This window comes from Archangium violaceum Cb vi76, from assembly GCF_000733295.1.
Classification (GTDB): domain Bacteria; phylum Myxococcota; class Myxococcia; order Myxococcales; family Myxococcaceae; genus Archangium; species Archangium violaceum.
Genome location: NZ_JPMI01000240.1, coordinates 1 through 115,343, shown reverse-complemented (window position 1 = coordinate 115,343; position 115,343 = coordinate 1). Strand labels below are relative to the sequence as shown.

Here is a 115,343-nt window from a genome sequence, read left to right as displayed (position 1 = left end):
TGAACATGCTGCTCCAGCGCGGCGAGCGCGTGGGCCTCGTGGGGCCCAATGGCGTGGGGAAGACGACCTTCCTGCGCGTGCTGCTCGGCGAGCTGCCTCCGGACTCCGGCAAGGTGGTCATCGGCAAGAACACGAAGGTCGCCTACTACGACCAGACCCGGGCCTCGTTGGATCCGGAGCAGACGGTGTACGAGGCGGCCTCGCCGCGCGGGGATGACTGGGTGGAGCTGGGAGATCAGCGGGTGGCGCTGCGCGACTACCTGGATGACCTGCTCTTCCCCGTGCCCATGCAGCGCATGAAGGTGAAGGCGCTGTCGGGTGGCGAGCGCAACCGCCTGCTGCTCGCGAGGCTCTTCCTGGAGGGCGCCAACGTCCTCGTGCTGGACGAGCCGACGAACGACCTGGACATCGTCACGCTGAACATCCTCGAGGGGCTGCTGCTCAACTTCACCGGCAGCGTGTTGCTGGTGACGCACGACCGGTACTTCCTCGACAAGGTGGCCACCTCCATCCTCGCCTTCGAGGGCGACGGCAAGGTGGTGCGCTACGAGGGCAACTTCGCCATGTACCGGCGGCTCAAGGAGCAGGCCCAGGCCCGCGCCGCGGCCGCCCCTGCCTCCGTGGCGAAGAAGGCCGAACCCGCCCCCGTGGCCGAGCCGAAGCAGGCGCGCAAGCCGGGCAAGCTCTCGTACAAGGAGCAGCGCGAGCTGGATGGGATGGAGGCGGCCATCGAGGCCGCGGAGACACGCAAGGCGGAGCTGGAAGCGAAGCTCGTGGATCCCACCATCTACTCCAGCGGCACGAAGGCGGCCGACGTGCAGAAGGAGCTGGACGTGACGACGGCGGAAGTCGAACGCCTCTACACGCGCTGGCAGGAATTGCAGAACCTGGTTACCGGAGCCTGAAGTCCCATGATTCGTCTCGACAACATCGGCAAGCAGCACGGACAGCAGATCCTCTTCGTGGAGGCGTCTGCGCAGCTCAACAAGGGCGAGAAGGTGGGCCTGGTGGGCCCGAACGGAGCGGGCAAATCCACCCTGTTCCGGATGGTGGTCCAGCGGGAGCACCCGGACGAGGGGCAGGTGTCCGTGGATCGCGGCGTCACGGTCGGCTACTTCGACCAGGACGTGGGCGAGATGTCCGGGCAGAGCGCGGTGGCGGCGGTGATGGACGGCGCGGGTCCGGTGTCCGAGGTGGCGGCCGAGCTCAAGCAGCTCGAGGCGGCCATGGCGGACCCCGAGCGCATGGACGAGATGGACAAGCTCGTGGAGCGCTTCGGCGTGGTGCAGGGCCGCTACGAGGAGCTGGGCGGCTACGCGCTGGAGGGCCGGGCGCGGGAGATCCTCGCGGGCCTCGGCTTCTCCGAGGAGATGATGGACGGGGACGTGGGTGCCCTGTCCGGCGGATGGAAGATGCGCGTGGCGCTGGCCCGCATCCTCCTGATGAGCCCGGACGTGATGCTGCTGGACGAGCCCAGCAACCACCTCGACATCGAGTCGCTCATCTGGCTGGAGAACTTCCTCAAGGGGTTCGAGGGCGCGGTGCTGATGACGAGCCACGATCGCGAGTTCATGAACCGCATCGTGACGAAGATCATCGAGATCGACGGCGGCGAGCTGACGACGTACTCGGGCAACTACGAGTTCTACGAGCAGCAGCGGGCGCTCAACGAGAAGCACCAGCAGGCGCAGTACGAGCGCCAGCAGGCGATGCTCGCCAAGGAGCTGAAGTTCATCGAGCGCTTCAAGGCGCGCGCCTCGCACGCGGCCCAGGTGCAGAGCCGGGTGAAGAAGCTGGAGAAGATCGAGAAGGTGGAGCCGCCCAAGCGCCGGCAGACGCTGGTGTTCGAGTTCCAGCAGGCGCCGCGCTCGGGCGACGACGTGGCGAAGCTGGAGCGGGTGGTGAAGGGCTACGGCAAGCGCCGCATCTACAACGGGCTGGACTTCCTCGTGCGGCGCGGCGAGCGCTGGTGCGTGATGGGCGTGAACGGCGCGGGCAAGTCCACCCTGCTCAAGCTGATCGCCGGTGAGTCGAAGCCGGACGACGGCGCGGTGAGCGTCGGCGGCAGCGTGAAGATGGGCTACTTCGCGCAGCACGCCATGGAGCTGCTCAAGCCGGACCAGACGGTGTTCGACTCGCTGGTGGACAGGTTCCCCCGGGCCTCGCAGGGCTCACTGCGCGCGCTGGCCGGGTGCTTCGGCTTCTCGGGCGATGAAATCGAGAAGAAGTGCAAGGTGCTCTCCGGAGGCGAGAAGGCGCGGCTGGTGCTGGCGCAGATGCTCTACGATCCGCCCAACTTCCTGATCCTCGACGAGCCCACCAACCACCTGGACATGGCGACGAAGCAGATGCTGATCGCCGCGCTGGCCAACTACGAGGGCACCATGCTCTTCGTGAGCCACGACCGGCACTTCCTCGGCGCGCTGTCCAACCGGGTGCTGGAGCTGACGCCCGAGGGCATCCACCAGTACGGCGGCGGCTACACGGAGTACGTGGCCCGCACCGGCCACGAGGCCCCCGGCCTGCGCAGCTGACCGACGGGTTCTGGACGGAGCGGACCCTGGCATGGAGGATCCCCCTCCATGCTGACCCTCCACAAGACCACCGCCGCGTTCGGCCTCAGCGACATCAGCCCCTTCTGTGTGAAGCTGGAGACCTACCTCCGGATGGCTGGAATCCCCTACATGGGGAAGCCGGCCGCCTTCGGGAAGGCCCCCAAGGGGAAGATCCCCTTCATCGAGGAGGATGGCGCGTTCCTGGGGGACTCCCAGCTCATCATCGAGCACCTCAAGCGCAAGCACGGCGACACGCTCGACGCGAAGCTCGGCGCGGAGGACATCTCCACGGGCCACCTGGTCCGGCGCGTGCTGGAGGAGAGCTTCTACTGGCACATCGTCCATGAGCGCTGGGTCATTCCGGAAGGCTGGCGGCTCTACAAGCCCATCTTCGAGACCTTCTTCCCACCCGGCGTCGGCAAGCTCGTGGTGCCCATGATTCGCCGGGGAATGACCAAGGCGATGCACACCCAGGGCCTGGGCCGTCACACTCCCGAGGAGATACTCGAGATGGGGAAGGCGGACGTCTCCGCGGTGGCGACGACGCTCGGTGACAAGCCGTTCCTCCTGGGGGACAACCCCACCTCGTTCGACGCGACGCTCTACGCGTTCATCGCGAGCATCCTCCTGTTCCCCGTGGATTCGCCGCTCCGGAAGTACACGCAGGGCCAGCAGAACCTGGTCCGCTACTGCGAGCACGTCCAGAAGCGCTACTTCGCGAACGGACAGAAGTAGCACTCCCGGCCGTCCCCGCTTGTACACCGGGAAACAGCACGCTTCCGGCATCCCCGCCGGACGATGCGCGTGGCAAGCCGCGTGTCCAGCGTCAGTCCGTTCAACGAGCGGTTGAACCGAGGCACGCGGGGGTGGTGGGTATGAGGCGGATGCTCGTTTCGTGCATGGCGGCGGGGGCGGTGTGGCTGACGGGGTGCGCCAACTGCGAGCAGCTCCAGGAGGGTGCCACGGAGCTGGTCTCCCACTACGCCCGATGCCGCCCCGGCGACACCTGCCAGAAGATCGATCTGCTCGCCCTCGCCGGTGGGCAGAACTGCCTGGGCGCGTTCCAATGCTTCGGTGCCGTCAACACGACGGCGAACCTCACCGAGTTCCAGCGGCGGGCGCGAGCCCTGGCCCAGCAGGCCTCCATCGTCTGTCAGCCGGGGGAGTGCGTCACCGCCGCATGCCTGGACCCGAGAGAGCTCAAGCCCGTGTGCGACACGGAGCTCGGCCAGTGCGTGCTGGTGCCTCGGCAGCCGTGATCAGAGCAGCTTGCCGGGATTGAGGATGCCGAGTGGATCCACCGCGCTCTTGATGGCGAGGTGGAGCTGGTGGGTCTCGGGGCCCAGTTGCCGGGCGATGAACGGGCGCTTGAGCGAGCCGACCCCGTGCTCCCCGGTGATGGTTCCCCCCAGCGCGAGCACCGCGTGCAGGATGTCGTCGAACGCCGCCTTCGCCCGAGCCACCGCGTCCGGGTCGTTCGGGTCGAAGACGAGCGTGGGATGCATGTTCCCGTCGCCCGCGTGCCCGAACGTGCCGATGAGCACGCCCCGCTGCTCGGCGATGCGCTCGACCGCAGCGAGCAGCTCCGGGATGCGCGAGAGCGGCACGCCCACGTCATCGAGCAGCGTGGACCCCTGCCGCTCCAGCGCGGGAAAGGCGAAGCGGCGCGCGCCCATCAGCAGTTCCCCCTCGGCCTCGTCGGAGGAGTTCGCGATGAAGGTCGCTCCGGCGGCCTCGCAGAGTGCCGCCATCCGCGCGCACTCCGCCACGCCCTGCTCGCCCCCGGCATCGGAGCGTGCCAGCAGGAGGGCCGCGGCCTGGACGTCCAGCCCCATGGGTCTGGCTGCCTCCACGGCGCGCACGGTCGTGCGGTCCATCAACTCCAGGAGCGAGGGCCGCATACCCGCCATGATCTCCGTGACCGCCGCACCGGCTCCAACGAGCGTCGGGAACGAGGCCACCAGCGTCGTGGCCGGAGGCGGACGGGGCCGGAGCTTCAGCGTGGCCTCGGTGATGACGCCGAGCGTGCCCTCCGAGCCGACGAACAGCCGGGTGAGATCATAGCCGGCGACGTTCTTGACCATGCGGCCGCCGGTCCGGACGACGGAGCCATCCGCGAGCACGGCCTCGAGCCCGAGCACGGCATCCCCGGTCACACCGTACTTCACGCAGCACAGGCCGCCGGCATTGGTCGCGAGGTTGCCGCCGAGGGTCGAGAACTCCCAGCTCGCGGGGTCCGGCGCGTACCAGAGCCCCAACTCCGCCGCGGCCGCCTTCAGTGCGCCGTTGATGACTCCGGGCTGGACGACGGCGTACAGGCCTCGCCGGTCGATCTCCAGGATGCGGTTCATCCGCGTGAGCGAGAGGACGATGCACCCGTCCACCGCGTTGGCGCCACCCGACAGCCCCGAGCCCGCGCCACGGGGGACCACGGGCACACGGAGGGCCGAGGCCACACGGAGCACGGCCCGCACCTCGGCGGTCGACCCAGGACGAACGAGAATCCGAGGGACGCCCGCTGAGGCCCAACCCGCCTGGTCGCGGCGGTGCGACTCAAGCACATCGGGGTCGGTGACGAGTGCCTCGGGCGGCAGGACGGCCGCGAGCTCACGCAACAGGTCCACGCTCATCGCGCTCCATCCGGGAGAGCCAGGTCACGCGGGCTCGAAGAGTTCCCGCACGGACCGCACGGAAAGGGCCTTGAGGAGCCAGCGCTCGAGTTGCTCGAGGTCCGTGCAGGAGGCAATGCGCTGGCGGGCCTGCGCATCCACCTGAAGGCCCCGCGCTTCGAGCACCTTCAGCAGGGCAATCACCTCTCCCTCCTGACGACCTTCCTGCCGGCCCTCCTGACGGCCCTCCTGCCGGCCCTCCTGACGACCTTCCTGCCGGCCTTGGGCGAGATACCTCCGGGCGAATTCGCTCTGGTACTCGTAGGTGCCACTGCGCATCAGTGCCTCCAAGGCCGTGCGTGCCGCGTCGTTCAACGAGGACACCACCAAATCAAAATAGAAGCGTGCCCGCTCGTCATCAACCCCCACCAGCCCGGGCAGCACCGCTCCGGCGATGGCCGCGCCCTTCTCGCCCTGCCCGTGTGCCATGGCGGACAACACCGCCAACTCCACCGCCTCGCGCGCCTGCTCCGGCCGCGTGATGACCGGAATGCGATCCGGCCCCGCCACGCAGGGCCTCAGCACGAAGCCCGGGTGACCCAGCTCCGTCGGCTGCCCGCCCCAACGGGCCACCGGCCCGTCCGGAGCCACCACCAGCAGCACCGTGGGACACCTCCACCTCGCCCTCAGGTGGGTGAGGTACACCGGCCACGTGTACCGCTTCTCCTCGTCCGGAGAGAGCTGCACCTCCACCACGATGGCGAAGCGCGGCGTGTCCTCCCACAACTGCACCACCAGGTCCGCCCGGTACTCGGTGGGCACCACCTGGGTCAGCTCCGCGGACTCCGCACGGGCTTCCGCGTAGGCGGGAACCTCGACACCGAGCGCGTCCCGCAGCAGCTCGGCCGCCAGCGCCGGACGGTTGCGGAACAACTCCAGGAAGGCCTCGTGCCGGAGAGAAGGCATGCGGCAGCGGATGTGACTCCATGAGTCACATCGCTGTCAAGCTCCCGGTTGACTCCAGAAGTAGTACCGCGGTCCTCCTCGGAGCCCTACTTGGGCATGAACCCGAACGCCTTGAGCATCGCGACGGCGATGCCCATGAGGCTCTCACCGGCGATGAAGCCAGAGCTCACCGGGAGCACCGTGGCCTCGGCCAGCTTCGCCTTCTTGCGGCGCAGCACCTCGGCGATGGCCGCGCCGATGAAGAAGCTGATGGAGCTCGCTCCCGGAATCACGATGGCCAGCCCCAGGCCCGACGCCGAGGGAATGAACGGCTTCGCCTTCTTCGGCGCCCAGCGCTCCAACAGCACCAGCGCCACGCCCAGCGCCAGGCCGCACACCGCGCCGATGCGCGCGGACGTGTGCAACGAGCTCACTCCGTTGACGAGCATCTTCGACACGCCCGCCCACACCAGCGAGGACGGCGCGGGGAACTCCTCGGTGCCCAGCACCTCCGCGCTCGGCACCAGCAGGTTGAAGGCGGGCACCACCACGGCCGCTCCGGCCAGCACGCCGAAGAGCTGCCCGAAGAACTGCTTGCGAGGGCTCGCGCCGAGCAGCCAGCCCGTCTTGAGGTTCGTGAGCAGGTCCGCCGAGTGCAGGCCCACACCGCCCGTGGCATTGGCGCTCATCACGTTGGCCGCGAGGTTTCCGGGCAGGATGGCTCCGTAGAGCAGCTGCGTCACCGGCCCGAGCGCCTTCGTCGGCGTGGTGTCCGTCTCTCCCGTGACGCGTGCGGCGATGACCCCCATCACCACCGACAGCGGCAGGGCGAGGACACCCGCCCACCACGGAATCTGGAAGAGCCAGGCCATCAGCCCCACCACGATGGGGCCCAGCACCAGGAAGCCCAGGGGGAACCACGTGGGCGGGCACTCCACGTCCGCGAGCACATCCTTCTCCTCCTCGGAGTTCTTCCCGAAGAGGCCCGAGAGCGCCTTGAACGACTTCGCCACGCTGCGCCACTGGAAGGCGAAGGACAACAGACCCGAGGACACGAGCACCGAGGCGCCCGTCCACAGCGCCCAGCCGTTGATGGCCTTGTACGTCACCTCGGGGATGATGCCGCGGCTGACCATCTCCGGAGCGAGGAAGCCATAGGTGAGGATGGCGCCCACCAGCATGGACCAGCCCGTCTTGAAGCTCACCAGCGCCCCGGCACCAATCAGCAGCAGGCTCAGGTCGAGCGAGAGCGTCCACGCCCCCGCCGGCTTGCCGCCGATGGTGAAGGGCAGGCTCAGCTTCGAGGGCAGGTTCCACACCAGCCACGAGGCCTTGGCGTCCCGCCAGAACGCGACGACGGCCCCCACCAGGCCCGCCAGGCCCAGGTAGCGGGCCTTGCCACGCGAGCCCTCGTCATTCCCATGGAGCGCCTGGAGCGTCTCGGCGGTGGCGGTGCCCGTGGGAAACGGGAGCTGCTCGATGTTGACGAGCTGGCGCTTGATGGGGATGGCCGCGAAGACCCCCATGGCGGAAATCACCGCGAACCAGGCCACCAGCCATCCCGGGGACGGCAGCGTCCCGGTGAGCATCAGCAGGGCGGGCACGGCCGCCATGTTGCCCCCGCCCGTCATGTACCCCGCTCCCGAGGCCACCGAGCCCACCGCGTTGTTCTCCAGCGCGGTGAGTTCCCGCTTCGCCAGCCCCACGGCCCGCAGGGCGCCAAAGGCGGCGAAGGAGAGGACACACGCGGTGATGGTGACGCCCAGGCTCCAGCCCGTCTTGAGGATGACGTACAGGTTGGACAGGCACATCACCGCGCCAATCGCCATGCCCACCACGACGGCACGCACGGTGAGCTGGTTCTCGGCTCCCTTGTAGACGTTCTCGAGCCAGTAGCGCTCGGGGTCCTGGGTACCGGCGGAAGGCGCCTCCGGGGGCGGGGGCTCGGGCGAGATCTTGAGCTGCTGGGGCGAGGGCGAGACGGACTGGCTCATGGGGGGTGCACGATACCGGAACACCCCCTACCCCACGAGTGGGTATTGGCTCCTGACCGGCCCGTCCGCTCTTTCAGTGCGCCCCGCCCGGCCCATGGGCGTGGCCGTGCTCCTTCTCCTCGTCCGTGGCCGCGCGCACTTCACGCACGGTGATGTCGAAGTGGAGCGTCTTGCCCGCCATCGGGTGGTTGAGGTCCACCACCACCTTCTCCCCCTTCAGCTCGCGAATCGTGATGGGGATCATGTCCCCGTCCGCCGTCTGCGCGGTGATGGTCAGGCCCGGCTGGAGCTCCGCATTGGGGGGGAACATCTCACGGGGCACCTCCTGGAGGCCTCGCGGATCATGCTCGCCGTACCCCTGCGAAGGAGGCACCACCACCTTCTTGGACTCACCGGAGGACATGCCCTCCAGCTGCCCTTCCAGACCCGGGACGATCTGCCCACGACCGTGCATGTAGGCGAGCGGCTGCCCGGGCTCACTCTCGTCGACCACCTTTCCGTCCCCGAGGTGCAACCGGTACTCCAACGAGACCACACTGTCCTTGGACACCTTCATGGTGGGCTGCTCCTTCTTGTCCTACGGGTATGGGACGGAGATGTAGCGGGGGCAACCAGCCCGTGCTCCCCTGATTGCTCAGGAAGCGGACGACTCGGGCTCCAACCGCGAGGCCTGGGACTCGGCCTCTAAGTTGGGTTCGCCTCGGGACACGTAGACGGCGGCGGCCAGGTCCCCCGTCACGTTGAGCGTGGTGCGGCACATGTCCAGGAAGCGGTCCACGCCCAGCACCAGCGCGAGCCCCTCCGGCGGAATCTTGAACATGCCCAGAATCATCGCGATGACGGGGATGGAGCCGGCCGGCACGCCCGCGGTGCCGATGCCCGCCAGCACGCAGATGAACATCACGACGGCCTGATCCGGCAGGCTCAGCTGCACACCGAACACCTGCGCCAGGAAGAGCACCGTGACGCCCTCGAAGAGCGCGGTGCCGTTCTGGTTCATCGCCGAGCCGGCGGTGAGCACGAAGCGCGATACGTTGCGCGGCAGCTTGAGGTTCTCCTCGGCCACCTTGAGCGCGGTGGGCAGCGTGGCGCTGGAGGACGCCGTGGAGAAGGCGGTGACGATGGCCAGGCGGCAGTCGCGGAAGAAGGCCACCGGGTTGCGCCCTCCGAGGAAGCGCACCGACAGCGAGTACACGACGAACATGTGCAGCCCGAGCGCCAGCAGCACCACGCCCACGTAGGCCGCCACCTGCATCAGCACGCCCATGCCCAGGCGCGCCATCATGCTGAAGAGCAGCGCCCCCACGCCGATGGGCGCCAGCTTCAACACCCCATCGATGAGCTTCATCATCACGTCGTGCAGGCCCTGGATGGTTTCACGCAGGTGCCTGGCCGCCGGGGAGTCCGTCACCGCCAGCCCCAGTCCGAAGATGAGCGAGAAGAGGATGAGGGCGATCATGTCCCCGTCCGCCGCCGCCTTGATCGGATTGGTGGGCACCATGGCGGCGATCAGCGAGGACACCGAGGTGCTGCTCGGCGCGGGGGCCGCCTGCACCGCGGTGCCCTTCATCGCCAGCGCACGGGCCTCGTCGCTCAGACCCACGCCCGGCTTGAGCGTGTTGACCAGCAGCAGGCCGATGAGCACCGCGATGCTGGAGATGACCACGGTGTATCCCAGGGTCCGCAAGCCCAGCCGGCCCAGTTGCTTCAGGTCCAGCTCGCACACGCCCATCACCAGCGCGGAGAAGAGCAGCGGCACCACCAGCATCAGCAGCAGCCGCAGGAAGAGCTGTCCCGCCAGCCCGGTGATGTTCGTCACCACCCACTCGAGCCAGGGCGTCCCTCCCGCCAGGAGGTTGGCGGCGATGCCCGCCACGGTGCCAACGACGATGCCCAGGAGCATCTTCTGGTGCTGCTTCATCCGGGTGCCTCTTGCTGGGTGCTGGGGAGAAGACTCCCTGGGGACAGGGAGCCGCGCAGCCTACCGGTGATTCCCCGTGGCGGATACACCATCGTCGGTGCCAGATGTCGCCGGCCGTACTCCCGCTCCCCGGGCCAGTTCACCCGCGGTCTCCCGCAGCCGCCGATTCACCCGCTCGGCCCACTCGGGCTCCACCTCCAGGCATGCCGCCCTGCGTCCCAGCCGCAGCGCCGCCGACGGCATGGAGCCACTGCCCGCGAACGGATCCAACACCCAGTCCCCCGGCCGGCTCCACGTGCGCACCAGCGGCTCCAGCACGGAGAAGGGTTTGTGGTGGGGGTGGTTGCCCCAACGCGCCGCCTCGGCGTCATCGTCATAGCCGCCCACCACCGCCCAGACGGTGGGCAGGGCACCAGGCTCCAGCGCGGGCTCCGGCGTGCGCGAGAGCACCAGCGCCACCTCGTAGACGCGCAGCAACTGCTCGTTGGCGTTCTTGTCCGTGGTGCGCTTGCCCCAGACGTACTCGCCCCGCAGGTGCGGGTACCCCAGCGAGCGGGCCACCGCGAGGATGGGCTCCTTGCCCAACAGGTTCGTCCAGATGGCCATCGGAGCGTCCGGCGTCAGGTGCGCCACCGCCCGCGTCATCCACTGCTCCGTGAAGACGCGGTAGTCGCGCACCGTCTCGAAGCGCACGATGGGGTTGCGATCGATCTTCTTGTTCGCCCGGGGATCCCGCAGGTCGCCCCCCTTGCGCCGCCGCGTGAGCAGGCAGTACGGCGGATCCGTGTGCAGGAAGGTCGCCTTCGCCTCTCCCAGCACGGTCCGGTAACCGCCGGGCTCCCGCGCATCGGCCCGCACACAGCGGAAGGTCTCGAGCTCGTCGTGAGGATTCATCCGGCGCGCACCCTACCCCAGCCGCCCCGCTTCACCACCGCGCCTCGGGAGGCACCGCCCGCGTCACGGCCAGGATGTCCCCCACCGGCACCCGCTCGTGCGACTTGAAGATGGCGAAGTCGTCCCCCCGCTCCGTCACCACGTCCACCACCTCGTCGATGAAGGACTCCCCCTCGCGCAGCTGGATTGCCACGGGCCGGTGCCGCAACACGGCCTCCTCCAGCACGTCGATGAAGTCACAGCGGCCCACCTCGTCCTGGCATATCCGCGTCATCGTCTCGCCGCCTCCAAGCGCCAAAGGTAATGACTCCCTCCGAGCCCCGCTCACCGCTTGCGCCGGCCCCGCTTCGGCGCCCCGAGCCGCCGGGCCTCCTCCACCCAGTGGCCCCTCAGGCGCGCCTCCGTGGCGAGCGCCTCGTCCCACGAGGGCCCGTCTGGCAGCACGCGCGGCGCGTGCTCGAGCATGAGCCGCTCCAACGCCCGGTCCTCGCACAGCCGCCGCACCTCGTGCGCATCCAGGCCACAGGAGACGAGGTACGTCTCGCGCTCCTCTGGCGGCAGGTCCAGCAGCTCCCACCACTCCTCCTCGGCCCGCAGCACCTCCTCGTCCGTGGCACGCAGACCGAGCGACCGCGCCTGGCCCGCGAGCAACGCCCGCCGCAAGCCCATCTCCGCCAGCTCCCGGGCCTCGGGCGCGGCGCGCAGCCCCGCGAGCACCTCCTCCGAGGACACGAGGCCTCCCTCCGTCGCACACAGCCCCTCCACGAGGCGGCGGCGGCGCACGTAGGACGAGGGCGGCGGCCGGCCCATCCGGGCTCGTACCGGGAGCTCCTCTCCCGAGGCGATCCACGCCGAGGCGGCCTGGAGGCAGGCACGGGCGTCCTCGCGCTTGAGGTCCTCGAGGCCCCTGGCGGCCCAGGCGTCCCACTTCGTCCGGGTGGCCGGACGCCAGGCCTCGCCCACGGCCGCCAGCACCCGGGGCCAGGTACGGTCCTGGTAGAAGAGCGCCGCCGCCGCGTCCACCAGCGCCCGGGCCTCGCCGGGAGCGAGCACCTTCGCGCCCTCGGCCTGGCGCGCCGCGTGACGCACGTTGACGAGCGGCACCGTGAGGGGACGGAAGCCGTGCTCCGCGTCGGCGTGGAGCAGCGCCACCTCGGCGTCATCCACCAGCTCGCCCCGCTGGTACGCCTCGAAGATGTGGCCCACGCCCACCATGCCGTGCCGCGAGAGCTCCGCCGCGCGCAACGCGCCCATGCTGGCCCCGCCGAACACCGCCACCCCGGCATCCAGCGCGGCCAGCAGCTCGTGGTGCCAGACGGAGGGCTGCGCCTCGAAGACGCCATCCACCAGGGCAATGGCCCTCGGACGCAGCGAGAGGGCCCGCCACACGTCTCCCTGGCGCGCGGGCGGCAACACCCGGCAGGGCACCAGGGCCAGGGCGTCCTCCTCCGGCAACGAGGGGCCGAGGAAGACCAGGAGATCATCGGGATGATGGGCCGGACGTCGTTTCACGGCAGCTCGTTTCACAGCAACTCCGAGACGCGCAGACCCGGCACCACCACGCGCACCACGTGGAGTCCGGGGAGGGGGGCCTCCAGCTCGACGGCGGCGGCCCGGTTGAAGCCCACCTTCCCGAGCCGCACCAGCACTTCGCGCACCGCCTCCTCCGGCGAAGACACCTCTCCGGAGACGTCGGGCATGGACTCCACGGCCCGGCGCGGGCGCACCTCCGCGCAGGCGGCCGCCAGGGCCAGGGTGGCCTCGCGGTCTCCCGCGGCCACGTCCTCGCGAGCACCGTGGATGTCGGTGAGGCGGGACTGGGCCGCCTCCAGCAGGGCGCCGAGCAGGGCCTGGTCCCTCCCCAGCCCGCAGGCGTACCCGGCCGCCAGGGGCACCGGGCCCTCCTCGCGGTCCACGAGCAGCGCGCCCCCCACGGGCAGACCCACGGCACGGGGCGTCCGCCGGTCAGGCGTGAGATCGAAGAGGTAGACGGCGAAGCCCCGCTCGCCCAGGGCCCGCGCGAGCGCCGCCGTCCGGGGAGCGCCCCGCTCGAGCTCTCCCGGGCGCAGCAGGCGCGAGAGGAGGACCGCCTCGGACCACCCCTCCGGGAGGATGCGCGCGAGCTGGTCCCGCTCCGTGGCCTCCAGCAGCGCGTGCAGCAGCGCCCGGGCCCGCTCGGGGTGCGCACCCGAGCCATTGCTCGTCCACCGCACGCTCACCGGGCCGAGCGACGGAGCCCCGGTGGGCGGGCAGTACACCCCCTGGGCCGGGACGAGCACGGGACGCCCGGAGCGCAGCTCGGTGGCCTCGCACCACGCGTACCGCATCTCGCGGCTCCACAGCCGGGAGACGACCACGCCGCCCCGGGTGCCCAATTCCTCGGCGCCCCAGACGGCGCGGCCCCGGGCCTCCAGCCCATCCATGGAGCCCCAGACGAGCCGCTCCAGGGGGACGTTCTCCGCCCCCCACAATTCCGCCGTCTCCAGGAGCGCTCCAGCGGACGCCGCCTGGAAATCCAGGCCCTTGCCATTGCACACCTGGAGCACGTAGCCGCCTGGACGCACCGCGGCAGCCACCTCCACCCCGGCCCGGTCCAACCCCGTGACCCGCGCCACCCGGGTAACGCCAAGTCCATGGGCGAGACGGTCGAGAAAGGAGGCGGTCAACGGAACGGCGGTCGGGAGGGCCACGGGGGAGCTCTGTGTTGGGTGAGCGAGGACGTCTCGGCGGGAAGCATGCTAGGGGAGTCCGGCGTCAGGAGGCCGAAAAGAAGATGCTCGACGTGGGACAAGCCGCCCCGGACTTCACCGGCACCGACTGCTGGGGACACACCTTCTCGCTCTCCGCGCTCCGGGGAAGGCGGGTGGTGCTCTTCTTCTTCCCCAAGGCCTTCACCATCGCCTGCACGGAGGAGACGCGCCACTTCCGGGACAACCACGAGCGGATTCAAGCGCTCGGGGCGGAGCTGGTGGGTGTGTCCGTGGACACGGTGAAGACGCAGTGCGAGTTCGCCGAGCAGGAGAACATCCACTTCTCCCTGCTGGGCGACGAGGCGCGCACCATCAGCCAGGCGTATGACGTGCTGTGGCCCGTGCTGAAGGTGGACCGGCGCGTCACCTACATCATCGGCCCGGACGGCCTCATCGAGTCCGTCATCCGCCACGAGGTGCGCGTCTACAAGCACCTGGACGACGTGCTGCGCTACCTGAGCGAGCACCCGCTGCCGCCCGCGGGCACCTAGAACTCCCAGGAGCAGTGGTACTCGCAGTAGACGCCGCCCCGGGCGCGGCACATCTTCTGCTCGACACGCACCTCGCGGCCACCGCTCATCTCGATGGCGCGCTCGTACCAGCCGACGATGGTGAGACAGTCCGCCTCGGTGACACTCTCGGCGCCCAGGGTGCGCAACACCGCGCTGCGGGGCCCGGCCTTCTCGTAGGTGCGGGAGCCCACCGCGTAGTAGAGCCGGTAGATCTCCGGCGCGTGGCTGAGGAGGAAGTGCGGATCCCCCTTGCGGATGAACACGTGGTGGGGACCGTTGAGGTTCTCCTCGGCGGAGGCGCGGCCCATCTCGACGAAGGCCTTGTTGCGATCCCTGGGCGAGAGCGCATCGGCGATGGCCGCGTCGAGGCGGAGGTTGAGCTCCAGGGGGTACCAGCCGATGGGCATGATGACGCCCTCGAGGAGCTTGCGATCGGCCGGAGACAAGCGCTGGAGCACCTGTTGGACACGCCCGGTCCCGCCCTGCTTCATCAAGAGATTGAGGCGGGTGATGAGCACACTGCCCTTGATGCGCGCGGCCGTGCCGTCCGTTGCCATGGTGCGATGCCCTCGGTGAGCCCCTCCATTGTGTCAGCGGGGGGAGGTGGGCGGCAACCTGCCCGGAGGAGACTTCCCGGGTGAAGCAGGCAGGCGAGCCCGGTGGCACGAACGGCGTCAGTGGGGCTGGAGCTCGCGCAGACGCTTCTCGAGTTCCTCACCGAGCTCCGTCGGCCGGCGCAGCACCGAAGCCATCATGACCACCGTGCTCGCCGTGAGCTCGTCTCGGGCATGCAGCCGGCTGAACCCCTCTTGCATGTCCGCGAGCATCTGCTTGAAGTCCCCGCGCAGACCATCACGCCAGATGCGGAATTCGGCCCACTGACGATCCGACTCGGCCCACCGGCGCTCTGACTCGGCCCGCAGGCTTTCGAACTCGACCCGCTGGCGCCCCAACTCGATTCCCAGGCTCTCCGTCAGCTTCTCCTGTCTCGCCATCCGGGCGTTCAGGTCCGCCACCTGGGTTTCCAGCCGGTCCATCCTCACACCCAGACCCTGAACGGCATTCAGGATCTGCGTGCCAATGTCGCCCCCAATCATCTCCGCCATCTGCGCACTCCTCGCCCGCCCGGGCAGTCCGTGAGCCCGTCAGCCCACGCCGCACAGAATAGCGGAACAGACCGGCGATGCGAACCGTTTTCTAACCTTTCAAGTAGGGTCCCCGTCCCTACTTCCCAGAACCTCACCGGGTACCTGGAATTCCAACGAAAAAACCTCCTTTAACTTGCCGCCGGTTCCGGTGTTCGTAGGAGGCGTGAAGGCCCTGGAGACATCCCTGGCGCTGGCGAAGGCCGCCACCGAACCGAGCGACGAGGCGCTCTGCCGTGCCTTCCTGGCCGGTGACGAGGCGGCCTTCGGCACGCTGGTGGAGCGGCACCGGGCCCTGGTCTTCGCCCTCCTGCGGCGCTACACGGCCCGGCCCGAGGACGCGGCGGATCTCGCCCAACAGGCCTTCCTGCGGGCCCTGGAGGCCTCGCGCCGTGTCTTCGCCCGCTGGAGCCCCTCGGGCCCCGCGCCCTTCCGGGCCTGGCTCATCCGCATCGCGCTCAACCTGGCGAAGAACCACGCCCGCCAGGGCAGGCGCTGGCTCCAGGCCGTGGAGCCCCCGGAGACCGAGTCTCCAGAAGAGTCCGCGCAGGAAGCCCTGGAGCGGAGCGAGCGGGAGCGGCAGGTGCGCGCGGCGGTGCTCACCCTGCCCCGCCGCCAGCGCGAGGTCCTGACATTGCGAGTGGACGGTGGGCTGGGCTTCCGGGACATCGCCGAGACACTCGGCATCACGGAGACGAACGCGAAGGTGAATTTCCATCACGCCGTGAAGCGCCTCCGGGCGCAGGTGGCGGAGCCGTCCGAGGAGGAGCGCTGATGGCGGCATGCCAGAACCAGGAAGAACTGCTGACCCTCTTCGCCGCGGGAGCGCTGGAGCCCGAGGAGGAGGCGCGGGTGCGCGCGCACCTGGACGCCTGTGCCGCCTGCCGCGCGGAGGCGGAGGCGGACCACGAGGTGCTCGGCCTGGCCGCGCTGCCGCCGCCCTCCTTGAAGGAGCAGGCCGTGGTGGCGGCACTCCCCCGGACGACGGTGGGAGCCTGGCACAGGGCCCAGGTCCAGCAGGCGGCGCGGATGCGGACCGCGGGAGCACTCATGGCGGCGGCCGCCGTGGTGTTGCTGGTGCTGGGACCGGTGCTGCGGAGCCGTGTCACCACGCCTCCCGCGCCCACCTCCCCCGTGGAAGCGCCCGCCAGCCCACCCGAGGAGGACGCCTTCACGCTGGAGCAGTGGGCGCTGGCGGATCCCCTGGCCGACGCGCTCGACCTGTCCGACGCGGACCTGGAGGAGCTCGAGTCCGACGAGTTCCTGGACTCCGAGCTGGACGATTTCTTCTCGAACCCGAACCCTGGAGAGTCGCTGTGATGAAGCCCTTTCGACTGGCGGTGCTGACCCTGAGCCTGCTTCCCCTGGCGTCCCTGGCCCAGACGCCCGAGGCGAAGGAAGCCGCGGAGCGCGCGGAGCGGCAGACGCGCCTGATGCGGGTGGTGGGACTGGCCGAGGAACTGGACCTGGAGGAGTCCCAGGCGCTGAAGATGGCGGACACGATGCGCCAGTTCGACGAGCGCCGCCGGCCCCTGGTGGAGCAGGTGCAGGAGTCCGCGCAGGTGCTGAGGAAGGCGGCGCGGGGAGATGCCTCGACCCAGTCGCAGGTGGACCAGGCGGTGCAGCGGGTGTTCGACGCGCGGACCCAGCTCACGGCGCTCGACCGGGAGATGTACCAGGCGCTGGCCAGGGACCTGCCTCCCCAGAAGCGGGCGCAACTGGCCATCTTCATGGCCCGGCACGACGGGAAGATGAAGCTGGAGAAGCTGCTGAGGAAGGCCGAGCGGGAGGGCCGGCGCGAGGAGCGCGAGAAGCGCAGGCAGGAGCGCCTCCAGCGGATGCAACAGCGCCAGCAGGAGGGCGCCCGGTAGCACCCGCCCTACACGCGCACCAGCAGGGCCACCTGGTGCGCGCCGATGCCGATGCCGAAGAGCACGAGGTACTTCGTGCGCAGCTCGCGGTGGTAGCGGGCCAGGGTGACGGGGATGGAGGCAATCACCATGTTGCCGCGGTCCTCGAGGGTGTGCAGATACTCGCGCGGGCGGATCTTCTCGTTCCAGTGGTCCAACAGCTTGCGCGTGGCCTGGTGTGACACGAGGGTGATGTCGTCCCCGGTGAGCCCGTGCTTGCGCAGCAGCCGCTCGACGAGCCGCGGCGGGCCCTCCATGCCGGTGTTCAGGAAGGCCCGCACGCCCCGGGACGGCTCGAGCCCGTACACGGGAGTGGTGAAGCCGGCCTCGGGGCGGGGCCGCATCGTCATGGCGCCATACTCGTCGCTGAAGGTGTCGGCGGCGTAATCCACCAGGACGAGCCGCTCCCCCACGCCGAGCACGGCCGCGCCCGCGCCATCACCGATGCCGAAGGCATGACCCTGTGAGTAGTCCACGTTGCGCGTCCAGCCCGCCCCCACGGCCACGAGCGCCCGCTCCGAGTGCCCCGCCAGCATCGCCTCCCAGGCCAGCACCGTCCCCATGACGAAGTTGCCGAAATCCGCCTGCACCGGCACCACCAGCGCATGCCCGCCCAGGCCCAGCTCCCGGTGCACCTGGTACAGCGCGTTGGGCGAGACGAACTCGGACACGGACACGTAGCCGTACAGCCGATCCACCTGCTCCGGACGCACGCCCGCGTCCTCCAGCGCCGCGCGCCCCGCCTTCGCCGTGAGCGAGGCCAGCGACTCGTCCGGACCCAGGCACCGGTGCTCCCGGTTGCCGTAGAAGAGCGAGGCCTCGGACAGGCCCTGTGCCCGCGCGGCTTCTCGGATGCGATCGAAGATGGGATCTGCGCTGGTACGAACACGCTCCGGCAGCGCGGAGCCCAGGCCCAGGAAGGCAATCGAAGGACGCGTCATCGCACCGGAATAGAGCACACCCCGCCCTCCGGACGAGGCCTCTCCTGTCCGCCAGTGGAGCGGCCAGGCACATGGCGCTGCGAACCGGCCCGCTGGCCGCTATGGAGAGCACCTCATGAGCGCACTCTCCCTGAGATACGTGGCCCTGGGTGACTCCTCCGCCGTCGGAGTGGGCTCGCGCAGTGGTGGCTACGTGGAACACCTCTTCCAGCGGCTGCGCCGTACCCGGCAGGGGGTGGGCCTGCTCAACCTGGGGGTGAGCGGCGCCACCAGCGCCACCGTCCTCTCCGGACAGCTCCCCAAGGCCTCCCGCTCGCGCCCCCAGGTGGTGACACTCGCGGTGGGCATCAACGACCTGTGGCGCGGCGTGGAGCCCCACCAGTTCGAGTCCAACCTCGACCAACTGGCGCGAGGCCTCGCGGCCACGGGCGCCCCGGTGGTGCTGGCCAACCTGCCGGACATGTCGCTCGCCCCCATCGCGCGGCTGGCGACACCCTTCCTGCCCGTCCAGCTCATCTCCGCGCGTATCGCCTCCTTCAACGAGGCGGTGGCTCGCGTGGTGGCGCGCCATGGCCTGCTCGGCGTGGACCTCCACGGACCCAGCCTCCAGGAGCTGCCCGGTAGCACCGACTACTTCTCCGCCGATGGCTTCCACCCCTCGGACACCGGCTACCAGCGCATGGCCGAGCACTTCTGGCCCGTCCTGCTCCAGGCCGTCGAGCCCGGCGCCAGCTCCGCTCGGGCCACCGGCTGACCTCCGCCCGCCGGGCACGGTCTTCCCAAAGTTGTCCAACAGTTGGACAAGTTCTCCGGAACCGCGACCACCCCGGCTTCATGCCGTCGCGTGGAGATAGGTGTCGATGGCCCGGTTCACCGCCTCGGGCGAGCTCAGGTGGGGCAGGTGCCCGCGCGCGGCGATGGTCATCATCCTCGCCAGCGGGATGCGCCTCGCCATGTACTCGCCCACCTGGTTGGGCACGGCGAGATCCTCCCCGGAGTGGATGATGAGCGTGGGCACCTTCAGCCGCGGCAGATCCAACCGGTGGTCGTACTGGAAGATCGTCCGCGCGGCGTCCAGGGCGATGTCCGGCCGCATGGAGGACAGCGTACGGACGAACTCCTGGCCCAGCTCGGGCCGCTCGGGGTTGCCCATGGCCAGGGGCGCGAAGCCGCTCGCCCAGGAGTGATAGCCGGCGGCCATGGCATCGAAGAGCGCATCGAGCTCCGCCCGGGTGAACCCCCCCACGTAGCCCGACTCCGGATCGTCCAGGAGCCGGGGCGTCGACTTGACGAAGACGAGCTGGCGGAAGCGCCGCGGCTCCACCAGGGCCGCCAGCACGCCCACCATTCCACTGAAGGAGTGGCCCACGAAGATGGTGTCCGAGAGCTTCAGCTCCCCGCACAGCTCCAGCAGATCCTCGGCGTAGGCGTGAACGCCGCTGTAGCGCTGAGGACTGTAGGCGTCGAGGTCGGACCCGCCGCACCCCACATGATCGAAGAGGATGATGCGGTAGCGGTCCTGGAACGCCGCCACCTGGTGCCTCCAGGCGCTCTGCTCGGAACCGAAGCCGTGGGCGAAGATGAGGGTGTCCCGGCCCTTTCCGAGCACCTGCACGTTGTTGCGTTTCCAGATGGCCTGGCCCATGGCGCTCACACTCCCCTCGAGTTGGTGAGCATCATCGTGCCAGCAAGCCGCGTTCGCCCACCTGTCGTAAAGACCGGTGGAAACGTGGATTGCAGGCTAGAGCACGCCCCCCAGGGTTTGTCCGTCCATCAACCAACACCCACCCGGGAGGGTCATGGCGCGGTGCCGAGCACGCGCACCAGGAAATCGTCGAACCAGACACCCGCGATGGGCGTGGCGAGTCCCGCGTTTCCCTCTCCCGTGAGCGCGGCCGCGTCGTCGTCCGTCACCCGGAGGCGGACCTGCCCTTCCACCGAGGCCGAGAGCCGAACCGGGCCCGCGCCCCACACCGACAGGGAGAGCGTCGCGGCATCCCAGGGAGCCGCCAGGCCGCTCGCGGCCTCGCCGAGCACCGTGAAACTTCCACCCCGGTAGCGGCGCAACTGGATGCGCCCCTGCGGCAACAGCACGAGCGCATAGCGTGCATCCCCCTCGGCGCGCACCACGAGGCCCGCCTCGTCCGCGCCGAAGGCCTGCAGCCGCACCTGAACCTGGCAGTCGGCACAGCGCGAGGGCAGCGCGAGGGCGAGGTTGTCCCCCTCCGGGTTGTCGAGGTCGCTCACCGCGCGCCGCCCATCCGTCAGCCACAGCCCGCTCAGCCTCCAGTCACTCCCGAGGCCGCTCGACGAAGTGCGCGGGAAGGTGTCGCCGAAGAGGAGCTCACCGGGCTCCGGCTCGGACCCGGGCACCTCCTCGTCCTCGTCCGGGGGTTCCTCCTCCCCGCCTCCTCCCGGCACCGCGAGGGCCACGCGGCTCACGTACCCGCGCGAGTTGGCGTCGGGGGCATCTCCGAAGAAGCAGGGCACCTCGGAGGTCCCCTCCGGCAAGGTCTCCAGGGCGTTGGGGTAGCCCTTGTAGGTCCGCCGCGAGTCGAGCACCACCGGCTCGCTGAAGCGCCCGTCCTTCAGCACCCGGGCGCGCACCTCGTAGCTCACGTTGGGCTCGCGCAGGGTGTTGTAGAAGACGTACAGCGTGTCGCCGATGCGCGTGGTGGCCGCCTGCATCGCCCAGTCGCTCGAGCCCTCCAGCAACGTGCGCGGGCCGAACGTGCTTCCATTGAAGTGGCGGTGGTAGAGGCGCTCGGACTCGTCCTTGTAGACGAGGTGCATGCCACCCCGGCCATCCGCGACGGCGCTCAGCGCGGCCCCGTGGTAGATGCCCTCGGAAAAGGCGTCGCGCACGGAGCTCCAGGAGTCCAGCGGCTCCGCGTCATCGCGGATGCGCAGACGCGTGGGCTCGAAGCCGTCATGCATGGCGTAGATGAACACGAGCTTCGAGCCGAGGCTCAGCAACCGCCCACCGCCCCGGCGCTTCACCCGGCCCAGGTTCGCCTGCCGCTGGAAGCTCGCGCCCCCATCGGCGGAGACGGACAGCACCGCGGTGGAGCCCCCATCCGAGTCCAGGCGGAAGGCCTGCACCCACAGCCTGCCTCGCGAATCGCGCGCGAGCAGCGCCCGGGAGTAGGCCGTGGTGTCATCGGCATCGAAGACGCGCACCGCGGGCTGGGGTGCCCAGTCGTGCGTCTCCGGCCGGTAGCGCCACCACTGGAAGTACACGTCGTGCCGGCGCGAGGCCGTCAGCTTGGGCGCCTCGAACGAGTAGACGAGTGCCACGTCCCGGCCCACCGCGAGCACCTCGGCCCGGTCCGCGTGGCTGGCGTCCGGTTGGATCGCCGCGGCGAAGCGGAACGTGCGCCCCCCATCGTCCGAGCGGAAGAACGACAACCCCCGCCCCTCCGCGCCTCCCTGCTGAACGGTGAGCAACCAGGTGGGCGGACGTCCGCTTCCCGTGTCGATGCGCACCGCATGTCGTTGAGCCGGCAGGGTGAGCGCGTTGCCACCGCTCACCGGAACCACGGGCGCGAGGCTCGCGAGCACCGTCGCGAGCAGCGCCGTCGAAAAACCCACCATCCGTCCCCTCCCCCGTAATCCCCGAGACAAACCTAGGCACTCGGGAATGGGAGGAAAGTGTCAGTCGAAGAGTTGCATTCCGGTCATCGCCTTGCCGATGAAGTCATAGAGCAGATCCGTGGTGGGCGACATCACGGTGACGGCGCTGGCATCGCGGAAGTGCCGATCGATGCCCACCTCCTTGCGGTACGCCGCGCCACCGCACACGCGCATGCCCAGCTCGGTCACCTCGGGGGCCAGCTCGCCCACGGCGGCCTTCACCTCGAGCACCCGCATCTGCGCGTCCTCGCGCTTGGATTCGAGAGCGTCCAGCGTGTCGCGGATCAGCCCGCGCACCAGGTCCGTCTTCATGCGCATGCGGGCGAGGTAGGCCCGGATGGTGGCGAGATCGGCCAGGGACTGCCCGGTGTGGAGCAGCCGCGTCTTCGTCACGTGCGCCGCCGCCTTGCGCGTGGCGGCCTCCATGATGCCCAGGTAGCAACTGGAGCCCAGCACCTGGAAGTGGGGCAGCACGTTGCTCATCATGATGTCGAACCCACCCCCGTCCTTGCCGAGCATCGCCGAGCGGGGCACCCGCACGTCCCGCGCCACGATGGGGCTGGAGGAGTTGCCCCGCAGGCCCATGCCATCGAACGCCACGGGGAACGACAGCCCGCGGGCGTTGCCCGGAACCAGCCAGAGCGAGCTCATGCCCCGGGCCTCCACCGGCTTGCTGGACCAGACGTAGCTGTCGGCCTGGCCCGCGGAGGTGGCCCAGCTCTTGTCCGCGTCCAACCGGACGATGTCCTCCTCGGGCACGGAGAGGGCGGTGCTCACCGGCGCCCAGAAGTGACTGCGCGAGCCCGCCTCCGACAGCGCCAGCGTCGTCACGTGGCGCCCCGCGGCGATGGCCTCGCGGATGTCTCGCGGCCCGTGCTGCTCGATGACCGCCGCGCCACAGAAATGCATGCACAGCACCATGCCGCTGGAGCCACATGCCATGCCCACCTGCTCGACCAGCGCCGCCGCCGCCCGGAGCCCCTCGCCTCTTCCGCCCACCTCCCTGGCGCTGAGCAGCCCCAGCAGACCCGCCTTGCCCAGCGCGTCCATCGCCGCCCGAGGGTAGACGCCGTACCGGTCCACCTCCATGGCCTTGGGCTCGATGACTTCGGAAATGATGCTCTCGATGGAGTGCATGGGTCCGGCTCCTCGGGCGTAAAGAGGCGCCGAGGGTAGCAATCCATGGGACGGAAAGGGCAAGGGACAATCTGGTAAGAGGGCCACCCCATGAATCCCCTCGAGCTGACCACCGACGACTTCCGGCGTCTGGCCCTCCGTGTATCCACCCTCGCCGAGCAGTGGCTCGCGGAGCTGGACACCCGGGCGATCGCTCCCGCCACCACCGGCGGCGCCACCGAGGCGCTCTTCGCCGAGGGATTGCCCGAGGAGGGCCTGAAGGACGGGGCGCTCGACGCACTGGGCGCGGTGATGGCCGGGACCCGTGCGGGCAACGCGCGCTTTCTCGCGTACGTGCTCGGCTCGGGCGAGCCGGTGGGCGCGCTCGGGGACTACCTGGCGGGCGTGCTGAACCAGAACGTCACCGCGTGGCGCTCGTCCCCCACGATGGTGAGCATGGAGCGCGCGGTGGTGCGGGGACTGGCGGCCGCGGTGGGCTGCCACGGCTTCACCGGGAGCCTCACGGGTGGTGGCTCCTCGGCCAACCTCATGGGCCTGACGATGGCGCGCGAGGCGAAGGCCCCGGCGAACGAGGAGGGCTCGCCCTCGGGGGTGGTGTACGCCTCCACGGAAGTACACATGTCCATCCCCAAGGCCCTGGCACTGCTCGGCCTGGGACGCAGGAACCTGCGCCTCATCCCCACGGACGCCGAGTGGCGGATGCGCCCCGACGCTCTCGAGCGCGCCATCGCCGACGACGTGGCCGCCGGCAGACGCCCGCTGGCCGTCGTCGCCACCGCGGGCACCGTCAACACCTGCGCGGTGGATCCGCTGAAGGACGTGGCGGCCATCGCCCGGAAGCATGGGCTGTGGATGCACGTGGACGGAGCCTTCGGCGCGCTGGCGGCCATGGCCGTCCCCGAGCGCTTCGAGGGGCTCGCGCTGGCGGACTCGCTCTCCATGGACGCACACAAGTGGCTCTACCAGCCGGTGGACTGCGGGGTGCTGCTCTACCGGGAGGCCGCCGCCGCGCGCCGCGCCTTCACCTTCTCCGGCGACTACGTGCGCACCATGAGCTCGGACAGCGTGGAGGGCTTCGCCTTCTTCGACGAGTCCCTGGAGCTGTCCCGCCGCGCGCGCGCGCTCAAGCCGTGGCTGTCGGTGCGCTACCACGGGCTGCGCGCCTTCCGGGAGGCCATCCGCAAGGACCTGGAGAACGCCTCACTGCTGGCGGAGCTGGTGCGGGCGGAGCCGAAGCTGGAGCTGCTCGCGCCCGTGCCGTTGAGCGCGGTGTGCTTCCGCTACGTCGCGGACCTGGCCGAGCCCGAGCGCGACGCCTTCAACACCCGGCTGATGGCACGCCTCAACGCGCGGGGCCGCGTCTACCTCTCCAACGCCACGCTGTCGGGACGCTTCGCCCTGCGCGCCTGCTTCGTGAACCACCGCACCACGGCGGAGGACGTGCGGACGGTGGTGGCGGAGGTGCTCGCCACCGCGAAGGAGCTCCAGGGCGCGTGAGGGGCCCGGCTAACCGGCGCGAGGTTGGGACAGCAGCCCCAGGTCGCGCCGGATGCGCCCGGCGGACGCGTGCAGCCCCACGTCCTCCAGCCGCTTGATGGCCCACTCGAGCGCATGCTCCTCCCGAGTCACGATGATGTAGGGATAGGACGGCCTCCGCACATAGAGGAGGACGCTCAGCGCCAGCCGGACCACCGCGGTGGAGGTGATGTAGGCGGCACCCACCACCGTCCGCCGCATGACCTCGTCATGGTCCCGAGACCACTGCTCCAGCCGTCTGCGCTGCTCGGGCGACATGCCCACGGCATCGCTCAGGTCGACGACGAGCACGTGCGTCTGCCCGCGCTCCATGGAGCGGGTGGAGCGGACGAGGTAGTCGTCGAACTCCTGGTTCGACCCCTCTCCCACGATACGGGTGATGAGCAGCGGCCAGTGCGAGTCATCCAACGAAGCGAAACAGCGCGACCCGCTCATGACGGCCCCCGTTTCGTGCATCCCTCGTCTCACGGCACATTCTGCCAGTGACGCCGTGCGGGCGAGCCCCGGCACGTCCTGCCCATCGCGGGTTCTGTCCGAAATGAAGCGGTGCCCCGGAGCGGAGTGCCGGGTCCAAGGCGTTACGGTGTCTTCCGCTCAGCGCGAGCGGGTGCCCGTCGAGCCACCGGGCCGCGTCACCGGAGCCTTCGGCGCGGACTGCGAGGAGCCCCCGGAGAGCGTTCCGATGAGCGCCGAGCCGAACATGGCCGCCAGCCCCGCGAGTGCGAAGAGCACCACCCAGCGCCAGGGCTTGCCACGCCGTGGAGCCTCCTCCGCCTCTGTCTCCTCCTGGGGTGGAGGCGCGGGCTTCTTCGCGAGCTTCGGAGCTTTCTTCTCGATGGGTGCCGCGGGCTTCGGCTCGGCGAGACGGGCGGCGGGCGCGGGCCTGGGTTTCTCCATGACGGGCGCCGGCGCCGGGTTGACCGGTGCGGCCCTCGCGGCGGGCATGGGCACGAACGTGGGCTCGTTCCCCTCGGACTCCTGGAACCGCGGAGCCGCCTCGGGGGCACGCGTCACGGGAACACGCATCGGCGTCGCCACGCGAGGCGGGGCCGCCAGAGCTTCATCCAGAGCAGCGGAGAACTCCGCGCACGAAGCGAAGCGCCGCTCCGGCTCCAGGGCCATCGCCCGAACAATGGCCGCGCGAAGCCCTGGCTCGATGCCCGGATGCACCACGCCCGGGGACATGAACTCCCCCCGGACGATCTTCTCCATGATGGCGGCGTCGCTCTCGCCCTGGAAACACGGCTGCGCGGTGGCCAGCTCGTAGAGGGTGACGCCCAGCGAGAAGATGTCCGAGCGGACGGTGACCTCCTCCGCCGAGCGGATCTGCTCCGGGCTCATGTACTGCGGCGTGCCCATGCGCGAGCCCGGGCGCGCCACCGGCCCACCCTCGGCGTCGGACACCTTGGCGATGCCGAAGTCGAGCACCCGCACCACCCGCCGGCCGTGCACCTGCTCCAGGAAGATGTTGGAGGGCTTGAGATCCCGATGGATGACGCCGTGCTGGTGGGCGAACCCCATGGCCGCCAGCACCTGCCGGAAGATGTCGCGCACCTCGTCCGCGCCCGGAGGCTGCTTCGCGTTGGCCAGGTACTTGTCGAGCGACTCCCCCTCCAGGTAGTCCATGACGAGCCCCGCGACACCGGGCGCCACGACCACGTCCGTGATGACCAGGATGTTCGGGTGCCTCAGGCGCGCCTGGATGCGGCCCTCGTCCAGGAAGCGGGCGCGCAGCTCGGCGTTGCCCACCAGCTCGGGGTCCAGCACCTTGAGCGCATGGACGCTGCCCAGGGCCACGTGGCGCACCTTGTAGACGCGCGCCATGCCGCCGCCACCCAGCTCGCGCTCCACCTCATAGCGCTCGACCACATTCCCCGGGCTCAACATGGCGCGACTCTACTCCAGCTAGTACTCCCAGGGGCCCACGCGCAGCCCTCGCTGGCGCTTGGAGGCGACCCTGTACGCATCCACGATGAACGCGCCGTACCACATGAGCCAGAAACAGGCGCCCAAGGGTCCCGAGGAGAAGATGCTCGTGATGACGAAGAGAGATCCAATGAGGCCGAGCACTCCCTTGGCCGTCTGGCCGTTGTAGATCTGCCCTCCGCCGGACAAGCAGAACAGGTTCAGCAGCACGGCCACTCCGGGCGAGACCTCGGATCGAGTCATCTCCGCCGGAGAGGAGGCCTGTACCACCTGCCTTTGACTCACCCGGACGGTATTGACCGGAGCGCTCTGGACCGGGGCAGGAGCCACTGGCGCGATCGCCTGGGGCGTCGGCGGAGTGGGCGGTGGAGTGGGAGGCGGCGGAGTAGCCGTCGGGAACCGCCCGGTATCCGGAACGCGATCGGCCCTCGGAAAACGGCCGGTATCCGCCACGTAGGTTGGCGCGTACGCGTCCGGGTCCGTCCCGGGCTTCACCCCGGCGGGAGGCGTGGACGGAGTCTTCGCCGGAGGGTTCTCCACCTGGGTCACCGCGTAGGAGCGGGACGGCTTCTGGGGCGCCTGTGCGCCGGCCTCGAAGGCGTTCTCCAGGGCCTCGCGGAAGGCGGCGCAGTCCTGGAAGCGCTCGGCGGGGTCCACGGCCAGCGCCTTGCGGATGCAGCCGGCGACAACGGGGTGCATGCCGCCCACGACGCGCTCGGGGGGCTCATAGGTGCCCTCCACGATGCTCTTCATCGTGTCGAAGTCGCTCGACGCGTGGAAGGCGACCTTCCCGGTGGCGGCCTCGTAGAGGATGGCGCCGAGCGAGAAGATGTCGGTGCGCGCATCCACCTCACCGGCCCCGCGAATCTGCTCCGGGCTCATGTACAACAGCGTGCCCATGCGGGCGCCGGCCTGGGTGCGCGCCTTGCCGCCCGGGCCCTCCTCCACCTTGGCGATACCGAAGTCCGTCACCATGGGCTGGAGCCGGCCCCGGCTATCCTTGCCGATGATGACGTTGTCCGGCTTGAGATCGCGGTGGACGACGCCGCGCTTGTGGGCCTCCTCCATGGCGTCCAGCACCGGCAGGAAGACCTCGAGGAGCACCCGGGGCTCCAGCCCCTGGCCGCGGCAGAACTCACCGAGCGTGGGGCCCTCGATGTAGTCCATGACGAGACCCGCCACCGGGGTGGTGACGATCTCCGTCACCTGGACGATGTGCGGGTGGCGCAGGCGCGCCTGGATGCGGCCCTCGGCGAGAAAGCGCCCCCGGATGTCATCGTTGAGCGACAGGTTCTCGTTGAGCACCTTCAGGGCGTGCGTGCTGTGCAGCCCGAGGTGGCGCACCTCATACACGGCGGCCATGCCGCCCTGACCGAGCAGCCGGACCACCTCGTAACGGCCATCCAGCTGCGTTCCGGGCTGGAGGATGTTCATGTCATCACGCATACGCTCACCCGCCATGGCGATTGCATCCGCCTATCCCAGCAGCCCGAGGACACCCGACTTGTCGGGGCCGGACGCGAGCACGTCCTGGGGCGTGCACTCGAGACAACCATTGGGGCACTTGCAGTTGGCCAGGATGGCCCGGACCCACTTGAACGTGTCGTCGATGAGGGCCAGGTCCAGCGCCTCGGCCACGCCCATGCCCTGGAGATGCCGGTCCACCACCACGATGCCGGCCGGGGCGTCCGGGAACATGCCCGGCCCCACCGGCACCACGTCCATGTCCTCGTCATTGGAGAGCAGGTGCGCCACCAGCACCCCGTCCGCCGAGCGCGCCAGGTGGACGAGCACCTGGGGCGTGGTGGCCGCGGGGAAGAAGACGCCGCGCACGCGGGTGCGGTAGCGGCAGCTCACCGCGGCCACGTCCACCCGGCCCGGCCGTCCCAGCTGGGAGTAGCCGGTGACACTCTCCACCACCGTCGCATCCAGGGTGCACACCTGGTACACGCACCGCCCGGTACGCACCGTCTGGGGAGACTCCACCACGGTGGCGGACTCGAACTGGATGCGCAGCTGCGGCTTCGTGAGGGGCCTGTCGTTGGGCACCGGCTTGACGCGCAGCTCATTGCGCTTGGTGTCCAGCGAATGCAGGGGCACCTCGTAGCGCGAGTCGCCCACGGCGAACACGCGGCCCGGGTAGTAGCGCGTCTCCACCAGCAGCCGATCTACCTCGGTGAGCAGCTGGCCACTGTGCACGTCGAGGATGCGCACCACCTGCTCGCTGACGGTGCGCCGCAGCGGATTGACGGCCTCGGCGATGCCCGCCGGGACGACGGGGCTGCGCACGGCCGGGCGGCCCGCGGCCAGCCGCACCACGTGGCGCTCGGGACGGAACTTCGGCCCCAGCAGTTGCTCCACGCGCGAGCGGCCGAAGACGGCGGCCAGGGACTCCACGTCCTGCGAGCCCTCCTGCATGGCGGCCTTGAGGTGCGACGTGGCCAGCGCGCCGTTGTGGTAGCCCACGAGCGCCCGTGGCGGCATCAACATGCCGTGGCTCGACAGCCCGTCCAGGTTGCCATCCCGCGTGAGGAAGCGCGTCACCGGGTTGTCGGCGAGGCCCCACAGCGCGTCATGTGTCTGCCCCTCCGCCAGCGGCACCCGGTTGGGGAGCGCCCGGTACGCGGCCACCAGCCACGCCTCGTCCAGCGTGCCCACGGAGGCCACACCGAAGAGGGACACATCGCGAACGAAGCGCAGCTCGCCGCCCCAGAAGTCCACCGCCTTGAGGTCGAACGCCCCACCCGGGTCTCCGACGGCGGCGGGCAGCTTCGCCCCCACCACCGGCTCCAGGGCCCGGCGCACCCACGGCGTGCCGGGCTGGACCCGGAAACCCTCGACCACGCGCCAGACGCGCACGGGCGCCGCGGTGCGCGGCGTGAAGGGCACCTCACGAACGGAGATGCCGGGGAACATCTGCTCCACCAACCCCCGCGTGCCTCCGCCTCCCACGCCCGTGGCCAGCACACTCCACCGCGCCCCGGCCGCCGACAGCGCCAGTTCCAGCCGCCGCAGCGTGAACATGCGGTGCGTGGAGGCCAGCGGCGTCCCCCGGTCCACGCGCGACAGCAGCACCAACCCCACCGAACGGGCCCACAGCCGGCCACAGCCTCCCCGCGTCTCGGAGAGCGCGCGGATGCCTCCCGCCGACAACTGCTCCACGTCCAGGAAGACGGCGGCCGGCATCCGGTTGCCCGCGAAGGCCTCGCGCATCGCCGCCTCGCCGGCCAGCAGCGGCCCCGAGGGCCACGAGCCACTGCGGGCAATGGCCTCCAGCACCGCGTCGCGCAGCGCCTCCGGCTCATCGCTGATGACGATGCACGGCAGGCCCTCGCGCTGGAGCGCCAGCATCACGCACGAGATGAGGAAGTAGCGCTCCGTGGGGTCCGGCAGGTCGCCCACGAGCCAGCCCTGGTTGGGCGAGCCCCACGCATTGGCGATCTCCTCCAGCGCGCGAGGTGGAGCCCCGATGGCCCCCGCGTCCCGCCACGCGGCGACGCTCCAGGCCGGAGCGGGCTCCGGGGTGCTCGTGCCTGGCGTCGCGAGCAGCGGACGCGCCTGGGAGTCGAGGGCGCCCAGCTTGCGCCACATGCCCGGGACATCCGCGCGCAGCGGAGCGGGAGTCTGGGGCTGGGGAGCCTCCTCCTTGGCGGGCGGAGGCGCGAGGCGCTCGGAGCGCGTCCACACCGCGAGCGCCACGCTCAGCATGGGCAGCACGGCGGCCAGGTCGAGCAGCGTGCGGGGCTTGTCCTGCCGCCACGGCGCATCCACCGCGATGAGGGCCAGCACCGGCACCACCACCAGGACGAGCGCCAGCGGATCCGCGAGCGGAACGCGGAAGGACGTGAGGCTCTTGTGGCCCGCCTCCTGGAACGCGAACACCAGCGTCGCGACGACGAAGGCGACGGCGTGGGGCAGAGCGAGCAGCAGGACGGCGTCGAGGGGGAACCAGGTGAACTGGACCTGGGGCACGCCCGGAGTCGTGCTCTGGGGCAGCGCCGTGAGCGCATGGAGCCAGCCGAGCGGCCCGCCCTGCATGGAGGCACTGGCGGCCTCGACCAGCCGGGTGATGAGCACCAGCGCGAGGGTGACGAGGACGGCCTTGCCCACGGGAAGAGCGGCCCGGCGCCAGCGCGAATTGGGACCGGAGCCCACCACGAGCGCCGCCAGGGCCCAGGCGAACACGGGCGTGCCGAGCAACAGCACCCAGACCAGCAGGTAGAGGATCGTCGTCAGCTGCTGCGACAGATGCGGGAGTTGCAGCGTCATCGCGCACCTCGCGGAACCGCCACGGGCTGCGGGGTGGCACGGGCCCCCCGCGACATCTCTTCCACGGTGATGCCCTCCCAGGTGCGCAGGAAGATGACGCGCGCGGCCTGGGAGGGAGACCAGAGGATGGGCAGCCGCGTGGGCATGTCCCGGAGCCCCGCGTCGAGCGTGTCGCGCCCGGCCGACGGAGCGATGACGAAGCCCTCGCCGGGACGGACGCCGAGCACCGGATCCCCATGTGCGTTCAACGGCTGGCACGGCGGAGCGAGCACCGCCCCCATCCGCGAGCCGAAGTCGCGCAGCACATCCGCGGCCTGCACGCCCGCCTCTTGATCATCCAGCACGCTGCGCTCGGCCATCGGCTTCACCTGACGCCGGCTCAGCTCGGCGATGCGCTCGGGATCGCCACACGGCACATCCTCGAGCAGTCCGCCCTCGGGCCAGGCGCCTTCGAGGAGACGGTCCGCCCAGACGCGGTCCTCGGAAATCTCCCGCCGGGAAGCAATCCACCGGCTGATGACCTCCGGAGGCACGAGTGAGCCATGGAGCAGCCCTCCCGCGCCGATCAACGGCCCCAGGTCATCCAACCGGGCCTCGGCTGCCGGAGTCACCCCGAGCGCCAGCAACTCCTGCCGCTTGCGATCCCTCGCCTCGAGCAACGCGTGGCGGACGGCGTGCAGCCGGGCCACGGCGTTCTCCAGGGCGAGGATGGCTCCACGGCGAGCCCGCTTGCGGCGCACCACGAGCTGCAACTCCGCCTGCTTCGCGCGCCGCCCTCCCCCACCCCGGCTGACCAGGGACTCCAGCGCGTCCCGCCGGAGCTTCAGTACGCGGCGCACTTCCTTCCGGGTGTGGTTGCCCACGAAGTAGAGCCACCCGGCTCCAGCACCCGCCGAGGCGAGCACGCCGAGAATCCACGGCAGGGCCTCGCGCCAGTCGAAGCCCGTGGCGGCCGGAGGGGCCGTCGTCGAGAGCTGGGGACTCGAGAGCGTGGTGCCGCCCGGGGGCGCGGCCGGAGTCAGCAGGGACAGCGTGCCGAAGGAGACGCCCAGCAGCACGGCCAGCGCGAGCGCCGCCGCGGCCGCCAGCGCCATGCGCTTCGAGGGCAACTCCAGCAGGGCCTTCTCCAGCTCCTCGCGGTGCGGGTCCACCGGCGGGCCCGCCGGCTGGGACGGGTCCAGCTTCCGCAGGGTCGCGTCCTCCTGGGCCTGCTCGTCGTGGAGCTGCGCGATGACACGCTTGAGCCCCTGCTCGACGGAGGGCAACTGGGACAAGCCCGACGAGGGCCCGAGCGAGGCGTCGAACACCGCCTGGATGCCCTGCTCCACCGAGGTGGCCACCTCGGCCTCGGCGCGGTCCAGGGCCCGGAAGGTCTCGTCGGTGCGGGCCTGGTCCACGGTGGTGGGCGAGGTCTCCACCGAAGCCGGCTTGAAGAGCCCGGAGTGGTTGGCGCGGATCTCCTCGGGCGTATCGAGCGGACCCACGCGGATCTCCGCGGGCAGGTCCACCGGGGAGCGGGACAACTCGGCGGCGAGGCGCCGGGAGAGCTGCGCGGCCTGCCCCTCGACGAAGGGGGCCAGCCACCGGTCGTACTGGAGCGCGGACACGGCGCCCATGGCGAGGGTGGCATCGGTCCCGGGCTGCTGCACGCGCTCCACCAGCACACCGAGCCCGTCATACGCGGCCCGGGCGGCGGCATAGGTGCGCAGGCGGGACTCGGGCAGCTCCACGGAGGCCAGCGAGACGAAGCTCACGAGGCCCTCGTCGCGGGCCGGGTGGGCCATGCGGCGGGACACCTCGTCCTCGGTGCGCAACCCCGAGGCCACCATGCCGAGCGCGAAGGAAGCACAGGTGGACACCATCTCCTCGGAGGAGAGGGTGCCCGCGGCGGTCTGCTGGGACACGACCCAGATGCGGGCCAGGAGGGGAAACACGGGACGGGCCCGGGCCCAGCTCTCCAGGGCGGCCAGCCGCGCGAAGACCACGGACGCGCGGGGGCTCGACAGCGCGGGCACCTGCACCACGAGGTGCAACGTGGCGGTGCGCTGCTCCGGCGGCCGGTCCGGAGGGAACATGGTGCCGTAGCCCTCGGCGAGCAGACGCGCGGCCTGCTCGCACGCGGTGAGCAGGTCCTCGTCACCGCCCTGCAGCGCGGCACCGAAGGCGATCACATCCAACCGCTGATCGCGCCGCTCGCCCGAGCCACGGCCCGCGCGCAGCAACTCCTCCAGCAGGGGCTGGAGCCCGGCGGCCACACCCGAGGGCTCGCAGCGCAGCACGCCCAGCAGGGGCGAAGAGGCCTCCAGGGACTGGAGCGTGCGGCCGATGACCTCCTGGCCGAAGCGCCCCAGTCCGAGCAGGACGGTGGGGTACGAGACGGCGGCGTCCAAGCTAGCTCCTCAGCTCGGCGGCGAGCGCCTCCACCACGTTGCGCTCGTCCTGGAGGAAGCGGCGCTCGGCGTCCTTCTGCTCGGAGACGGCACGCGCGTAGGCCTCGGTGAGGCGGCGCTGGTGGGCCTGCACCTCCTCCAGCAGCTTGCCGCGCGAGGGCCGCTCCGCCGTCGCGGCCGTCCACGAGTCGCGGGCGTTCTTCTCCAGGTCTCCGCGGAGCACGGGGTCCAGGGCCTCGAAGGCCTCGAAGGCACGCGCCCGATCCGGCGCCAGCTTGTTCTTCGTGCCAGCGAAGCTCCAGTGGTACCCCTCCTCGTCGCGCGAGATGCCACCGAACAGGGCGCACAGGGTGAAGGCGCGCAGACGGGAGTCGCGGGCCTCGCGGGTGGCCTGGGCGGAACGCTCGGCGGTGCGGCGCTCCTCGGCGCGCTTGAGCTCCACGGGATCCAGGTCCGGCAGGCCCGGCGAGGACTCCCACGTCGCCTCGATGTGCAGCGGGTAGGTGCGGTTCTTGTCGTCGCGCACGCGCTTGTAGCCGGAGTACAGGTCGGACTGGACGTTCTTGAACCAGTACACGGGCACGCCGAGCAGCGCGCGGTAGAGCACCAGCGAGTCGCGCTCCTCCCAGCCCGCCACGCGGTGGGTGCCGGACACCACGCCCTTGAGGACGCTCCAGAGCGAGCCCTCCTCGTCACTGGCGTACTTGTCGTGCAGGCCGGCGTAGAAGACATCCGCGGGCGTCACCGTGGGATCATCGCGGCGCGTGGCGTCGATATGGGCCAGCAGCACGCACTCGTCGGACAGGCGCTTGAGCCGGTCCTCGATGCCACGGCGCACCTCGGTGGCGGACACGGCGCGCAGCTCGTCCTCCAGCTTGCCCTTGCGGCGCAGCTCCTCCAGGTCCTTCCCGGCCTTGTGCAGGGCGATGTAGCGCTGCTCCAGCTCCAGGCCCGTGGCCAGGTCCAGCCCCATCTCCTCCATCACCCGGCCGTAGACCTGCAGGGCCTGGGCCTCCAACTTGCCGCGCACGTGCTGGACGATCTCATTCGCGTCGCGGGCGCGCAGCTGGCCGCTCGGGTCGCGCACCGGGGTAAAGGCCTCGGTGACGGAGTCGAAGATATCGGCCACGCGGAAGTTCGCGTCGCTGTCGAGCTTGTGGCTGTAGAACTCCTTCCACAGCCGCTCACGGCGCCGGTCATCGCGGAGCACCTCGGCGTCCAGGTAGTACTGGGCCACGTCCGAGCCCACGTCCACCGCGGCCGGATCCTTGCGGAAGCGCTCGGCCTGGGACTCGGCGTCGCGGGCGCGCTCGTCGGCCACCTGGGCCACCTTGCGGAAGGACTCCAGCCGGGCCTCGGCGTCCTTGCGCAGCTCGCTCTCGAAGGACTTCCAGAAGAAGCGCTTGATCTCGTCGCGGAACTCGTTGGCCCAGCTCTCCACCTTGGCCACGGCGCGCAGCTTGGCGGCGGCGAAGGCCTTGTTGTCCCGGTCCGTGAGGCTCTGGAAGAAGCCGGGCTGCGCCTGCTTCGTCATCTCCGAGTCCAGCCGGGCGATCTCCTGGCGCAGCTCCGGGCTGTCCAGGTCCGGCGGCGCACCCTCGGCCTTGAGGTAGGCGCCCTCCTCCGGATCCTTGAAGGGGACGACGAAGGACTGCTCCAGCAGGCGCACGAGGAAGAGCCGCTGGGCGATGGGGTTGACCTCGTACTCCTTGAAGAAGGACTCGAAGAAGCGGCCGGTGCGCACGTCACCGCGCTGGGCCTCGAGGTACTCGCCGCACACGCGGGCGCGCGACTCGTCCTTGGCCCGCCGCAGCACCGCGATGGCCCGGCTCAGCGACGGGTTGCCCGGGTTGATGGACTGCTTCTCCACGTCCGGGATGTCGATCTGCTCGTCCAGCCGGCCGAAGATGGCCTCCAGCTTCTCGCGGAAGGCCTCGGCCAGGTTCTTCCCGCCCTTCCCAATCTGCTGCTGGATTCCGTAGAACTGGCCCTTCTCGTCGCGGCGCTCCTCGTCGGAGGCGCGGAAGGCCACGTAGCCCTTGAACTTCTCGTCGATGCGGCGGTTCTTCTCGTTGGGCTCCAGCCGCTGGAAGGCCGGGTCGCCATAGGGCACCTGGAAGTCCGGGTGGTCCGCGCCGAAGCAGAGGAATTGCCGGAAGGCGCTCGCCACGTAGCGCAGGCCCGCGTACTTGAGGATGTCGCGGCGGGGCAACTGGAGCAGCGCGGTGCCGAACGAGCCGTAGTGCACGGAGAAGTGGCCCAGGGCGAGCTTCTTCTGGTGCTTCTCGTAGTTGTCGTACTCACCGGCCTGCGCGCCGAGCAGCGGCGAGAAGATCTGCAGGTAGCAGGCATCGGCCACCGCGTTCTCGTACTTCTCGATGGAGAGCTGGTCGGGCCGGTCGATGAGGTAGGTGAGCGTGAAGGGGCGCTCGCCGACGACCTGGCGGTCGCGGTCCTGGCTGCCCGGGTCGTAGTGGAGCTCGATTTCGCCAGAGCCCCCGGCGTAGTCGAGCTGGCGGTTGAGGAACTCCAGCTCCTTGAGGGCGGCGTAGCCGTTGGCGAGGATGTCCGGGTGGAGCTGGGGCTTCACCTTGTCGAGGAAGGCGGTGGGCAGGGTGAGCACGCCGGTGACGTTGGGGCGGCCCCAGCCCGCGTCGAGCACCATGCGCCGCAGCAGGTAGGCCATGGGCAGGAAACCGCCCGAGCCGGTGCCGCCCGCCACGGAGCCGTAGAGCATGACGCGCACGACGCGGTTCTCGTTGTCGCGCCAGGGGTTCTCGCGGCGGGTGGACTCGTCGAGCAGCTTCTGGAGGGCCTTGCGGATGCCGCGCCGGTCCTCCTCGAGGTTGTAGTAGAGGCGCAGGCGGCTCTCCATGCGGATCTGCCCGGCGCCGGCGCCCTGGGTGGAGCGGAACTGGTAGGTGGAGGGGACCCACTGGGTGACGAGCTTGTCCTCCTGGAGCTCGCGCTGGCCGCGCTTGCGCTCGATATAGGCGCGCGCGTCGAAGGCGGAGATGAGGAAGCGGTTCTCCACCGGGACGTCCTTGAGCTTGTCGAGGTCGTCCTTGTTGGTGTCGATGGCCACGAAATGGGTCATCGACTTGATGCGCTCCCAGTTGGGATGGCGGCGCAACCGGCCGGCGAGCAGCTGGACGATCTTCCCGCCGTTACCACCGAGCCCCACGAACAAGGTGGGGTTGAACTTCTCCGTCGCGAGCAGCCCCAAGACATCCCCCTCCGCGTCATCTCCACTGCATGTAGAGAGTACGTGCCCGATATAGCACGTCGAGTCGAGACCAGGGGTCGAGGGATAACGTGCGGCAGCCGAGACGATTGCACCGGGAGTCGCACTCGGAGCCAGGGGAGAAAACTCGAGACGTGTGGTCCTCCACGGCCTGTCCTGTTAGGTTAGGTCGCGCCATGCGTCATCCACTACTTTTCCGGTTCCCCCTGCTGCTCATCCTCGTGGCATCCGAGGCCATCCCCCAGGTGTGCGCCCCCACGGAGCGGACCCTCATCCTCTCGGAGCATCCGAGGACCGAGGCCCCCAAGGTGTACGTCGGTGGCCAGACGGCGACCGTCCTCCGCTTGGAGAAGGACTGTGACCCCGCGCGGACGAGCATGATGGAACGGAACTTCCATTCATCGTGACCGCACACCAGCAGGCCTACAGCGACCGCCAGGTGGACCAACTGGTGAACGTGTTCGAGAGCCGCGAGGGGTACGATGCGGTGCTCTCCTCCCTGTACCGCGCGCTTGATAGAGAGCGGAAGCTTCGCGATGAGAACGAGCGCTATCGCCAAGAAGAGAACTCGATTGATCACGCCTACGCCACGCTTCTGGCCAATGGCGCGGTGAAGCAGACGCCCTTTCGCAAGAAGCGAACCATCGTCCTCAAGGATGGAGATGTGGACCTGACGGTGAAGCTCTTCTCGGGCAAAGGAAAAGCCGCGGCTGTGGTCCAACTGACCAACAACTCGAACGCCGACGCGCCTTGGAGATTCGGGGAAGCCCGCATGACCTCCGATTTGGAGTCGCGCACGAACAGGCCGTTCGCGCTCCGCATGAACCGGTCCGAGCTCGTTCCTGGTGCGTCGGGAACCCTCGCGGTAGTCGTGGATCAAAGCGCGTTTGAATCGGACCAAGGCCTTGCTGACCTGACCTTGGAGATACTCCGAAGTGACGGATACCAGCAGGTGGTCATTTTGATGGATCATCGGCTCATTCGCGAGTAAGCGCGATGCTCACGCCCATGATAAAGGCAATCTTTTCCTGTTCCACCCTCTTGCTTCTCGCGTCATCTGGATGCATCACCACCGCTGAAAAGTTGGTGTTGCGTCCAGACGGAACACCGGGTCCACAAGAGTGCCCCGAGGAAGCCCAGAAGGCGATGCGGTATGTACGACTGCACGTCGGGGACGCAGCGCTCTTGGAACTCGACGCCAATCAGGTAGGGGCACGGCCTATCACACTCTACGACGGCCCTATCGAGAGCATGTTGACGGAAGACCTCGGTATCTTCGAAGCGCCCACCCGCCTGTATGGGCAGGTCTGGACCGGAGGGCCGCAAGTCGTCATCCGGTACTACGAGGCCCATCCACCAGACGGAGACAAAGTTCCCATCTGCGCCGTAGCCCGGCTCGGGAATGGTCAACTCAGGAAGCGGCCCGAGTCCAAGCCCGGAACCGCCATTCTCGATTACTCCATCGCAGACGCATTCATCGTGGATTCGTTCCGGTGAGGCCGACGTGGGGTGCCCTGACGCCCTCGAGCCCTACCCGCTCGCGTGTACCCATGAGCTACAATTCAAACTTCGACATCGAATCCGTGATGAAGACGCTCGGTACCGTGAGCGACAAATACCCGCAAGGCTCCGCAGAAGACGAGGCTCTCCGAATCGCAGCGGTGGCTCTGCTCTATGTCCAAGACATCGACAAGCTGGAAGACTACCGCAAGTATTTCCTGGATTTCATCACTGGCAAACCACTGATCCCTGATCAGGCATTCGCCACGAGAGAAGAAGCAGATGAGTGGCTCGCCAGCGGAAAGGTCAACGGGGGCGAACTCATCACCATCGCGGGCCAGGGATTCTCCGTGGGAGGCATGGCATCGAAGGGATGGACGTTGCTGAGGACGCGTCTACCCGAAGAAACTGAACCGCCAGGTTCAAAGTAGGCACTGCGCCCCTCGGGATACCTCACCGGCCCGGATCCACGCCGACCCCGGACTTGGGCTGCCCGGCGCCGACGTAACGCGCCGGTACCGGCACCCACTGGCGGAGGATCATCAACACGAAGCTCAGCAGCCCGCTGGTGAGCAGGCACCCGGCGAAGCGGAGCAGGGACACTCCCGCCGGCCATCCGAAACCAACGAGCACCAACGGTAACAAGAGGCAGGTGCCCAGCACGGGAGCCACATCGCTCCAGGGGCCCGCTCCGAAGTCCTCCGCCAATGCGTGCATCAGGCTGAAGATGCCGCACAGCCCCACTCCCGTCAGGATGCCCAGGCCTGCGCCGAACATGAGGCTCTCCGGCTGACGGTTGACCATGATGGGATGCAGGATGACGCCCAGGGATGCGAAGACCGCGGCCATGCCCAGCAGCACGGTGCCGAACCACTGCCCCGGAGCCTCCTTCCGCCGCAGGAAGAACGCCAGCAGGCCAGGAGACACGAGCAGCAGGCCGAGAACAGCTCCCATGGCCTTCTCGCGCTCGCCGCCCCAGGACAGCCGGGCATCGGCGAACTCCAGGCCGATGAGGCTCAGCACGACGAACAGGATCAGGCCCTCCAGCACGCCCCATCCCACCGACAGCAATTGCACCCGGGTGGGCTTGCGCCGGACATCCATCCGCTGCATCCACAGCACCCCGGATGCCGTCCCGCACATGGTCCCCACGGTGATGCCCGCCACGCTCCAGGTGCTCTCCAGGAGGGGCAGCGTGATGAGCACCGCGACACCTCCAGCCAACCCGCCCACCGTCGCGGAACCGGCAGCGGCCCCCACTCCGGTGAGCACACTCAGCCCCAACGCGCCCACGATCGCGAGGCAGTAGCTCATCACGAGCTGCTGCGACAGGACGTCCAACAGCCCCTCGGGGAAGAGCCCGGGGTAGAACAGGAGCGCGCCCGCCAGGGACATGTCGAACAGCAGCACCGTGACGAGCGGCCCCAGCAAGCACCGCAGCAGGAAGAGCACCAGCGGCGTCTCCTGGCACTGGGCCAGCGAGAGCTGGTACGCCCCGAAGCCCGGCGCCAAGCGTGGATCCACGGCGGACAGCTCGCGCTTCCAGGCCTCGGGGTCGCCGACGGCGGCCGAGAACAACTTGATGGCCCCATAGGCGAAGCTGCGCTGCCGCCAGTCCTGCGGCCCGGTCGCGCACCGCTGCCGCCAGAGCGAGAGGATGGTGGAAGCCGTGACGGCGAGCACCGTGCCCTCGGTCCGCGTCCGCTGCGTCACGAGGCCCATGACCTTGCCGCCTTGAAGCACGGGGCAGCCGATCAGCTCGAGAACATCCACGCCAGAGTCCGGGCTGGTGGTCACCTCGAGGGCATCTCCCTTGGGGGTGAGCCGGCCCAGCACCCGTTGCCCTTTGTATTCGGAGGACAAGAGCACGGTGCAGTTTGAGACGTCCGAGGGCGCATCCGCCAGCAGCGGCCACTCCGGCTCCACATCCCCCGAGGCATCCAGCACCTCGACCTTGAGGGCCGCGCTCCCAGCGCCCTCGCCATCCCCTGCCCCTTCCATCTCGGGTGCCAGCAGCGTCAGGTTTGAGTCGTCATCCGACTCCACGACGAGCACCTGCTTCGGTTGACCCGCGCCCTGGAGCACGACGCGGCGCATTTCTCCTGGCTGGGGCCCCAACAGGTGGGACGTGGCGGTCAGGTAGATGCATGAACCGACACGCCAGGCGCGAACCTCGCGCGGCTCCCTTCCCTGGGAGAGGACACGAAGACGAACGATCTCGGGTTGGTTCCCCATCGAGCAGCCCCCCGCTTCAGGACCCCTCCGGGAGCCACTGCGCGCGGTGATGGCTCAGGGTAGCACACGGCCCTCACACTCGAAGAGTGGCCCGGCTCCTACTCGGGGTTTGGCTTGTCTGGAGGGGGGTCAAGCTCCTCCGGCGCGCGCGCCCGAAGGAACTTCCATCCCTTTGACAGATGGTGCGCGGTGAACCCCTGGCCCGCGATGCTGACAAGCTCGCCATCCGTGGCTTTTCCACTGGCGAGCCATTCATCTGCTTCTGCTCTCGTTGCGAACGTTTGAGAAACAATGATGGGTTTGCCCGTAACGAACTCTCGGAAATAGGTGCGGTACTCCTCCAGCTTCTGGATGTCGCGGACATAGAGCAATGCGACTGCGGCGATCCGGAGGGCCTCGTCTTCCGAAGAGTCCTTCTGATACTTGTCGCTGATGGTGCCAAGCGTCTTCATCACCGCTTCAACATCGAAATCCCAATTATAGGCCATTGGCGCACCGGACTAGAGGGCAAGAGGAGCCAGAATCAGCGCACCAGAACCACCTGTTGTAATGACAAAGGCAACACCGGCGACGATGACGACCGTTCCAAGTGCCACTTCGGCCTTGTGATTCCTGATCCAATCAATCGCAGCATCGACGCGCGAGAACTTCAGTTCTCGTGCCTTCTTCTCGTTGGCCTCTTCGCATTCCATATACACCTTGAGGCATTTACTGGTGCAATGCCTACGGAGCCATCCGTCCTGCTTCGTCTGCGGGTATGGTAAAGGCTCGGTATTCCAGCAATCGTCGTAACACTCATTATGCTCTGCATCGCAGTTACGGAAGCCAGAGCCGCCAGTTCCGAGGGAGGCACCCACTCCCTCCGCGTCTTCGGAGATGACGTGGATTCGAGATTCCGGCCGTTGCGAGTGGGCGCATCCCATGCTGGCCGCCACGACGGCAACGGCCAGAGCGGTCCATTTCAGCCCATTCCGCTTCATGCACTACCTCCTTGGAGTGTGTGCCAAGCCGCCTTCCGGACCGACTCTGTCACATTCACCCATCCGCCGCTGTTGGCCCCCCAGGCCGTCAGTCAGGAGCCCAACAGCGGGGTTGGCCATGCCGGCATCACAGGCTGTGCCGACCGAGATACTGCGGCACTCAGCTCCACTTCAGGTACAGGCTGCCCACCCGGTACACCGTGTTGGGCATGTAGCCGATGGCCAGTTCCTCGGCCGGTACGGGCTCCCACTTCCCGGTGCGTTGCACCTTGCGCTCCAGTCCCCCCGCGGTGACGAAACGCGTGGAGCCCCCCGGCCCCGCCTCCAGGACGAGCACCGCCGCACGCGGTGAGCGCACGAAGTCCCCCCCCGCGTTCAGGCACATCCGCGCATTCCGGTAGAAGCCCCGGGTGCCCCCAGGCGTCTCACGCAACGTGAGGGCCGAGGCGCGCTTGAGCCCCATCTCGGAGCCCGCCACGTAGACACTGGCCGCCGGATCGAAGTCATGCGGCCGCACGAAGCCCGCGATGAGCCAGCCCAAGCCAAGCATTCCCGCCGCGAACGCGAGCCAGGGCCACCAGCAGCGCAGAAAGCCCGTCTCGTCCACCTTCACGACCGTCGGGACCGTCACCGCCGAGGCGGCATAATGCGGATGCGTCGCGGAGAAGTGCACCCCGAGCCCCTCCGGAGCCATCTGGCCGCAGCATCCCTCCGCGACAAAGCAGACCTCGTACTGGAGCGGCTGTCCCTTGCGCCCATTGCCCAGGTCCGCCTCCGAGCCCGCCACGGGACCACAGCTCAACACGCCCTCCGTGATGGTTCCCTGCGCGGTGCAGGTGATGGGCACCCGGTCCGCGTTCGTTGAACGGGACAGGTCCACGATGGCGCACCGGCGCGTCTCGCCGCGCTCGCCCCGCCACTGGCCGAGATCGATGGACGCCGGATCCGGCACCAGCGCGAAGTCGAGGAAGCCCTCCACCTGCACCGTCCGGCGCGCGCGCTGCTCCATCCACGCATTGCGGAACGTCACCTGCACGGGCGTGGGCGCGCCATCCCGTGACAACTGCGAAGGCGTCCAGTCCGCCACGAAGCGCCCTCCCCCTTCGTGACGCAGTGGCACCTCCTGGCCCTCGACCGTGGCCACGGCCGCGAAGCCGTCCGCCTGGAAGAAGGACTCGTCATCGAAGGTCTTCCCCCGGAAGAGCATCCGCGCATCCAGCCGCACCGGCTCCCCCACCCGGGCCGTCGCCGGCACCGCCAGCGAGGCCTCCAGGTCGTAACGGAGGATGAGGCCGTAATCGATGTCACCCGAGCCCTTCGGCAGCGACAGCGTCCAGCGGCTCGGCTGGTCCGGGGAGTTGGGCGCGCGGAACACCTGGTAGTGCCGATGCGGCGGCTGGCACAGCTTCGGCGCGCCTCCGTAACGGATGCCAGGCGGACAGCCGTTGTCCCCCGAGGCCTGCACTGGAGCGTTGCCCTGGGGACCCTCCAGCTTCGCCGTGTACGCGGGCCCAGGCGAGGCCGACGCCGTGGCCACCAGCACCTCCACCACGTACTTGCCCACCGCGAACGTCTTCGATTCGCCGGGCGACAGCGAGCCCGTCTCCGGCCTCGAGCCGAGCACCCGGGCATAGCCTCGCGTGAAGGCGTCAATCACCTCGCGAGGCTTCTGGACGAAGACCAGATCCCGCGGATCGCGCACCAACGGCCGGAGGAATTGCTCGCCCGTCTGGCGGATTTCCTCACTGCCGAAGAGCCCGATGACCAGCGTCTCGAAATCCGCTCCCTCGGAGACCCCCAGTGCCCGGGGACCCTCGGAGGGGTCCCTCAGATCCTGCGGGGCTCCGTCCGTGAAGAAGAGGAACAGCCGGTGCGGCAGCGTCGAGCTCCGCAGCCGATTCCCCGCCTCCTCCAGCGGGCGCTTGTAGAAGGTGCCCTGTGAATAGGGCAGCGCACGGATGGCGTCCGCGTCCTGGGCCGGACGAGGCGGGTCCCGCTCGCTGTCACCGAAGGCCAGCACCTCCATGTGGTCGGCCGAGCCTCGCGCCAGGCCCTCGACGATGAGCGTCCCGAGCACCGCGGCGCGCTCGGGATCATTGGGCGGATACCGGCGGCCCTGGTCATCCCGGGACTCCATGCCCATGGAGCAGGAGTTGTCGAGGATGAGGACGATCTCGTTGCCCCCGCCCGCCGCACCGGTGAGGAGCAGGGGCAGGACGAGTTGCGCGAGCATCATCTAGAGCTCCACCTTGAAGTACGTGCCCCCGGCCCGGTACAGCACCGAGGGAGAAGGAACATGCCCCCGCGCCAGGTCCGTCACCGGCTCCCACTGGAGCGTGCGGCGGTCCTGCTGCTCCAGGGGTCCCAGGCCCGTCAGCACCACCCCGGCTCCCCGGGTGGCACGCAGGACGATGACCGCGTTCCGGGTCCGGCCATTCACCTCGCCGTCCCCGTGCAGGCCCAGCCGGGCGTCGCGGTAGAAGCCGGGGCTGCTGCCAGGACAGTCCTGCAGGAGGATGGCGGCCGACTGGCGCATGCCTCGCTCGCTCCCGGCCACGCGGATGGACGCTCCGGGCGGGAAGCGCGCGGGCTGGGTGAAACCAGCAATCACCAGCCCGAAGCCGAGCAGCGCCAGCGTGGGCCACACCCACGCGCCATGGCAGCCCAGGAAGCCCCGGCCCTCCACCTTCCAACGCAGGCGCACCGTCTTCTCCTGCGCCTTGAACTCGGGAGTCCGCGGCACCACGCGCAGCACGGCCGAGTCCGGTGACACCTCCCCGGCGCAGCGCGGCACCTCCAGGCAGATGTCGAGCCACCGGTTCTTGGGATCCAACGCCTCGATGCCCAGCGAGGGCGCCAGTCCATGCGTATCCGCCTGCCCCTGCACGTTGAGCAAGCGGAGCACCGGGCGCGACTGGCAACCCTCGAGCCCCTCGGCGCGCAGCTCCCAGCTGTGTTCCTCCGCCCCCCGCGAGCCGCTGAAGTCGAGCTTCTGGCAGGCCGCCGCCACGGAGGCGCCCGCGGTCACGGTGCCGAAGTCCAGCTCCGCTGGCAGCTTCACCTCGAGCTGGGGACGCACCCGCACCTCGTGCGTGGGCATGGTCACGGGCCCCTTCGGCGTCTGGAACTCGATGGACCAGCTCGCGGCTCCGGGCTCGGCGTAGGTGGCGGAGAATTCGTACCGGTCATCCGCTCTCGGAGGCCCGCGGTAGCGCTCCTCTCCCGTATCCACCACGCGGGCCTCTACCTTGGGGTCCGCGAGCAGCGCATCCACCTGCTGACGGCTCGTCCCCGGCTCCGGGCGGATGAGCCGCACCGTGCCCTTGCAGGCAAGCCCGACGTAGCAGGTACGCGGCAGCTCCGAGGTGTCGAAGCCGAGCCCCAGGTCACTCACCGTGGCGGAGACCTCGCCCGCCGGGCACACCACGCGCTCGCCCGTGCGCCCACCCGCGCTGAACCGCACCTCGCGCGGCTTGGGGGACGCGGGCGGTGTCCATGAAGCCGAGAGCGCACCGTCCGCGCGCAGCACCCGCGGCTTCTCTCCGTCCACCTGGACGGTGAACTCCAGCGAGAGGCCCGCGGGCGGCGAGGTCACCGGCACCTGTCCCGCCGCATCGAAGAGCCGGGCGCTCAGCGCGATGGCCTGTCCCGACACGAGCGCCTCGTGCGCCGTGGGCTGCACCACGCGCGCCCGGAAGCCGCAGACCTCCACCTTCAGGCTCTGGGCCTCGGAGGCCGCCGCGCGGAGCTTCTCGTTCCGTCCGAGGGACGGCAGCTTGGGGATGAACTCGATGCGAACGGAGTCGGAGGCGGGGAGCGAGAATCCGGCCGACACGGTGCCATCCGGCGCCACGGTCCCCTCGTGCTCGGAGGCCTTGCCGCTCGCGTCGGTGACGCGGAAGGTTCCGCCGGCGAGGGGGCGTGGCGCACCGCGCTCGTCGCGGACGGCGCCCACCACCGTCACCTTGTCCCCGGCGGTGTAGGGGCCAGGGGAGATGCGCTCCACCCGGGCCTCGAGCTGCATCGGTGGAGGCGGTGCACCGGGAGTGACGTGCTCGCCGTTGATGACGTGCTCCACCACGTTGCCAGCGCCGTGCTTCTCCCCGTAGAGCCGCGCGCACTCGTACGGATCCGCACGCCGCCAGGTGCCACGGTTGCGCCGGAGGAACTTCGTCTCGCAGGTGGAGTCCTCCTCGTCGTAACAGACGAAGCACTCCTGACCGTTGGTGACCCAGTTGTGGTAGTGCCAGTCCTCGTGCATCCGGCGCACGTCCGGCATGTCGCACGCGGCCAGCACCTTGGGCGGAGTCCCCTCGTACCCTCCGACACAGTAGGTCTCCCCGGCCTGCGCTCCGGCTGGCACGGCCCACAGGAGCGGCACGAGGACGAACAGCGCCGCGAACGCGCGCAGCATCACTTTCCTCCGGATTCCGTGACCTGGGGACTCCCAGGAGGGGCCGCTCCCGGGGTGGTGTGAGGCGTCCCCATTCCCTCGGGAGGTCCGGATTGGGCGACACCCGCGTCCTGCTCCGTTCCACCATCCACCTCCACCATGGGGGAGGTGCCCTGAACGGGCGCTGGCGGCGGCGGTGCCGAGGGTGTCGACGGCGTGTTGCCGGCCCCCAGCCCCAGGGCGATGCCCACGCCCATGGTCAGGATGCCCGTCGCGAGCAGCCACCACAGGGGAACACGGCGCCCGGCGTTCCCCGATGGCACGACTTCGGCCGGAGCCGCGGGCATCACCGGAGCCGCGGGCTCCCGCCTCCGAGGCGCGGACACCGGTGCGGCCGGTTCCACTGGCGCGGCCTGCACCGTGGGCTCGGGGGCCGGCACGGGCGCGAGCATCGGCAAGCCATCCGGGAGCGTCTCGCGCCGGGCCTCCTGGGGAGCCTTCACCCTGAGCGGCACCTCGGGCTGTCCCGCCACGAGCAGGATGACCGTGATGTTGTCGGCCCCCCCGCGCTCGTTGGCCGTCTGGATGAGCCGCGTCACCGCGTCCTGGTAGTCCCGCCCCTCGATGAGCGGGTACAGCTCGTGGTCCTCGATGAAGTCGTACAGCCCGTCGCTGCACAGCAGCACCACGTCGCCCGAGCGCAGCTCCAGCGGCTCCGTCCACACCTCGGGCTTGAAGCTCTTCTGCACGCCCGGGCTGCCCCCCAGCGCCTGCACGAGCACGTGCGAGTCGGGGTGGTTCCGCGCCTCGTCGGCCGTGAGGATGCCGTGGGCGACCATCTGCGCCACACGCGTGTGGTCCCGCGTCCGGTCGATCAGCCCACCGTTGCGGAACTGGTAGAGGCGGCTGTCGCCCACCCAGCCCACGTAGCAACGCGAGCTCATCACCCAGGCGATGACGCCCGTGGTGCCCATGCCCGGCGCGCCCCGGGTGCCAGCGGCCTCGAGCACCGCCTGGTTGGCCGCGACGAACGCCTCGTAGAGGGCGCGAGGCGGATTGTCGGACGCGCTGGCGGAGAGCACCTCGACGAGGCGATCGCTGGCCACCTGGCTGGCCACCTCACCGGCCTCGTGACCGCCCATGCCGTCACAGACGACGAGCAGCCGGGAGCCGTCCGGCTGGACGCCGATGCGGTAGGAGTCCTCGTTCTGCGAGCGCTGGCGCCCGACGTCGGAACTCCCGTGGATGTAGAGCGGGAGGCTCATTCGTCATCTCCCCTCGCGGGTGAGTAGAGGGTCCTCGCCTTCGGCCGAGGGGCCTCGGCGGACGGCGGGGTGGTAGCGGGCACCGAGGGAGGTGCCGCGGCGATGGGCACCTGCGAGGCAGGCTCGGCGGGCTGGAGCCCGGGCTGCACCAGGGTGAGCTCCAGGTGCTGCGACAGGCGGATGATCTGGCCGGGCCGCACCTGGACGCGCTCGCCCGGATTCAGGCGGCGCCCGTCCACGAAGGTGCCATTGGTGGAGTGCTCGTCCTTCACGAAGACGTTGCCCGCCTTGAAGAGCTGCACCGTCACGTGGTGACCGCTGAGCTGGGGCAGGTTGACGGCGAGGTCCATCTCGCCCTGCCGGGCCCCGATGGTGAACGTGGACTTGTGCACCCGGTAGAACGGCTCCAGCCCCGGAGGCCCCTTGCTCACCACCAGCCGCGTCTCCGGCAACGTGGCGAAAGGGTCCTTCCACGCCGCGGGGGCAGCCGGAGAAGGCTCGGGCTGCGCGGGCGGAGGCTCGGCGGCGGGAGGCGGAGCCGCGGGCTGCGCGGCCACGGGAGGCACGGGCTTCTCCGCCGGAGTGGCGGCCTGCTCGGAACGGCGCCGGGCCAGCAACACGATGAGCGCGATCAGCAGCAGCAGGCCCAGGGCGATGAGGAGCGCGATCAGCCACCAGGGCAATCCGCCCGGAGCCGCACCAGCACCCGGAGCCCCCGGCTGACCGCCCGACATCCCAGGAGCACCCGGACCTCCGCCGGGCTGCTGCGTGCCACCGGGAGTTCCCAGGGAACCACCGGGCTGCGTCACCGTCCCCGGGCTGCCGGTCGCCGTGCCCGGCTGCGTCGGGGAACCCGTGCCCGGCGTGGCTCCTGGCGGATTCGCGGACCCGGACGTGCCGGGCTGGGCCGAGGTGCCGGACTGCGCCTGCGAGGGGCCCATGACGACGGTGCCCGGACAGGCGGCGGTGGCGGGGCCCTCGGCCCTCTGGCGGAAGCCCATCGGCTCGCTCCAGGCAGTGGGGGTCTGGCCCACGAGCGCCTCGACGGAGAGCCGGTCCGAGGTCTGCCCGGGCTTCACGCCACAGAAGGCCACGTCCAGCCAGTAGAGGTGCTCCAGCGCCCCCACCAGCCCCGTGACGGCCTGCCGGGCATCGACGTCTCCCACCTGGATGTAACGGCCGCCGGAGCCCTCGGCGAGCTGGGACATCTCGTCGAGCCGCTGCGCGATGCCCTTGCCCGCGCTCCGCGCACTGAAGACGACCACGTGGATGCGCACGCCCCGCTCGCGCGCATCGCGGGCGAGGTCCTTCACCTTGAGCGCGGGCGACTCCTCGCCGGCATCGGTGAAGACGATGACCTCGCGCGAACCGCCTCGGGACAGCGGCTGCTTGCGCGCGGCCTCGCGCACCGCCTCCTGGATGTAGAACTTGAGCCGGGTGACGGGCTGGTCCGTGCCCCGCGCCTCGACCCGCGTCAGACACGCCCGGAGCCCGGCGGCGGTGGTCTCCTCGCAGTGGGTGGACTTGCTCTTCCCGAACGTCATCGCCGCCACGGTGTGGTTGCGCGACCGGGCGCCGAGCTCGTCCGCATACGCCTCCGCGAGGTCGAAGGCCTGGGGCCAGTACGTGGCGAAGGACTTGGACTGATCGAAGGCCAGGACGGTGTAGCTGCGCTCCCGGGGGGAATCGGCCATGCGATCCACGGCCTTCACCTGAGCGCCGGCTTGATCCACCGCGACGCGGAAGCGGTCCGGCGAGGCCCCCGAGGACCGGAGCTCCTTCTGGAGGGCGGGGTCGGTGACCTCGACCTGGAGCCGCATCCGCCCGTTGGACGCGGGAGGAGCAGCGAGCACGGTGAGCCCGTTGTCGGCGGCAACCGCGGGTGCGCCCACGAGGAGCGCGGCGAGCAGGCCCGCGAGCATGATGACGGTGCGATGCATGGACATCCCCCCTCGCCCGCTCACTGGGAGCGGCGGGACAGCAGCTGCTCGGGGACGATGACGAGCACGAGGGTCGTCCCGCCCAGGGTGATCACCGATTGGTTCTGCAGGACGATCTGCTCCCCGTGGACGACGGCGCCATTGACGACGGAGCCGTTGCTGGAGACGTCGATGAACGAGGCATCCTCGGCGCGGATGAAGAGGAAGGCGTGCTGGCCGCTCACGCGCCCGTCGTCGAGCACCACGTCGCAGTCGGCGTTGCGGCCGAGCACGTTGCGCCCCGCGCGCAGCGGGTGGACGCGTCCGGGGTCGGTGGGTCCGCGGTACTCGAAGAGGGCGCCCCGCACGAGCCCCGTGGCGGCCGGGGTCTCACTGCCCCCCATGTCCACGATGGTGCGGGCCTTGGGACGCGGAGCGGCGGCGGCCGGGGCGGGAGCAGGCGAGGGAGGAGGCGGCGGCATGGCGGCGGGAGCCGAAGCCGGGACCGTCGCGGACAGCCGGGTGGGAGGAAGGGACGCGGCGGCGAAGGGATCGCGCGGGTCGAAGGTGGGCCGGGGCGGAGGCGGATTGGCGAAGAAGTCCGCGCCCCGGGGAGCGGGCGGAGGCGGAGGCGCCGACGGATCCGGCTCGAAGACGGTGTGGCGTTTCTGATGCGGGTTGGCCGGCTGGGGCGGCTGCGGCGCGGGAGCGCTCACGGGGCCCGGAGCGGGCCGGGGAGGCGCCAGGTCCATACCGCACATATCGCAGTAGGCGGCACCGGCATCATTCTCGTTCTGGCAGGAAGGACAGCGCATGAGGGGCGGTCACGACTCTAGGGCACGCCCCGGAGGAAACTCCAGCCGGACGAGCCCCCACACCCCCACGAACGAGGTGGAGGGCGATTGCGGACCCCGGAGTCTCATGCGCCCCCCTCGCCTCACCGCCCCCGCGCGGCCTTCCGGGCCGGTTCCTCGGCGGCGAACACCGACTTGAGCACCCGGCCCGTGGCGGTCTTCAGCCGCGCCACTTCCTGCGGCGTCCCCACCGCCACGATCGTCCCTCCGTCCTCGCCACCTTCGGGCCCCAGTTCCACCACGTGGTCCGCCGAGGCGATGACACTCGGGTGGTGCTCGATGACCACCAGCGTGTCCCCCCGGTCCACCAGCCGGCGCAGGAAGGAGATCAGCTTCGACACGTCTCCCAGGTGCAGGCCCGTGGTGGGCTCGTCGAGCACGTACAGCGTCGGCTCGTGGCGCATGGACGCCGTGAGCTCCGCGGCCAGCTTCAGCCGCTGCGCCTCGCCACCGGACAGTGTGTTCGAGCCCTGGCCGAGCTGCAGGTACCCCACGCCCAGGTCCGACAGGCAGGACAGCGGCGCGGACACCTTGGGCAGCGCGTGGAAGACGTCCTTGGCCTCGTCCGCCGACAGGCGCAACACGTCGCCGATGGTCAGCCCGTGGTAGCGCACCTCCAGCGTGGCCGCGTCGAAGCGCGCTCCACCGCAGGCCTCGCATGGGGTGACGACGTCCGGGAGGAAGGACATCTCGTGGGAGATGGCCCCCTGCCCTTCACACGCCGTGCACCGGCCACCGGACGCGCTGTTGAACGAGAACCTCGTGGGCGTGAAGCCCCGCAGCTTGGCCTCGGGGGTGGCGGCGAACGCCCGGCGCAGCTCATCCCACAGCCCCAGGAAGGTGGCTGGCACCGAGCGCGGCGTGCGCCCGATGGGCGACTGGTCCACGGCCAGTACGCGGCGGATGGCCTCCACGCCCGTGAGCGACTTGAAGGGCCCCGGGCGCGTCGTCACCAGCCCGAGCTTCTCGCGCAGGGCCGGGTACAGCACCTGCCGCACGAGGGTGCTCTTCCCCGAGCCCGACACGCCCGACACCACCGTGAGCCGGCCCACGGGGATGCGCAGGTCCACGCCCTTCAGGTTGTTGGCGCGAGCCCCCTTCAGCTCCACCCACTTCTCGGGAGCGCCCCGGACCGTGCCCGCCACCACCGCGGGCTCGCGGAGCGCGCGGGCCGTGGGAGCGCCCTCCGTCTGCAGCACCTTCTCGGGCGGGCCCTCGGCGAGGATGCGCCCGCCGCCCCGGCCACCGGTGGGCCCCAGTTCCACGAGGTGGTCCGCCGCGCGGATGGTGTCCGTGTCGTGCTCCACCACCAGCACGGTGGAGCCGGTGTCCACCAACGCGCGCAGGTTGGACAGCAGCCGGTGCGTGTCACGCGGGTGCAGGCCGATGGTGGGCTCGTCCAGCACATACATGGCACCGGTGAGGCCCGCGCCGAGCTGCGCGGACAGCCGAAGCCGCTGCATCTCTCCACCCGAGAGCGTGGCCGCGTTCCGGTCCAGCGACAGGTAGCCCAACCCCACCCGGTCGAGGAACTCCATGCGCCGCAGCAGCTCCTGGCGGGACGGCTCGCCGAGCAGCGCCCGGTCCCCCTTGAACTTCCACCCGCGCACCTGCTCCAGCGCGGCGGTGACGGACTGCTGCACCACCTCGTGGTAGCGATTCCCCTCCAGCTTCACGGCGCGCGGCACCGGCTCCAGGCGCGAGCCCTCGCAGGTGCCGCACGGCTCCGAGCGGCCCTCGGCCAGCGCCTCCGCGCCTCCCTCCACGCCCGTCCCCTCGCAGGCCTCGCACCGGCCCTGCTTGGTATTGAAGGAGAACCAGCGCGGATCCATCTCCGGCACGGAGAAGCCGCAGACGGGGCAGGTGCGCTCGCTGGACAGGAGCGTCTCCTTGTTCCCGCTGGAGCGGACCTTCAGGGCGCCCTTGCCCCAGGTGAGGGCCTTGTCGAACACCTCTCGCGGCAGCTTCGCCAGCTTGCCCTGGTACATGACGAGATCGATGTCGTGCTCGCGTGACTTCACGAGCTGGGGCGGCTGATCCGTGGAGACCACCTTGCCATCGGCGATGGCCGTCTCGATGCCCGCGCGGGCGGCGGCGGTGAAGACATCCAGGTAGGTGCCCTTGCGCGCGCGCACGGCGGGGGCGAGCACGGTGCCGTCCCCCTTCATGGCGGTGAGCTGTGCATAGAGGGCCTCGGCCGTGGTGGCGGCGATGGGCTCGCCGTCGCGCGGGCAGTGGGGCTGGCCCAGCTTGGCGAAGAGGAGGCGCAGGTAGTGGGCCACCTCGGTGACGGTGGCCACCGTACTCGTGGCGCCCGCGCGCGAGGTGCGCTGCTCCAGTGCCACCGAGGGGGGAATGCCGCTGATGCGCTCCACGTCCGGGCGAGGCATGGTGGGGAGGAACTGGCGCGCGTACGGCGTCAGCGTCTCCAGGAAGCGCCGCTGCCCTTCCGCGAACACCACGTCGAAGACGAGCGAGCTCTTCCCCGAGCCGCTCGGCCCCGTCACCACCGTCATCTTCCCCAGCGGAATCCGGCAGGACACCTCCTGCAGGTTGTGCTCGCGTGCGTGCTCCACCTCGATGGCGGGAGCCGCCTCCGCCGCGCCCTTGCCTCGCTTGCCCGGCACCACCGGCTCGGCCAGCTCCCCACGCAGTGCCGCCGCGGTGAGCCCCTTGCTCCGCGCGAGCTGCTCCGGCGTGCCCTCGGCCACCAGGAGCCCGCCGTTGCGGCCACCACCCGGGCCCAGGTCGATGATCCAATCCGCGCCGCGCATGACCACGAGGTCATGGTCCACCACGACGACGCTCGCGCCGCGGTCCACCAACTCGTGCAGCGCGGCGAGCACCTGGCGTACGTCCGCGTCGTGCAGGCCGGCGCTCGGCTCGTCGATGAGGAAGAGCGAGCCCTTCGCCTCGCTGGCCAGGGCGCGCGCCAGCTTGAGCCGCTGGGCCTCCCCGCCGGACAGGGTGGACAGGGGCTGACCAAGGGGCAGGTACCCCAGGCCCAGCCGGGACACCGGCCCCAGGGCGCGCACCAGGGGCTTGTCGTCGGAGAAGCGCGCGAGCACCTCGTCCACGGTCAGCTCCAGCACGTCCGCCACGGAGAGGCCGTGGTGCCGGATGGCCAGCACCTCCTCCTTGAAGCGGCGGCCCCGGCACACCGGGCACAGCAGGGACACGTCCGCGAGGAACTGCATCTCCACCGTCTCGTAGCCCTCGCCCGAGCAGGCCTCGCAGCGCCCCTTGTCCACGTTGAAGGAGAAGTGCGCCGAGGTCAGCCCACGAACCTCGGCCTCGGGCTCGGAGGCGAAACGCTCGCGCAGCCGGTCCCACGCCTTGGTGTACGTGGCCGCGTTGCCGCGCGAGGTGCGCCCCAACGGCGACTGGTCCACGAAGGTGACGCGCTCCACCGCCTCCAGCCCGTCCACACCGTCCGCCTCGCCCGGCACCTCCACGTCCTTCTCGCCCAGGGCGCGCCCCAGGTGGCGGTACAGCACCTCGTCCATCAGGGTGCTCTTGCCCGAGCCACTCGGCCCGGTGATGGCGCACAGCACGCCCAGCGGCACGCTCACGGACACGCCCTGGAGGTTGTGGGCCCGGGCGTTGCGCACCACCAGCTCACCCGTCCGCTCGCGCGGCTCACGCTTCACCTCACCGGTGCCCGCCAGCAGCCGGCCGGTGGGCAGGTCCGCGCGCTTCGCCAGCGCCTGCGGCGTCCCGTCGAAGCACAGCTTCCCGCCGTGCTTCCCGGCCCCGGGCCCCAGCTCCAGCACACGGTGCGCGGAGCGGACCACGAGTGGATCATGCTCGATGACGAGCGCGATGTTGCCCCGCGTGGCCAGCTCGGCCATGGCGCCGGTGAGCGGCCCCACGTCGGCGGGGTGCAGGCCCACGGTGGGCTCGTCCAGCACGAAGAGCGCTCCCGTCAGCGAGGTCCCCAGCGCCGCGGTGAGGGACACGCGCTGCGCCTCGCCGCCGGACAACGTGCGCGCGGGCCGGTCCAACGTGAGGTAGCCCAGGCCCACCCGCTCCAGGTAGCCGAGGCGCCCGGCCAGCTCGCGGCGCACCAGCTCGCCCTGGCCGGTATGGGTGCGCAGGGCCTCCAGCCGCGCGCGGGCATCGGACAGCTCCAGCCCATGCCACGCGGCCAGATCCAACCCGCCCACGCGCCAGGCCCGCGCGGACTCGTTGAGGCGCGCGCCCTGACAGCTCTCGCACAGCGAATAGGCGCGGTAGCGCGAGAGCAGCACGCGCACGTGCATCTTGTACGTGCGGCTCTCCATCCAGCGGAACCACGCGCGCACGCCCGGATAGGCCCGGCCGCCGTCGTAGTCGCCCTCCCCTTCCAGCACCCGCTCGCGCTGCGCCGGGGTGAGCCGCTCCCACGGCACGTCCAGCGGAATGCCGTGCTCACGCGCGTAGCGGAACAGCATCTTCCGCTCCCACTCGGACGTCTTGCCCGACCAGGGACGGATGGCGCCCTTCTCCAGGCTCAGCGACGGGTTGGGCACCACCTTGGCCCAGTCGATGCCGATGGTGCGGCCGAAGCCCCGGCACGTGGGGCAGGCCCCGGTGGGCGACTGGTAGCTGAAGAGGCCGGGCCGGGCCTGCTCGAACTCGCGCGAGCACTTGGGGCACACCAGACCACGGCGGATGCGCCGGGCTCCCGAGGGCGTGAAGGCCACCGCCTCGCCGTTCCCCATGGACCATGCCGACTCCAGCGCCGCCGTCACCCGGCTCAACTGCCCCTGGGACAACTTCAACCGGTCCACCACCACATGGGCCACACCGGCCGAGTCCGTGGCCTCGGCGGGCCGCAGCGACTCCAACTCGCGCACCTCGCCCTGCACCACCAGCCGGTGGAAGCCGTCCTTCAGCAGCCGGGCGCGCACGTCGAGGAACTCGGCGGTGTCCGCGATCCGCAGGGGGAAGGCCAACACGGCCAGGGCGTCGGGCTCGGCGGCGAGCACCGCGGTGGCGGCCACGCGCGCATCGGTGCGCACCGCCTCCACCCCACAAGTGGGGCACACCGGCATGGCCTCACGGGTGAAGAGGGCGGACAGGTAGGCCTCCACGTCCGCCAGGGTGGCCACGGTGGAGCGCGAGCTCTTCACCGGCGCGCGGCGATCCACGGCCACGCCCGCGGCCACGGGCTCCAGGGTGTCCATCGGGGGCCGCTCCAGCCGCTCGAGGAACTGGCGGGCATACGGGCTGAAGCTCTCGACGAAGCGGCGCTGGCCCTCGGCGTAGAGGGTGTCCAACGCCAGACTGGACTTGCCGGAGCCAGACACGCCCGTGAGGCACACCAGCTCGCCTTCCGCGAGGTCCACCGAGAGGGACTGGAGATTGTGGGTGCGAGCGCCAACGAGGTGCGTCTTATGCATGAGAGGCGCTGATTTAACGGCGGAAGTCGGGCTCGCCAACGGAATCCGTGACGTGGGACAGTCCCTTCCATTCCAACCCCGATGTGCATGGTGCCGATCTAGTTTGCTAATCCCCCACACCCTCGAGGCCTGCCCATGAGCAGCAGAGTGAACCTGCTCGCACCCAAGGTGCGAATGAACCCCTATCCCCTCTATGCCGAGCTGCGCCAGAGCGCCCCGGTGAGCCAGGTGGATCCAGGCGGGCTCTGGGCCGTGTCTCGCTACGCGGACGTCATCACCGTGATGAAGAATCCGCAGCTCTTCTCCTCGGAGGGCATCCGGCGGACCTACCGCCCGCCGTGGATCTCCAACTACCCCATGGCGGACTCCATGCTCGTCATGGATCCGCCGCACCACACCCGGCTGCGCTCGCTCGTCAACCGCGCCTTCGGGGCCTCGGTGATGACCCGGCTCGAGCCCCGCATCCGGGAGCTCGCCCAACAGATCGCCACCGCGCTGCCATCGGGCCAGACGGTGGACTTCGTGGACGCCTTCTCCATCCGCGTGCCCATCGCCGTGCTGGGAGATCTGGTGGGCATTCCGCCCTCGCTCCATGCGCGGCTCAAGCAGTGGGCGGAGGTGATGACCCGGTTCACCAGCGTGGGCCCGGAAGACACCGCGCTGCAGGAGCGAATCCGCGCCGCGGTGACCGAGGCCCGCCAGCACTTCGAGCAGGTGGTGGAGGAGCGCCGCCGCGCGCCCCGCGAGGATCTGGTGAGCGACCTGTTGCGCGCGCGCGTGGACGGCGAGGCCCTGACACCGGTGGACCTGATGGGCTTCATGTTCCTGCTGCTCATCGGCGGCCTGGAGACGACCGTGCACCTGCTGAGCGGCTGCGCCCTGAAGCTCCAGGAGGACCCCGCGCTGATGGCGCGGCTGCGCGCGGAGCCGGAGCTCATCCCCTGCTTCATCGATGAAATGCTGCGCCACAGTGGCCCGGTGCATGGCGTGGTGCGGCTGGTCACCGACGAGGTGGAGCTCGGCGGCGCGCGCATCCCCCAGGGAGAGCGGCTGTTGCTGCTGATGGCCTCGGCCAACCGCGACGAGGCGCAGTTCCCGGATCCGGACCGCTTCGACCTCGAGCGCCCCGGTCCGCAGAACCTGCCCTTCGGGCATGGCGTCCACTTCTGCCTGGGCGCCCAGCTCGCGCGGATGGAGGCGCGGCTGGCGTTGGAGGCGCTGCTCGCCCGCTTCACCCGGCTGTCGCTCGGAGAGGAGCCGGCGCGGTGGAACGTCTCGCTGGTGATGCGGGGGCCCACGCTGCTGCCCCTCGCCGCGCATACGGACTGACGGCTAGCATGAGCGCCTCTCCTTCTCGCTGAAGAGGCAGCCCGATGAGCAGCCGAGTCAACCTGCTGGCCCCCGAGGTCCGCGCCAATCCCTACCCCGTCTACGCCGAGCTGCGCCGCAACGCGCCCGTGAGCCAGGTGGATCCGGGAGGCATGTGGGCCATCTCGCGTCACGATGACGTGCTGTTCGTCCTGAAGAATCCCCAGCTCTTCGCCTCCGAGGGCTTCCGCCAGGCCTACCGTCCGCCGTGGATCTCCAACTACCCGCTGGCGGACTCGGCGCTGGTGATGGATCCACCGCGCCACACCCGGTTGCGGGCCCTCATCAACCGCGCCTTCGGGGCCTCCGTCATCACCCGCCTCGAGCCCTTCGTCCAGCAGCTGGCGACGCGGCTCGTCGCGGCCATTCCCGAGGGCCGCACGGTGGACTTCGTGGAGCACTTCGCCACGCCCATGCCCATGGGCGTCATCGGCGAGCTGCTGGGCCTGTCTCCCGAGGTGCACCCGCGCCTCATGCACTGGGCGGAGCACCTGGCCCGCTTCACCAGCATCGGCCCCAACGACACCGAGAAGCAGGAGGCCATGCGCGCCACGGTGAACGAGGCGCGCGGCCACTTCGAGCAGGTGCTGGAGGAGCGCCGGCGCAACCCGGGCGACAACCTGGTGAGTGATCTGCTGCGGGCGCGCGTGGAGGGCGAGTCGCTCACGGACACGGAGCTGCTGGGCTTCATGTTCCTGCTGCTCATCGGCGGACTGGAGACGACGCTGCACCTGCTCAGCCACGCCGCCCACCGGCTCCACCTCCAGCCGGAGCTGATGACGCTGCTGCGCGAGCAACCCTTCCTCATCCCCCGCTTCATCGAGGAGGTACTGCGCCACGAGCCGCCCGTGCACGGGATGATCCGCCTGGCCTCCGAGGAGGTGGAGCTCGGCGGGACGCGCGTGCCCAGGGGCGCGCGGGTGCTCATCCTCATGGGCTCGGCCAACCGCGACGAGTCCCACTTCCCCAACCCGGACCACTTCAACCTGGACCGTCCCGGTCCGCAGAACCTGCCCTTCGGGCACGGCATCCACTTCTGCCTGGGCTCGCAGCTCGCGCGGCTGGAGGCCCGGCTGGCCGTGGAGGCGCTGCTCGCCCGCTTCTCCCGCCTCACCTCGGGAGACGCACCGGTGCAGTGGAATTCCTCGTTGATCGTCCGGGGCCCCGCGAAGCTTCCGCTCGTGGCCCACCGGGCCTGACGCCGGAGTGCGCCCGGCTGCCCTGCCTTCTTCGGGACACCTCCGGCGTGCCTGCCCGGTCTGGTGGGCGTGTCCATGCTGTACGGAAGGCAGGAGGCTCCCATGTCGACCCTCGATACCGAACTCTCCACCGCTCGAGCGGTCGCCGCCCGGGCGGCCCCCGCGCTCGCCATCATCGAGATGCCCGGCAGGCAGGGTGTCGGTTTCGTGGTCTCGTCCCAGGGCCAGCTCGTCACCAACCTGCATGTGGTGGCGGGCGCCGAGGAGATCCACGTCCTGCTCGCCGACGACCAGGTCCTCCAGGTGGAGCAGGTGCTCGCCCTGGACGAGAAGCGGGATCTCGCCGTGCTGCAGTTGCCCGTGCACGGACTGGAGGCGCTCCGGCTCGACGGCCAGGCCCACCCGGGCGAGGGAGACGCCCTCTTCATCCTGCTTCCCGCCGGTGGCGGCATGCTGGGGCTGATGGAGACACGCGTGCAGGCGGTGCAGGTGCTCGATGAGTCCCTCACCTTCCTCGAGCTCGAGGCGGCCCTACCGGAGGATGCCTCGGGCAGCCCGGTGCTGGACGCCTCGGGCGCGCTGGTGGGCGTGGCCACGTGCGCCTTCGCGGACGGGCGGCCCATCACCATCGTCATCCCGTCCCGCTACGTGGAGCCACTGCTGGAGCAGCAGGCCACGCTGCCGCTCTCCACGCTCGCCCTGGCCCGGCCCGTGGCCTCGCGTGAGCGCCGGGTGCCCACCCACCCGCTCTCGCTGCTGGAGGGCTGCGCCACGGACAGCGTCGAGGAGATCGCCCTCGCCATCATGCAGGCCATCCAGCTCGGGGCGCCCGCCTACAACCAGGGAGACCCCGAGTCCTGCTACCGCCTCTACGAGCGCACGGCCGAACGTCTCATCCTGGAGCGCCCGGATTGCCCCGGTGCCCAGGCCGCCCTGCGCGAGGGGCTCCTCCGGTGCACGCGGCTCGACGGCGCGGACGCGTGCGCCTGGGCCCTGCGCGATACCTTCGACGGGTTGCTCCACGTCATCGACCGCTGGCTCCAGGCCCAGGCCGCCTTCGCGCGCATGTCCGCCCCCCGGTCGTACCTCCAGTGAAGTGCTCCGCGACCCGGGGAGACGACCCCTTGGGGATTCCGTTCAATCCCCGACGCCATGGGTACTCCGCTGTCCCTGGGGGACCTGTGGGTAAATCCCCACCCACCGGGGTGTGGCCGACCCGTAGTAAGACGGGCGGTGGACGCAATCCACCTCGCCGAGGAGCACATGCGAGCCCTGCTCGTCCCATCCGGGAGCATCGATCTCTCGCCCGTGGAGCACCTGCTCCGCCAACTCGGCGTGACTCCGACGCGGGCCAGGGATGACGAGGCGGCCATCACGGCCTTCCACCTGTCCCCCTATCCCCTGGTGCTGGTGGGAATGGATGAAGCGGGAGACCGCATCGTGCTGGTGCGAGCGCTGCGGGCCTGCCCGCGGGGGACGCAGGCCTCGCTCGTGCTGGTGGCGCGCCCCGAGCAGGTGGAGAAGCTGCAGCCACTGTTGGAAGCCGGAGCGGATGACTTCCTGCTGCTGCCGTTGGACGAGGCCTCGGCGACGCTGCGGTTGCGGCTCGCCGAGCGCCGGTCCGCCGAGCGGCCACAACCGTTGCCGGACGACTTCGAGCTGGACGGGCTGTGCGCGGTGTTGCTGCGGGAGAGCCCGGTGCCCACCTGCATCACCACGCGCGAGGGCAGTGCCTTCGTGGAGGTGAACGATGCCTGCACGCGGCTGTTCGGCTACTCGCGCGAGGAGATGCTCTGGCGCACCGCGAAGGACCTGAACCTGTGGGAGACGCCCCTGGAGCCGGATCGCCTGAGCGCGCTCTTCCAGGAGCAGGGCGTGCTGCGCGGGGTGGAGTCGCGAGTGCGGTCCAAGGATGGGGAGATGCACCACGTGCTCATCTACTCGGGCATCGCCGAGTACGCGGGCACACCGCACGTGGTGACGATGTTCCCGGACCTGACCGAGCGCAAGCAGATGCAGGCACGGCTGCTGCTGTCGGACCGGATGGCCTCGGTGGGCACGCTGGCCGCCGGCGTGGCGCATGAAATCAACAACCCGCTGGCCTACGTCACGGCCAACCTGGGCTACGCGCACGAGGAGCTGGTGCGTCTGCTGGAGCGAGGAACCGCGGCGCCGCCGGACAGCGCTCCGGCCACCCATCCGCTGAAGGCGGTGTGCGTGGCGCTCGGGGAGGCGCTGGACGGCGCGGACCGGGTGCAGACCATCGTCGGAGATCTCAAGACGTTCTCGCGCGACACGCAGGAGCCGCTGCGGGCGGTGGACGTGAAGAAGGTGTTGGACCGCACGCTCAACCTGGCGTCCGGGGAGATCCGCCACCGGGCGAAGCTGGTGAAGGAGTACGGGGAGGACGTGCCGCTGGTGCGCGGCAATGACTCGCGCCTGGGGCAGGTGTTCCTCAACCTGCTGGTCAACGCCGCGCAGGCCATCCCGTCCGACGGGGATGCGGACCACCATGAGATTCGGGTCAGGACGCACCTGGTGTCCCCCGGGAAGGTGTCGGTGGAGGTATCGGACACCGGAGCGGGCATCGCGCCGGAGCTGATGGGCCGCATCTTCGATCCCTTCTTCACCACGAAGCCGCCGGGGGTGGGGACGGGGCTGGGCCTGTCCATCTGCCACAACCTCATCCACGCCATGGGTGGGGAGATGCACGTGCGGAGCGACCTGGGGCGGGGCACCACCTTCCAGGTGTTGCTGCCCTCGGCCACCACGGCGATGGAGCAGGCCGGGCCGGAGCCGAGGCCTGGCGTGAGCAGTGCCGGAGGGCCGAGGGGACGGGTGCTGGTGATCGACGACGAGCCGATGCTGTGCACGGCGGTGGAGCGGATTCTGAGGCCGCACCATGACGTGGTGTATACGACGCTGGCGGCCGAGGTGCTGCCGCGGCTGGAAGCAGGCGAGCATTTCGATCTCATCCTGTGCGATCTGATGATGCCGAAGATGAACGGGATGGACTTCCACGCGGCGTTGCAGCGGCTGAGGCCGGAGCTGACGGGGCGGGTCATCTTCCTGACGGGCGGGGCCTTCACGGCGCAGGCGAAGACGTTCCTGGAGCGGGTGCCCAATCGCCGGGTGGAGAAGCCCTTCAACGCGCGGGCCCTGCTGGCGGTGGCGCGCGAGGTGATCGCCACCGTCAGTTGAAGCAAACGGGTGTCACCGACAATGCGCGCTGACTCGTCAAGAGCGAAGGAGACGGGGCTGCTGCTTGTCCTGGCCCTCCTGTCCAACGCCTGTGTATCGATGACGCCACCGCCTGGCCCGGGGCGGAGCCTGCGCTACACGCTGCAAGGCACCACCGGGCCCATCATGGCCGGAGGGACGGGCGAGCAGTCGCCGCTCGCCCTCGACTCCCAGCCGCCCTCCCCTCCTGCGCCCGAGGCACCGGAGCGACTGCGCCGTCGCCGCGACTCCCAGGAGGCGGTGACGAGGGCCGGCCCAGGCGGCGTCGACGCGGCTGTGTGGCAGAGCGCCCTCGCTGCCCACCTGGCTTTTCGCAAGGGCGTGGGCGAGGTGTCCGAGTCCACCCGCCGCATCTCTCGCGAGCTCTCCAGGCTCAAGGCCAGCGACCTGGGCATCGCTGGCGCGGGCAACGGCCTCTTCGTCCGCTACGTCCACCATGGCGAAGCCCGGTTGCGGTGGATTGACGCCGAGCTCGCCGCCGCCACGCAGCTCGCCGCCGAGACGTCGGAGGTAGAGGACCCGGACATGCAGCTCGCCCTGCTGCGCCTCGCGGGCCCACGGCTGGAGGCCGCCATGATGGGCTCCCTGTTGCTGGCCGTGTGGTTTGACTTCCTCAACCTCACCGACGCCGCGCTCTCCCGGCGCCTCCTCGGCGTGGAGACGCTGTACGTGAAGCTGGAGCGCTGGCAGAAGATGATGGAGCCCTCCATGTTGGCGCTCGCTTCATTGGAGCCGGAGCAGGTGGAGTCAGCGGCGGAGGACATGCCCGCCCTGGTAGGCCACCTCACCGAAGAGTTCTCCGCACTCCTCGATGCCATACACAAGGGGGCCAGAGTCCTCGAAACGGCGCTGGTGCTGAAAGAGTCCCTGGAGGCGCTCACCACACTGTCGGCGCTGAAGTTCACGTTGCCGGCGCTGCGCGCGGCGACTCCCGCCGTGCTCGGCGTGGGTCTCATGGTGGGCCCCAACGGGGTGATGATGGGGACGCGGCTGGTGGTGTCCGCCGAGTGGGTGGAGATGATGCGCCAGTTGGTGCGCGCGGGCGTCCTCTCCATGCCCGCTGTCAGTGCCGCGGTACGGATTCAGGCTGGCCACGTGATGATGGCACAGGGCCACGACGACCTCCCGAGAGGCGTGCGCGACGCGCTGGGCGATGCGCCCGAGGTGCGGGCCATGCGCGTGACGGGCAAAACGGGCGCCGGCATGGCCGAGCCCCCACGTCACCACGTCATGCCGAAGGAGTTCCGCGAGTGGTTCGAGACACGCGGCTTCACGGGCAAGATGAGCATCGAGCGGTTCTGTGTCACGCTCCAGCAGGCCCACCATCAGGCGATTCACGGTGGTGGAAACTGGAAGCTGGGACGCAAGTGGCCCGGTGAATGGAACCGGATGCTCATGAAGGTTCTATACGAGACTGAGACCAAGGCTGGCCGGATGTTGACGCGAAACACGGTCCTGGAGATCGTAGCGGAGCAAATGAAGGAGTACGACATCCCGATGAACTTCGTCCGCTGTCGAGGGAAATGAGCGATGACCGACGGACGTGCTTGGGAGGGCAACATCAAGGCGCGCCTGTACGAGCGGGTCCGCGAGCGAGGTTACGACTCGCTCACCGCCTTCGCCGAGGCGCGCCCCACCGCTTCGCTGCTGGCGCTGGCAGACGAGCTTGGCCCGGATGACATCGCGGCAGTGCAGGTGTTCAGCGGGTTGGTGGCCGAGGCGGAGCGAAGCCACAAAGTCACGCGTCTGGTGCGCGGGCAACTCGTGCGCGAACTGTCTCTGCGTCTCCCCAACGGCTGGCCGGCCGTGCTGGACGACGAAAACCGCCTCAAGGTTGCAGTGGCGCTCGCTCGATGGAGTGCCTACACTCCAGAAACTCATGAGGAGCGCGCAAAGAAGATCGGCGATGCGCTCCTCGCCACGCCGCCGCCTCCTGGATGGCTCCCGCGCGGGCCCGATGACGAGCTGCTGCTGACGCTCCTGCCCGACGAAGAGGCCTGATGATGCTTGCCTCAACCCCACACCACTCGTAGTCGACTACGAGCGATGTATGCCCCAATCCCACACCACTCGTAGTCAACTACGAGTGGTGTACCGCTCGCTGACCCTACTCAGACGCGCGAGTCACCCTCGAGCGGCTCCTGCCCGGAGACGAGCAGGGCGGTGCGCTGGAGGCGCTCGGTGCTCAGCCGCGAGAGCGCCTCGCGCACACCGGGCTGCACGAGGATGTGCTTCTCGAAGGACTCCCGGTCCAGCCGCAGCAGCGTGCAAGACGAGTCCGTGCGCACGGTGGCGGTCGCCGGCAGGCCCAGCATCATGGACAGCTCGCCGAACACGTCGCCCTCGCGCAGCATCGGGTACTGGCTGTCCTTCCCACCCGGGTGACGGTGCGTCACCCGGCAGCGCCCCCGGAGGAGCAGATACAGGGCCTCACCCCGCTGGCCCTGGTTGAGCAGCGTCCTGCCCGCCGGCTGCGTCTCCAACTGGAAGGCCTGCGCCGCGGCTTCGCGCTGCTTGGGCGTGAGGGTGGCGAAGAGCTTGTTGCCGCGCAGCACGTTGGCCAACAGCCGCTCCTGGTGGAAGGAGCGCAGCACCCGCCCCACCGAGGCGTCCCCCTGGACGAGCCGCGCCACCATCGCCCGCGTCAGCTCCAGCACCACGGTCCGCTCGGCGGCCACCACGCTCGCCAGCCGCGGGCTCTTGGACAAGAGCGCCATCTCCCCGAAGAAGTCCCCCTCGCCCATGGAGGCCACCTTGCGCCGCTGGCCCCCTTCCAACTGCCGCACCACGTCCACCCGCCCCTCCACGATGGCGAACATGGAAGTGCCCGGCTGCCCCTCCATGACGATGGACGCCCCCGCCTCGAAGGTCTTCAGCTCCAACCCCTCCAGCAGCGCCACGAAGGACTCCTGGCCCAGCTGAGAGAAGATCGGAATGCGCGGCAGCGCCGCCAGCGCTTCGGGTGGGACCGCCTTGGACGGCTCGGGCGTCACCGCCACCGGCGCGGTGTGAATCACCCGCGCCGGCTGCTCCATGCGCCGCGCGTAGAGCTCCGCCAGCATCCGCTGCGTCTGGCCATGCCGCGGGTCGATCTGCAGGATGACCTTGCACAGCGCGATGGCCCGCAGCAGCCAGCCCTGCTTCGCCCAGCCACTGGCCACCGACTCGTAGATCTCGATGGCCTCCCGCCTGCGGCCCAGCCGCTGCAACACCTCCGCCACCTTCTGGCGGCTGGCCAGGTCCTCCGGAGCCTCCCCCGTCACGAGCTGGTACTCGGCGAGCGCCTCCTCCAGCTTCCCCTCCGCGAAGAGTTGAGCGGCCCTGTCCTTGTGCTCCCGAAGATTCTCAGCCATGGCGTGACTCCCTGATGAACTCCCGCGGTGCCTTCCCCGCCCGCGAACATCTCCCTTGTCTCACGGCCCCCCGAGCCCGGAAGTGACGCAGCCAACACCCCGAGAGTGAGGTCCGTCACAACGTCATCGAGGGATCGCGCCACTCCAGCCGGTAGAGCGTCAGGGCCTTCTCCTTGCCCTTCACCTGGACGGGAGGCAGTTGCTGGACGGGCCATTCCTTCGCGCTCCAGCGCTGGAAGGTCGTCTCGTTCATGCAGATCTCCCCGTCCCTGGCGGCGGAGCACACCCGGCTGGCCACGTTGGTGGCGTCTCCAATGGTGGCGTACTGCACGTACTGCTCGGAGCCGATGTTCCCGGCCGCCACCCGGCCCGTGTTGAGGCCCACGTGGATGTTCAGCTCGGGCCGGCCCTGGGCCCGCCAACGTGCGTTGAGCTCGGCCAGCGCCCGCTGCATCTCCACCGCGGCGCGCACCGCCCGGTCCGCGTCGTCCGGGTGGGAGAACGGCGCGCCCCACACCGCCATCAGCGCATCACCGATGTACTTCTCCAACGTCCCCTCGTACCGGAAGACGATGTCCGCCATCACCGGGAAGTAGTCGTTGAGCAGATCCACCACCTGCCGGGGCTCCAGCGTGGAGGAGAGCGCGGTGAAGCCACTGATGTCCGAGAAGAGGACCGTCACCTCCGTCTCGATGGTCTCCAGGGGGCCGCCCCTGGCCATCTGCAGCTTCTTGAGGGTGGCCGGAGGGAAGAAGCGCAGGTAGACGTTGCGCAGCACCGCCTCCTCCTCGAGCCGCTTGGAGAGGAGCGAGTTGTCGAGCGCGATGGCCGCCTGGTTGGCGAAGGCGGTGAGGAACTCCAGGTCCTCCTCGCTGAAGCCGTTGGGCCGCGAGAGGTTGTCCACGTACAGCACGCCGAGCACCTCGTCCCGGGGCTTGAGCGGAGCACACATGGAGGCCTGGATGGACTGGAGCACCACCGAGGCGGCGTCATCCAGGCGGGGATCCAACCGGGCGTCGGAGAAGAGCGCCGCCACGCTGTGCGAGCGCACGTAGTCGACGATGCGCTGGCTGAAGAACGGGCCGGAGGGAGCCTCGCCGGACGCGGTCCGGGCCACCCGGGGGACCAGGCGCCCACTGGCGGCATCCACCAGCAGGATGGCCGCCCGGTCCACCTCCATGATTTGAAAGACGAGGTCCAGGATGCGCTCCAGCAGCGCGTCGATGGAGCCGGGCGAGGAGAGCAACTGGCTCACCTTGAGCAGCACCTGCAGCTTGTCGGTGGCGCGGTTCTCCCGGTTCGCGTGCCGCACCTTCAGGGCCGAGCCCTCGCCGGGCTCCGAGTGCCGCTCCAGCAGCTCGTCCATGGAGCCGGGAGAGAAGCGCGTGTGGAGCGGCTGCACCTGCGTGGGCGACAGGTCCACCGGCAGCGGGACCGAGGAGGACACCAGCTTGAAGCGGACCTCGCCACACCGGAAGGCCTCGCCGCCCCGCAACTCGTGGCGCTCGATGCGGGCCTCGTTGACGAATGTCCCGTTCTTGCTGTTCAGGTCGACCAGGAGGATCCGCTCGCCCTCGCGCTCGAGCCGCGCATGCCGCCGCGACAGGCTCTTGTGGAGCACGCAGATGGTGCTCTCCTCCGTACGGCCGATCGTCACGGCCCCTTCGGGGAGCTCGAACACCTGCTCATCCAGCAGGCCCGGATTCATGATGAGCTGCATAGACACTGGACGTTATCACCCGTGTATTTCGATGGAGGCCGTCCGGTCCGAGCTGGACACCCGCTGATCCCGGCGGGACATGACCTCATGGACCCCCAGCTCCGTGCCGCAGCCGGGGAGATTCCTCGTTCCCAACTCCTGGCACTCGAAGCCCGCCTCCACCCGGGGGAGGAGATGCGCCCCGATGAGGAGCTGATCCTTCCCGGCCAGCAGGGCCAGGCGGGCCGCGGTATTCACCGGCTCCCCGAGCACCGTGTAGTCCAGCCGGCCCAGGCCCCTGGCGCCGATGCTGCCGCAGAGCAGCTCGCCCGAGTCCAGGCCGATGCACAGGCCATGGGCATACGGGGAGGAGTCCCCGGAGCGGAAGGCCATGGTCCGCAGCTGCTGCCGGGCCGCCAGACAGGCCTCCAGGGCCCGGCCCAGGTGTCCCTGGCCCCGGAACACCGCCATCACCGAGTCCCCGACGAACTTGTCCACCACGCCGCCCCGCGAGAGCAGCTCCGGGACGATGACCTCGAAGTTGGCGTTCAACCGGCGCACGGCCGCCTCGGGCTGCTCCCGGTGCACCACCGGCGTGAAGTCCTCGAGGTCCAGGAAGGCCACCGTGGCCTCCACCCGCTCCCCCTCCATCATGTCCGGGCCGCGCATCAGCGGGGTGGCCCGCTCGAGGATGCCGCCGTGCACGAACATCCGCAGCAACTGGTTCTCCTCCGCCGAGCGCACCATCTGGCGGAACTCCTTCACGTACTTCAGCGCCTTGGCGAGGGTGGCCTCCAAATCCTGGAAGTCGATGGGCTTGACGAGGAAGTCGAAGGCCCCGCGGTTCATCGCCACGCGGATGTTGCTCATGTCGCTGTAGGCGGAGACCATGATGACCTTGACGAGCGGATTCACCTCGCCCACCCGGGCCAGGAAGGTGAGCCCGTCCATCCTCGGCATGTTGATGTCGGACAGCACGACATCCGTATCCGGGTGCTGGCGCAGCTTCTCCAGCGCGTCCTCGCCATCGCTGGCGAAGATGAGCTCGTAGACCTTGTCCCGGATGAACTTGCGGAAGCGCTGCCGCATCAGCAGCTCCACGTCCGGCTCGTCATCGATGACGAGGATCTTCGAGGCACGCGAGGGGCGGCTGGCCTCCACCAGCGAGGCGAAGGCCGCGGCCAGCTCCCGCGCGGACTGGAAGCGGCGCGTGGGGTCCGCGTCGAGGGCGCGCGAGAAGAAGGCGTCCACCCCCTGGCCCAGCTCGGGCACCAGCGAGGACGGCGGCTCGGCGAACGTGAGGGCATCCCCGCGGCCCAGCGCCCCGAGCGCATCCGCGGAGAAGGGGAACCGGCCGGTGAGGGACCGGTAGGCCACCACGCCCAGCGACCAGACATCCGTGCGGTGATCCACCCCGGCCTCGCCCCGCATCTGCTCGGGGCTCATGTAGCGCGGGGTGCCCATCACCCGGCCGGGCTGCTCGGAGAGGGCGGCGCCGCCGGCATTCAGCCGCGCCAGTCCGAAGTCGAGCACCTTCATCACCTCGGCGCTGTCGAGGCGGGCCAGGAAGAGGTTGGCCGGCTTGAGATCCCTGTGGATGACGCCGCAGGCATGCGCGGAGGCCAGCGCCCGGGCGATCTGGTTGAGCAGCGAGGACACCACGACGGGCGCCAGCCGGCCCTGCCGCTCCAGACACGTCTCGAGGTCCTCGCCCTCGAGCAACTCCATCACGATGTAGGGCGTGTCCCCATCGACGCCGTAGTCGTGGATCTGCACCACATGCGGGTTGCGCAGCTGGGCGACCGCCTTGGCCTCCTGCTCGAACTGGTGGCGAGCGGAGGCGGAAGCGATGCGCTCGGGCGCCATCAATTTGAGGGCGACCCGCCGCTGCAGCTGGGAGTCGAGCGCTACCCAGATGGCACCCATGCCGCCACCCGCGACCCTGCGCTCCAAGACATACCTGCCGCCGATCCTGCGTCCCGACATATCCTCGATCCACCTCGGGGACTGACCGGGATGGCCCATCCCGGCGGGAGCGACGGAGGACTCCGCCCTCCCCCGCCCTCCAACATTGGAGAACATCATCGCACAATGACCGGGGAGGCGTCGTGCGGCCTGGAGTGCACCCCTGCTGTACCGGAAGAGGGGTCATCGCGGTTTCCCACGGCGCGAATCCTGCTCACGGATGCGCGGGCCCGGACAGGAAGCATGCAGGGCACCGCTCGGCCCTGGCCCGGCCGCATGGCTCCGTGCAAGATGACTTCCTGGTGAACAGGATCCACCAGGAAAGCAGCGAGCCATGTCCTATTCGGAGCTCCTCTCCCAGGTTCCCCTCTTCTCGTCGCTCGGGTCCGACGACCTGGAGCGGCTCTCCACCAGCCTGCAACCGAGGCGCTACACCCGGGGGGAGATCATCTTCCACCAGGGGGACGTGGGGATGGACCTCTACATCATCCGCAAGGGCGAGGTGACCATCCGCCTCAGCTCGGCCGATGGCCGGGAGGTCACCCTGGCGCTGCTCCGGCGGGGAGATGCCTTTGGCGAGCTGGCGCTGCTGGATGAGGCACCCCGCTCGACGGACGCGGTGGCGCGCGAGGAGACGGCGCTGCTGACATTGAATCGCAAGGACTTCCAGAAATTCCTGGAAGAGCGTCCCCAGGTGGTGCCGGCCCTGCTGGCCGAGCTGAGCCGTCTGGTGCGGCGCGTCACGCAGACGGTCCACGACGCCAGCTTCCTGGATGCACGCGCCCGGCTGGCGCGCGTGCTGTTGGACCTGGCGCAGAGACAGGGGGAGTCCGGGAACGAGGGGGTGGCCATCACCCCCCGGCTCACCCAGACGGAGCTGGCCAACCTGGCCGGGCTCACCCGGGAGAGCACCAACCGGTGGCTGCGCTTCTACGCCCGCGAGGGACTGCTGTCCTACGAGGAAGGGCGCATCACCCTGTTGGAGCCCGACAACCTGCGGCTGAACGTGGAGTGAGTCAGCGCACGTAGCACTGGCGCAGCACGGAGATCATCGCGGCCACGTCCGCCGCGGCGGCCAGCTCGCGGATGGAGTGCATGGACATCATGGGGTTGCCCACGTCCACGGTGCGGATGCCCAGCTCGCCGGCGGAGATGGGGCCGATGGTGCTGCCGCACCCCAGGTCCGTGCGGGTGATGAAGTTCTGCGGCGTCACGCCCGCCTCGCGGCAGCAGAGGGAGAACCAGGCCGCGCTCTCTCCGTCGGTGGCGTAGGACTGGTTGGCGTTGGACTTGATGACGGGGCCGCCGCCCAGCACGGGCGCGTGCTTGGGCTCGTGCATGGAGGCGTAGTTGGGGTGCAGCGCGTGCGCCATGTCCGCGGACACCAGGTAGGAGCGCTGGATGGCCCGGTGCAGCGAGTCCCCCCGCCCGTCCGAGTGCGCCAGGGTGATGCGCTCGAGCAGGTCCCTCAGGAAGGGCGAGGCGGCGCCCTGGGCACTGACGCTGCCGCACTCCTCGTGGTCGTACAGGACGACACCGCAGGTGGCCTCGCGGGGCCCGCTCATGGCGAGCAGCGCGGACAGGCCGGCGTGGCTGCTGGCCAGGTTGTCCAGGCGCGGCGCGTGGAGGAACTCACCAAAGGCGCCGGAGCGGGTGGAGGGCTGCAGATCATAGAGGCACAGGTCGAAACCGAGGATGTCGGTCCGCTCCACCTGGGTACCGCCGCGGGCCAGCTCCGCGGTGAGCAGCGCCTCCAGGTCCACCGTGCCCGAGCGCTCCAGGGCGAGCACCGGCACCAGGTGCTCCTGCGCGTTGAGCTTGAGGCCCTCGGTGTTGACGGAGCGGTTGAGGTGGATGGCGAGGTTGGGGATGCGCAGCAGGGGGCGGCGGAAGTCCACCAGGTGGTGCGTGAGGCGCCCGTCCCTCCCCGTCACGACGCGGCCGGCGATCGACAGATCCCGGTCCATCCAGGTGCTGAAGAGGACGCCGCCGTACACCTCCACGCCCAGCTGGTGGAAGCCGGAGCGCAGCACGTGGGCCCTGGGCTTGAGGCGCAGGTTGGGCGAGTCGGTATGGGCGCCCACCAGGCGGAAGCCGGCGCGGTCCACCGGCACGGTGCCGAGGTGGAAGGCGGCGATGCTGGTGTCGCCACGGGTGACGTACACCTTGTCCCCGGCCTCGAGCTCCCAGGGCTCGCGCTCGTCGAGGGCGCGGTACCCCTGGGCGGTCAGGCGGCGGATGCTCTCGCGCACCGCGTGGTAGGGCGTGGGCGAGGCGTCGATGAAGGCCAACAGATCATTGGCGGCGGCGTCGGTATCGGAGGGAGTCATCCCCTCCAGGCTAGCGCCGCCGCCGGGCCCCGCCACAGGAAAGGCGAGGCCCTGCCGGTTAGCGGTTAGTTGGAACCCGCGGAGCCGGGCACGGTGGCCTGCTGGCTGCCCGCGGGTTCCGTGCCCTGGTACACGGCCGGGAGCGAGGCGGACACCGCGCCCACGTAGTAGAAGCCGTGGAAGCCATGGCGGTTCTTGCCGCCGAAGAGCTGCACGAAGTAGCGATCGCCATTGTCCTCGCCCTTGGTGCGCGTCACCCCGCAGTCCAGCTGCTCCTGCCGGGTCATGGCGCAGATCCACGCCGTGCCGCTGTTGTAGGCGATGTCCAGGGAGTAGACGCTGGGGAGCTGGTCCGCCAGGCGCAGGCCCATGGGCCGGTAGCTCGGATCCCCGGGCAGGCCCTTCACCTGGCGCGGGTGGATGTTGGCGCTCAGCACCAGCAACGCCCGCTTCCCGGACTTGCTGGCCACGTCCCGCACCGTCGACGCCATGGCCTCCTCGCGCGCGTCCCCCCGCAGCGCCGGATGATCGAAGGCGAAGACCTTCACGTCCAGCCCCTGGCCGCGCAGCTTGCGCAGGGCCTCGATGAGGTAGACCACGCCCTCGCTGTTGCGGCCATCCGGGTAGGGACTGCGCCAGAAGGGGCTCTCCATCAGCTTCGCCCAGTCATGCTCGGTGCCCGCGCTGGCCACGAAGTTCTCCAGCCGCTCCTGGTTCATGACCGGAATCTCCAGGCCCACCGTCACGGGGATGCCCTGGGTGGCCACCTGGCAGGCGCTCTGCGCGAGGAAGTGCGGCACCTGCTGCGTGCCGTGCAGCTCGCCCATCAGCACCACGTTGCCGGCCCGCGCCAGCTTGCCCAGACCCAGGACGGGCACGCCGCACTCGATGTTGGCCTCCTTCGTCACCACCACGTCGGGGCTCTCGCCGGACTTCTTGGCCTGCTTCTGGAGCGCCGGGGTGATGCTGTTGAACACCTTCCACTCCAGCACCATGTCGCGCGCGGTCTGCTGGGAGTGGCCGAGGACGGCGTTGTCGCCATTGACGGTCTGCATCGCCATCTGCCGCGCCACATCGCTGCCCACGGCCATCGGGTTGTCCTCGGAGCGCGAGTCCACGCCCCACACCAGGTCGGCGCCCGGGGCCTGCAAGGCCTTGTTCGCGCTGCGCGCCTCCCGGGTGATGATCAGCTTGCAGCGGTTGGAACCCTCGGGCTTCGCGACGACCATGTAGCGGTGCCAGTAGGCGGCGACCCGCGAGCTCATGAACTCCTCGCGCCACTCCGTCTCCAGCTGGGCCCCACCCGGAACCTCACGGAAGACGAACCCCCGAGACGCGAAGTAGGTGCGGACCTGCGGCCACACCTCGTCGAGCGGATACTCGTAGATGGCGTCTTCCTCGGGGGCGAAATCCACGAAACGCCCGGAACACCCCGCCAGCGCGGCCAGCAACAGCAGACAACCGAAGGCCATCCGTCTCATTCAGTACTTCCTCCTGGGTTCTCTCTCACTTCGAATCGATGGCCCGCGCACTGCCCGAGCGCACCGCCGGAGGCGAGGCCGAGACCGCGCCCACGTAGAAGACTCCGTGGAAGCCGGCCTCGCTCGGCTGGTCGAAGAATGAAACGAAGTACCGGTCCCCGTTGTCCTGCCCCTTCGTGGACCGCTCCCCACACTCGAGCGTCTCCCCCACGGAGCAGATCCACGCGGTCCCACTGTCGAAGGCCACGTCCAGCGACACCAGCGAGGGCACGCCGCGGGCGAGCATGTAGCCCATGGGACGGTAGCCCAGGTCCCACGGCAGGCCGGGCCGGGTGCGCGGGTGGACGTTGCCGGTGGAGATGAGGAAGAAGCGCTCCGGACCGGCCTCCACCTGGGACAGGACGCTCCGGGCCATGGCGGCCTCACGGACCTCGCCCTGCAGCTGCGGGTGATCGAAGACGAAGACCTCCACGTCCAGGCCCTGGGCGCGCAACCAGCGCAGCTGCTCCAGGAGCTGGGCCACCGCCTCGCTGCTGCGGCCGTCCGGGTAGGGGCTGCGCCAGAAGGGGCTCTCCATCAGCAGCGCCCGGTCATGCTCGGTGCCCGCGCTGGCGATGAATCGCCGCACGCGCTCCTGGTTCTCCACCGGCATCTCCAGGCCCACCGTCACGGGAATACCTCGCGAGGCCACCTGGCAGGCGCTCAGCGCCACGAAGCGGGGCACCTCGCGCGTGCCGTGCAGCTCGCCCAGCAGCATCACCTGGCCCTTCGCCGCCTTCCCGGTCAGGCCGATGATGGGCATGCCGCACTCGAACGAGACGTTGCCCGGCTCCTGCTTCGTCGCCGCCAGCGCGCGCCCCTCCTGGCCCTGCTTGCGCGCGTCCAGCCCCGGGGTGATGCGCTCCTTCATCACCCACTCCATGCCGAAGTCCCGCGCGCCCCGCAGCAACTCGCCCGTCGCCCCCACCGAGTCCGTGGACAGCACGATGCCCGCCACGGACTGCTGGGGCACGAAGCGCAGCCGGGGCTCGTCGCCGGGCGTGCGCACGTCGAACTCCTCCAGGCGGAGCGCTCCCCCCGGCAGGCCCTCATGGGAGGGGTCCGGAAGCCGGCTCACCTCCCACTCCGGCTGCTTCACGTCGTAGACGGGGGCCCCGTCCGGGCTGCGGCTGGAGCGGATGATCCACACCCGGCTGCGCGCCGGCCCCTCCCGCTTGCCAATCAGCGTGTAGCGGTGCCAGTAGCCCGCCACCGTCGAGCCGGGGAACTCCTCGCGCCACTCCGTCTGCAGCACGAAGTTGGCCGCGTCCTCCCGGTAGTGGAACCCGCCGTCCCTCACCCAGGTCCGCACGGCGGGCCAGACCTCCTCCAAGGGGTGCTCGTAGACAGCCTCCTCCTGGTGCTCCAAGCGGAGGATGCCCTGCCGCGAGGCGCACCCCATCAGCCCTCCCACCAGGAGAACCGAGATGAAGATGGCCGCTCGCATCCATTACCTCCCATCGGGCGTGAGGGCCCGCAGACGTCTTAACGATTGCGTCGCGCGGACATACTGCCTGGATTCGAGCGGATTTTCGCGGGGCCTATCCTACCCGCGCCCACCCCAGGACGGACGGAGAGTGTAAGGTGGCATCGCCAACCTTGAGCCAGAGTCGAGGGAGCGCGGCGGCACCAACCTGAGGGGTCTCGGGAACACTCCGCCCGCTCGTTCGTTCCCCGCGCGCCCAAGGAGGGGGGAGAACATGAAAGTCGTCGCGCGGTGGAGTGTGCTCGTCCTGCTGCTCATGGCCGCCACGCGGGCGGACGCGGCGGACGCGGCCTTGTCCCAGGAGGTCGAGGCGAACATCACCCGGCTCATCGAGGAGGAGCTCCGGGAGACCCGGGCCCCGGGCGCTGCGGTCGCCATCGTCCGGGATGGAGCGCTGGTCTACCTGCGCGCGTTCGGTGTGCGCAGCCTCGAGGAGCGCACGCCCGTCACACTGGACACGCTCTTCCGCCTGGGCTCCACCACGAAGATGATGACGGCGCTCACGCTGCTCGATGCCGCCGCGAAGGGACGGGTGAACCTGGATGCACCGGTCCGCACCTATGTGAAGAACCTGCACCCGGCCCTGGGCGGGGTGACCCCGAGGCAACTGCTGACCCATACGGCCGGCATGCGCGAGGCCTCGCCCTCGGTGCAGTCGAAGGACGACTCGGCCCTCGGCGAGATGGTGCGCGGATGGAAGGGGGACTACCTGTTCGCGCCTCCGGGAGACGTCTTCTCGTACACCGGCCCGGGGTATTGGCTCGCGGGGCTCGTCCTGGAGCGCGTGTACGGCAAGCCCTACGCCGAGGTCATGCGCGAGCAGTTCTTCCAGCCGCTGGGCATGGAGCGCGGCACCTTCAGGCCCACCGAGGCCCTCACCTACGACTTCTCCCAGGGCCACGAGGCCGCCGGGGACGCGCTGAAGATCGTCCGGCCCATGGCCGAGAACACCGCCATGTACCCGGCGGGCTCGGCGTTCTCGTCCGCCCGCGAGCTGGCCCGTTTCGCGACCCTCCTGCTGAACGGGGGCCTCGACGGCGAGCGCCGGGTCCTCGCGGAGAAGACGGTGCGCGACTTCTTCACGGGACAGGTGCCCCTGCCGGGCACGGACGTGGCGCGTTACGGCTTCGGCCTGGTGACGATGCGCATGGGGGAAACGGCGCTCTTCGAGCACGGCGGTGTGCGCCGGGGATATGGCTCTCACATCCGCTTCCTTCCGGAGCGCCGGGGCGCGGTCATCACCCTGACCAACGCGAATGGCGTCACCCTCCGCCGCTCCCTGGACCGCATCACCCGGACGGTGTTCGGCCTTCCGGACGAGCCGCCCCGGAACGAGCGGGCCGAGCCCCTCACCGCCGCCGGGGCGGAGCGCTACACCGGCACCTACGTGCACGCGGACCTCGCGAAGTTCACGGTGACGTGGGACGGCAAACGGCTCGTCCTGAAGACGGACAAGGAGTACCCCCTCGAGCGCACGGGCCCGGATACCTTCCGGACGGAGGACCAGCAGGAGCTCGCGTTCGTCGTCAAGCCGGGCCAGCCGCGAGCGAAGTACCTCCACATGGATCTGCTGAGCGCGATCCGCTCCGGCGGATGAGCTCACACGGAGGGCTCGTGGATTCACCGGGCGGGCTGGACGATGATGGCGGCACAGTTCCTCGGAGCCCCCCGTTGTCCGCCCTGCCCGCCCTCTCCTCCGCCCCAACCCCCACCACCTCCGAGCCCACCCAGACGTCCGAGCCATTGAGCGGCGCCCGCCGGGCCCTGGTGCTCTTCGTCGTCCAGGGAATCCCCCTGCTCGGCTTCTGCGCGGGCGTGTGGCTCTTCCTGCGCGAGGGGATCAGCGGCTGGGACCTCGGCCTGCTGGTGGGGATGTACCTGCTCACCATGGTGGGCATCGAAGTGGGCTTCCACCGTTACTTCGCACACCGCACCTTCGAGACGACACGCCCCCTGCGCGCCCTCTTCCTCATCCTCGGCTCGATGGCGGGACAGGGCTCGGCCCTGCTGTGGAGCGCCGTGCACCGCACGCACCACGCCCATACCGACCAGCCGGGAGATCCCCACTCGCCGTTGCTCGGCCGGAAGGGCGCATGGGACGGGCTCCGCGGCTTCTGCTGGGCCCAGTTCCTCTGGTACCTCGAGATGCCCGCCATCGGCCACTTCGGCCGCCTCCTGGACAGCCACCGCGCCTCACCGGCCGACCTCCTGGCCGCGCGAGAGGAGGACCAGGCCCACCGCATCGCGCGCACCCTCCCCGACCTGCTGCGCGACGAGCCCCTCGTGCGCCTCAACCAGCGCTATGGCACCTGGATGCTGCTCGGCTTCGCGCTGCCCACCCTCGCGGGAGGCCTCGTCACCGGGACGTGGGCCGGTGCGCTGCGCGGGCTCGTCTGGGGCGGCCTCGTCCGCTACTACCTCGTCCAGCAGGTGACCTTCGCCATCAACTCGGTGGGCCACACGGTGGGAGTCCACTCGATGAACAGCCGTGACACCAGCCGCAACAACGGGGTGATGGCGCTGCTGACGCTCGGCTCCGGCTGGCACAACAACCACCACGCCTTTCCCGGCTCGGCCCGCGTCGACTTCCGGTGGTGGCAGGTGGACCCGGGCGGCCTGCTCCTCCGCCTGCTCGCACGGCTCGGGCTCGTCTGGGACCTGCGCGAGCCCTCTCCGGACGCCCTCCTGGCCGCCCGGATCGACCGCTGAACGACAGACGCCCTCGACTCCGGGCCCACTGGCCGTCTGACACCCGGCGCCCCACCTTGCTCCTCCGCCACCGACGGAGGAGCAACGGATGGACTGGCGCTCCCTGACCCTCTCCTGTGCCGTCTCCGTCCTCCTGGCATGTGGTGGGCACGGGCCCGAGCCGTCCGCGCTCTCCTGGGAGACGGTGCCCCCCTCGGATCCGCGCATCCAATACACGGGGTGGGTGGACGTCTCCGGGGACTCCGCCGTGTTCTCCTACCCGGGCGTCTCCATCAAGGTCCGCTTCTGGGGAGATGCCCTCGAGTTGTCGCTGAACGAGCAGGGCCCCGCCGACACGGCGAGGCCCAATTACTACCAGGTTACCCTCGACGGCGGAGCGCCGGTGAAGCTCGCGGTCCGCACGAGCCAGACGGTGTATGAGATTGCCCGCGCTCTTCCCCTGGGCGAGCACACCGTCGAGCTCACCAAGCTGACGGAGAGCGATGTCGGCCGGAGCGAGCTGCGGGGCTTCCGGGTCCGCGGCCAGCTCCTGGAACCCCTGGCCCGGCCCGGCACGAGGCTCGAGTTCATCGGAGACTCCATCACCTGCGGCTACGGCAACGAGGTCTCCCTCCCGGAGTCCAGCAACCCGGGGACGGGGTTCCACTCCGTCAACCAGAACGTCACGAAGGCCTACGGCTGGCTCACCGCACGCAACCTGGGCGCCGAGGCGGTGGTGGTCTGCAACTCGGGCCGGGGCATCTACCGCAACAACACGGGCGATACGGTGAACACGGTGCCGCGCATCTACGGCCGCGTCTTCCCCAACCAGGACGAGCCGCGCTGGGACTTCACGCGCGCACCTCCGGACATCGTGGTGCTCAACCTGGGGACGAATGACTTCCATCCGGGAAGGCCGGACGCCGCCCTCTTCCAGGCCTCCTACACGGACTTCGTCACCCGGCTCCGGGGTCGGTACCCCCGGGCGCGGATCATCTGCGCCGTGGGCCCCATGCTGAGCGACGGATACCCGGCGGGGCAGTTCCACTGGAGCACCCTCCAGGAGCAGGTGTCCTCCGTGGTGAAGGGGTTCAACGACCGGGGCGACCCCCGCGTGCACTACCTCGCCTTCACCCCGCAGAGCGCGCCCTATGGCGAGGACTGGCACCCGTCCGCCGCCACCCACCAGGCCATGGCCACCCGGCTGACGGAGTTCATCCGCGCCCTGCGGTGACACGCCGCCTCTCCAATCCCTGACGCCACTGTGTAGAATTACAGCCTCATGGATTGACATCCATTGCGACGCCTGGCTGCCCGGCGAGCAGGCATCGGCGCGATGTGTTGAGTACAAAATAAACTTGATGGATGCTCATTTCGCTCGGACAGCGGCCCATCGCCGCCGTCGAGCAGGAGTTCCCGAGCCACGATCCATCCCATGCCTCTCCGGGCGCCGGGGCGATGAGCCTCGTCTGGCGCGACGGGAAGGCCGCGTCCCGAAGTCTGTCCTTTCTTCCTGCCGTTGTCTGTCTTCCATTCATCGAGAGAATCCACCCGTGAAGAAACTGCTCGTGTTGGCTGAAACCCTGCTCATCCTCGCTGGCGCTGGTTGCGGCGCACCCGACACCGGGGATGAACCCGAGACCCTCACGACAGCGGCCGACGGACTGACGGTGCAGAACTGCACGGCGCTCACCGCGAGTTCGGTGATTGCATCCGGCAATGACGGCAACGTGCCGGGCAATACGATGGATGATCGGCTCGACACGCGCTGGAGCAACCTCGGCAAGGGCTCGTGGATCGACTACGACCTGGGCGCCGAGAAGGCCATCTCGGGAGCGGCCATCGCGTGGCACGCGGGAAACCTGCGCGCCAACAACTTCAGCCTGATGGTGTCCTCGGACGGGGTGAACTACACGCAGGTCCACAGCGGCACGAGCAGCGGCACGACGACGGCGGCGGAGACGTACACCTTCGCCACGCGCACCGCGCGCCGCCTGCGCATCTACGTCAATGGAAACACCTTGAACGACTGGGCCAGCATCGCCGAGGCCCGCGCGTGCGCGGCGCCCACCGCCTCCACCGTGGTGTGGCGCGGCGACTTCGAGACGGGAGACCACAGCCAGTGGACCCGAACGCAGATGGTCAGCTCGGACCGGCTGCAGGTGGTTCCGTCGCCGGTGCGGCAGGGCAGCCATGCTCTCAAGGCGACCGTGCGCCAGGGCGATGATCCCATCAACTCCAGCGGCAACCGTAACGAGCTGGTGCGGATGACGCGCGAGCCGGTGGGCTCGGAGTACTACTACCGCTTCAACACGATGTTCGCCTCGGACTTCCCGAGCGTGAAGACGTGGCAGCTCTTCACCCAGTGGCACCACGAGGGCAGCAGCGGTTCGCCGCCGGTGGAGTTCTACGTGTATGGCGAGGAGATGCGCCTGAACATCGGCGGAGACCCCGGCGTCATCGTGTGGAAGGCCCCGCTGGTGCGTGGGCAGTGGCAGGACTTCATCCTGCACGTGAAGTGGTCGCCCGACGCCACCGTGGGCTTCGTCGAGCTGTACCACAACGGCAAGCTCGTCCTGCCCAAGCGCAACATCGCCACCCAGTACGCCGGGATGCTCAACTACCTGAAGGTGGGCCTGTACCGCAGCGACACCGTCACGCAGACGGGCGTCGTCTACCACGACGGGTGGACCATGGCTCGCACCCTCGCGGACGTGCTCTGAGCCGTTCCCGAAAACCCGAGGTCAGGGCGGGTCAGGCCCGGAATCGGTCTTCTTCATGATGGAGTCAGTGCGCCAGGGCGGAGTATGGATATGCACCTCCCTTGGAGCCTGCCCTATGAAGACACCCACGCCCTTCGTCCTCCCCGCCCTGCTGCTGCTCACGCTCGCCCCGGCCGCGGTGGCCCAACCCGCGTACAACGAGGTGCGCCAGAAGTCATCGCACAACTCCTACCAGCGCGACGAGGCCCTGCTGGATCAACTCGTGTACCACCGCGTCCGCTCGCTCGAGCTCGACATCCACAATGGCAAGAGCGGCTGGTCCAAGGTGACGGGCAACTGGTTCGTCTACCATACGGACATCGTCGACAACGGCACCACCTGCCACCGGCTCTCCGACTGCCTGGACGAGCTGCGCGCCTTCCACCTCGCCAATCCCAACCATGAGGTGGTGACGCTCTGGGTGGACCTCAAGGACAACTTCGAGTCCGGCCGCATGCCCCAGGACCTGGACAACCGCATCACCGCGCACCTGCCCGCGTCCTGGCTCTTCAAGCCCTCGGACGTGATGGCGGCGTGCCCGGGCGCCACCAGCCTGCAGGCGGCGGTCACCGGAGCCTGTGGCTGGCCCTCCACCTCGGCCCTCGAGGGCCGCTTCATCATCGCCCTCACCGGCGGAGACGTGTCCTCGTCCACCAGCAAGCTCAACACCTACGTGTCCAACGGCTCCACGGCCACCAGCCGTGTCGCCTTCGTCGCGCCCAACCTCACCAGCACGGCGGCGATCGGCTCGAGGAACTACGTGGTGTTCTTCAACCTGGAGAACGCCAACGCCTCCCTGGCCTCCAGCGTGTACCCGGCGGGCTTCATCAGCCGGGTGTGGGGCGTGAACGACTCGTCGTCGTGGAGCCGGGCGGTGTCGGCGAGCGCGAACCACATCGCCACGGACAAGGTGAGCTTCCACCAGGACGGCTGGGCGGTGACGCACAATGGCCTCGGGTGGCCCTTCGGGTGCATCGGCTCCTGGCCGTGCGGCGGCTACGCGGAGGACGTGGACGTCATCGGCGCCGAGGTGAACTCCGGAGACATCTGGGGGAGCAGCGACAGCTTCCTGTTCGCCTCCGAGTACAACGGCGCGGTGACGACGACCACCTGGACCGCGGCGGTGAACACGCCCAACAGCCACGTGGACGAGTGGGCCAAGGGGTGCCTAATGGTGCGCGAGAGCACCGCGGCCAATGCGCGCTACTTCGCGGTGTGCCGCCCGGCGGACAGCCAGAAGCCCCGCCTCCAGTACCGCACGAGCACGGGAAGCTCCACGTCCTCGGCCGAGGTGGACATCGTCGCGGGGGACACCGTGGACCAGGAGAGTGTCACGTTCCTGCGCCTCACGGTGCAGTACGACGGGACGCAGACGTGTGCGTGGGGATACGGCTCGCAGAACGCCTCGACGTGGAAGCTGATCGGCAGCAGGTGCTTCTCCGGTCTGCTGGGCCACCAGGGTCTCGCGGCCAGCTCGCATGGCAGCGGCCCGGTGAAACTGCTCTTCGGCAACGTGAAGCGGGGCTCGACGCTCTACCGCCAGGCCTCCTTCCCCTCCAAGATGGCCGTGGGCAGCGGCGTGAGCGGCTGGCGGCTCTTCGACGGGGTGTTCTGAGCACGGTAGAATGCCCCCCATGCCGAGGATGTGGGAGCGAGTGAAGGACGTCTGGCACCGGGCGCGCGAGCGCTGGTGGGTGCGCCAGTTGATGGACCTCGCGCTGGTGGGGCTCGTCTTCCTGGCGGTGATGGCCTGGCAGACCCGCAAGCTCCCCACGGACGCCCCCGCTCCGGACTTCACCCTGCGCACCCTCTCCGGCGGGCAGGTGCGCCTGTCCCAGCTCCAGGGCAAGCCCGTGGTGCTCGCCTTCTGGGCTCCCTGGTGCGGGGTCTGCAAGGCCGAGTCCTCCACCCTCTCCGCGCTCCAGGGCATGGTGGGCAACTCCGCGCACGTGCTGTCCGTCGCGGTGGCCTACGAGGACGAGGAGGACGTGCGCCGCTTCGCCCGGGAGCACGCGGTGGACTACCCCGTGCTGCTGGGAAGCGAGGAGCTCCGGCGGGCCTACGGCGTCGAGCAGTTCCCCACCACCTTCTTCGTCACCCCCGAGGGGCAGCTCGAGCGGGCGGCCGTCGGCTACACCACCCGCCTCGGACTGCTCTGGCGGATGTGGCTGTAGCCGCGCCTGCTCCGCTCACGTCAGGCGATCCACCAGGTACCAGATCAGCGCCGTTCCCAGGCAGCAGGGGACGAGCAGGCCGCCCGTGTCCGAGGAGAACACCAGCGTGCCTTCTCCCGCCGGCAGCAGCAGGGAGAGGACGCCCACCAGCCACGTGAGGACGAGGCCGAACACGCGCCGCACGGGCCGCTCGGGCGGGGGCAGGCGCTGGAGGAGCTGCTCCCGGAAGGCGTCGTCGGTGGGGCCGGTGGGCAGTTGCCGCTGGAGCAGCGTGTCGAGCCAGGCCTCGTCATCGCGGACGTTCATGGGACCTCCTCCAATTGCCGGCGCAGCTTCTCCTTCGCGCGCGCGACATGGGTCTTGAGCGTCCCCACGGGGCAGTCGAGGACGACCGCCGCCTCCTCGTGGGTCAACTCGTTGGCGTAGGTGAGCACGAGCGCGGCCCGCTCGCGGGGCTTGAGCAGGGCGAGCGCCTTCTCCAGATCGTGGCGCTCCAGGACCAGGTCCGGCAGGGCCAGCTCGGCGTTCCCGGCCTCCAGGAGCGGAGGCTCCGGTGGGACATCACGGCTGCCCCGGTCCCGGCTGAAGAAGACATTGCAGGCGATGCGATAGAGCCAGGAGGAGAACTTCGCCCCGCCCCGGTATCCGCGCAGCCCCCGGTAGGCGCGCAGGAAGGTCTCCTGCGCCAGATCATCCGCCTGCGCCAGGTCTCCCCCCGTCAGCCGGCGCAGCAGCCCGCGCACCGCGGACTGGTGCCGCGCCACCAGCTCGCCAAAGGCGCGCCGGTCGTCACGCATGAGCACACGGGTGATGAGCTCGGCGTCGGTGGGGGCTTCAGGGAGGGAGGCCATGGGGAGGGAGGACTAGTGCTGGGGCTCCGGCGCGAGCGCGGCCGCCACTGCACCCCGTCCCTGCTGCAAACGCCAGACAATCATGTGTCCCACGCCGATGAGCAGGAGCGTCACTCCCGCGCCCCAGGCCCCCTGCGAGTCCGGCAGGGCACCCAGGAAGATGGTCAGCCCCACCCCCGTGGTGGACAGGATGATGCCCCGGCGCAGATCCGAGGGCTTCCGGCGCGGAACCGGCGCGAGCAGCCCCTGGGGAATCTCCGCCCCCTTCTCCACCATCAGCCGCACCGTCTCGTGGAGCTGGCGCGCCCTGCGGTAGCTGGCCACCAGGAACGCCAGGAAGCCCGTGAGCATGCAGCCGAAGAAGGACATGCTGACGACCGCGGGGGTGGGATCGAAGTCATTCTGCCCCCGCCGCGCCTCACGCATCTGGAGGAGCTCATAGAGCTGCTGGTTGGAGAGCCGCCCCTCCGGGTCGAGCCGCTTCGCTTCCGCCTCGAGCTGCTGGATGTCGGATTCCAGCTGCTGCCGCTCGGCATCGAGCTCACGCTGGCGGGCCTCCAGCTCCTCGCGCTGAGCCGCCAGCTCCGGAGGCAGCGGGGCCTTCACGGCGGGGCCCGCGGGAGGCGTGGACGGGGTCGCGGGGGTCTCGGGCACGGGGGCGGACGCGGCCCGCCCTCCCGCGAGGGTGGCCAGGAGGCACACGGTGAGAAACGAGGTCTTCATGAGGGAGTCCTTCCTTCTGTTTGACGGACGCTAGGACTCCCGGACCCGATTTCTTGGATTCACCCCCCTGTTTTTTTCCGGGTGCCGGCCTGTGGCATGGTGCGTCACCGATATGAGAACGCGCGACCGCCTGCTCCTGCTGATGCTGGGAACCGTCTGGCTCGGGCTTCCGGGCTGCTCTTCCACCCCCACGGACCCTCCCGAGGAGGGGCCTCGCTACGACGGAGGCCCGGTCTCGTGGCACCGGGACGTGCTGCCCATCGTCCAGGAGCGCTGCCAGGGCTGCCATACCCAGAACGGGGTGGCCCCTTTCGCGCTGGAGACGTACGGCGAGTCCTCCAGGATGCACGCGGTGCTGGCCGATTCGGTGCGGACGCGCCGGATGCCTCCCTGGATGCCCGCGGAGGGCCCCCACCGCTTCCGCGACTCAAGGCGGCTCACGCAGGGCGAGGTGGACATCCTCTCGGCCTGGTCCGAGCAGGGCGCCCCCGAGGGCGACCCCCAGGACGCGCCCGCTCCCCGAGAGCCCGCGCCGCCCCTGGCCTGGACCGACCTGACGATCGGCCCCGAGGAGCCCTACCTGCCCAAGGACACGGCCTCGGACGACTACCACTGCTTCCTGTTGGATCCCCACCTCACGCAGCGGCGGGATTTGATTGGCTTCGAGGTGATGCCGGGGGCAAAGCAGCAGGTGCACCATGTGCTGCTCTTCGCCGCGCCCCGCCAGGCGGCGCTCCAGCGGGATGCGCGTGAAGCGGAGCCAGGCTGGACGTGCTTCGGGGACTCGGGCATCGGGGGAGCTTCGCTGCTCGGCGCCTGGGCTCCGGGCTCGCCGCCCACGAGCTACCCGGAAGGCACGGGCGTGCGCGTGGCCGCGGACGCGGTCTTCGTCATGCAGGTCCACTACAACATCTCCCAGCGGCAGGCCGGCACCGTCACCGCGATGCACGGCGAGGCCCAGCCGGACCTCACGCGCATGGCGTTGCAGTTCGCGCGCGAGCCCGTGTCCAAGCTCGCCTCGCTCTACCCCCTGGTGGACGCGGAGTTCTCCATTCCCCCGGGAGCCACCGGGTACACCCACCACACCGAGCAGTACGTGCCCGCGGGCACCCTCTGGGGCGTGCTGCCGCACATGCACACCAAGGGCAGGCGCATCCAGGTGGAGCAGGGCGGCGAGCGCCTCGTCGAGATTCCCGCGTGGGACTTCCACTGGCAGCAGATGTACTTCTACAAGCAGCCGGTGCGCGTGCCGCTCTTCAGCCAGATGAAGCTCTCCTGCACCTGGGACAACCCCACGTCCCGCACCGTGACCTGGGGCGAGGGCACGGATGACGAGATGTGTCTGGCCTACCTGTACATGACGGAATGACGCGCTCGCGCGAGCACGGCGAGGAACACCGATGAAGCGGCAAGGAACAAGAAGTGGAGCCATGGGGCGGGCGGCGCTCGTGGGCGCACTGCTCTGCACCGGCCTGCCGGAAGCCCGGGCCGAGGCGCCGGACGCGGGTGCTCCGGTGGCGGACACCGCCCAGCGGCGCGGCATCCTCACGCTGCGGGCCTCCTGGCGGACGGGCGTGCCGGACTACATGGGCGGCTCGCTGACGGTGAACGCCATTCCGCTGGTGGACGTGGAGTTCGGAGTCACGCTCGTCAATCCCCTCATCAGCTCCCTGTATCTCCGGGCGGGCCCCCGCTGGAGCCTGTACGAGGGCCGGAACGACGCGGGACGGGGCCTGTCGCTGAGGATGTCGGCGCTCGCGGGTGTTCGCGGTACCAGCACCTACGTGGTGAGCCAGGGAGGCATTGGCGGGCAGTGGGGGCTCAACGCCGTGGCGACGCTCGAGGGCACGTACTGGCTGGCACGCTACTTCGGCGTCAGCGCGCAGCTCGTCGCCGGAGGAACCACCTACTTCCCCCTGCGGAGGCCCGTTCAGGTGTTTCTGGGCCCGCTGACGCCCGACGCCCGCTTCTCCCTGGGCCTGTCCTTCTGAGCCGTCAGGGAGACGTCTTCGACTGCTCGACGGCGGGGTAGTACCAGACCCGCTTCACGAGCCCCTCACGGATCTCATAGACCCCGAGGGCCGCCTGCGAACGGCGGCCGGACTTCCCCGTCCAGGAGACCCGCTCGCGGAAGGCCACGTACGGGCCGGTGATGGTGACGTGCTCGATGACGGACTCCACGTCCCGCACCGACGCGAAGTAGCCCGCCATCGACTGCTTCAACACCTCGCGCCCCACCGCGTCCACGCTCACCTTGCTTCCATCGACGCTGAGGTACTCGAAGTCCTCGTGGACGAGCGCGGCCATCCGCTCCGGAGCATGCTGGTTGAAGGCCTCCACGAGGGCCCGGACGACTCCGAGCGCGGCCTCCGCGGACTCGTCCCGCGCCACCGCCGGAGACAGCTCACGGCCCCGCTCCCCACGAGGCGCACAACCCCCGAGCAGCAGGGCAACGCCACCAGCGACAAGAACCCGCTCCTTCCACATCCGAATCAACATGGGCGCTTCTCCCCTCCCGCCGGACCCGGGTTGGATTCAGCGTGGGATGATGGGCCGGAACGTAGAGGGCGCCAGCGTTACCTGGAGTCCACCGCCTGAGCCTCGTCCTTGGACTCCAGGCGGCACCTCTCCAGGAGCTTCTTCTTCTCGGCGGCGTTGGCCGTCTTCCACTCGGGAAGTTCCGAGGCGACGCAGGTGGGCTGCATGGGCTGCGCGGGCTCGGTGGTCCGCGGCTCGGCCGTGACTACCGGCGAGCCGATCCCACTGGAGGCCGACAGTTCCAACTCCAGCAGCATGCCACGAATGGTCTCCGCTTCCTCGCGGCCCGTCATCTGCTCCCGTCCATCCCAGTCGAGCCGGGTGTAGACATCCTCCACGCACGCCGGCACCCAGCCCGGGGACTCATCGCTGCACACCTCACTGCCATTCAGGTTGGGCTTGCCAAACAGCTGCGCCTTCGTGGTGTCTCCCTCGGGCGTCAGCAGGACGTAGAACGTGGACCCCACCGTGTTCGTGGTGCCAGACACGATGCGGTTGGTGCCCGTCACGGTCGTCAACGCCGCGCGCTGGCCCTTGAAGACGTAGAGCGTGGCGCCGTTCTTGCGCTTCTGGCGATCCGTCACCTGGAAGCCGCGCTTGGAGAACAGCTCCGAGAGACGACGTGCCGCATCGTCCGTCGTCCCCGTGAGGACGAAGTGGGACTGCTTCTCCGGGAGCTGCGTCTGGCTGCTCGTGCGAACCACCTCGAAGCAACCCGTGCTCAACACCATCAGGCCCATCAGGGCCAACTCGTGGGTTTTCATGCGCTGCATCGTAGCCTCCATCAGAGCGCGCATGCCAACCGAAGCTGGTTCGCCCTCTCTGCCGACCTGACAACCGGCCTTCGAGGCGTGGCTTTCATCACATCGGCGCTCCGCCCCCTCATTCATCCATCAAGCGAGGACCGGTAGTAATGGAGCGGCCGACCAAACCACGAGCAGGCATATAATTGAATGGAAGAGCGAAACGACTCCCGTCGGCTTCCGTGAACTCGACATCTCCGACCTGGCAAGGGTCAGTGGTGGCTACACCAGCGAGGTGATGTTGAACCCGCAACCGCTGCCGCCGAGAGCGGCACACTATCTCTCGTCGTTTTTTTGGGTGAGGCTGAATCCGCAGCTCGAGCCACCAGGGATTCTGTTTTCGCTGGGGGTGTCTCTCTAGAGGTAGCTTATGTTGACACGCCTGCGTCCGCGCACACCGATGGCCCTGCTGTGCGGCGCCATTGCCGCTCTGTTCCTGATGAATCGCGGCAGCCTGACACCGCAAGCCCAAGCCCAGGGCGAGAACATGCCGGTCTATAACAAGCCCGACAGGACCTGTTCCTTGGCCACAAGGTCTCGGCGGCGGAGCGGACGATCGAAGGGAGGATCTCCACTACGAGAGCACAGGGCGAAGTGAGCCTGTGCATCCACCTCGGGCAAGCCTGACGAGGTTCCAAGGCATCTTCGCTCCAGACGTGCACCTGTGGGCATTTCTGATCCCCCAATCAGAAAGGAGGACGCGAGCAGGGCGATTGAACAGCGGACAGCAAGGAGCCGATAAAGGAGAGCAGGCCGCGAGTTGACGGGGCACAGGTGCTGAGCAGGACGTTCTTCGACGTGTTCGCCTGCGTGAGGTGTGCAGGTATGCGAGGCTCTTGGCGTACGTGAAGCAAGCGGGAGGAGTGCGAGCGATTCTGGAGTACCTGGGATTGGTCGCGACCGCCACCGAGCACGGCCCTCGTCTGTCCTCAAGTCCCCTCAGTACGTCGTCCGCCGGACGGGTACCTGATTCGGCGACCACCTCATCCAAGGTTCTTGCCACGTCTATAGGCAGCAACAGTACGCTCACACAAGGCCACCGAATAAGGCCGGGGCATGAATCCTCTTCCAGCCGTGATTGATCAAATTTGACCAGACCACTCAACTGACTTCCGTTATCAGTGCCAATCCGTCTCCATGGAGCGCACACTCATCGTGCCAAAGCGTAAAATAGCGAGGCCATCGGGATGATGACAGCGACAATGGCATCACTGCAACACATTCACGGATGAGCGCTTCCACCAAGGCGATTAAGCGATTCCTGCAATTCAGCCAACAGATCCGCTTGTCCGAACTCAATAGCGGCCTCATAAGAGCGAGTCAGCACCTCACGTGCTTGTTGCTCATTACCACGCCTGACCAAGCTGAGGCCATGGTGCCAGTCTGTCCTGATGACCCCTGCTCTATCGCCAAGAGTGACATAGACACCCCGTGCTTTTTTGTACAACTTATCGGCATCGTCGTAATGGTCTGTATCGGCAGCAATATCTCCGAGATGCAAGGACACGAGCGCTTGCCCCAGTCTATTACTCATAGACTCGTATAGCGGCAGCGCCTTCTCATATCTGAATTTGGCCTGCGTCAAGTCCGACAAGCGCATTGCCAGAACACCCAGGAGCATCTGCGTTTGGGCCTCTCCATGCTCGCTACCGAGAGATTGGTATACTGACAGCGCCTCTTCGTATTGCTTTCTGGCCTCCTTCCACTCCGACAATTTTAACGCCAGAGTCCCCAGGTCGATTCGCGTATCGGCTTCTCTCGAACGATTTTTGATGTTCTGGTATATCAACAGGGCCTCTTCGTATTGCTTTCTGGCGCCTTTCCAGTCCGACAAACGTACCGCCAGTTCTCCCAGGCTGCTTAGTGTGTCAGCCGTCGCCAACGGTTCGTTGCTCACTCGCAATATCGATAGCGCTTCTTCGTAGCGCGTCTTTGCCTCATTCCATTTCGACAAGCGATTTGCCGCATACCCCAAGCTCAACAACGCGTCGGCCTGTCCCGCTCGATTACCTATGGAGCGATATAGCGGCAAGGCTTCCTCGTAGTGCCCTTTGGCCTCTTTCCAGTCAGCGACACGAAATGCCAATTCACCCAGGCTCCTCAATGTTTTGATTTTCTCATAACTGTCTCCAACATCGCTGCCACCGACATCGCGAAACAAACCCAACGCTTCCCTGTAATGATCTTCGGCCTTCTTCCAGTCCGACATTTTCTGTGCCAGCTCCCCCAGTCCAAGTAGGGTTTTGGCCTGACTTTGTCTGTCGCCGATGTCGTGGAACAGGGCTAGCGCTTCCGTGTATCGACCTTTGGCCTCCTTCCAATCCGACAGTTTCAGCGCCAAGTCACCCATGCGCCGCAAGGTAATTGCCTGGCTTTGTCGATCGCCGATGGCTCTATATAGTGCCAATGCTTTTTTGTACTGCAGCGTGGCATTGCTCCAGTCCGACGTATCGTCCGATAAATCCCCCAATCTCCGCAGTACGTTTGCCTCGCCTTGTTGATCTCCTATGGCGAGATAAAGCAACAACGCGTCATCATAAGACGATCTGGCAGCTCCCCGCTCCGACATGATTAGAGCCCAATCTCCCAGACTCTGAAGTGTATTTGCCTCGCCCAGTCGATTGCCAATGGTGCGATATATATGCAGCGCATGGGCGCTCATTGCCTTCGCTTCCTTCCAATCAGCAGCAAGCAAAGCGATGTATCCCAGATTCCTCAGCACATGCGCCTCGCCCAATCGATCGCCTACTGCTTGATACAAAGTCATTGCCTTTTTGTACTGCGATCTGGCTTTCTCCTCCTCGGACAAGCGCAGGGACAACTCCCCCATTGCCAGAAGCGTGTTTGCCTCACCCAGTCGGTTGCCGATTGCTCGATAAATTGGCAGCGCCTCGTCGTATCTGTCCTTCGCTTCTTTTAGTTCCGAAACACCTTGTGCCAGATTTCCAAGATGTAGCAGTGCGCTTGCTTCCGCCCATTGGTGCTTTACTGCGCGGGCGCGCTGAAGGGTGTCTTTCGTGAGCTGCAGGGCTTGTGGAAAATGGGATGCCAATATGTGGGCATCTGTCTGGGACACCCGGCACCACCACCAGATGTTGCTGTCTTTTTTTGCTATTGACTCACAGCGAGAGAAGTACGCAGAGGCTCTGTCGAACCGTCCCGCCTCCCACTCCGTGATTCCCATTACTTGGAGCAGTTCTACAGCGCTCCTTGAGTCCGTGCGTAGCTTCTCCGAGGCACGCCGGAACAGGCGCAGCGCGCGCGGATAATCTGATCGTTTGTAGAAGTGCAACCCGCCGACGAAGAGGGTAAGCCCCAGTGCGTCTCCAGCCACGACTTGGGGCAGTTCCAGACTACCCAGCTCCAATACAGATGCAGAGAGGACTTTCTCGTAACTACTTCCCATTGCTGGCCATCCTTCTGCGGTGAGGGATGCGCGCGCGCAGAAAGAGCCAGCCTCTTTCTTGGGCAGATTCACATGGCTCTCGACAGATCCTGTTTGGATTCGAGAGTTGCCCTTGGCCTCGATCGTCGTGATGATGTTGACAAGGCTTCCCCCTCGATCCGTGGCTACCGGGCATACAGAATCCCCCCAGAGAAGGAGATCGGCTCCCATGGCCTTTCCGATAATGAGCGCCGCCGTCGCGTCTTTGATGACGCACCTCAGGCGGTACACCTCCAACTCCTCTCCCACGCGTACCTGTTCTAGCGGCGCCTCGTCTTCAAGGGCCACTCGGACCATGTAGTCGCGAAGTACTCTGTCCACCGCCTGGGCCGCCGTGCGCCCCAACTCGATGTCCTCCGCGCGCTCAGACCTAGGACGGAAATCTGCTACGACGAAATGGGTCGCCCCCGCGCGCTGAAATGCCTTTCGCTCAACCTTCTCCTCATCGCAATAGACAAGCTCATTCGCACTTCGAAGTTGAACGGACGAAGCGTTCGCCACTGGCCCGGAGGCAGCGGCGAACAGGACGGCCACAAGGTTAAGGACCGACATGTGCCTTGATGGAGCCGGTGGTGATAACGCCCTGGTCGCTTGCCTTGATGACCTGCCGGACGGTGGCGGAGCCCGACTTGCCGCCATGGATGGCTTCCACGCGTTCCGTCATGACACGGCCGTTGCCATCGGCCTCCACTCTCTGCTCAAGGCCAGGTTGGGTCGCCGGGGCCAAACCTCCCGCAGTGCTCGGACGACTCGCCGCGGGGGCTGGAGCGAGAGAGCCATTCCGTCCACCCGTGGCGCGTGTTCTCTTGGGGGACGAGGGGGCCGGTGCACGCGTCCCCTGGCCGACTTCCCTCCCATAACAATCGAGCCACATGTCCAACTTGCGTGGCGAAACATCCTTCGTCGCCTTGACGAGCTCCGCGAGTGTTGCCCGGTACTCCGGATACTGGTCCTCCACATTGGACAGACACCCGGTGAGCGACGTATTCCCGTTAAGCTTTACCCTGTCCACGCTCAACGCGCCATCGAGTTTGAAGCAGTTCGTCACCCGCGACCTTAGGTTGTCCGAACTCAGCTTCGTCTGCGCCAAGCTGTTGAAGACGGCTTCCTCGCGAGGCTCGCACCCGCACTTCTGCCGCACGCTCGCCAGTGTGGCGGGGCAGGCATCGGCGCTCCGATCCCCCCACCCGGGTGTCTGGGCGAGGCCGGACGTCATGCCTCCAAAGAAGAGCAATCCACAAAGGACTTGGTGCGCGTGTGCCATCTGTTCCTCTCTCTTGGCGAAGATCCGTTCCAGGTTAATCCCCCGCGGGTAATTGAGCTAAGGGAACGGCACATAGGGCGAATAAGAGGCCGATTTAGGATGTCCCCGGTGTCAGATAGTTGACGCCTGGGGTCACCTCCAGCAATAGCACTTACTAAGACACGTAGGGGAAAGCAGCCACGGGGTACACCGAGGCGTTCAAGGAGCAGATGGTGAAGCGGATGGTGAGGCGGCCAGCGGTGAGCGCCTCGGCCTTGTCCAAGAAGGTGGACGTACCGCAGTTGAGCCTGCCCTCGTTTTGTGGCTCTCCCGCCTTTCATGTGGTTCAACGGAAGTGGGCTGGCGAGCCTCGCTCTTGCGGCTATCCGCTTGCGCCCCAAGCGGGAGAGGAGGAAACGAGCGTGGCGTTTGAAGCAGCGGCCAAGAGGGAGCCGATGGAGGAGAGCAGGCCGCGAGTGGACTAGCCGGAGATGCTGAGGAGGACGTTCGACCTCGACGTGTTCGCCTGCGAGAGGTGAGGTATGGAAGCAGGTGGCGACTCTTGGCGTATGCGAAGCACGCGGGCGGAGTGCGAGCGATTCTGAAGCACCTGGGATTGTCTACGTCAGGTGCGAGCTTGGCTTCGTCGCGAGTTCCACCCCAGGCCGCATGGTGTTGAGGCCCGAGCCGCTACAGCCAATAGACTCAAGCCCTCTACACCACTGAGCTGCCCCTGTTGACAGGACGGCCAGGGCCGACATGAGCCTCAAGGGGAGCTGCACGGTGAGCGCACCGGCATGGCGCACTTCTCTTGGGCTCCCATCAGCAGCCGTCCCCTGCCTCTCCGCGCCCCCTGCCCTCATCAGGGCCCCATCCGTCCTACTACGCCCCCCTTCGGACACCACGTCTACGTCATCGAGGAGGGCCAGTGGCACATCGTGGACCGGGCGTCAGCCCTTGCGGCGCCCCTGGAGGATCTCCAGGAACGAGCGGGTGCGCAGCTCCTCCAGGGTGAGCCCGGCCGCGCGCGCCTCGTCCTCGGTGAGGGCGCCACAGGCGATGCCGCGCAGGAAGAAGTTGATCAACCCCTGCCCCGTGGCCGCGTCGTCGAAGACATCCCCCAGCCGCGTGGCCTGGGCCGCCTTGTCCATGAAGGCCTTCAGCCGGCGCGAGGCCTCGTCCAGTCCCTCCAGGAAGAAGGCGTACACGGCGGCGTAGCGCACGGGCACCTGCGCCGGGTGCAGATCCCACCCCTGGTAGAAGCCATCCGTCAGCGACCGGCGCACGTTGTCCGCGTGGAGCCGCCACGCGCGGTGCACGGCGGCCCGGTTCTCCTCCTGCTGCTCCGGGGTGAGCGCTCCCCCCTTGGGCGCCTTGTGCGGCCCCACGGGCATGGTGGTGGTGGCACCGTCGGAGAGATGGATGCCCGTGCCCGCCAGCGACACCTGCATCACGTGCCGGGCGAAGTCGCAGGAGGGATGGAACAGGTGCTGGTGCGCCGCGGTGATGCCACACGCGGCGGTGTAGTCGTACGCGCCGAAGTGCACGCCGGTGCAGCGTCCCCGGGCGGCTCCCACCAGCAGCGGCAGCTCCACCCGTCCCTCCCGATCGAAGAGGGCTTGCGGCGTCTCCACCATCAGCTCCACCTTCACCACGCCCCGCGGCAGGCCCAGTCCCTCCTCCAGGCCGATCAACACGGAGTCGAGCGCGGCCACCTGCTCGCGGATGGAGACCTTGGGCAGGGTGACCACGAAGCCGGGCGGCAGGCGCCCTCCCGTCTTCTCCACCAGCGTGGAGAGGAACAGGTCCAGGGTGCGCACGGAGCGGCCGAAGAGCTCGTCACTGAAGGACTTGATGCGGAGCCCGATGAAAGGCGGCAGCGAGCCCCGCTCCAGGCCCCGCGCCATCTCCTCCGCCGTGGCCACCGCGTGCCCGTCCTCCTCCGCGTCCGGCCGGTGGCCATAGCCGTCCTCGAAGTCGATGCGGTAGTCCTCCACCGCCTCGCGCCGCAGCTTGGCCACCACGCGCGCGTGGACCTTCTCCGCCAGCCCCCCCTCCTCCGTCAGCCCCAGCACGCCGGCCAGGGTGCGCGCATCCGGCGCATGCTCCTCCCACGAGCGCAGCGCCACCTCCGCCAGCTTCGAGGCCGTCTCCGCCTTGAAGAGGTGCGCCCCCCCATAGACGGAGTGGACGGGCTGCCGCCGGGAGGACTCCCCGGGGTAGCGGTGGTTGAAGGCCTTGTTCGCCGCCTGGAGGGCGGCACGGGTGTCCGAGAGGCTCTGGGCGGTCAGGGTCGTCTTCATGGGGCGGCCGGAGACTCGCCCTGGAGGGCCCGGGACGCAACTTCACGCGGAGTTCGTGGATAATGCCTCCATGGATCCGATCGGCCGCCGCCCCGTTGCCCTCCACACGCCCCCCCAGCCCGCCAAGGCCGAGCCCCGCCCCGCCGCGAACACCGTCCAGACACCGAGCACCCCCCAGTCGGTGGGCCACACCCAGAAGAGTGGTTTCGAGGCACCCGGCGTGAAGGCCCTCCAGGCCCCCGTGGGCACCTGGCGCGCCCCGGCGGACTCGGAGCTGGGCAAGGTCATCCACGGGATGCTCGAGCGGCTCAAGCAGTGCGACATCAAGATCAAGGGGGATACCCCCGAGAGCCTGTTCCGCCGGGCCATCCTCGACAACAAGCACGTGAGCAACGAGCAGCTCCTGGCCATCTCCAAGGTGTCGCTGGAGCAGCTCGACTCCGGCCCGGAGACGCGCCAGAAGGTGCTGGCGAAGGTTCCCAACGCCCGCGAGCTGCCCGTCCACAAGTTCACCGTGGCCATGCTGTCGGCCGCCACGGGCATCGACGCCCAGAAGCTCTCCGAGGCCTGCCCGGACCTGGGGCTGACCGGGGCGCCGGGCACCCCGCTGCTCTACGCCGCCAAGACGGAGCGCATGCAGCGCTCCACCGCCCTGCACGACTTCACCGACTACCTCCGGGGCGCCGGCATCAAGGGCCTCAACAAGGCCGTCTGGGGGGTGGAGAACCGTGTGCTGTCCGCCGCCGTCAGCGCACTGGGCGGAGGCCGGTACTAACGGGTAACGTGCCCGGCCCATGGACGAACCCAACGGCCGGCTCATCCAGACCCTCATCGAGGCGCGCAGGCACCACTGCTTCCCGCCCGACGTGCGCGCCGCGGCGCCCGAGCTCATCGAGAAGGTCCTGGCTCTGCTCTTCCCCCACTTCGCCGAGCGGATGGACTGTAGCTCCGTCGGCATCCGCTCCGAGGTGGCCGTGGTCGAGGCCATCCTCACGCGCGCCCTGGACACGCTCGCCCCGCGCTACCCGGGCCTGTCTGCGGACATGCCCCGGCGCTTCATGGAGCAGCTCCCGGAAATCTACGCCTGGCTGCGCCAGGACGCCGAGGCCATCAACGAGGCCGACCCCGCCGCCCGCAACGTGGACGAGGTCATCCTCACCTACCCCGGCTTCTACGCCATCGCCATCTACCGCATTGCCCACTCCCTGCACCGGCTCGGCTTCCCCCTCCTGCCCCGCCTCCTCACCGAGCTGGCCCACCAGCGCACCGGCGTGGACATCCACCCGGGCGCCACCATCGGCCGCCGCTTCGTCATCGACCACGGCACCGGCGTGGTCATCGGCGAAACCACCCTCATCGGCACCGGGGTGAAGATCTACCAGGGCGTCACGCTGGGCGCCCTCCAGGTGCAGAAGGACCTGGCGGACAAGAAGCGACACCCCACCATCGAGGACGACGTGGTGGTGTACGCCAACGCCACCATCCTCGGCGGCACCACGGTGGTCGGGCGCGGCAGCATCATCGCCGGCAACGCCTTCATCACCCACAGCATCCCCCCCGAGTCCATGGTCACCCGCCGCAGCGAGGTGCGCCACCGGGAGCCCAATGCCGAGTTCGACGAGCTTGAATACCACATCTGATGTAGCGGATATTCGTCTTCTGTAACGGACAGCTTCCCACGAGGGCATCCCCATGAAGGTGAACAACATCCTGGAGACGATCGGCAACACGCCGCACGTCCGCATCAACCGGCTCTTCCCCTCGCGCGTCGAGGTGCACATGAAGCTCGAGCGGGCCAACCCGGGCGGGAGCATCAAGGACCGCATCGGCCTGGCGATGATCGAGGACGCGGAGAAGAAGGGCCTGCTCAAGAAGGACAGCGTCATCATCGAGCCGACGTCGGGCAACACGGGCATCGGCCTGGCGATGGTGGCGGCGGTGAAGGGCTACAAGCTCATCCTGGTGATGCCGGAGTCCATGAGCATCGAGCGCCGCCGGCTGATGGCGGCCTACGGAGCCACGTTCGAGCTGACGCCGCGGGCGCAGGGCATGAAGGGCGCCATCGCCCGGGCGCAGGAGATGGTGTCGCAGACGCCCAACGCGTGGATGCCGCAGCAGTTCGAGAACGAGGCGAACATCGAGGTGCACAAGCGCACCACGGCGCAGGAGATCCTCAAGGACTTCCCCGAGGGCCTGGACTACATCATCACGGGCGTGGGTACGGGCGGCCACATCACCGCGTGCGCCGAGGTGCTGAAGGAGAAGTGGCCGAAGCTGAAGGTGCTCGCGGTGGAGCCGACCAAGTCGCCGGTGATCAGCGGCGGGCAGCCGGGGCCGCACCCCATCCAGGGGATTGGCGCGGGCTTCATCCCGAAGAACCTGCACAAGGAGGCGCTGGACGGCGTCATCCAGGTGACCGAGGAGGAGGCGTTCGACTTCGCGAAGCGGTCCGCGCGCGAGGAGGGCATCTTCGTGGGCATCTCCTCGGGCGCGGCGCTGGCGGCGGTGAACAAGAAGCTGGCGGAGCTCCCCGACGGCAGCCGGGTGCTGTGCTTCTGCTACGACACCGGTGAGCGCTACCTGTCGATCGAGAACCTCTTCCCGGCGCAGTAACCCCGCCCCATCCTTCCCCCACTCCTCCCTCTCCCACTGGGAGAGGGTCGGGGTGAGGGTATGCAGGACCCTACGGCGTGGTCGTCAGGTTGGGCAGGGCGATCCAACCCCAGTGCCCGGAGTCGACGTAGCCGTACACGAAGTCGAGCGTGGCCGAGACCCTCACGGCCGTGCCACTGCCGCAGTTGTAGAGGGGCATCGAGACGGAGTGCTGGACCTGGGCGCGCTTGAAGTTGAGCCGGGTGGTGTTCGGGTAGACGGCCTTCGTCGGCGAGCCCTTTCCGGGCAGGTTGGTGATCAGATTGATGCGGCCATTGCGCCCCAGGTAATGGACGGCCATGTTGCCGGCGGGGCAGTTGTCCGTCACGTGCAGCCCCTCGTAGGGCGCGTTGTTCGAGGGGATGATGTACCAGTTGCTGTACGTCCCGCCTGGATCCGGCGCCGGCCGGTAGTTGGCGCCAATCCAATTCAGGATGTTGGTGGAGCCCGCGTCCAACAAGTCGGGACGGATCCATCCGCTGATGGCCCCATTGTTGGTCGGCACCGAGAAGCCCATGACCATGTAGTTCGGGGAGACGGTGGAGAGGGTCCGGCGCGTCCCCAGGTTGATGCGCAGCTTCGTCCCGGTGGTCACGTTGCCGAGCACGGCGCCGTGGTTGTCGTAGACGGACATGGGCGCCGTGGCCGTGAACCAGTACGTCTTCGTGTTCCGATTGCACAGGCGCGGCCGGGGATCACACTTCATTCCCCCGAGCTCACAGTTGTTGGGGCTGTTGATGGAGTCCGCGCTGGGGCTGCCGGTGCCGCACGCGGCCGAATCCGCGACGGTACAGGGATTGGTGCTCCAGTTCGCCGTACATTCGCCATCCAGCTCCTGTTCGGCCACGGAGAGCTCGCCCACCTCCACGGGCGGCGTCACCGCGGTGCCACAGGCGGTGAGCACGGAAACCAGGAGACCCCATCCCCAACGATGCGAGGAATTCATCAAGCTTCGAGCAATGGATGACATGGTACCGAGTCCTTTCTTCTCGGTTTATAATCATGTAGTAACGGTTTTCCGTCCGCAATCGGTATAAAAAGGAAATCATGCGGCCCCTCTTGCTGACCGTCCTGCTCCCGACCCTCGCCACCGCTGGCGGCTTCCAGCGCCTGCACGCCGAAGAGGCGTCGGCCACCAGCTTCCTCAAGAGCAACTGGAACAAGTACGAGGAGAACTACCACCCCAGCTACGTGCTCGATGACGATCCGAAGACGGCCTGGGTGGAAGGGACCGAGGGGGACGGCCTCGGCGAATCGCTGACGATCCCCGTCTCGGATCTCAAGTCCGCGCGAGCCATCCGCCTCGTGATCTTCAATGGCTATCAGAAATCCAAGGCGTTGCTGAACGCCAATTCCGCACCCAGACAGCTCACCGTCACCGTGCGCGGGCCCGGGGGCCAGGAGTCGGCGAAGACGCAGCTCACCCTCGAGCGGAAGATGGGGCCCCAGTCCTTCGACATCCCCGTGACGGGCGCCGTGGCGGACGTGGTGCTCCTCATCGACAGCGTCCACCCGGGCTCGAAGTACAAGGACACCTGCGTGTCGGACGTCCAGGTCTTCGTCGACAGCGAGGTGCCGTACAACGCCGCCGTCGAGAAGGGAAAGCGCGAGGCCCTGCTCCAGTGGAAGAAGGAGCGCGTGGAGGCCGCGAAGTACTTCGCCCGCCTGCCGAGGAGCTACCCGTTCGCGGCCACGCGCTTCGAGGAGAAGGTGGACCAGAAGGTGCTCTCCAAGCGCTACACCCGGGTGCTCGACGAGGACAAGGACGGCTATGCCGAAAAGGGCGTACCCGCCAAGGACTTCGTCCCCCTGCTGACCCAGCTCAAGAAGGGACAGCTCACCGGCCCCCTGGCCGATTCGGACAAGGCGCTGCTCCAGGAGCTCGACAAGCTCGCCGCCGCACCGCCCCAGGACGGGAAGTGGTACTCGCTCACCCAGGCGGGACGCGTGGTCCTGCCGGAGAACGTCTCCTTCTCCTCGCTGATGGTGCCCTTGCTCAACCTGCCCGAGGCGACCCTCTTCGAGGCGAAGGGACGGGGTTCCCTCAAGCCCAGACTGAGCGACGATGATGGCTACCAGCACGGCACGGTCCTCTCGAACCTGCTGGTGCTCGAGGGCTCGGCCACCGACGTGAAGAAGGTGTACTTCACGCAGACGCGCGTCATCGTCGAGCGCACCACCGACACCACCACCACGCATGCCATCGCCCTCCTGGAGGGTGGACGGCTCACGCGCCTGGTGACGCTGGAGAACAGCACGGATGAGATTGGAAGCCCGATCGTGTCCGCGGGCGCCACGTCCGTGACGTACACGGAGGGAAAGGTGTCACGGCTCGAGAAGACCGAGCTGGTGGACAGCGATTCCGAGTTCGACGGCGTGGACCCCGACTCGGGAATCATCGTGCGGACGACGACGAGCGAGGCCGTGTCGAGCACATGAAGGAGGTGGCGCTCCTCGCCCTGCTCCTGGCCACCGCGGCCGGGGCGGAATCCCCCTCCCCGTGGGACTTCGGGAGCTTCCTGGAGCCCATCCGCGTCCGTGGCGCCTCGGCGGAGACGTGTGAGTCGTGCCACCCGGAGGTGTACGAGGCGTGGACGCGTTCACGCCACCGGCGGAGCCTCGACAACGCCGTGTTCCTCGATGGCTTCGCGGCGGAGCCTCATCCCCGCTGTGTGTACTGCCATGCCCCGCTCGAGGAACAGGCGAAGGCGGCGATGCGGCGGCGTGCGGCGCTGATCCGGGAGCGCTCCCTCGCCTCGGTGCCCCGGGAGTCGCTGGCCCACGAGGGCATCACCTGTGTGACGTGCCACGTCCGCGAGGGCGTGGTGATGACGGCGAACCCCCATCCCCCGGAGGCCGATCACCCCCTGCGCTCCGAGCCGAAGCTGGCCGAGCCCTCCTTCTGCGCGAGCTGTCACGAGTTCCTCGGCCACGAGGTGGTGGACGGCCGCTCCGTGCTCACCGGCGAGAAGATGCAGACGACCTGGAGCGAGTGGCGCGACTGGCGGAATCGCGGCGGACAGGGCACCTGCCAGAGCTGTCACATGCCCGGCAAATCGCACGCCTTCCGGGGAGCGTATGACCGGGACTTCCTCCGTGGCGCGCTCTCCCTGCGGCTCGAGCGGACACGGGGACAGCTCGTCGCCGTCCTCGAGTCCCGGGGCGTGGGGCATGCCTTCCCCACCGGGGACGTGTTCCGCCACCTGACGCTGTGGGCCGATGACAAGCCCGTGGCGCGGCTCGGGCAGACCTTCGAGCTCACCGCCTCGGAAGGGGGCGGCCTGCACGTGCGCCGGACCGGGAACACGGCGCTCCAACCCTTCGAGCCCACACGCCTGACGCTCCCCACGGGCACCCGGCGCGTGCGCGTCACGTACCACTACGCCGAGGACCGGCACGAGCGGCGTGGCACCGTGCCCCGGGATCAGCTCGTCATCGAGCTGGCCGCCCAGGACGCTCCCGCCCGCCGGTGACGGGCCCTCCTTCGAGGCCGGACGCGCGAAAGCCGAGGCCATGGGCAGGACCTCGGGAAGCCGGCCATGAGCGGGTTCCTGGTTTGGAGGGCGCGGGCTCCATCAACTACGCTGCCGCTCCGTGACGCCATTTACCATGCTGCACCTCGCGCTCGCGGGCGCGTTCCTCGTCCTCGCGCTGGTGCATTTCGTGACCTGGGCCGCCGTGCGCACCCAGCGGGTCCAGCTCTGGCTCGCCTCGAGCTTCCTCTGCTTCGCGGTGCTCACGTTCACCATCGGGCTCACCAGCCGAGAAGCCAGCGCGATGGTCGCCGATACACGGCCATGGCTGATCCTCGGCGTCCTCCCCTCGATTCCCCTCCCCTACACCCTCCTGCGCGTCGCGTGGTCGATGCTGGATCTGCCGCTCACCCGCTGGCGGCGGGTGATGCTGGGCGTGGCCCTCGCGCTCGGCACGGTGCGCGTGGTCGACGTGACCAGGTCCATCCTCTCGCTGCCCGCGGCCGGATTGACCTCGGAGCAGATCACGCAGGCGACCACGGGCCTGAGCCTCCCGCTGTTCTGGCTCCTGGCGACGTGCGTGGCCGGAACCTGGGCCGTGGAAGCGGCACGGCTCCTGAAGCGCCGGGGGGCGATGGCGATCGCCGTGCTCGCCGCCGCCCTGTGCTCGCTCGTCCTGCTCGGCCGCGAGCTCGCCGTCGACGCGGGCTGGATCCCGGGCCCTTCCCTCTTCGCGCTCGTGGGACTCCCCTTCCTCCTGTTCGCCTCCTCCGCGCTCGCCATCCTCACCGCCCGCTCGCTGCGCGGCGCCGACCTGGGCACCGGCATCCACCGCTACCGCCGGCTCACCCGGCTCGGACGCGGCGGCATGGGCGAGGTGTGGCTCGCGGTGCGCACCGGCCGCGCCGGCTTCCACCGGCTCGTCGTCCTCAAGCGCATGCTGGACGAGAAACACGAGGAGCCCGAGGTCCTCCTCCACCGCTTCATCGGCGAAGCCCGCACCGCCGCGCGCCTCCATCATCCGAACATCGTGTCCGTCTACGATCTCGGACAGATCGATGGCGCGTGGTTCATCGTCATGGAGTACCTGAGCGGCGTGAACACGCTCGAGCTCGTCCGGCGCGTCAAGAAGGGGAACAGGCTGCCACTCGAGGTCGTGGTCGAGATCTGCCAGCAGGCCCTGCGGGGGCTCGCCTACGCGCACGAGCGGGGCGTGATTCATCGCGACATCAGCGCGGACAACCTCGTGGTGTCGTTCGATGGCGTGGTGAAGGTCGTCGACTTCGGCATCGCGCATGGCTCCGGCGAAGCACAGGAGCGGGTCACCCCGAGCGCCTCCCCACCGCCCGCGACACGGCTCACCCAGTTGGGCGGCATCATCGGGAAGGCCGACTACATGCCGCCCGAGCGCCTGCAGGGCGCCGAGGCGACGATCTCCGGAGATCTCTACGCGCTCGGCTGTGTGCTCCATGAGTTGCTGTTCGGAAACCTTCCCGACCTCTCCACGGGGGGCCTCCAGCTTCCGCACGGGGAACGGCCCGAGGCACCCGCCGCCCATGCGCTGCTCCGGAACGTGCTCGCGACCGCGCTCCACCTGGACGTGGCGCGGCGTTATACCGACGCGAGGGCCTTCCAGCGTGCCCTCGAGCCGGTCCGGCAGGCGCTCCCGGCGGTCGAGCTCACGGGCTGGCTGCGGGAGAACTTCTCGGAGCGGTGGACGCGCGAACGGAATCTCTCGGAACTGGGCGATCCCACGCCCGCCGAGGTGGAAGCACTGCTCACGCGAGAGTCCGCCGCGGCCCCCGGAGAGAATGCGGAGGCCACGCGGCTCATCGGAGCACGGGCCGCGCCCCCCATCGAGGAACAGACAACGCGACTCATCCAGCGCCCCCGCTGAAACCCAGGGAGTGTGACGTGGCCTCGAAAGCCGTCAGCAAGAAGCCCGCCAGCAAGAAGACCGCCAGCAAGAAACCCGCGAAGCGCGGTGCGTCCGAGCCCGAGAGCGTCGAGGCATTCCTCGCGTCGCTCGAGCACCCGTACAAGCAGGAGATCGTCACCCTCCGGCAGCTCATCCTCGGTGCCGATCCGAAGATCGCCGAGGGCATCAAGTGGAACGCACCGAGCTTCCGGACCTCGGAATACTTCGCGACCTTCCAGCTCCGCGCGAAGGACGGCGTGCAGCTCATCCTGCACCTGGGTGCGAAGACGCGGGACACCGCGCTCACGGGCATCCAGGTGGCCGACCCGGAGTCACTGCTCGAGTGGCTCGCCAAGGACCGGGCGTCGGTGAAGTTCCGCGATTCGAAGGACATCGGCGCGAAACGGACCGCCTTCGCCAACGTCCTCCGCGAGTGGATCAAACATGTGTGACGCGGAGGCCCGACGCCTCCAAAACGAAACCGCCGCCCGCGGAATCACGCGGACGGCGGGGAAGAACACGGCGGGGACGGCTCTTACATCGGGCCCGCGCAGTTCGACCCGTGCACTCCGGCGGGGCACCAGTAGTTGCGGATGTTCAACCCGTCCTTCGTGCCCGTGCGCGAGCTGCAGGTGTTGCCCACCCAGTTGGCCTCCCTCAGGGTGATCCGGTTCGGGCTCGGCGCGGTGTCCACGTTCGAAACGTACGCGACGTGGCCGTACGAGCTCGACGTCGGGATCATCGCCACGCACCCCTTGTGGGCGTGGTTGCTGTTGATGATCGCCACCTTGTCGCTCCAGTAGGTCAGGCCATACGGGAGCTTGGGCTGCAGGCACCGCGCGTGCAGCACGCAGTTGTCGCAGTTGCCACACGCCGCCGACTCCGTGGTGCCGATGTCCTGATCATGCGCGTGGTCGGCATGGGCCTCGTGGTTCGCGTCGGAGGACACCTGCTGCTCGGGAGCCACGTCCTCCGCCTCGACGCCGCCACAGCCCGTCACGGCGAGAGAAAGGGAGAGAAGGGACAGCGCCACGATCCTGGTCTGGAAACGAAACATGGGGGGATTGCCTCCGTCGGTTGCCGCTGAGGGACAATCCAGCAATACCGGATTAGCCTCCCAGGACCAATAGGCCTCCAAAACAGGTTGCGTCATCTGGCGCAGCGCGAGCACGGAAGAATCCCGCCGAAATTCGATTCCTGGGATGCGGGCGGGCCCGGGCCCTCTCTCGGGTATGGACGTGTGTCGCTCGCTGCCAGCCTGGAGCCCGCTGGGCGCATGCGCCCGGTCGACACGGGTCCAGTTGGAGGCCGCGGCCCTTCCGCTCGCGCTTCCCGCGGGAGCGACCTTTCACACCGCCGGTGAGGCCGTCGCGGGGCTCACGCTCCTGTCACAGGGCGTGGTGCGGATCTTCCACGCCCTGTCGCCGGACTGCCAGTTCACCGTGAAGCTGCTCCGGGCCCCGCACATCCTCGGAGTGATCGAGGTGATGCAGGCCAGCAGTTGGGTAGCGTCCGCGGAGGCACTCACGCCGCTGGAGGGGTACATGCTCCCCGCCCCCGTGTTCCGCGAGGCGCTCGCGATGGACCACGGCTTCACCACCGCGGTGCTGACGGACCTGGCGGCCAGCTTCGAGGGCACCATCCGGGTCAGCCGCGCCATGGGTTTCGATGGGTGCGAGCAACGGCTGATCCGCGTGTTGCTGGAGTACGCGGAGCACTTCGGCCGCCCGGGAGAGGAAGGACTCGTCATCCGCTATCCCCTGTCCCGGCAACGGCTGGCCCTGGAGATAGGAGCGGCGCGGCGCAGCGTGGACCGGGCCCTGGCGGCGCTCACCTCCCGGAAACTGCTCTCCCTGTCTCCCAAGGGCTGGCAGGTGCTCCACGAGCCCGAGGCGCTCCGCGCCCTGTTGCTCGCTCCGGGTTGAGCGTCGGGTAGAGTCCCCCCCCGGACCGAAGCCCCCGAGGAACCCATGCCCGCTGACTCCACCGCCCTGGCCCCGTTGCTCCACCAGAACGCGCTGCGCGTGCGCCAGAAGAAGGAGTGGGGGGAGATCCTCACCGGCTTCGAGGGGCGCAACGCCTACGAGGTGGTGGGCGACGACGGGCGGACGCTCTTCTACGCGGGCGAGGTGGGCGGCGGACTGGGGAGCTGGCTGCTGCGCATCTTCCTCAAGGCGAAGCGGCCCTTCACGCTGGAATTGAAGACGCCCTCGGGCGCCACGGTGCTGCGGCTGCGGAGGCCCTGGCGCTTCTGGCTCTCCACCCTGGAGGTGGAGGATGGGGAGGGCCGGCTCCTGGGCCACATCCAGCAACGCTTCCGCTTCTTCACCCGCGCCTATGACGTGCTCGGCCCGAATGGAGAGGAGCTGGCCCACCTGCGCGGGCCCTTCTTCCGCCCGTGGACGTTCGTCATCGAGGAGGGAGGCCGCGAGGTGGGCACCATCGCCAAGCGCTGGAGCGGCTTCGGCAAGGAGCTCTTCACGGACGCGGACAACTTCGGCATCCAGTTCGACGGCGCCTCGCGTGACGCGCGCATGCGCCCCCTCGCGGTCGCCGCCACGTTCCTCATCGACTTCGTCCACTTCGAGAACCGGCACGAGAGCAACGGCTGAACGGCTCGCGCCGCCTCCCTGGCGGACGTGCATGCCTCGGGCGTGGTGCACCGGGACATCACAGCCGATGCCAATCTCATTCTGGCTAGACGTCATTTCAGCACCAGTCCATGACGACGACTTTTAGAGTGGGATCCGCGAAAAACAGCGCGGTCTTGTGAGCTTCGCTGCGCCCCCCACAACGAAGTCATACCCACACTCTCACTTCCCCGAGAACGCCCGGACCATCTCCACCAACCGGTCCATCTCCCCGGGCTGATTGTAGAAGTGCGGCGAGATGCGGATGCGCCCGCGCCGCAGCGAGAAGCTGACCTGGCGCTCGGAGAGGTACGAGGCCAGCGCCTTCGCCTCCCCACGTGGCGGCAGGAAGGTCAGAATCCCCGCGCGGTGGGCAGGCGAGGGCCCCGTCTCACACCCGATGGCGCGCAGTTCCCCGTCCAGGTGGGTGAGCAGCTCCCGGATGCGGGCCTCGACGTTCTCCAGGCCCACCTCCAGCAACAACCCCAGCGCGGCCCCCAGGGCATAGGTGCCGGCGTAGTTCTGGCTCCCCTCCTCGAACTTCAAGGCGTCCGGGCGCAGTTCGAAATGGGCACGGTTGAAATTCCACGCATCCGTGGTGGAGCGCCAGCCGACGAGCACCGGCCGCACGCGCGGCAGCACGTCCTTGTCCACGTAGAGGAAGCCGATGCCGGACACGCCGATCATCCACTTGTGGCTGTCCGCGCTGAGGAAGTGGATGCGGCTCTTCTTCACGTCCACCGGCAGGCAGCCCACGCTCTGGATGCCATCCACGCAGAAGAGCACGCCCGAGCGCTCACAGAGCGCGCCAATCGCGTCCAGGTCCGTGCGGTAGCCAGAGGCGAACTGGACGGAGCTGACGGCCACGAGCCGCGTGCGCGGGGTGATCGCCGCGGCCACGGCCTCGGGAGTCACACCCCCCTCCACGGTCGCGATCTCCCGGACGGAGACGCCCCGATCGCGCAGGTGCATCCAGGGATAGACGTTGGAGGGGTACTCGATGGACGAGGCCACGGCCACCTCGTCCCCGGGCCGCCAGTCGAGCCCCTCGGCGACGAGGCCCAGGCCATGGCCCGTGTTGCGCACGAAGGCGATCTCCTCCGGCGCCGCGCCCACCATCCGCGCCGCCAGCCGGCGGGTGTTCTCCGTCCGCGCCTCCCAGCCCCGCTCATAGCGAACACCGTGCTGGAGCACGTCCTCCACCCACTCGCGCATGGCGTTGGCCACCCGCTGGCTCGTGGGGGCGACTCCCGCATGGTTGAAGTACAGCTGCTCCTTCACGACGGGGAACTCGGAGCGGTAGGCGTCGAAGTCCGGGGACGAGGTCATGGCGGGCGCATCATGCCAGGACGGCGCGCCCGTGCAGCCCCTGGCGCGCCGCCTTCCTCACGCACTCAGCGGCCCGGGCAGGCCAGCGCGAGCCCCGCTGCATGGACATCTGGGGCATCACACGGTGCGCCAGTCCGGCCACTCCCTCCTGCTCGAAGGCCGCGTTGGCCTCGGCCACCGCCTCACGCGAGTGAACCGAAGCACCCGGACACGTGCAGCGACAGAACAGCGGCGAACAGCACCGCGACCAGGCGAGACGAACGCGACTTCATGAATCCTCCTTGAAACGGAGACCGGGAACTCCGGCCCGCTGGTGGCGGAACCTGGCTTCCGGTGGAGGGCATGTCCTCAGTCGTGTGCAGTGAGTCCGGTGCGTCATGGTTGGAGTCCGTGGCGCGCGCTTGTGACAGCCCCCTCCATCGGCCCGCCCGCCAGACGGCCGGGGCTCCGGTCCGCCCGCGGCGATTTCCCCAGGATAAATCCAGCACCGCCTCGGGCCCGTATCGCGGGTGACATGACTCGCTTCGAGCACTCACACCAAGAGGACCGACCATGCTGAAACCCAACCCGCTTGCCGCCATCGCGGGACTGACGGCCGCGACCCTGCTCTTCCCACTCGGGGCTCTCGCGGCCAACCACCGCGAGGCCCCCATCACCGCCCTGGACCACAAGGCGGACATCACTGATTTCTTCGCGTTCGTCAGCTACGACAACCCGGACAAGGTCACCTTCATCCTGGACGTGGATCCGCTGTTGGAGCCGGCGAACGGGCCCAACTACTTCCCGTTCGATCCCGAGATCCTCTACAGCATCAAGATCGACAACGACCACGACGCCATCGAGGACGTCTGGTTCGATGTGCGCTTCACCACGGAGATCCGCTCGCCCAACCTCTTCACGGGTTACGTGGGCGCGGGCACGGGCATCGCCGCCCCGGGAAACTCACCTCCACCCGTCGCCCCCGGCCCCCGCGTCGTGCCACCCGCCATCACCGCCCTGGACGGGCCCGGCTCGGAAGGACTCAGCCTGCGCCAGAGCTACACGGTGACCCTGGCGCGCCGCGGTCCGGGCAACTCCGTGCAGCACGCCCGCCTGGGCGAGAGAACGCGCCTGTTCGCGCTGCCGACCAACGTCGGACCGCGCACCATGCCCGACTACCCCTCCCTCGCCCGGCAGGCCCTCTTCCGGGCCGGTGACGTCCGCGTCTTCGCCGGCACCGTGGAGGATCCGTTCTGGATCGACCTCGGCGCGGCGTTCGACTCCCTGAACTTCCGCGCCACCGGTTTCACGGTGCCCGGTGTGCTGTCGGACGCCCAGGACGCCGACGACGCCCGCAACTTCGCCAGCGATGCGGTCTCCGGCTTCAATGTGAACACCATCGCCATCGAGGTGCCCATCTCCCTGCTCACCAGCGACGGCAAGAAGCACGCGGCCTCCGACCCCAAGGCCACCATCGGCGCCTGGGCCACGACCTCCCGCCCGCGTGTCACCATCCGCCGGAAGCCCGCCGAGAGGAACGGCGATGCCCTGAAACACCCGGACTGGAGGCAGGTGCAGCGCATGGGCAATCCCCTCATCAACGAGCTGCTCGTGGGCACGGGCTTCAAGGACCGCTTCAGCATCGACCAGCCCAGGAACGACTCGCAGTTCGCCCCCTTCTTCCTCGATCCGACGCTCGCGCGGGTATTGAACGCGGTGTATGGGATTGACATCCCCGCCCCACCCCGGACGGATCTGCTGCCGCTGGTGACCTACGCGCCGCCCATTGCCGCCGCGGGCACTCCCGCCGGCCCGGTGGCGGATCTGCTCCGTTTGAACACAGGCGTCCCCCCCACCTCCGTGGACAAGCAGAAGCGCCTGGGCCTGCTCGCTGGAGACCCCGCCGGCTTCCCCAACGGGCGCCGCGTGAGCGACGACGTCACGGACATCGCGGCACGCGCGGTCGCGGGCGTGCTGAATCCCCAGTTCAACAAGGCCCCCAACAACCGCATCGGCGACGGCGTGAACTCCAATGACGCCCCGTATCGGAAGACCTTCCCGTACGTCGGGCTCGCCTGGGACGGCCGCAACCGCCGCCACGTGGACCCCGGTGAAGTGGGAGGCGGCCCCGTCAAGTAGTCCCTCGCGCCTCTTCCAGGAGATTTCCATGAAAGCGATTTGGAGCATGGCTGGAGTCCTGCTGGTGGCCTCGCTCGCCCTGGGCCAGGAGGAGGTACGGTCCACACCCGCGCAGGTGAGGATCGACCAGGCGCGCAGCGCCATCGAGAAGCACCCCGAGCACCCTCAGGCCTACAATGACCTCGCGCTCGCCCTGGCGCGCCGCGCACGTGAGACGGGAGATCCCGCGCTCTACGAGCAGGCCGAGGCGGCCCTGAGGAAGTCCTTCCGCCTCCAGCCCGACAACTTCGAGGGCCTGAAGGTCCAGAGCTGGCTGTTGTTGGGCAAACATGAGTTCGCCAAGGCTCGCGAGCTGGCGCGTGAGCTCAACCGCCGCTCGCCAGACGACGTGCTCGTGTATGGATACCTCGCGGACGCCCATGCCGAGCTCGGCAACTACGAGGAGGCGGAGGCCGCCGCGCAGTGGATGCTCGACCTCCGCCCGGGCAACATCCCCGGACTGACACGGGCGGCCTACCTGCGCGAGCTCCACGGCGACATCGAGGGAGCGCTGGAGTTGATGCGCAACGCCTATGACCGGACCGACCCGAGCGAGTTCGAGGACCGCGCCTGGCTCCTGACGCAGCTCGGTCACCTGCATCTCGTCATCGGAGAGCAGCGCGAAGCCGAGTCCGCGCTGACCGAAGCCTTGCGCCTGTTTCCCGGCTATCACTACGCACTCGGGACGCTCGGCACGCTCCGCATGGAGCAGCAGCGCTGGAAGGAAGCCGTCGAGCTCCTCGAGCAGCGCCATGCGGCCGCCCCCCACCCGGAGAACCTCTATCCCCTGGCGCAAGCACTGGAGCGCGCCGGCCGCCCCCGCGAAGCACGCAAGGCCTTCCGCGACTTCGAACGGCAGGCCTCGCGCGAGAGTGAGGGCGCCGACAACGCCAACCGTGAGTTGATCTTCTATTACATCGAGCACGCCAACGAACCGGCCCAGGCCCTGCGTCTGGCGGAGCGAGAAGCCGCTCGCCGCCAGGATGTCCACACCCTGGACGCGTATGCCTGGGCACTCCATGCCAACGGCCGGGACCGCGAGGCTCGGGCACAGCTCGAGCGCGTGCGGAAGATCGGTTCCCGAGATCCCCTCTTCCAGTCGCATGCACGCGCCATCCCGGCCGGGAAGGAGGTGTCCGGATGATGCGAGCTCCTGAATGGTGGGCCGGAGGCGTCCTGCTTCTTTCCCTCCACGCGGCCCACGCCGCCCCCCGCCTGCAGGCGGAAGAGCGATACATGCCCCTGCTCAGCCATGCCGCCGAGATGCACGTGGATCCAGCCCCGCGGGAGCGCGGGGTGTGCCCCCCCGAGCTCGTCTTCTCCCTGACGCGGATGGGGGACCCCCTGGTTCCCCACCCCCAGGCCTATGCGGTGTCTCCGGAAGGGCCGGCCGGTGCGCTCGGGATGACCCTCTCGCCCTTCCGCTTCCGCGCGGGAGGGCACCAGCTCTCCGTGCTCGACCTGGACATGGCCTACGAGACCAGCGGCGGAGCCTCGAGCACGGCCCTCCAGGTGGGCGTGCTCAAGGTGGATCTCTCCTTCTGAGCCGGGTCAAGGCAGCGCCTTCACCGCGTGGGCGCCACCACCGGCTTCTTCGCCGCGGTCTTCGTCCACTGGTCCAGCCAATCCAGCACCGTCTCGTGCCACTGGATGCTGTTGGCCGGCTTCACCACCCAGTGGTTCTCGTCCGGGAAGTAGAGGAACTTGGACGGAATCCCCCGCCGCTGCAGCACCGTGAAGGTGGACAGGCCCTGCGTCTCCACCACCCGGAAGTCCTGCCCGCCGTGAATCACCAGCATCGGCGTCTTCCACTTCGCCACGTGGTCGATCGGGTTGTGCTTCGCGTACCCCGCCGGGTTCTCCCACGGCGTCCCCCCGTGCTCCCACTCGGGGAACCACAGCTCCTCCGTGTTGAAGTACGCCAGCCGCTCGTCCAGGTTGCCGTCGTGGTTCACCAGGCACCGGAAACGCTCCGGCAGCTGCCCGGCGATCCAGTTGATCATGTACCCGCCGTAGCTCGCTCCCAGCGCGCACACCTTGTCGCCGTCCAGGAAGGAGTACCGCTTCACCGCCGCCTCCAGGCCCTTGTGCAGGTCCTCCAGCGGCTTGCCGCCCCAGTCCCCCCGGATGGAGTCCGTGAAGTCCTGGCCGTACCCCGTCGAGCCGTGGAAGTCGACCATCACCGCCGCGTAGCCCCGGCCCGCGTACGTCTGCGGGTTCCACCGGTAGTGGAAGTGGTTGCCGAAGCTGCCCTGCGGCCCGCCGTGAATGAGGAACGCCACCGGGTACTTCTTCTTCGGGTCGAAATCGACCGGCTTCACCACGTACGCGCGCACCGTCTCGCCATTCCAGCCCGGGAACTCGAACTGCTCGAAGTCACCGAAGCGCAGGCGCGACATCGCCTCCTCGTTCACCCGGGTGAGCTGACGCAGGTCGCTCCCGTCCGCGCGCACCGTGTAGAGGTCCGCCGGGGACTTCAGGTCATCGCGCAGGAAGGCGATGCGTCCGTCCGGCAGCGGCTGCGGCTCGGCGGCGTAGCCCGAGCCACTGAAGGCCGTCACCTGGCCGCTCGCCACGTCGATGGAGAAGGCACGGTGGTGGCCGATGTCATCCGCGGTGACGAGCACGGACTTCCCATCCGGGCTCCACGTGAGCGAGCCGGCCGAGCGGTCCCACGGCTCGGCGAGGACGCGCTCCTTGCCCTCCGGCCACGAGCGCAGCACCACGCGCAGCCGGTCCGACTCGAAGCCCGGGCGCGACATGGCCAGGTACGCGAGCGTCTTGCCGTCCGGGCTGAACACGGGGTGCGTGTCCGTGGCGCGGTTCTTCTCGGTGAGCTTCTTCGGCGTGCCGGCCCTGTCCACCGGGGCCAGGAAGAGATCCAGATCCGTGGACCAGGACTCGCTGTTGCCCACGTCGCGCGCGGTGAAGACGAGCCCCTTGCCATCCGGCGTGAAGGTGAACTCCTCCGGGCCGCCGAAGGGCTTGCTGGGACCATCCGCGTCCATGCCCGCCATCACGTCACGCGGGGCGGCGCTACCGTCCACCGGCAGCACGAAGAGGTGCGAGCGCTTGCCGTTGGCCCACGTGTCCCAGTGGCGGACGAAGAGCTTGTCGTACACCTGGCCGGTGCTCTTGGACTGCGTCTTCTCCTTCTGGCGCTGGGTGTTGCACTCCAGCGTGGGGCAGTCGGGGTAGACCTCCATGGCCACGGCGAGCTTCTTGCCGTCACCCGACAGGGCGAAGGCGCCCACGTCCAGGGGCAGCTTCGTGACGGCCTGGGCCTCGCCCCCGTCGAGCGGCAGGCGGAACACCTGACGGGAGCCACCGCGCGAGGAGAGGAAGTAGAGGCCCTGACCCTCCGGGCTCCAGACGGGCTGGGCCTCGCTCTCGGGAGAGGAGGTGAGCTGGCGCAGACCGGTGCCGTCGGCGTTGACGAGCCACAGGTCCGTGCGGCCCTTGTTGGCCTCCAGGTCGGTGGAGCGCAGCACGAAGGCGATGCGCTTGCCATCCGGAGAGGCGCTCGGATTGCTGATCCGGCGCATCGAGACCTGGTCCTGGATGGTGAAGGGCTGGGGTTTGGCGGGAGCGGCGGTGAGGGCGAGCGCCGCGAAGAGGGAGAGGGTCAAGGGGTCCTCCGTGCGAGTCAACCGCTCACACCCCGAGGACAAACCGGGGCGCGCGGCGGTGGGACGGTGCCCGTTTCAACCGCGGGTGTCCACCGTTCATCCCCACCGGCCGCGAAGCAGCCGCTCCCCTGCCCCCCGACCCATACCCCGCGTCAACTTCCCCTCGCCCCCTCGGAGAGGGTCCCCCCGCCCTCGCCCAGAGGGAGAGGGAGCATGCGCGACTCAGCCGCGCGCCGAGCGGGTCCGGGCGCGGTTCTTCGTCCCGGACGCGGAGCGGCCGCTCTTCGCCGTGGACTTCTGCTTGCGGCCCGCCGGCGGCTTGCGAGCCGAGCCGGACGACTTCTTCTTGGGCGCCTTCACCGCCTTCTTCCGGGACGCCTCCTCCTCCATCTTCTCCATCGGGGCGAGGATGGTGCCGCGGCAGGTGGGAGCACCACAGCGGCAGACGTAGAGCGCCTCCTCGTCGGGGCCCATGTCCTCGGTGCGGTCGTACGAGTAGTCGTAGCTGAGCTCCTCGCCCTCGCCGATGTCCCGCAGGGCGTAGATGAAGATGCGCTCCCCCTCGAGGAAGGCCTGGCAGTTGGGGGCACACGAGTGGTTGATGAAGCGGGCGTCGTTGCCCTCGTGCGCCGCGTCGATGACCGTGTCCTCGTCCACGTTGAAGAGGAAGGTGTGGTGGCGCGACATGGCCGTGTCGTCGTAGCGCTCATCCGCCACGGCCTGGGAGATGCGCTCACCCACGTACTCGATGATGCGCGCCCCCTTGCGGATGGGGCGCGTGGCGAAGGCACCCCGTCCCTGGATGGACGAGGGCCTCAGCTCGAAGGGCTGCGGCGTGAGGGTGGACAGCTTGCGGGACGAGGGCTTCTTGTTGGTGGGTGCGGGCATCGGAAGGGAAGTAGAGACGCGCCAGGAAAGGCGCGGTAGGGTGCCTCAGTCTGACCTTTGAAGAAAGAAAGGCGCTCGACGATGCGGCAGTGGCTCATTCTCGGCGCGGCAAGCGCGTTCCTGTCCGTGGCGGCGGGAGCGTTCGGCGCGCACGCGCTCCGGGCAAGGCTCACCCCGGACCTCCTGACCATCTTCGAAACCGGTGCGCGCTACCACATGTACCACTCGCTGGGGCTGATCGCGATCGGTCTGCTGAGCCAGGTGCGCCCCCACCCCCTGTTGAACGGCGCCGGGTGGGCCATGACGGTGGGCATCCTCCTCTTTTCCGGCAGCCTGTACGCGCTGGCACTCTCCGGCGTACGCGCCCTGGGCGCCATCACCCCGCTCGGCGGGCTGGGCTTCCTCGCGGGCTGGCTGCTGTTGGCCATCGCCGCCTGGCGCCAGACGGGCTGAGTGGCACGTGCACCCCAAGGACGAGAAGCTACAACCCAGGTTGGGCACGGAGCTGCGCATGGCCCGCATGCGCCTGGAGCTCACCCAGGAGCAGGTGGCCAAGGCCGTGGGCTTCGTCCCCACCGTCTACGGCCGCATCGAGCGCGGGGACATGATGCCCAGTACCCCCAAGCTCAAGGCCCTCTGCGTGCTGCTGGGCATCTCCGCCGATGTGCTCCTGGGGGTGAACCCCTCGGAGGACCCCCCCATGCAAGCGCCTCCACCTCCCCCACCCGGAGAGCCCCCCGAGTTGCGGCGCCTCGCCATGCTCGTGCGCGAGCTGCCGCCCGAGCGCTTCCGCTTGTTCCGCGTGGCCCTCCGCTCCATCGCCCACCCCGATGAGGAGGAGTGAGCACACCCCCTTGACATCCGACGGGGCGGAACTGTCGGAAACAAGTCACTCCGACGGACCTTCCCTCTCCAGATGTCCGTCGGCGGACACTTTTCGGCCCGCTCGTCTGCCTGGGCGTCAGTCAGCCGACACGGTGTTCAACGTTCGCCCTGGGTAGAAGTGAGGAGTGGCGGTAAACAAGCTCGGTGTCTGATCCCCGGACGGCCCGCGCGCTCCCCGCTTCGCCCACCATGTCCTCGCCCCCCGCGCTCTCGCGTGTAGACGTCCTGACCGTGGATGACACCCCGGCCAACCTCCGCTCCCTGGAGGTGCTCATGGCCGACATGGGTGCCAACATCGTCACCGCCTCCTCGGGTGACGAGGCGCTGCGCCTCCTGCTGGACAGGGACTTCGCCCTCATCCTCCTGGACGTACAGATGCCGGGAATGGATGGCTACGAGACGGCGAGCCTCATCCGCATGCGCGAGCGCACGCGCCACATCCCCATCATCTTCATCACCGCCTACAACCGCAGCGAGGTGAACGTCACGCGCGGCTACGAGCTGGGCGCGGTGGACTACCTCTTCAAGCCCATCGTCCCGGAGATCTTCCGCACGAAGGTGACGGTCTTCCTGGATCTGCACCGCAAGACGGAGGAGGTGCGCCGGCAGGCGGAGCTGCTGCGGCAGGCGGAGAACCGCGAGCACGAGCGCAAGCTGGCCGAGGCCCGCGCGCACTACGAGCGCTCCCTGCTGGAGCAGGAGATGGAGCGCGAGCGCAAGGTGTCCGAGGCCCGCGAGCAGCGCGCCCAGGAGCTGGTGCGGCTCGTCAACGAGAAGGAGCAGGCCCAGGCGGCCCTGCACGAGAGCAACGCCCGGCTGCGGCTGCTCGCGGACGTGGCCAGCCGCCTGCTGAAGGGCCCCGACGGCCGCACCCTCCTCAACAGCGTCCACCACCAGATCGTCGAGCACCTGGGCCTCGAGGTCTGCCTGGGCTACCTCTTCCAGGAGGGCCATGGCGGCCTGCAGCTGGCGGCCCACGCGGGCATCCCCGAGGGCCTGCTGCCCCGGCTGGAGCTGCTGATGCCCGGACAGGGCGTCGCGGGCCGGGTGGCCGCCGAGAACAAACGCTGGGTGCTGGACGCCGGCTCCGCCGCCAACGGCCCCGCCCCGGATGCCGCGCCGGAGCTGGGACTGGCCGCCCTCGCCTGCTACCCGCTGCTCAGCCAGGGCCGCGTCCTGGGCACGCTGGCCTTCGGCACGCGCACCATGCGCGCCTTCTCCGCCGACGAGCTGTCCCTCATGCAGGGCGTGTGCGATCAGGTCGCCGTGGCCCTGGAGCGCGAGCGCCTCATCGGCGCGCTGCGCGAGGCGGACCGGCGCAAGGACGAGTTCCTCGCCATGCTCGCCCACGAGCTGCGCAACCCCCTGGCCCCCGTCCGCCACGCGCTCGAGGTCTTCCGCATGCGCATGTGGCAGGACGACATCATCCAGCGCACCATCGCCAGCGCGGATCGCCAGGTGGCGCACATGACGCGGCTGGTGGATGACCTGCTGGACGTCAGCCGCATCACCCGCGGCAAGGTGGAGCTCAAACCCGTCCTCGTCGCCCTCTCGGACGTGGTGGAGGGCGCGGTGCAGGCCTGCGAGCCCATCGTCACCCAGCGCCGCCATGAGCTGAGCGTCTCGCTGCCCTCCGAGGCGGTGATGCTCAACGTGGACCCCACCCGCATGACGCAGGTGGTGGCCAACCTGCTGCACAACGCGGCCAAGTACACGCCCTCCGGCGGCCGCATCCAGCTCGAGGCCGAGCGCCAGGGCGACGAGCTGGTGCTGAGCGTGCGCGACACCGGCATCGGCCTGCGGCCGGAGATGCTCCACCGCGTCTTCGATCTCTTCGTGCAGGTGGACCCCGGCAGCGACCGCGCCCAGGGCGGGCTCGGACTGGGCCTCACCCTGGTGCGCAGCCTGGTGGAAATGCACGGCGGCAGCGTGTCCGCCCGCAGCGAGGGCATCTCCCAGGGCAGCGAGTTCACCGTCCGCCTCCCCCTGCCCGCCGAGGTTCCCGCGGCGCTCTCGCTGCCTGGCATGTTGAAGGCCGCCGCCGCCAACGCCCAGAAGCTGCAACCGCTCCACATCCTCCTCGTGGAGGACAACCCGGACATCCGCGAGACGCTGAAGGATCTGCTGGAGCTCCACGGCCACCGCGTGCAGGAGGCCAGCGATGGCCGCTCGGCCGTGGACCTGGTGCTCTCCCAGCGTCCCCAGGTGGCCCTGGTGGACATCGGCCTTCCGGAGCTGGACGGCTACAAGGTGGCCGAGCTCGTCCGTGCCTCCGCCGGCGGCTCCGATACCCGGCTCGTCGCCCTCACCGGCTACGGCCACCCCGAGGACCGCAAACGCGCGCTCGAGGCGGGCTTCGACGCCCACCTCGTCAAGCCGGTGTCCTCCGATGACCTGTCTCAAGTCTTGAAGAAGCTCTGTACGGCGGCCTGAAACCGCCCCCCCTCCCCCCGGTGAACGGTGGACGGCCCCTCATGGGCGCCGCTCCCCTGGACAAGCAGCACAGGAGACGCCCCACACCATGGCAACGCAGTCCGATAAGGCGCCCGCCGACAACGCGCTCGATCCCAAGCTCCTCCTCAAGACGCTCCAGTCGCTCCGCAAGGGTGACTTCAGCGTCCGCATGCCCGAGGACCGGACAGGGACCACGGGGAAGATCTACGACACCTTCAACGAGGTCATCACCCTCAACCAGGCGCTGGTGCACGAGCTGGAGCGCGTCAGCACCGTGGTGGGCCGCGAGGGCCGCATCACCCAACGCGCCACGCTCAACGGCGCCGTGGGCAGCTACCAGACGGCCGTGGAGGCGGTGAACTCGCTCATCGCCGACCTGGCCCAGCCCACCACCGAGGTGGCCCGCGTCATCGGCGCCGTGGCCAAGGGTGACCTCACCCAGACCATGGCCCTGGAGTTCGAGGACCGCCCCCTCAAGGGCGAGTTCCTCCGCACCGCCCAGGTGGTCAACAGCACCGTGGCCCAGCTGTCCTCGTTCGCCAGCGAAGTGACCCGCGTGGCCCGCGAGGTGGGGACCGAAGGAAAGCTGGGCGGCCAGGCCGTGCTGCGCGGCGTGTCCGGCACCTGGAAGGAGCTCACCGACAGCGTGAACCTGATGGCGAGCAACCTCACCGCCCAGGTGCGCAACATCGCCGACGTGACGACCGCCGTGGCCAACGGCGACCTGTCCAAGAAGATCACCGTGGACGTGCGCGGGGAGATCGCCGAGCTCAAGCAGACCATCAACACGATGGTGG

The 115,343-nt window shown here is 69.0% G+C and carries 94 protein-coding genes and 1 pseudogene (1 of these 95 running past the window's edge); 44 read left to right on the top strand and 51 right to left on the bottom strand.

Going from position 1 to position 115,343, the window contains the following annotated elements:
• The 4 genes from Q664_RS33660 to Q664_RS33645 all read left to right on the top strand — a co-directional run.
• A protein-coding gene (locus tag Q664_RS33660; RefSeq protein WP_043405002.1) for an ABC-F family ATP-binding cassette domain-containing protein crosses the window boundary here: on the top strand, positions 1-905 show its 3' portion. It extends 1,021 nt beyond the left edge of the window; the window shows 905 of its 1,926 coding nt (coding positions 1,022-1,926); the start codon falls outside the window, past its left edge; its stop codon occupies positions 903-905.
• A gap of 6 nt (positions 906-911) precedes the next feature.
• Positions 912-2,534, top strand: coding sequence for an ABC-F family ATP-binding cassette domain-containing protein (locus Q664_RS33655; protein WP_043404999.1), 1,623 nt, complete (start codon positions 912-914; stop codon positions 2,532-2,534).
• A gap of 48 nt (positions 2,535-2,582) precedes the next feature.
• The gene (locus Q664_RS33650; RefSeq protein WP_043404996.1) at positions 2,583-3,290 is read left to right on the top strand and encodes a glutathione S-transferase family protein; all 708 of its coding nucleotides are present in this window, start codon (positions 2,583-2,585) and stop codon (positions 3,288-3,290) included.
• A 140-nt stretch (positions 3,291-3,430) separates the two neighbouring features.
• Positions 3,431-3,814 (top strand): hypothetical protein, encoded by a 384-nt coding sequence (locus Q664_RS33645; protein ID WP_152622487.1) that lies wholly within the window; start codon positions 3,431-3,433, stop codon positions 3,812-3,814.
• On the opposite strand, the gene Q664_RS33640 is transcribed toward Q664_RS33645, so the two are convergent.
• The 9 genes from Q664_RS33640 to Q664_RS33600 all read right to left on the bottom strand — a co-directional run bounded on the left by Q664_RS33640 (position 3,815) and on the right by Q664_RS33600 (position 13,608).
• Positions 3,815-5,185, bottom strand: coding sequence for an FAD-binding oxidoreductase (locus Q664_RS33640; protein WP_043404990.1), 1,371 nt, complete (start codon positions 5,183-5,185; stop codon positions 3,815-3,817). It lies immediately after the preceding gene.
• A 24-nt stretch (positions 5,186-5,209) separates the two neighbouring features.
• Complete coding sequence (locus Q664_RS33635) at positions 5,210-6,130, bottom strand: hypothetical protein (RefSeq protein ID WP_043404986.1); 921 nt, start codon at positions 6,128-6,130, stop codon at positions 5,210-5,212.
• An 86-nt stretch (positions 6,131-6,216) separates the two neighbouring features.
• Positions 6,217-8,103 (bottom strand): OPT family oligopeptide transporter, encoded by a 1,887-nt coding sequence (locus Q664_RS33630; protein ID WP_043404982.1) that lies wholly within the window; start codon positions 8,101-8,103, stop codon positions 6,217-6,219.
• 73 nt (positions 8,104-8,176) lie between these two features.
• Positions 8,177-8,659 carry an FKBP-type peptidyl-prolyl cis-trans isomerase gene (locus Q664_RS33625; RefSeq protein WP_043404979.1) on the bottom strand — a complete coding sequence of 161 codons (483 nt, stop codon included), beginning with the start codon at positions 8,657-8,659 and terminating at the stop codon, positions 8,177-8,179.
• A gap of 78 nt (positions 8,660-8,737) precedes the next feature.
• On the bottom strand, positions 8,738-10,024 hold the full coding sequence (locus Q664_RS33620; protein WP_043404976.1) for a dicarboxylate/amino acid:cation symporter: 1,287 nt from the start codon (positions 10,022-10,024) through the stop codon (positions 8,738-8,740).
• A 60-nt stretch (positions 10,025-10,084) separates the two neighbouring features.
• Positions 10,085-10,918 (bottom strand): DNA-methyltransferase, encoded by an 834-nt coding sequence (locus Q664_RS33615; protein ID WP_084610531.1) that lies wholly within the window; start codon positions 10,916-10,918, stop codon positions 10,085-10,087.
• Between the two features lie 31 nt (positions 10,919-10,949).
• Positions 10,950-11,192 carry a hypothetical protein gene (locus tag Q664_RS33610; protein ID WP_043404973.1) on the bottom strand — a complete coding sequence of 81 codons (243 nt, stop codon included), beginning with the start codon at positions 11,190-11,192 and terminating at the stop codon, positions 10,950-10,952.
• 50 nt (positions 11,193-11,242) lie between these two features.
• The gene (locus Q664_RS33605) at positions 11,243-12,430 is read right to left on the bottom strand and encodes a TfuA-like protein (RefSeq protein WP_043404970.1); all 1,188 of its coding nucleotides are present in this window, start codon (positions 12,428-12,430) and stop codon (positions 11,243-11,245) included.
• A gap of 11 nt (positions 12,431-12,441) precedes the next feature.
• The gene (locus Q664_RS33600; RefSeq protein ID WP_084610530.1) at positions 12,442-13,608 is read right to left on the bottom strand and encodes a YcaO-like family protein; all 1,167 of its coding nucleotides are present in this window, start codon (positions 13,606-13,608) and stop codon (positions 12,442-12,444) included.
• 83 nt (positions 13,609-13,691) lie between these two features.
• Here Q664_RS33600 and Q664_RS33595 point away from each other — a divergent pair, with 83 nt between their 5' ends.
• A complete protein-coding gene (locus Q664_RS33595) occupies positions 13,692-14,159 on the top strand; it encodes a peroxiredoxin (protein WP_043404967.1) in 468 nt (155 codons plus the stop codon).
• Here the strand turns inward: Q664_RS33595 and Q664_RS33590 are convergent.
• Positions 14,156-14,737 (bottom strand): TIGR02265 family protein, encoded by a 582-nt coding sequence (locus Q664_RS33590; RefSeq protein ID WP_043404965.1) that lies wholly within the window; start codon positions 14,735-14,737, stop codon positions 14,156-14,158. The genes Q664_RS33595 and Q664_RS33590 overlap by 4 nt on opposite strands.
• 117 nt (positions 14,738-14,854) lie before the next feature.
• Positions 14,855-15,286, bottom strand: a complete 432-nt coding sequence (locus Q664_RS33585) for a hypothetical protein (RefSeq protein WP_043404962.1) — start codon at positions 15,284-15,286, stop codon at positions 14,855-14,857.
• A gap of 205 nt (positions 15,287-15,491) precedes the next feature.
• Between Q664_RS33585 and Q664_RS33580 the strand changes: the two genes are divergently transcribed.
• Genes Q664_RS33580 through Q664_RS33570 form a run of 3 tightly spaced genes read left to right on the top strand, consistent with a single transcriptional unit; the run spans position 15,492 to position 17,196 of the window.
• Positions 15,492-16,100 (top strand): RNA polymerase sigma factor, encoded by a 609-nt coding sequence (locus tag Q664_RS33580; protein ID WP_043404959.1) that lies wholly within the window; start codon positions 15,492-15,494, stop codon positions 16,098-16,100.
• On the top strand, positions 16,100-16,645 hold the full coding sequence (locus Q664_RS33575; protein ID WP_063934800.1) for a zf-HC2 domain-containing protein: 546 nt from the start codon (positions 16,100-16,102) through the stop codon (positions 16,643-16,645). The genes Q664_RS33580 and Q664_RS33575 overlap by 1 nt, the downstream gene beginning before the upstream one ends.
• On the top strand, positions 16,645-17,196 hold the full coding sequence (locus Q664_RS33570) for a hypothetical protein (protein WP_063934799.1): 552 nt from the start codon (positions 16,645-16,647) through the stop codon (positions 17,194-17,196). The genes Q664_RS33575 and Q664_RS33570 overlap by 1 nt, the downstream gene beginning before the upstream one ends.
• A gap of 8 nt (positions 17,197-17,204) precedes the next feature.
• On the opposite strand, the gene Q664_RS62350 is transcribed toward Q664_RS33570, so the two are convergent.
• Positions 17,205-18,176, bottom strand: coding sequence for a 3-oxoacyl-[acyl-carrier-protein] synthase III C-terminal domain-containing protein (locus Q664_RS62350; protein ID WP_043404955.1), 972 nt, complete (start codon positions 18,174-18,176; stop codon positions 17,205-17,207).
• 115 nt (positions 18,177-18,291) lie between these two features.
• Here Q664_RS62350 and Q664_RS33560 point away from each other — a divergent pair, with 115 nt between their 5' ends.
• A complete protein-coding gene (locus Q664_RS33560; RefSeq protein WP_063934798.1) occupies positions 18,292-18,930 on the top strand; it encodes an SGNH/GDSL hydrolase family protein in 639 nt (212 codons plus the stop codon).
• A 78-nt stretch (positions 18,931-19,008) separates the two neighbouring features.
• Here Q664_RS33560 and Q664_RS33555 read toward each other — a convergent pair whose 3' ends face one another.
• The 3 genes from Q664_RS33555 to Q664_RS33545 all read right to left on the bottom strand — a co-directional run bounded on the left by Q664_RS33555 (position 19,009) and on the right by Q664_RS33545 (position 22,946).
• Positions 19,009-19,821 (bottom strand): alpha/beta fold hydrolase, encoded by an 813-nt coding sequence (locus Q664_RS33555; protein WP_043404952.1) that lies wholly within the window; start codon positions 19,819-19,821, stop codon positions 19,009-19,011.
• Between the two features lie 152 nt (positions 19,822-19,973).
• On the bottom strand, positions 19,974-21,770 hold the full coding sequence (locus Q664_RS33550) for a hypothetical protein (RefSeq protein WP_043404949.1): 1,797 nt from the start codon (positions 21,768-21,770) through the stop codon (positions 19,974-19,976).
• Positions 21,771-21,830: 60 nt separating this feature from the next.
• A complete protein-coding gene (locus tag Q664_RS33545) occupies positions 21,831-22,946 on the bottom strand; it encodes an acyl-CoA dehydrogenase family protein (RefSeq protein ID WP_043404947.1) in 1,116 nt (371 codons plus the stop codon).
• Between the two features lie 90 nt (positions 22,947-23,036).
• Between Q664_RS33545 and Q664_RS33540 the strand changes: the two genes are divergently transcribed.
• Complete coding sequence (locus Q664_RS33540; RefSeq protein ID WP_043404945.1) at positions 23,037-24,443, top strand: pyridoxal phosphate-dependent decarboxylase family protein; 1,407 nt, start codon at positions 23,037-23,039, stop codon at positions 24,441-24,443.
• Between the two features lie 9 nt (positions 24,444-24,452).
• Here Q664_RS33540 and Q664_RS33535 read toward each other — a convergent pair whose 3' ends face one another.
• The 6 genes from Q664_RS33535 to Q664_RS33510 all read right to left on the bottom strand — a co-directional run bounded on the left by Q664_RS33535 (position 24,453) and on the right by Q664_RS33510 (position 36,293).
• Positions 24,453-24,917, bottom strand: a complete 465-nt coding sequence (locus tag Q664_RS33535) for a hypothetical protein (protein WP_152622486.1) — start codon at positions 24,915-24,917, stop codon at positions 24,453-24,455.
• A 159-nt stretch (positions 24,918-25,076) separates the two neighbouring features.
• Positions 25,077-26,369: a serine/threonine-protein kinase gene (locus Q664_RS53025; RefSeq protein WP_052518992.1), complete on the bottom strand. Its 1,293-nt coding sequence runs from the start codon at positions 26,367-26,369 to the stop codon at positions 25,077-25,079.
• An 18-nt stretch (positions 26,370-26,387) separates the two neighbouring features.
• Entirely contained in the window at positions 26,388-27,854 is a 1,467-nt protein-coding gene (locus Q664_RS33525; RefSeq protein WP_043404940.1) for a serine/threonine protein kinase, read from the bottom strand.
• Positions 27,855-27,884: 30 nt separating this feature from the next.
• Complete coding sequence (locus Q664_RS33520; protein WP_043404938.1) at positions 27,885-30,677, bottom strand: DUF1998 domain-containing protein; 2,793 nt, start codon at positions 30,675-30,677, stop codon at positions 27,885-27,887.
• A complete protein-coding gene (locus Q664_RS33515; protein WP_043404934.1) occupies positions 30,674-33,067 on the bottom strand; it encodes a hypothetical protein in 2,394 nt (797 codons plus the stop codon). The genes Q664_RS33520 and Q664_RS33515 overlap by 4 nt, the downstream gene beginning before the upstream one ends.
• A 1-nt stretch (position 33,068) precedes the next feature.
• The gene (locus tag Q664_RS33510; protein WP_043404931.1) at positions 33,069-36,293 is read right to left on the bottom strand and encodes a tubulin-like doman-containing protein; all 3,225 of its coding nucleotides are present in this window, start codon (positions 36,291-36,293) and stop codon (positions 33,069-33,071) included.
• Between the two features lie 194 nt (positions 36,294-36,487).
• On the opposite strand from Q664_RS33510, the pseudogene Q664_RS33500 reads away from it, so the two are divergent.
• The 3 genes and pseudogenes from Q664_RS33500 (at position 36,488) to Q664_RS33490 (ending at position 38,242) form a co-directional block, all read left to right on the top strand.
• A pseudogene (locus Q664_RS33500) lies at positions 36,488-37,302 on the top strand (DUF2381 family protein).
• Between the two features lie 5 nt (positions 37,303-37,307).
• A complete protein-coding gene (locus tag Q664_RS33495) occupies positions 37,308-37,808 on the top strand; it encodes a serine/threonine protein kinase (protein ID WP_235216973.1) in 501 nt (166 codons plus the stop codon).
• 53 nt (positions 37,809-37,861) lie between these two features.
• Positions 37,862-38,242, top strand: a complete 381-nt coding sequence (locus tag Q664_RS33490; RefSeq protein ID WP_043404925.1) for a hypothetical protein — start codon at positions 37,862-37,864, stop codon at positions 38,240-38,242.
• 22 nt (positions 38,243-38,264) lie between these two features.
• On the opposite strand, the gene Q664_RS33485 is transcribed toward Q664_RS33490, so the two are convergent.
• The 9 genes from Q664_RS33485 to uvrA form a co-directional block, all read right to left on the bottom strand.
• Positions 38,265-39,908, bottom strand: coding sequence for a hypothetical protein (locus Q664_RS33485; RefSeq protein ID WP_043404922.1), 1,644 nt, complete (start codon positions 39,906-39,908; stop codon positions 38,265-38,267).
• A 236-nt stretch (positions 39,909-40,144) separates the two neighbouring features.
• On the bottom strand, positions 40,145-40,534 hold the full coding sequence (locus Q664_RS33480; protein ID WP_043404920.1) for a hypothetical protein: 390 nt from the start codon (positions 40,532-40,534) through the stop codon (positions 40,145-40,147).
• A gap of 12 nt (positions 40,535-40,546) precedes the next feature.
• Complete coding sequence (locus Q664_RS58215; RefSeq protein WP_152622485.1) at positions 40,547-41,026, bottom strand: hypothetical protein; 480 nt, start codon at positions 41,024-41,026, stop codon at positions 40,547-40,549.
• A gap of 160 nt (positions 41,027-41,186) precedes the next feature.
• Complete coding sequence (locus Q664_RS33475) at positions 41,187-43,262, bottom strand: vWA domain-containing protein (RefSeq protein WP_043404917.1); 2,076 nt, start codon at positions 43,260-43,262, stop codon at positions 41,187-41,189.
• Positions 43,263-45,440 (bottom strand): hypothetical protein, encoded by a 2,178-nt coding sequence (locus Q664_RS33470; RefSeq protein ID WP_043404914.1) that lies wholly within the window; start codon positions 45,438-45,440, stop codon positions 43,263-43,265.
• Entirely contained in the window at positions 45,440-46,684 is a 1,245-nt protein-coding gene (locus Q664_RS53020) for a protein phosphatase 2C domain-containing protein (RefSeq protein WP_052518990.1), read from the bottom strand. Before Q664_RS53020 ends, Q664_RS33470 begins: the two co-directional genes overlap by 1 nt.
• Positions 46,681-48,624, bottom strand: coding sequence for an FHA domain-containing protein (locus tag Q664_RS62345; protein WP_152622484.1), 1,944 nt, complete (start codon positions 48,622-48,624; stop codon positions 46,681-46,683). Before Q664_RS62345 ends, Q664_RS53020 begins: the two co-directional genes overlap by 4 nt.
• 20 nt (positions 48,625-48,644) lie before the next feature.
• The gene (locus Q664_RS33455) at positions 48,645-49,355 is read right to left on the bottom strand and encodes an FHA domain-containing protein (protein WP_043404908.1); all 711 of its coding nucleotides are present in this window, start codon (positions 49,353-49,355) and stop codon (positions 48,645-48,647) included.
• A gap of 185 nt (positions 49,356-49,540) precedes the next feature.
• Positions 49,541-54,841: an excinuclease ABC subunit UvrA gene (gene uvrA, locus Q664_RS33450; protein ID WP_043404905.1), complete on the bottom strand. Its 5,301-nt coding sequence runs from the start codon at positions 54,839-54,841 to the stop codon at positions 49,541-49,543.
• 135 nt (positions 54,842-54,976) lie between these two features.
• On the opposite strand from uvrA, the gene Q664_RS33445 reads away from it, so the two are divergent.
• The 6 genes from Q664_RS33445 to Q664_RS33420 all read left to right on the top strand — a co-directional run bounded on the left by Q664_RS33445 (position 54,977) and on the right by Q664_RS33420 (position 62,649).
• Positions 54,977-56,170 (top strand): cytochrome P450, encoded by a 1,194-nt coding sequence (locus tag Q664_RS33445; protein ID WP_043404902.1) that lies wholly within the window; start codon positions 54,977-54,979, stop codon positions 56,168-56,170.
• 44 nt (positions 56,171-56,214) lie between these two features.
• Complete coding sequence (locus tag Q664_RS33440; protein WP_043404898.1) at positions 56,215-57,408, top strand: cytochrome P450; 1,194 nt, start codon at positions 56,215-56,217, stop codon at positions 57,406-57,408.
• Between the two features lie 102 nt (positions 57,409-57,510).
• A complete protein-coding gene (locus tag Q664_RS33435) occupies positions 57,511-58,503 on the top strand; it encodes a S1 family peptidase (protein ID WP_043404895.1) in 993 nt (330 codons plus the stop codon).
• 138 nt (positions 58,504-58,641) lie between these two features.
• Complete coding sequence (locus Q664_RS33430; protein ID WP_235216972.1) at positions 58,642-60,609, top strand: ATP-binding protein; 1,968 nt, start codon at positions 58,642-58,644, stop codon at positions 60,607-60,609.
• A gap of 21 nt (positions 60,610-60,630) precedes the next feature.
• Positions 60,631-62,175: a DUF2380 domain-containing protein gene (locus Q664_RS33425; RefSeq protein ID WP_075207580.1), complete on the top strand. Its 1,545-nt coding sequence runs from the start codon at positions 60,631-60,633 to the stop codon at positions 62,173-62,175.
• 3 nt (positions 62,176-62,178) lie between these two features.
• The gene (locus Q664_RS33420; RefSeq protein WP_043404890.1) at positions 62,179-62,649 is read left to right on the top strand and encodes a hypothetical protein; all 471 of its coding nucleotides are present in this window, start codon (positions 62,179-62,181) and stop codon (positions 62,647-62,649) included.
• A 110-nt stretch (positions 62,650-62,759) separates the two neighbouring features.
• Here the strand turns inward: Q664_RS33420 and Q664_RS33415 are convergent, their stop codons facing one another.
• From Q664_RS33415 to Q664_RS33405, 3 genes are all read right to left on the bottom strand, one after another.
• Positions 62,760-64,001 (bottom strand): cyclic nucleotide-binding domain-containing protein, encoded by a 1,242-nt coding sequence (locus Q664_RS33415; RefSeq protein ID WP_043404887.1) that lies wholly within the window; start codon positions 63,999-64,001, stop codon positions 62,760-62,762.
• Between the two features lie 115 nt (positions 64,002-64,116).
• Positions 64,117-65,721, bottom strand: a complete 1,605-nt coding sequence (locus tag Q664_RS33410; protein WP_043404885.1) for an adenylate/guanylate cyclase domain-containing protein — start codon at positions 65,719-65,721, stop codon at positions 64,117-64,119.
• Between the two features lie 15 nt (positions 65,722-65,736).
• Complete coding sequence (locus Q664_RS33405) at positions 65,737-67,686, bottom strand: protein kinase domain-containing protein (RefSeq protein WP_075207579.1); 1,950 nt, start codon at positions 67,684-67,686, stop codon at positions 65,737-65,739.
• A gap of 313 nt (positions 67,687-67,999) precedes the next feature.
• On the opposite strand from Q664_RS33405, the gene Q664_RS33400 reads away from it, so the two are divergent.
• On the top strand, positions 68,000-68,680 hold the full coding sequence (locus tag Q664_RS33400) for a Crp/Fnr family transcriptional regulator (protein WP_043404880.1): 681 nt from the start codon (positions 68,000-68,002) through the stop codon (positions 68,678-68,680).
• 1 nt (position 68,681) lies between these two features.
• Here the strand turns inward: Q664_RS33400 and Q664_RS33395 are convergent, their stop codons facing one another.
• From Q664_RS33395 to Q664_RS33385, 3 genes are all read right to left on the bottom strand, one after another.
• On the bottom strand, positions 68,682-69,995 hold the full coding sequence (locus Q664_RS33395) for a M18 family aminopeptidase (protein WP_043404878.1): 1,314 nt from the start codon (positions 69,993-69,995) through the stop codon (positions 68,682-68,684).
• Positions 69,996-70,060: 65 nt separating this feature from the next.
• On the bottom strand, positions 70,061-71,476 hold the full coding sequence (locus Q664_RS33390; RefSeq protein ID WP_043404875.1) for a TraB/GumN family protein: 1,416 nt from the start codon (positions 71,474-71,476) through the stop codon (positions 70,061-70,063).
• Positions 71,477-71,501: 25 nt separating this feature from the next.
• Positions 71,502-72,962 (bottom strand): hypothetical protein, encoded by a 1,461-nt coding sequence (locus Q664_RS33385; RefSeq protein ID WP_043404872.1) that lies wholly within the window; start codon positions 72,960-72,962, stop codon positions 71,502-71,504.
• Positions 72,963-73,215: 253 nt separating this feature from the next.
• Here Q664_RS33385 and Q664_RS33380 point away from each other — a divergent pair, with 253 nt between their 5' ends.
• From Q664_RS33380 to Q664_RS33350, 6 genes are all read left to right on the top strand, one after another.
• Positions 73,216-74,598: a serine hydrolase domain-containing protein gene (locus tag Q664_RS33380; RefSeq protein WP_043404869.1), complete on the top strand. Its 1,383-nt coding sequence runs from the start codon at positions 73,216-73,218 to the stop codon at positions 74,596-74,598.
• A gap of 74 nt (positions 74,599-74,672) precedes the next feature.
• Complete coding sequence (locus tag Q664_RS33375) at positions 74,673-75,710, top strand: acyl-CoA desaturase (protein WP_052518989.1); 1,038 nt, start codon at positions 74,673-74,675, stop codon at positions 75,708-75,710.
• An 88-nt stretch (positions 75,711-75,798) separates the two neighbouring features.
• Positions 75,799-76,923 (top strand): SGNH/GDSL hydrolase family protein, encoded by a 1,125-nt coding sequence (locus Q664_RS33370; RefSeq protein WP_052518988.1) that lies wholly within the window; start codon positions 75,799-75,801, stop codon positions 76,921-76,923.
• 319 nt (positions 76,924-77,242) lie between these two features.
• Positions 77,243-78,412 carry a heparin lyase I family protein gene (locus Q664_RS33360; protein WP_043404864.1) on the top strand — a complete coding sequence of 390 codons (1,170 nt, stop codon included), beginning with the start codon at positions 77,243-77,245 and terminating at the stop codon, positions 78,410-78,412.
• A gap of 115 nt (positions 78,413-78,527) precedes the next feature.
• Complete coding sequence (locus Q664_RS33355) at positions 78,528-80,066, top strand: Ca2+-dependent phosphoinositide-specific phospholipase C (protein ID WP_052518987.1); 1,539 nt, start codon at positions 78,528-78,530, stop codon at positions 80,064-80,066.
• A 28-nt stretch (positions 80,067-80,094) separates the two neighbouring features.
• Complete coding sequence (locus Q664_RS33350) at positions 80,095-80,625, top strand: peroxiredoxin family protein (RefSeq protein ID WP_235216978.1); 531 nt, start codon at positions 80,095-80,097, stop codon at positions 80,623-80,625.
• 15 nt (positions 80,626-80,640) lie between these two features.
• On the opposite strand, the gene Q664_RS33345 is transcribed toward Q664_RS33350, so the two are convergent.
• Genes Q664_RS33345 through Q664_RS33335 form a run of 3 tightly spaced genes read right to left on the bottom strand, consistent with a single transcriptional unit; the run spans position 80,641 to position 82,199 of the window.
• Positions 80,641-80,931 carry a hypothetical protein gene (locus Q664_RS33345; RefSeq protein WP_043404857.1) on the bottom strand — a complete coding sequence of 97 codons (291 nt, stop codon included), beginning with the start codon at positions 80,929-80,931 and terminating at the stop codon, positions 80,641-80,643.
• The gene (locus Q664_RS33340) at positions 80,928-81,476 is read right to left on the bottom strand and encodes an RNA polymerase sigma factor (protein ID WP_043404854.1); all 549 of its coding nucleotides are present in this window, start codon (positions 81,474-81,476) and stop codon (positions 80,928-80,930) included. The genes Q664_RS33345 and Q664_RS33340 overlap by 4 nt, the downstream gene beginning before the upstream one ends.
• A gap of 12 nt (positions 81,477-81,488) precedes the next feature.
• Positions 81,489-82,199: a DUF6249 domain-containing protein gene (locus tag Q664_RS33335; RefSeq protein WP_043404852.1), complete on the bottom strand. Its 711-nt coding sequence runs from the start codon at positions 82,197-82,199 to the stop codon at positions 81,489-81,491.
• 112 nt (positions 82,200-82,311) lie between these two features.
• Here Q664_RS33335 and Q664_RS33330 point away from each other — a divergent pair, with 112 nt between their 5' ends.
• Positions 82,312-83,568 (top strand): monooxygenase, encoded by a 1,257-nt coding sequence (locus tag Q664_RS33330; RefSeq protein ID WP_043404850.1) that lies wholly within the window; start codon positions 82,312-82,314, stop codon positions 83,566-83,568.
• Between the two features lie 31 nt (positions 83,569-83,599).
• Positions 83,600-84,190 (top strand): hypothetical protein, encoded by a 591-nt coding sequence (locus tag Q664_RS33325; protein WP_152622481.1) that lies wholly within the window; start codon positions 83,600-83,602, stop codon positions 84,188-84,190.
• A gap of 4 nt (positions 84,191-84,194) precedes the next feature.
• On the opposite strand, the gene Q664_RS33320 is transcribed toward Q664_RS33325, so the two are convergent.
• The 5 genes from Q664_RS33320 to Q664_RS33305 all read right to left on the bottom strand — a co-directional run bounded on the left by Q664_RS33320 (position 84,195) and on the right by Q664_RS33305 (position 92,531).
• The gene (locus Q664_RS33320) at positions 84,195-84,698 is read right to left on the bottom strand and encodes a nuclear transport factor 2 family protein (protein ID WP_084610526.1); all 504 of its coding nucleotides are present in this window, start codon (positions 84,696-84,698) and stop codon (positions 84,195-84,197) included.
• A 77-nt stretch (positions 84,699-84,775) separates the two neighbouring features.
• Complete coding sequence (locus Q664_RS33315) at positions 84,776-85,510, bottom strand: hypothetical protein (protein WP_043404843.1); 735 nt, start codon at positions 85,508-85,510, stop codon at positions 84,776-84,778.
• A 1,252-nt stretch (positions 85,511-86,762) separates the two neighbouring features.
• Complete coding sequence (locus tag Q664_RS55375; protein ID WP_160174556.1) at positions 86,763-89,537, bottom strand: tetratricopeptide repeat protein; 2,775 nt, start codon at positions 89,535-89,537, stop codon at positions 86,763-86,765.
• Positions 89,524-89,649 (bottom strand): hypothetical protein, encoded by a 126-nt coding sequence (locus Q664_RS62340; RefSeq protein ID WP_268811427.1) that lies wholly within the window; start codon positions 89,647-89,649, stop codon positions 89,524-89,526. The genes Q664_RS55375 and Q664_RS62340 overlap by 14 nt, the downstream gene beginning before the upstream one ends.
• Positions 89,650-91,178: 1,529 nt before the next feature.
• Positions 91,179-92,531, bottom strand: a complete 1,353-nt coding sequence (locus tag Q664_RS33305; RefSeq protein WP_043404836.1) for a DUF6986 family protein — start codon at positions 92,529-92,531, stop codon at positions 91,179-91,181.
• 70 nt (positions 92,532-92,601) lie between these two features.
• On the opposite strand from Q664_RS33305, the gene Q664_RS33300 reads away from it, so the two are divergent.
• The 3 genes from Q664_RS33300 to cysK are packed head-to-tail and all read left to right on the top strand — an operon-like array spanning position 92,602 to position 95,144.
• On the top strand, positions 92,602-93,306 hold the full coding sequence (locus Q664_RS33300) for a hypothetical protein (protein ID WP_043404833.1): 705 nt from the start codon (positions 92,602-92,604) through the stop codon (positions 93,304-93,306).
• A 19-nt stretch (positions 93,307-93,325) separates the two neighbouring features.
• Complete coding sequence (gene epsC / locus Q664_RS62335) at positions 93,326-94,171, top strand: serine O-acetyltransferase EpsC (RefSeq protein ID WP_043404830.1); 846 nt, start codon at positions 93,326-93,328, stop codon at positions 94,169-94,171.
• A 52-nt stretch (positions 94,172-94,223) separates the two neighbouring features.
• Entirely contained in the window at positions 94,224-95,144 is a 921-nt protein-coding gene (gene cysK / locus Q664_RS33290; RefSeq protein WP_043404827.1) for a cysteine synthase A, read from the top strand.
• A gap of 70 nt (positions 95,145-95,214) precedes the next feature.
• On the opposite strand, the gene Q664_RS33285 is transcribed toward cysK, so the two are convergent.
• Positions 95,215-96,087 carry a hypothetical protein gene (locus Q664_RS33285; protein ID WP_043404824.1) on the bottom strand — a complete coding sequence of 291 codons (873 nt, stop codon included), beginning with the start codon at positions 96,085-96,087 and terminating at the stop codon, positions 95,215-95,217.
• A 143-nt stretch (positions 96,088-96,230) separates the two neighbouring features.
• Here Q664_RS33285 and Q664_RS53015 point away from each other — a divergent pair, with 143 nt between their 5' ends.
• The 4 genes from Q664_RS53015 (at position 96,231) to Q664_RS33265 (ending at position 101,026) form a co-directional block, all read left to right on the top strand.
• Positions 96,231-97,622 carry an NADase-type glycan-binding domain-containing protein gene (locus tag Q664_RS53015; protein WP_052518986.1) on the top strand — a complete coding sequence of 464 codons (1,392 nt, stop codon included), beginning with the start codon at positions 96,231-96,233 and terminating at the stop codon, positions 97,620-97,622.
• Positions 97,619-98,656, top strand: a complete 1,038-nt coding sequence (locus tag Q664_RS33275; protein WP_043404822.1) for a hypothetical protein — start codon at positions 97,619-97,621, stop codon at positions 98,654-98,656. Before Q664_RS53015 ends, Q664_RS33275 begins: the two co-directional genes overlap by 4 nt.
• A gap of 136 nt (positions 98,657-98,792) precedes the next feature.
• Positions 98,793-100,553: a serine/threonine-protein kinase gene (locus Q664_RS53010; protein WP_052518985.1), complete on the top strand. Its 1,761-nt coding sequence runs from the start codon at positions 98,793-98,795 to the stop codon at positions 100,551-100,553.
• A gap of 17 nt (positions 100,554-100,570) precedes the next feature.
• Positions 100,571-101,026 (top strand): DUF1801 domain-containing protein, encoded by a 456-nt coding sequence (locus tag Q664_RS33265; protein WP_043404819.1) that lies wholly within the window; start codon positions 100,571-100,573, stop codon positions 101,024-101,026.
• A gap of 83 nt (positions 101,027-101,109) precedes the next feature.
• Here Q664_RS33265 and Q664_RS33260 read toward each other — a convergent pair whose 3' ends face one another.
• Entirely contained in the window at positions 101,110-101,631 is a 522-nt protein-coding gene (locus Q664_RS33260) for a hypothetical protein (protein WP_043404816.1), read from the bottom strand.
• Positions 101,632-101,806: 175 nt separating this feature from the next.
• Here Q664_RS33260 and Q664_RS33255 point away from each other — a divergent pair, with 175 nt between their 5' ends.
• Together Q664_RS33255 and Q664_RS33250 are read left to right on the top strand one after the other, a co-directional pair.
• Positions 101,807-102,499, top strand: a complete 693-nt coding sequence (locus tag Q664_RS33255) for a Crp/Fnr family transcriptional regulator (RefSeq protein WP_160174555.1) — start codon at positions 101,807-101,809, stop codon at positions 102,497-102,499.
• 45 nt (positions 102,500-102,544) lie between these two features.
• The gene (locus Q664_RS33250; protein WP_052518984.1) at positions 102,545-103,186 is read left to right on the top strand and encodes an LURP-one-related family protein; all 642 of its coding nucleotides are present in this window, start codon (positions 102,545-102,547) and stop codon (positions 103,184-103,186) included.
• A gap of 97 nt (positions 103,187-103,283) precedes the next feature.
• On the opposite strand, the gene Q664_RS61435 is transcribed toward Q664_RS33250, so the two are convergent.
• Genes Q664_RS61435 through Q664_RS59470 form a run of 3 tightly spaced genes read right to left on the bottom strand, consistent with a single transcriptional unit; the run spans position 103,284 to position 104,711 of the window.
• Positions 103,284-103,334 (bottom strand): hypothetical protein, encoded by a 51-nt coding sequence (locus tag Q664_RS61435; protein WP_235216976.1) that lies wholly within the window; start codon positions 103,332-103,334, stop codon positions 103,284-103,286.
• A 53-nt stretch (positions 103,335-103,387) separates the two neighbouring features.
• Positions 103,388-104,533: an aminotransferase class V-fold PLP-dependent enzyme gene (locus Q664_RS33245; RefSeq protein WP_043404811.1), complete on the bottom strand. Its 1,146-nt coding sequence runs from the start codon at positions 104,531-104,533 to the stop codon at positions 103,388-103,390.
• Positions 104,534-104,543: 10 nt separating this feature from the next.
• Entirely contained in the window at positions 104,544-104,711 is a 168-nt protein-coding gene (locus tag Q664_RS59470) for a hypothetical protein (RefSeq protein ID WP_160174554.1), read from the bottom strand.
• 374 nt (positions 104,712-105,085) lie between these two features.
• Between Q664_RS59470 and Q664_RS33240 the strand changes: the two genes are divergently transcribed.
• From Q664_RS33240 to Q664_RS33230, 3 genes are read left to right on the top strand one after another with little or no spacing between them, the layout of a single operon-like run.
• On the top strand, positions 105,086-106,651 hold the full coding sequence (locus Q664_RS33240) for a DUF4331 domain-containing protein (RefSeq protein ID WP_043404808.1): 1,566 nt from the start codon (positions 105,086-105,088) through the stop codon (positions 106,649-106,651).
• 28 nt (positions 106,652-106,679) lie between these two features.
• On the top strand, positions 106,680-107,834 hold the full coding sequence (locus Q664_RS33235; protein WP_160174553.1) for a tetratricopeptide repeat protein: 1,155 nt from the start codon (positions 106,680-106,682) through the stop codon (positions 107,832-107,834).
• A complete protein-coding gene (locus Q664_RS33230; protein WP_160174552.1) occupies positions 107,831-108,235 on the top strand; it encodes a hypothetical protein in 405 nt (134 codons plus the stop codon). Before Q664_RS33235 ends, Q664_RS33230 begins: the two co-directional genes overlap by 4 nt.
• Before the next feature lie 20 nt (positions 108,236-108,255).
• On the opposite strand, the gene Q664_RS33225 is transcribed toward Q664_RS33230, so the two are convergent.
• Together Q664_RS33225 and Q664_RS33220 are read right to left on the bottom strand one after the other, a co-directional pair.
• Complete coding sequence (locus tag Q664_RS33225) at positions 108,256-110,319, bottom strand: S9 family peptidase (protein ID WP_043404800.1); 2,064 nt, start codon at positions 110,317-110,319, stop codon at positions 108,256-108,258.
• Positions 110,320-110,541: 222 nt separating this feature from the next.
• The gene (locus Q664_RS33220; protein WP_043404798.1) at positions 110,542-111,207 is read right to left on the bottom strand and encodes an SET domain-containing protein; all 666 of its coding nucleotides are present in this window, start codon (positions 111,205-111,207) and stop codon (positions 110,542-110,544) included.
• Between the two features lie 81 nt (positions 111,208-111,288).
• Here Q664_RS33220 and Q664_RS33215 point away from each other — a divergent pair, with 81 nt between their 5' ends.
• From Q664_RS33215 to Q664_RS33200, 4 genes are all read left to right on the top strand, one after another.
• Complete coding sequence (locus Q664_RS33215; protein ID WP_043404796.1) at positions 111,289-111,660, top strand: DUF423 domain-containing protein; 372 nt, start codon at positions 111,289-111,291, stop codon at positions 111,658-111,660.
• Positions 111,661-111,667: 7 nt separating this feature from the next.
• Entirely contained in the window at positions 111,668-112,051 is a 384-nt protein-coding gene (locus Q664_RS33210; protein ID WP_043404793.1) for a helix-turn-helix domain-containing protein, read from the top strand.
• Positions 112,052-112,281: 230 nt separating this feature from the next.
• The gene (locus Q664_RS53005; RefSeq protein ID WP_052518982.1) at positions 112,282-114,525 is read left to right on the top strand and encodes a response regulator; all 2,244 of its coding nucleotides are present in this window, start codon (positions 112,282-112,284) and stop codon (positions 114,523-114,525) included.
• Between the two features lie 88 nt (positions 114,526-114,613).
• Positions 114,614-115,343, top strand: a 730-nt coding sequence (locus tag Q664_RS33200; protein ID WP_043404791.1) for a HAMP domain-containing protein, incomplete at its 3' end; no start/stop codon positions are given.

What these genes read in the sequence shown, in the direction of transcription:
- Q664_RS33570 (WP_063934799.1), top strand. Translation starts at nt 16,645, where the DNA reads ATGAAGCCCTTTCGACTGGCGGTGCTGACCCTGAGCCTGCTTCCCCTG.
- Q664_RS33330 (WP_043404850.1), top strand. Translation starts at nt 82,312, where the DNA reads ATGAGAACGCGCGACCGCCTGCTCCTGCTGATGCTGGGAACCGTCTGG.
- Q664_RS33420 (WP_043404890.1), top strand. Translation starts at nt 62,179, where the DNA reads ATGACCGACGGACGTGCTTGGGAGGGCAACATCAAGGCGCGCCTGTAC.
- Q664_RS33625 (WP_043404979.1), bottom strand. Translation starts at nt 8,659, where the DNA reads ATGAAGGTGTCCAAGGACAGTGTGGTCTCGTTGGAGTACCGGTTGCAC.
- epsC (WP_043404830.1), top strand. Translation starts at nt 93,326, where the DNA reads ATGGACGAACCCAACGGCCGGCTCATCCAGACCCTCATCGAGGCGCGC.
- Q664_RS33320 (WP_084610526.1), bottom strand. Translation starts at nt 84,698, where the DNA reads ATGTTGATTCGGATGTGGAAGGAGCGGGTTCTTGTCGCTGGTGGCGTT.
- Q664_RS62350 (WP_043404955.1), bottom strand. Translation starts at nt 18,176, where the DNA reads ATGACGCGTCCTTCGATTGCCTTCCTGGGCCTGGGCTCCGCGCTGCCG.
- Q664_RS33385 (WP_043404872.1), bottom strand. Translation starts at nt 72,962, where the DNA reads ATGCGAGCGGCCATCTTCATCTCGGTTCTCCTGGTGGGAGGGCTGATG.
- Q664_RS33300 (WP_043404833.1), top strand. Translation starts at nt 92,602, where the DNA reads ATGGATCCGATCGGCCGCCGCCCCGTTGCCCTCCACACGCCCCCCCAG.
- Q664_RS33615 (WP_084610531.1), bottom strand. Translation starts at nt 10,918, where the DNA reads ATGAATCCTCACGACGAGCTCGAGACCTTCCGCTGTGTGCGGGCCGAT.
- Q664_RS33490 (WP_043404925.1), top strand. Translation starts at nt 37,862, where the DNA reads ATGAGCTACAATTCAAACTTCGACATCGAATCCGTGATGAAGACGCTC.
- Q664_RS33230 (WP_160174552.1), top strand. Translation starts at nt 107,831, where the DNA reads ATGATGCGAGCTCCTGAATGGTGGGCCGGAGGCGTCCTGCTTCTTTCC.
- Q664_RS33250 (WP_052518984.1), top strand. Translation starts at nt 102,545, where the DNA reads ATGCCCGCTGACTCCACCGCCCTGGCCCCGTTGCTCCACCAGAACGCG.
- Q664_RS62345 (WP_152622484.1), bottom strand. Translation starts at nt 48,624, where the DNA reads ATGCATCGCACCGTCATCATGCTCGCGGGCCTGCTCGCCGCGCTCCTC.
- Q664_RS33245 (WP_043404811.1), bottom strand. Translation starts at nt 104,533, where the DNA reads ATGACCTCGTCCCCGGACTTCGACGCCTACCGCTCCGAGTTCCCCGTC.
- Q664_RS53010 (WP_052518985.1), top strand. Translation starts at nt 98,793, where the DNA reads ATGCTGCACCTCGCGCTCGCGGGCGCGTTCCTCGTCCTCGCGCTGGTG.
- Q664_RS33410 (WP_043404885.1), bottom strand. Translation starts at nt 65,721, where the DNA reads ATGCAGCTCATCATGAATCCGGGCCTGCTGGATGAGCAGGTGTTCGAG.
- Q664_RS33255 (WP_160174555.1), top strand. Translation starts at nt 101,807, where the DNA reads ATGGACGTGTGTCGCTCGCTGCCAGCCTGGAGCCCGCTGGGCGCATGC.
- Q664_RS33540 (WP_043404945.1), top strand. Translation starts at nt 23,037, where the DNA reads ATGAATCCCCTCGAGCTGACCACCGACGACTTCCGGCGTCTGGCCCTC.
- Q664_RS33610 (WP_043404973.1), bottom strand. Translation starts at nt 11,192, where the DNA reads ATGACGCGGATATGCCAGGACGAGGTGGGCCGCTGTGACTTCATCGAC.
- Q664_RS33550 (WP_043404949.1), bottom strand. Translation starts at nt 21,770, where the DNA reads ATGGTGGGTTTTTCGACGGCGCTGCTCGCGACGGTGCTCGCGAGCCTC.
- Q664_RS33370 (WP_052518988.1), top strand. Translation starts at nt 75,799, where the DNA reads ATGGACTGGCGCTCCCTGACCCTCTCCTGTGCCGTCTCCGTCCTCCTG.
- Q664_RS33520 (WP_043404938.1), bottom strand. Translation starts at nt 30,677, where the DNA reads ATGACGCTGCAACTCCCGCATCTGTCGCAGCAGCTGACGACGATCCTC.
- Q664_RS33260 (WP_043404816.1), bottom strand. Translation starts at nt 101,631, where the DNA reads ATGTTTCGTTTCCAGACCAGGATCGTGGCGCTGTCCCTTCTCTCCCTT.
- Q664_RS53005 (WP_052518982.1), top strand. Translation starts at nt 112,282, where the DNA reads ATGTCCTCGCCCCCCGCGCTCTCGCGTGTAGACGTCCTGACCGTGGAT.
- Q664_RS33475 (WP_043404917.1), bottom strand. Translation starts at nt 43,262, where the DNA reads ATGATGCTCGCGCAACTCGTCCTGCCCCTGCTCCTCACCGGTGCGGCG.
- Q664_RS33390 (WP_043404875.1), bottom strand. Translation starts at nt 71,476, where the DNA reads ATGAGACGGATGGCCTTCGGTTGTCTGCTGTTGCTGGCCGCGCTGGCG.
- Q664_RS33595 (WP_043404967.1), top strand. Translation starts at nt 13,692, where the DNA reads ATGCTCGACGTGGGACAAGCCGCCCCGGACTTCACCGGCACCGACTGC.
- Q664_RS33355 (WP_052518987.1), top strand. Translation starts at nt 78,528, where the DNA reads ATGAAGACACCCACGCCCTTCGTCCTCCCCGCCCTGCTGCTGCTCACG.
- Q664_RS33275 (WP_043404822.1), top strand. Translation starts at nt 97,619, where the DNA reads ATGAAGGAGGTGGCGCTCCTCGCCCTGCTCCTGGCCACCGCGGCCGGG.
- Q664_RS33545 (WP_043404947.1), bottom strand. Translation starts at nt 22,946, where the DNA reads ATGCACTCCATCGAGAGCATCATTTCCGAAGTCATCGAGCCCAAGGCC.
- Q664_RS33305 (WP_043404836.1), bottom strand. Translation starts at nt 92,531, where the DNA reads ATGAAGACGACCCTGACCGCCCAGAGCCTCTCGGACACCCGTGCCGCC.
- Q664_RS53020 (WP_052518990.1), bottom strand. Translation starts at nt 46,684, where the DNA reads ATGAGCCTCCCGCTCTACATCCACGGGAGTTCCGACGTCGGGCGCCAG.
- Q664_RS62340 (WP_268811427.1), bottom strand. Translation starts at nt 89,649, where the DNA reads ATGACGGAACGCGTGGAAGCCATCCATGGCGGCAAGTCGGGCTCCGCC.
- Q664_RS33575 (WP_063934800.1), top strand. Translation starts at nt 16,100, where the DNA reads ATGGCGGCATGCCAGAACCAGGAAGAACTGCTGACCCTCTTCGCCGCG.
- Q664_RS33650 (WP_043404996.1), top strand. Translation starts at nt 2,583, where the DNA reads ATGCTGACCCTCCACAAGACCACCGCCGCGTTCGGCCTCAGCGACATC.
- Q664_RS33235 (WP_160174553.1), top strand. Translation starts at nt 106,680, where the DNA reads ATGAAAGCGATTTGGAGCATGGCTGGAGTCCTGCTGGTGGCCTCGCTC.
- Q664_RS33220 (WP_043404798.1), bottom strand. Translation starts at nt 111,207, where the DNA reads ATGCCCGCACCCACCAACAAGAAGCCCTCGTCCCGCAAGCTGTCCACC.
- Q664_RS33400 (WP_043404880.1), top strand. Translation starts at nt 68,000, where the DNA reads ATGTCCTATTCGGAGCTCCTCTCCCAGGTTCCCCTCTTCTCGTCGCTC.
- Q664_RS33435 (WP_043404895.1), top strand. Translation starts at nt 57,511, where the DNA reads ATGTCGACCCTCGATACCGAACTCTCCACCGCTCGAGCGGTCGCCGCC.
- Q664_RS33495 (WP_235216973.1), top strand. Translation starts at nt 37,308, where the DNA reads ATGCTCACGCCCATGATAAAGGCAATCTTTTCCTGTTCCACCCTCTTG.
- Q664_RS33335 (WP_043404852.1), bottom strand. Translation starts at nt 82,199, where the DNA reads ATGAAGACCTCGTTTCTCACCGTGTGCCTCCTGGCCACCCTCGCGGGA.
- Q664_RS33480 (WP_043404920.1), bottom strand. Translation starts at nt 40,534, where the DNA reads ATGGCCTATAATTGGGATTTCGATGTTGAAGCGGTGATGAAGACGCTT.
- Q664_RS33350 (WP_235216978.1), top strand. Translation starts at nt 80,095, where the DNA reads ATGTGGGAGCGAGTGAAGGACGTCTGGCACCGGGCGCGCGAGCGCTGG.
- Q664_RS53015 (WP_052518986.1), top strand. Translation starts at nt 96,231, where the DNA reads ATGCGGCCCCTCTTGCTGACCGTCCTGCTCCCGACCCTCGCCACCGCT.
- Q664_RS33585 (WP_043404962.1), bottom strand. Translation starts at nt 15,286, where the DNA reads ATGGCGGAGATGATTGGGGGCGACATTGGCACGCAGATCCTGAATGCC.
- Q664_RS33425 (WP_075207580.1), top strand. Translation starts at nt 60,631, where the DNA reads ATGCGCGCTGACTCGTCAAGAGCGAAGGAGACGGGGCTGCTGCTTGTC.
- Q664_RS33215 (WP_043404796.1), top strand. Translation starts at nt 111,289, where the DNA reads ATGCGGCAGTGGCTCATTCTCGGCGCGGCAAGCGCGTTCCTGTCCGTG.
- Q664_RS33380 (WP_043404869.1), top strand. Translation starts at nt 73,216, where the DNA reads ATGAAAGTCGTCGCGCGGTGGAGTGTGCTCGTCCTGCTGCTCATGGCC.
- Q664_RS33340 (WP_043404854.1), bottom strand. Translation starts at nt 81,476, where the DNA reads ATGGCCTCCCTCCCTGAAGCCCCCACCGACGCCGAGCTCATCACCCGT.
- Q664_RS33560 (WP_063934798.1), top strand. Translation starts at nt 18,292, where the DNA reads ATGAGCGCACTCTCCCTGAGATACGTGGCCCTGGGTGACTCCTCCGCC.
- Q664_RS33345 (WP_043404857.1), bottom strand. Translation starts at nt 80,931, where the DNA reads ATGAACGTCCGCGATGACGAGGCCTGGCTCGACACGCTGCTCCAGCGG.
- Q664_RS33415 (WP_043404887.1), bottom strand. Translation starts at nt 64,001, where the DNA reads ATGGCTGAGAATCTTCGGGAGCACAAGGACAGGGCCGCTCAACTCTTC.
- Q664_RS33630 (WP_043404982.1), bottom strand. Translation starts at nt 8,103, where the DNA reads ATGAGCCAGTCCGTCTCGCCCTCGCCCCAGCAGCTCAAGATCTCGCCC.
- Q664_RS33555 (WP_043404952.1), bottom strand. Translation starts at nt 19,821, where the DNA reads ATGGGCCAGGCCATCTGGAAACGCAACAACGTGCAGGTGCTCGGAAAG.
- Q664_RS33405 (WP_075207579.1), bottom strand. Translation starts at nt 67,686, where the DNA reads ATGTCGGGACGCAGGATCGGCGGCAGGTATGTCTTGGAGCGCAGGGTC.
- Q664_RS33620 (WP_043404976.1), bottom strand. Translation starts at nt 10,024, where the DNA reads ATGAAGCAGCACCAGAAGATGCTCCTGGGCATCGTCGTTGGCACCGTG.
- Q664_RS53025 (WP_052518992.1), bottom strand. Translation starts at nt 26,369, where the DNA reads ATGTTGAGCCCGGGGAATGTGGTCGAGCGCTATGAGGTGGAGCGCGAG.
- Q664_RS33485 (WP_043404922.1), bottom strand. Translation starts at nt 39,908, where the DNA reads ATGCGCCGCGTCGTGCTCCAGGGCGCGGGTCAACCGAAGCAGGTGCTC.
- cysK (WP_043404827.1), top strand. Translation starts at nt 94,224, where the DNA reads ATGAAGGTGAACAACATCCTGGAGACGATCGGCAACACGCCGCACGTC.
- Q664_RS58215 (WP_152622485.1), bottom strand. Translation starts at nt 41,026, where the DNA reads ATGAAGCGGAATGGGCTGAAATGGACCGCTCTGGCCGTTGCCGTCGTG.
- Q664_RS33590 (WP_043404965.1), bottom strand. Translation starts at nt 14,737, where the DNA reads ATGGCAACGGACGGCACGGCCGCGCGCATCAAGGGCAGTGTGCTCATC.
- Q664_RS33640 (WP_043404990.1), bottom strand. Translation starts at nt 5,185, where the DNA reads ATGAGCGTGGACCTGTTGCGTGAGCTCGCGGCCGTCCTGCCGCCCGAG.
- Q664_RS33525 (WP_043404940.1), bottom strand. Translation starts at nt 27,854, where the DNA reads ATGCGTGATGACATGAACATCCTCCAGCCCGGAACGCAGCTGGATGGC.
- Q664_RS33535 (WP_152622486.1), bottom strand. Translation starts at nt 24,917, where the DNA reads ATGAGCGGGTCGCGCTGTTTCGCTTCGTTGGATGACTCGCACTGGCCG.
- Q664_RS33635 (WP_043404986.1), bottom strand. Translation starts at nt 6,130, where the DNA reads ATGCCTTCTCTCCGGCACGAGGCCTTCCTGGAGTTGTTCCGCAACCGT.
- Q664_RS33445 (WP_043404902.1), top strand. Translation starts at nt 54,977, where the DNA reads ATGAGCAGCAGAGTGAACCTGCTCGCACCCAAGGTGCGAATGAACCCC.
- uvrA (WP_043404905.1), bottom strand. Translation starts at nt 54,841, where the DNA reads ATGCATAAGACGCACCTCGTTGGCGCTCGCACCCACAATCTCCAGTCC.
- Q664_RS33655 (WP_043404999.1), top strand. Translation starts at nt 912, where the DNA reads ATGATTCGTCTCGACAACATCGGCAAGCAGCACGGACAGCAGATCCTC.
- Q664_RS33470 (WP_043404914.1), bottom strand. Translation starts at nt 45,440, where the DNA reads ATGCTGCGCGCGTTCGCGGCGCTGTTCGTCCTCGTGCCGCTCCTGTGG.
- Q664_RS33395 (WP_043404878.1), bottom strand. Translation starts at nt 69,995, where the DNA reads ATGACTCCCTCCGATACCGACGCCGCCGCCAATGATCTGTTGGCCTTC.
- Q664_RS33440 (WP_043404898.1), top strand. Translation starts at nt 56,215, where the DNA reads ATGAGCAGCCGAGTCAACCTGCTGGCCCCCGAGGTCCGCGCCAATCCC.
- Q664_RS33455 (WP_043404908.1), bottom strand. Translation starts at nt 49,355, where the DNA reads ATGGACCTGGCGCCTCCCCGGCCCGCTCCGGGCCCCGTGAGCGCTCCC.
- Q664_RS33240 (WP_043404808.1), top strand. Translation starts at nt 105,086, where the DNA reads ATGCTGAAACCCAACCCGCTTGCCGCCATCGCGGGACTGACGGCCGCG.
- Q664_RS33315 (WP_043404843.1), bottom strand. Translation starts at nt 85,510, where the DNA reads ATGCAGCGCATGAAAACCCACGAGTTGGCCCTGATGGGCCTGATGGTG.
- Q664_RS33325 (WP_152622481.1), top strand. Translation starts at nt 83,600, where the DNA reads ATGAAGCGGCAAGGAACAAGAAGTGGAGCCATGGGGCGGGCGGCGCTC.
- Q664_RS33645 (WP_152622487.1), top strand. Translation starts at nt 3,431, where the DNA reads ATGAGGCGGATGCTCGTTTCGTGCATGGCGGCGGGGGCGGTGTGGCTG.
- Q664_RS55375 (WP_160174556.1), bottom strand. Translation starts at nt 89,537, where the DNA reads ATGTCGGTCCTTAACCTTGTGGCCGTCCTGTTCGCCGCTGCCTCCGGG.